The organism is Rhodococcus sp. 14-2496-1d (genome assembly GCF_002259365.1).
In the GTDB taxonomy this organism is placed as follows: domain Bacteria; phylum Actinomycetota; class Actinomycetes; order Mycobacteriales; family Mycobacteriaceae; genus Rhodococcoides.
Genome location: NZ_NPFV01000005.1, coordinates 56,527 through 171,065 on the forward strand (window position 1 = coordinate 56,527; position 114,539 = coordinate 171,065).

General features: G+C 64.8%; 116 protein-coding genes and 3 tRNA genes (2 of these 119 only partly in view). 49 read left to right on the top strand and 70 right to left on the bottom strand.

Annotated features, from left to right (window positions below):
* A protein-coding gene (locus CH296_RS02420; protein WP_094683944.1) for a GNAT family N-acetyltransferase crosses the window boundary here: on the top strand, nt 1-18 show its 3' end. The gene continues 558 nt to the left of window position 1, outside the view; the window shows 18 of its 576 coding nt (coding positions 559-576); its start codon lies off the left edge, out of view; its stop codon occupies nt 16-18.
* A gap of 3 nt (nt 19-21) precedes the next feature.
* Here CH296_RS02420 and CH296_RS02425 read toward each other — a convergent pair whose 3' ends face one another.
* The 5 genes from CH296_RS02425 to CH296_RS02445 form a co-directional block, all read right to left on the bottom strand.
* Complete coding sequence (locus CH296_RS02425) at nt 22-1,182, bottom strand: alpha-hydroxy acid oxidase (protein ID WP_256980310.1); 1,161 nt, start codon at nt 1,180-1,182, stop codon at nt 22-24.
* Nucleotides 1,183-1,288: 106 nt separating this feature from the next.
* Nucleotides 1,289-2,155: an ABC transporter ATP-binding protein gene (locus CH296_RS02430; RefSeq protein WP_256980311.1), complete on the bottom strand. Its 867-nt coding sequence runs from the start codon at nt 2,153-2,155 to the stop codon at nt 1,289-1,291.
* The gene (locus CH296_RS02435; RefSeq protein ID WP_143546309.1) at nt 2,116-2,889 is read right to left on the bottom strand and encodes an ABC transporter permease; all 774 of its coding nucleotides are present in this window, start codon (nt 2,887-2,889) and stop codon (nt 2,116-2,118) included. The genes CH296_RS02430 and CH296_RS02435 overlap by 40 nt, the downstream gene beginning before the upstream one ends.
* Nucleotides 2,886-3,698, bottom strand: a complete 813-nt coding sequence (locus CH296_RS02440) for an ABC transporter permease (protein WP_094683946.1) — start codon at nt 3,696-3,698, stop codon at nt 2,886-2,888. The genes CH296_RS02435 and CH296_RS02440 overlap by 4 nt, the downstream gene beginning before the upstream one ends.
* Nucleotides 3,695-4,687, bottom strand: coding sequence for an ABC transporter substrate-binding protein (locus tag CH296_RS02445; protein ID WP_094645523.1), 993 nt, complete (start codon nt 4,685-4,687; stop codon nt 3,695-3,697). Before CH296_RS02445 ends, CH296_RS02440 begins: the two co-directional genes overlap by 4 nt.
* 164 nt (nt 4,688-4,851) lie before the next feature.
* Between CH296_RS02445 and CH296_RS02450 the strand changes: the two genes are divergently transcribed.
* Nucleotides 4,852-5,688: an alpha/beta fold hydrolase gene (locus CH296_RS02450; RefSeq protein ID WP_094683947.1), complete on the top strand. Its 837-nt coding sequence runs from the start codon at nt 4,852-4,854 to the stop codon at nt 5,686-5,688.
* Nucleotides 5,689-5,731: 43 nt separating this feature from the next.
* Here CH296_RS02450 and CH296_RS02455 read toward each other — a convergent pair whose 3' ends face one another.
* Genes CH296_RS02455 through CH296_RS02475 form a run of 5 tightly spaced genes read right to left on the bottom strand, consistent with a single transcriptional unit; the run spans nt 5,732 to nt 14,123 of the window.
* Nucleotides 5,732-6,451 carry a TetR/AcrR family transcriptional regulator gene (locus tag CH296_RS02455; RefSeq protein WP_179277610.1) on the bottom strand — a complete coding sequence of 240 codons (720 nt, stop codon included), beginning with the start codon at nt 6,449-6,451 and terminating at the stop codon, nt 5,732-5,734.
* A gap of 25 nt (nt 6,452-6,476) precedes the next feature.
* Nucleotides 6,477-8,006, bottom strand: coding sequence for an FAD-dependent monooxygenase (locus CH296_RS02460; RefSeq protein WP_094683949.1), 1,530 nt, complete (start codon nt 8,004-8,006; stop codon nt 6,477-6,479).
* Nucleotides 8,003-9,682 carry a (2,3-dihydroxybenzoyl)adenylate synthase gene (locus CH296_RS02465; protein WP_094683950.1) on the bottom strand — a complete coding sequence of 560 codons (1,680 nt, stop codon included), beginning with the start codon at nt 9,680-9,682 and terminating at the stop codon, nt 8,003-8,005. Before CH296_RS02465 ends, CH296_RS02460 begins: the two co-directional genes overlap by 4 nt.
* A complete protein-coding gene (locus CH296_RS02470; RefSeq protein ID WP_032394842.1) occupies nt 9,679-12,000 on the bottom strand; it encodes a hydantoinase B/oxoprolinase family protein in 2,322 nt (773 codons plus the stop codon). The genes CH296_RS02465 and CH296_RS02470 overlap by 4 nt, the downstream gene beginning before the upstream one ends.
* Nucleotides 12,001-12,020: 20 nt before the next feature.
* A complete protein-coding gene (locus tag CH296_RS02475; protein ID WP_094683951.1) occupies nt 12,021-14,123 on the bottom strand; it encodes a hydantoinase/oxoprolinase family protein in 2,103 nt (700 codons plus the stop codon).
* Between the two features lie 252 nt (nt 14,124-14,375).
* On the opposite strand from CH296_RS02475, the gene CH296_RS02480 reads away from it, so the two are divergent.
* The 8 genes from CH296_RS02480 to CH296_RS02515 all read left to right on the top strand — a co-directional run bounded on the left by CH296_RS02480 (nt 14,376) and on the right by CH296_RS02515 (nt 21,030).
* Nucleotides 14,376-15,128, top strand: a complete 753-nt coding sequence (locus CH296_RS02480; protein ID WP_094658686.1) for a maleate cis-trans isomerase — start codon at nt 14,376-14,378, stop codon at nt 15,126-15,128.
* Between the two features lie 28 nt (nt 15,129-15,156).
* Nucleotides 15,157-15,792 (top strand): VOC family protein, encoded by a 636-nt coding sequence (locus CH296_RS02485; protein WP_032394845.1) that lies wholly within the window; start codon nt 15,157-15,159, stop codon nt 15,790-15,792.
* Entirely contained in the window at nt 15,789-16,034 is a 246-nt protein-coding gene (locus CH296_RS02490) for a hypothetical protein (RefSeq protein WP_032394846.1), read from the top strand. The genes CH296_RS02485 and CH296_RS02490 overlap by 4 nt, the downstream gene beginning before the upstream one ends.
* Entirely contained in the window at nt 16,031-17,260 is a 1,230-nt protein-coding gene (locus tag CH296_RS02495) for an alpha/beta hydrolase (RefSeq protein WP_094683952.1), read from the top strand. Before CH296_RS02490 ends, CH296_RS02495 begins: the two co-directional genes overlap by 4 nt.
* 45 nt (nt 17,261-17,305) lie before the next feature.
* Complete coding sequence (locus tag CH296_RS02500) at nt 17,306-18,598, top strand: MFS transporter (RefSeq protein WP_256980312.1); 1,293 nt, start codon at nt 17,306-17,308, stop codon at nt 18,596-18,598.
* 189 nt (nt 18,599-18,787) lie between these two features.
* Nucleotides 18,788-19,714 carry a universal stress protein gene (locus CH296_RS02505; RefSeq protein ID WP_143546310.1) on the top strand — a complete coding sequence of 309 codons (927 nt, stop codon included), beginning with the start codon at nt 18,788-18,790 and terminating at the stop codon, nt 19,712-19,714.
* 257 nt (nt 19,715-19,971) lie between these two features.
* Nucleotides 19,972-20,442, top strand: coding sequence for an Hsp20/alpha crystallin family protein (locus tag CH296_RS02510; protein ID WP_179277611.1), 471 nt, complete (start codon nt 19,972-19,974; stop codon nt 20,440-20,442).
* A gap of 114 nt (nt 20,443-20,556) precedes the next feature.
* Entirely contained in the window at nt 20,557-21,030 is a 474-nt protein-coding gene (locus CH296_RS02515) for an SPW repeat protein (protein ID WP_032394849.1), read from the top strand.
* 474 nt (nt 21,031-21,504) lie between these two features.
* Here CH296_RS02515 and CH296_RS28765 read toward each other — a convergent pair whose 3' ends face one another.
* Together CH296_RS28765 and uvrA are read right to left on the bottom strand one after the other, a co-directional pair.
* Nucleotides 21,505-21,669: a hypothetical protein gene (locus tag CH296_RS28765; protein ID WP_155290795.1), complete on the bottom strand. Its 165-nt coding sequence runs from the start codon at nt 21,667-21,669 to the stop codon at nt 21,505-21,507.
* 165 nt (nt 21,670-21,834) lie between these two features.
* Nucleotides 21,835-24,285: an excinuclease ABC subunit UvrA gene (gene uvrA, locus CH296_RS02525; protein ID WP_094683956.1), complete on the bottom strand. Its 2,451-nt coding sequence runs from the start codon at nt 24,283-24,285 to the stop codon at nt 21,835-21,837.
* Between the two features lie 161 nt (nt 24,286-24,446).
* Between uvrA and CH296_RS02530 the strand changes: the two genes are divergently transcribed.
* From CH296_RS02530 to CH296_RS02550, 5 genes are all read left to right on the top strand, one after another.
* Nucleotides 24,447-24,725: a hypothetical protein gene (locus CH296_RS02530; RefSeq protein ID WP_045196226.1), complete on the top strand. Its 279-nt coding sequence runs from the start codon at nt 24,447-24,449 to the stop codon at nt 24,723-24,725.
* Nucleotides 24,726-25,250: 525 nt separating this feature from the next.
* A complete protein-coding gene (locus CH296_RS02535) occupies nt 25,251-25,877 on the top strand; it encodes a hypothetical protein (RefSeq protein WP_143545343.1) in 627 nt (208 codons plus the stop codon).
* Nucleotides 25,874-27,058, top strand: coding sequence for a PrsW family intramembrane metalloprotease (locus CH296_RS02540; RefSeq protein WP_094645536.1), 1,185 nt, complete (start codon nt 25,874-25,876; stop codon nt 27,056-27,058). The genes CH296_RS02535 and CH296_RS02540 overlap by 4 nt, the downstream gene beginning before the upstream one ends.
* Nucleotides 27,059-27,196: 138 nt before the next feature.
* Entirely contained in the window at nt 27,197-27,424 is a 228-nt protein-coding gene (locus CH296_RS02545) for a hypothetical protein (protein ID WP_094645537.1), read from the top strand.
* A gap of 100 nt (nt 27,425-27,524) precedes the next feature.
* A complete protein-coding gene (locus tag CH296_RS02550; RefSeq protein WP_094683957.1) occupies nt 27,525-28,706 on the top strand; it encodes a lipase family protein in 1,182 nt (393 codons plus the stop codon).
* A 41-nt stretch (nt 28,707-28,747) separates the two neighbouring features.
* On the opposite strand, the gene CH296_RS02555 is transcribed toward CH296_RS02550, so the two are convergent.
* The 7 genes from CH296_RS02555 to CH296_RS02585 form a co-directional block, all read right to left on the bottom strand.
* Nucleotides 28,748-28,821, bottom strand: a tRNA-Leu gene (locus tag CH296_RS02555).
* Between the two features lie 44 nt (nt 28,822-28,865).
* Nucleotides 28,866-30,317: a short-chain fatty acid transporter gene (locus CH296_RS02560; protein ID WP_094645604.1), complete on the bottom strand. Its 1,452-nt coding sequence runs from the start codon at nt 30,315-30,317 to the stop codon at nt 28,866-28,868.
* Between the two features lie 116 nt (nt 30,318-30,433).
* Complete coding sequence (locus tag CH296_RS02565; RefSeq protein WP_094683958.1) at nt 30,434-31,378, bottom strand: Ppx/GppA phosphatase family protein; 945 nt, start codon at nt 31,376-31,378, stop codon at nt 30,434-30,436.
* Nucleotides 31,375-31,905, bottom strand: a complete 531-nt coding sequence (locus CH296_RS02570; RefSeq protein ID WP_032395686.1) for a DUF501 domain-containing protein — start codon at nt 31,903-31,905, stop codon at nt 31,375-31,377. The genes CH296_RS02565 and CH296_RS02570 overlap by 4 nt, the downstream gene beginning before the upstream one ends.
* On the bottom strand, nt 31,902-32,615 hold the full coding sequence (locus tag CH296_RS02575; RefSeq protein ID WP_256980313.1) for a septum formation initiator family protein: 714 nt from the start codon (nt 32,613-32,615) through the stop codon (nt 31,902-31,904). Before CH296_RS02575 ends, CH296_RS02570 begins: the two co-directional genes overlap by 4 nt.
* A gap of 34 nt (nt 32,616-32,649) precedes the next feature.
* Nucleotides 32,650-33,936 (bottom strand): phosphopyruvate hydratase, encoded by a 1,287-nt coding sequence (eno, locus tag CH296_RS02580; RefSeq protein ID WP_008718800.1) that lies wholly within the window; start codon nt 33,934-33,936, stop codon nt 32,650-32,652.
* Between the two features lie 87 nt (nt 33,937-34,023).
* Entirely contained in the window at nt 34,024-34,734 is a 711-nt protein-coding gene (locus CH296_RS02585) for a lytic transglycosylase domain-containing protein (RefSeq protein WP_373453938.1), read from the bottom strand.
* Between the two features lie 189 nt (nt 34,735-34,923).
* Here CH296_RS02585 and efeU point away from each other — a divergent pair, with 189 nt between their 5' ends.
* From efeU to CH296_RS02605, 4 genes are all read left to right on the top strand, one after another.
* Nucleotides 34,924-35,736 carry an iron uptake transporter permease EfeU gene (gene efeU / locus CH296_RS02590; protein WP_373557268.1) on the top strand — a complete coding sequence of 271 codons (813 nt, stop codon included), beginning with the start codon at nt 34,924-34,926 and terminating at the stop codon, nt 35,734-35,736.
* An 85-nt stretch (nt 35,737-35,821) separates the two neighbouring features.
* Nucleotides 35,822-36,961, top strand: coding sequence for an iron uptake system protein EfeO (gene efeO / locus CH296_RS02595; RefSeq protein WP_094683960.1), 1,140 nt, complete (start codon nt 35,822-35,824; stop codon nt 36,959-36,961).
* Nucleotides 36,942-38,192, top strand: a complete 1,251-nt coding sequence (efeB, locus tag CH296_RS02600) for an iron uptake transporter deferrochelatase/peroxidase subunit (protein WP_094683961.1) — start codon at nt 36,942-36,944, stop codon at nt 38,190-38,192. The genes efeO and efeB overlap by 20 nt, the downstream gene beginning before the upstream one ends.
* A 205-nt stretch (nt 38,193-38,397) precedes the next feature.
* Nucleotides 38,398-39,039 (top strand): dihydrofolate reductase family protein, encoded by a 642-nt coding sequence (locus tag CH296_RS02605; RefSeq protein ID WP_094645609.1) that lies wholly within the window; start codon nt 38,398-38,400, stop codon nt 39,037-39,039.
* A 38-nt stretch (nt 39,040-39,077) separates the two neighbouring features.
* Here CH296_RS02605 and CH296_RS02610 read toward each other — a convergent pair whose 3' ends face one another.
* The 4 genes from CH296_RS02610 to CH296_RS02630 form a co-directional block, all read right to left on the bottom strand.
* A complete protein-coding gene (locus CH296_RS02610; RefSeq protein WP_094645610.1) occupies nt 39,078-39,992 on the bottom strand; it encodes a MazG family protein in 915 nt (304 codons plus the stop codon).
* Nucleotides 39,993-39,994: 2 nt separating this feature from the next.
* Nucleotides 39,995-43,579 (bottom strand): transcription-repair coupling factor, encoded by a 3,585-nt coding sequence (mfd, locus tag CH296_RS02615; protein ID WP_256980324.1) that lies wholly within the window; start codon nt 43,577-43,579, stop codon nt 39,995-39,997.
* 361 nt (nt 43,580-43,940) lie between these two features.
* A complete protein-coding gene (locus CH296_RS02625) occupies nt 43,941-44,585 on the bottom strand; it encodes a ScbR family autoregulator-binding transcription factor (protein ID WP_032395696.1) in 645 nt (214 codons plus the stop codon).
* Between the two features lie 189 nt (nt 44,586-44,774).
* Nucleotides 44,775-45,413, bottom strand: a complete 639-nt coding sequence (locus CH296_RS02630; protein ID WP_082073772.1) for a TetR/AcrR family transcriptional regulator — start codon at nt 45,411-45,413, stop codon at nt 44,775-44,777.
* A gap of 257 nt (nt 45,414-45,670) precedes the next feature.
* Here CH296_RS02630 and CH296_RS02635 point away from each other — a divergent pair.
* From CH296_RS02635 to CH296_RS02670, 8 genes are all read left to right on the top strand, one after another.
* A tRNA-Gln gene (locus CH296_RS02635) sits at nt 45,671-45,741 on the top strand.
* A gap of 53 nt (nt 45,742-45,794) precedes the next feature.
* Nucleotides 45,795-47,267, top strand: coding sequence for a bifunctional UDP-N-acetylglucosamine diphosphorylase/glucosamine-1-phosphate N-acetyltransferase GlmU (glmU, locus tag CH296_RS02640; RefSeq protein ID WP_094683962.1), 1,473 nt, complete (start codon nt 45,795-45,797; stop codon nt 47,265-47,267).
* On the top strand, nt 47,264-48,247 hold the full coding sequence (locus tag CH296_RS02645; RefSeq protein ID WP_032395699.1) for a ribose-phosphate diphosphokinase: 984 nt from the start codon (nt 47,264-47,266) through the stop codon (nt 48,245-48,247). Before glmU ends, CH296_RS02645 begins: the two co-directional genes overlap by 4 nt.
* Before the next feature lie 137 nt (nt 48,248-48,384).
* Nucleotides 48,385-49,014 carry a hypothetical protein gene (locus CH296_RS02650; protein ID WP_254924305.1) on the top strand — a complete coding sequence of 210 codons (630 nt, stop codon included), beginning with the start codon at nt 48,385-48,387 and terminating at the stop codon, nt 49,012-49,014.
* 18 nt (nt 49,015-49,032) lie between these two features.
* Entirely contained in the window at nt 49,033-50,229 is a 1,197-nt protein-coding gene (locus CH296_RS02655) for a sensor histidine kinase (RefSeq protein ID WP_094631259.1), read from the top strand.
* The gene (locus tag CH296_RS02660) at nt 50,229-50,888 is read left to right on the top strand and encodes a response regulator transcription factor (RefSeq protein ID WP_094631258.1); all 660 of its coding nucleotides are present in this window, start codon (nt 50,229-50,231) and stop codon (nt 50,886-50,888) included. Before CH296_RS02655 ends, CH296_RS02660 begins: the two co-directional genes overlap by 1 nt.
* Before the next feature lie 81 nt (nt 50,889-50,969).
* On the top strand, nt 50,970-51,722 hold the full coding sequence (locus CH296_RS02665; RefSeq protein WP_094683963.1) for an ABC transporter ATP-binding protein: 753 nt from the start codon (nt 50,970-50,972) through the stop codon (nt 51,720-51,722).
* The gene (locus CH296_RS02670) at nt 51,719-53,098 is read left to right on the top strand and encodes an ABC transporter permease (protein ID WP_094631256.1); all 1,380 of its coding nucleotides are present in this window, start codon (nt 51,719-51,721) and stop codon (nt 53,096-53,098) included. The genes CH296_RS02665 and CH296_RS02670 overlap by 4 nt, the downstream gene beginning before the upstream one ends.
* Before the next feature lie 73 nt (nt 53,099-53,171).
* Here CH296_RS02670 and CH296_RS02675 read toward each other — a convergent pair whose 3' ends face one another.
* Nucleotides 53,172-54,167 (bottom strand): aldo/keto reductase, encoded by a 996-nt coding sequence (locus tag CH296_RS02675; protein ID WP_094631297.1) that lies wholly within the window; start codon nt 54,165-54,167, stop codon nt 53,172-53,174.
* Nucleotides 54,168-54,269: 102 nt separating this feature from the next.
* Here CH296_RS02675 and CH296_RS02680 point away from each other — a divergent pair, with 102 nt between their 5' ends.
* Nucleotides 54,270-55,121: a helix-turn-helix transcriptional regulator gene (locus CH296_RS02680; protein WP_094658588.1), complete on the top strand. Its 852-nt coding sequence runs from the start codon at nt 54,270-54,272 to the stop codon at nt 55,119-55,121.
* Between the two features lie 12 nt (nt 55,122-55,133).
* Here the strand turns inward: CH296_RS02680 and egtD are convergent, their stop codons facing one another.
* Genes egtD through egtA form a run of 4 tightly spaced genes read right to left on the bottom strand, consistent with a single transcriptional unit; the run spans nt 55,134 to nt 59,403 of the window.
* Entirely contained in the window at nt 55,134-56,099 is a 966-nt protein-coding gene (gene egtD, locus CH296_RS02685) for an L-histidine N(alpha)-methyltransferase (protein ID WP_094631254.1), read from the bottom strand.
* Nucleotides 56,096-56,845 (bottom strand): ergothioneine biosynthesis protein EgtC, encoded by a 750-nt coding sequence (egtC, locus tag CH296_RS02690; RefSeq protein WP_094683964.1) that lies wholly within the window; start codon nt 56,843-56,845, stop codon nt 56,096-56,098. The genes egtD and egtC overlap by 4 nt, the downstream gene beginning before the upstream one ends.
* On the bottom strand, nt 56,846-58,150 hold the full coding sequence (egtB, locus tag CH296_RS02695; protein WP_179275460.1) for an ergothioneine biosynthesis protein EgtB: 1,305 nt from the start codon (nt 58,148-58,150) through the stop codon (nt 56,846-56,848).
* Complete coding sequence (egtA, locus tag CH296_RS02700; RefSeq protein WP_094683965.1) at nt 58,147-59,403, bottom strand: ergothioneine biosynthesis glutamate--cysteine ligase EgtA; 1,257 nt, start codon at nt 59,401-59,403, stop codon at nt 58,147-58,149. Before egtA ends, egtB begins: the two co-directional genes overlap by 4 nt.
* A gap of 147 nt (nt 59,404-59,550) precedes the next feature.
* On the opposite strand from egtA, the gene CH296_RS02705 reads away from it, so the two are divergent.
* Nucleotides 59,551-60,720, top strand: coding sequence for an aminotransferase class V-fold PLP-dependent enzyme (locus tag CH296_RS02705; protein WP_094683966.1), 1,170 nt, complete (start codon nt 59,551-59,553; stop codon nt 60,718-60,720).
* Here CH296_RS02705 and CH296_RS02710 read toward each other — a convergent pair.
* Entirely contained in the window at nt 60,663-61,643 is a 981-nt protein-coding gene (locus tag CH296_RS02710; RefSeq protein WP_094683967.1) for a DMT family transporter, read from the bottom strand. The genes CH296_RS02705 and CH296_RS02710 overlap by 58 nt on opposite strands.
* A 73-nt stretch (nt 61,644-61,716) precedes the next feature.
* On the opposite strand from CH296_RS02710, the gene CH296_RS02715 reads away from it, so the two are divergent.
* The 3 genes from CH296_RS02715 to pth all read left to right on the top strand — a co-directional run bounded on the left by CH296_RS02715 (nt 61,717) and on the right by pth (nt 63,842).
* Nucleotides 61,717-62,313, top strand: coding sequence for a TetR/AcrR family transcriptional regulator (locus tag CH296_RS02715; protein WP_094683968.1), 597 nt, complete (start codon nt 61,717-61,719; stop codon nt 62,311-62,313).
* A gap of 191 nt (nt 62,314-62,504) precedes the next feature.
* Nucleotides 62,505-63,167 carry a 50S ribosomal protein L25/general stress protein Ctc gene (locus CH296_RS02720; protein WP_094683969.1) on the top strand — a complete coding sequence of 221 codons (663 nt, stop codon included), beginning with the start codon at nt 62,505-62,507 and terminating at the stop codon, nt 63,165-63,167.
* Between the two features lie 87 nt (nt 63,168-63,254).
* The gene (pth, locus tag CH296_RS02725; protein ID WP_230596804.1) at nt 63,255-63,842 is read left to right on the top strand and encodes an aminoacyl-tRNA hydrolase; all 588 of its coding nucleotides are present in this window, start codon (nt 63,255-63,257) and stop codon (nt 63,840-63,842) included.
* A gap of 91 nt (nt 63,843-63,933) precedes the next feature.
* Here pth and CH296_RS02730 read toward each other — a convergent pair whose 3' ends face one another.
* Nucleotides 63,934-65,568 (bottom strand): fatty acyl-AMP ligase, encoded by a 1,635-nt coding sequence (locus tag CH296_RS02730; RefSeq protein ID WP_094645622.1) that lies wholly within the window; start codon nt 65,566-65,568, stop codon nt 63,934-63,936.
* A 145-nt stretch (nt 65,569-65,713) separates the two neighbouring features.
* Here CH296_RS02730 and CH296_RS02735 point away from each other — a divergent pair, with 145 nt between their 5' ends.
* Nucleotides 65,714-67,408 (top strand): peptide chain release factor 3, encoded by a 1,695-nt coding sequence (locus CH296_RS02735; RefSeq protein WP_094645623.1) that lies wholly within the window; start codon nt 65,714-65,716, stop codon nt 67,406-67,408.
* Between the two features lie 7 nt (nt 67,409-67,415).
* A complete protein-coding gene (pnuC, locus tag CH296_RS02740) occupies nt 67,416-68,069 on the top strand; it encodes a nicotinamide riboside transporter PnuC (RefSeq protein WP_032396227.1) in 654 nt (217 codons plus the stop codon).
* 163 nt (nt 68,070-68,232) lie between these two features.
* Here the strand turns inward: pnuC and CH296_RS29410 are convergent, their stop codons facing one another.
* Nucleotides 68,233-68,457: a hypothetical protein gene (locus tag CH296_RS29410; RefSeq protein ID WP_230596806.1), complete on the bottom strand. Its 225-nt coding sequence runs from the start codon at nt 68,455-68,457 to the stop codon at nt 68,233-68,235.
* 70 nt (nt 68,458-68,527) lie between these two features.
* Here CH296_RS29410 and CH296_RS29415 point away from each other — a divergent pair, with 70 nt between their 5' ends.
* Nucleotides 68,528-68,875 (top strand): hypothetical protein, encoded by a 348-nt coding sequence (locus CH296_RS29415; RefSeq protein WP_230596808.1) that lies wholly within the window; start codon nt 68,528-68,530, stop codon nt 68,873-68,875.
* 10 nt (nt 68,876-68,885) lie between these two features.
* On the opposite strand, the gene CH296_RS02750 is transcribed toward CH296_RS29415, so the two are convergent.
* From CH296_RS02750 to CH296_RS02765, 4 genes are all read right to left on the bottom strand, one after another.
* Nucleotides 68,886-69,884, bottom strand: a complete 999-nt coding sequence (locus CH296_RS02750) for an enoyl-CoA hydratase/isomerase family protein (protein ID WP_094683970.1) — start codon at nt 69,882-69,884, stop codon at nt 68,886-68,888.
* Between the two features lie 45 nt (nt 69,885-69,929).
* Nucleotides 69,930-70,613 (bottom strand): DUF4166 domain-containing protein, encoded by a 684-nt coding sequence (locus CH296_RS02755; protein ID WP_094683971.1) that lies wholly within the window; start codon nt 70,611-70,613, stop codon nt 69,930-69,932.
* A gap of 76 nt (nt 70,614-70,689) precedes the next feature.
* Complete coding sequence (locus CH296_RS02760) at nt 70,690-72,486, bottom strand: ABC-F family ATP-binding cassette domain-containing protein (protein ID WP_094683972.1); 1,797 nt, start codon at nt 72,484-72,486, stop codon at nt 70,690-70,692.
* Entirely contained in the window at nt 72,486-73,421 is a 936-nt protein-coding gene (locus CH296_RS02765) for a 4-(cytidine 5'-diphospho)-2-C-methyl-D-erythritol kinase (RefSeq protein ID WP_032396229.1), read from the bottom strand. The genes CH296_RS02760 and CH296_RS02765 overlap by 1 nt, the downstream gene beginning before the upstream one ends.
* Before the next feature lie 182 nt (nt 73,422-73,603).
* On the opposite strand from CH296_RS02765, the gene CH296_RS02770 reads away from it, so the two are divergent.
* Both CH296_RS02770 and CH296_RS02775 read left to right on the top strand, forming a co-directional pair.
* Nucleotides 73,604-74,593: a YafY family protein gene (locus tag CH296_RS02770; protein WP_032395717.1), complete on the top strand. Its 990-nt coding sequence runs from the start codon at nt 73,604-73,606 to the stop codon at nt 74,591-74,593.
* Between the two features lie 12 nt (nt 74,594-74,605).
* Nucleotides 74,606-75,421, top strand: coding sequence for a DNA/RNA non-specific endonuclease (locus CH296_RS02775; RefSeq protein ID WP_094683973.1), 816 nt, complete (start codon nt 74,606-74,608; stop codon nt 75,419-75,421).
* Nucleotides 75,422-75,428: 7 nt separating this feature from the next.
* Here CH296_RS02775 and rsmA read toward each other — a convergent pair whose 3' ends face one another.
* The 3 genes from rsmA to CH296_RS02790 all read right to left on the bottom strand — a co-directional run bounded on the left by rsmA (nt 75,429) and on the right by CH296_RS02790 (nt 78,414).
* A complete protein-coding gene (rsmA, locus tag CH296_RS02780; protein WP_094631242.1) occupies nt 75,429-76,304 on the bottom strand; it encodes a 16S rRNA (adenine(1518)-N(6)/adenine(1519)-N(6))-dimethyltransferase RsmA in 876 nt (291 codons plus the stop codon).
* 52 nt (nt 76,305-76,356) lie between these two features.
* A complete protein-coding gene (locus tag CH296_RS02785) occupies nt 76,357-77,484 on the bottom strand; it encodes a resuscitation-promoting factor (protein WP_094645628.1) in 1,128 nt (375 codons plus the stop codon).
* Between the two features lie 102 nt (nt 77,485-77,586).
* On the bottom strand, nt 77,587-78,414 hold the full coding sequence (locus CH296_RS02790) for a TatD family hydrolase (protein WP_094645629.1): 828 nt from the start codon (nt 78,412-78,414) through the stop codon (nt 77,587-77,589).
* A 21-nt stretch (nt 78,415-78,435) separates the two neighbouring features.
* Here CH296_RS02790 and metG point away from each other — a divergent pair, with 21 nt between their 5' ends.
* A complete protein-coding gene (metG, locus tag CH296_RS02795) occupies nt 78,436-79,980 on the top strand; it encodes a methionine--tRNA ligase (protein WP_094683974.1) in 1,545 nt (514 codons plus the stop codon).
* A gap of 26 nt (nt 79,981-80,006) precedes the next feature.
* Here metG and CH296_RS02800 read toward each other — a convergent pair whose 3' ends face one another.
* A complete protein-coding gene (locus CH296_RS02800) occupies nt 80,007-81,386 on the bottom strand; it encodes a wax ester/triacylglycerol synthase family O-acyltransferase (protein ID WP_094631239.1) in 1,380 nt (459 codons plus the stop codon).
* Between the two features lie 186 nt (nt 81,387-81,572).
* Between CH296_RS02800 and CH296_RS02805 the strand changes: the two genes are divergently transcribed.
* Together CH296_RS02805 and CH296_RS02810 are read left to right on the top strand one after the other, a co-directional pair.
* Nucleotides 81,573-82,577, top strand: coding sequence for an alpha/beta hydrolase (locus CH296_RS02805; RefSeq protein ID WP_256980314.1), 1,005 nt, complete (start codon nt 81,573-81,575; stop codon nt 82,575-82,577).
* Between the two features lie 14 nt (nt 82,578-82,591).
* Nucleotides 82,592-83,020 (top strand): SRPBCC family protein, encoded by a 429-nt coding sequence (locus tag CH296_RS02810; protein WP_032395725.1) that lies wholly within the window; start codon nt 82,592-82,594, stop codon nt 83,018-83,020.
* A 4-nt stretch (nt 83,021-83,024) separates the two neighbouring features.
* On the opposite strand, the gene rsmI is transcribed toward CH296_RS02810, so the two are convergent.
* Nucleotides 83,025-83,849, bottom strand: coding sequence for a 16S rRNA (cytidine(1402)-2'-O)-methyltransferase (gene rsmI / locus CH296_RS02815; RefSeq protein ID WP_094684077.1), 825 nt, complete (start codon nt 83,847-83,849; stop codon nt 83,025-83,027).
* Between the two features lie 107 nt (nt 83,850-83,956).
* On the opposite strand from rsmI, the gene CH296_RS02820 reads away from it, so the two are divergent.
* A complete protein-coding gene (locus CH296_RS02820; protein WP_094684078.1) occupies nt 83,957-85,468 on the top strand; it encodes a dolichyl-phosphate-mannose--protein mannosyltransferase in 1,512 nt (503 codons plus the stop codon).
* A gap of 39 nt (nt 85,469-85,507) precedes the next feature.
* Here the strand turns inward: CH296_RS02820 and CH296_RS02825 are convergent, their stop codons facing one another.
* The 3 genes from CH296_RS02825 to CH296_RS02835 all read right to left on the bottom strand — a co-directional run bounded on the left by CH296_RS02825 (nt 85,508) and on the right by CH296_RS02835 (nt 87,044).
* Nucleotides 85,508-85,930, bottom strand: coding sequence for a DoxX family protein (locus CH296_RS02825; protein ID WP_032395726.1), 423 nt, complete (start codon nt 85,928-85,930; stop codon nt 85,508-85,510).
* Between the two features lie 66 nt (nt 85,931-85,996).
* Entirely contained in the window at nt 85,997-86,365 is a 369-nt protein-coding gene (locus CH296_RS02830) for a GntR family transcriptional regulator (protein WP_045196418.1), read from the bottom strand.
* 10 nt (nt 86,366-86,375) lie between these two features.
* Nucleotides 86,376-87,044, bottom strand: a complete 669-nt coding sequence (locus CH296_RS02835; protein WP_032395728.1) for an SDR family oxidoreductase — start codon at nt 87,042-87,044, stop codon at nt 86,376-86,378.
* Between the two features lie 64 nt (nt 87,045-87,108).
* On the opposite strand from CH296_RS02835, the gene arsC reads away from it, so the two are divergent.
* Nucleotides 87,109-87,492, top strand: a complete 384-nt coding sequence (arsC, locus tag CH296_RS02840) for an arsenate reductase (glutaredoxin) (protein WP_094683976.1) — start codon at nt 87,109-87,111, stop codon at nt 87,490-87,492.
* Between the two features lie 4 nt (nt 87,493-87,496).
* Here the strand turns inward: arsC and CH296_RS02845 are convergent, their stop codons facing one another.
* Nucleotides 87,497-88,735, bottom strand: coding sequence for an arginine deiminase (locus CH296_RS02845; protein ID WP_045200224.1), 1,239 nt, complete (start codon nt 88,733-88,735; stop codon nt 87,497-87,499).
* 64 nt (nt 88,736-88,799) lie between these two features.
* On the opposite strand from CH296_RS02845, the gene soxR reads away from it, so the two are divergent.
* On the top strand, nt 88,800-89,300 hold the full coding sequence (soxR, locus tag CH296_RS02850) for a redox-sensitive transcriptional activator SoxR (RefSeq protein WP_082073774.1): 501 nt from the start codon (nt 88,800-88,802) through the stop codon (nt 89,298-89,300).
* Here soxR and CH296_RS02855 read toward each other — a convergent pair.
* From CH296_RS02855 to CH296_RS02920, 13 genes are all read right to left on the bottom strand, one after another.
* Nucleotides 89,216-90,118 carry an SDR family oxidoreductase gene (locus CH296_RS02855; RefSeq protein WP_094683977.1) on the bottom strand — a complete coding sequence of 301 codons (903 nt, stop codon included), beginning with the start codon at nt 90,116-90,118 and terminating at the stop codon, nt 89,216-89,218. The two genes, soxR and CH296_RS02855, sit on opposite strands and share 85 nt — an antisense overlap.
* Nucleotides 90,119-90,193: 75 nt before the next feature.
* Complete coding sequence (locus tag CH296_RS28770) at nt 90,194-90,364, bottom strand: hypothetical protein (protein ID WP_155290802.1); 171 nt, start codon at nt 90,362-90,364, stop codon at nt 90,194-90,196.
* Nucleotides 90,365-90,423: 59 nt separating this feature from the next.
* The gene (locus CH296_RS02865) at nt 90,424-91,098 is read right to left on the bottom strand and encodes a ScbR family autoregulator-binding transcription factor (RefSeq protein WP_179277612.1); all 675 of its coding nucleotides are present in this window, start codon (nt 91,096-91,098) and stop codon (nt 90,424-90,426) included.
* Between the two features lie 189 nt (nt 91,099-91,287).
* Nucleotides 91,288-91,722, bottom strand: a complete 435-nt coding sequence (locus CH296_RS02870; RefSeq protein WP_045200225.1) for an effector binding domain-containing protein — start codon at nt 91,720-91,722, stop codon at nt 91,288-91,290.
* Complete coding sequence (locus CH296_RS02875) at nt 91,722-92,174, bottom strand: GyrI-like domain-containing protein (protein ID WP_032395733.1); 453 nt, start codon at nt 92,172-92,174, stop codon at nt 91,722-91,724. The genes CH296_RS02870 and CH296_RS02875 overlap by 1 nt, the downstream gene beginning before the upstream one ends.
* A 366-nt stretch (nt 92,175-92,540) precedes the next feature.
* Complete coding sequence (locus tag CH296_RS02885; protein ID WP_179277613.1) at nt 92,541-93,404, bottom strand: glycosyltransferase family 2 protein; 864 nt, start codon at nt 93,402-93,404, stop codon at nt 92,541-92,543.
* A 166-nt stretch (nt 93,405-93,570) separates the two neighbouring features.
* Nucleotides 93,571-94,215 (bottom strand): acyltransferase, encoded by a 645-nt coding sequence (locus CH296_RS02890; RefSeq protein ID WP_256980315.1) that lies wholly within the window; start codon nt 94,213-94,215, stop codon nt 93,571-93,573.
* Nucleotides 94,212-95,054: a glycosyltransferase family 2 protein gene (locus tag CH296_RS02895; RefSeq protein WP_094683980.1), complete on the bottom strand. Its 843-nt coding sequence runs from the start codon at nt 95,052-95,054 to the stop codon at nt 94,212-94,214. The genes CH296_RS02890 and CH296_RS02895 overlap by 4 nt, the downstream gene beginning before the upstream one ends.
* 353 nt (nt 95,055-95,407) lie before the next feature.
* A tRNA-Ala gene (locus CH296_RS02900) sits at nt 95,408-95,480 on the bottom strand.
* Nucleotides 95,481-95,535: 55 nt separating this feature from the next.
* The gene (glpR, locus tag CH296_RS02905) at nt 95,536-96,405 is read right to left on the bottom strand and encodes a gephyrin-like molybdotransferase receptor GlpR (protein ID WP_032395735.1); all 870 of its coding nucleotides are present in this window, start codon (nt 96,403-96,405) and stop codon (nt 95,536-95,538) included.
* Nucleotides 96,406-96,555: 150 nt separating this feature from the next.
* The gene (locus tag CH296_RS02910; RefSeq protein ID WP_032395736.1) at nt 96,556-97,203 is read right to left on the bottom strand and encodes a GNAT family N-acetyltransferase; all 648 of its coding nucleotides are present in this window, start codon (nt 97,201-97,203) and stop codon (nt 96,556-96,558) included.
* A 72-nt stretch (nt 97,204-97,275) separates the two neighbouring features.
* Nucleotides 97,276-98,535, bottom strand: a complete 1,260-nt coding sequence (gene glp / locus CH296_RS02915; protein ID WP_032395737.1) for a gephyrin-like molybdotransferase Glp — start codon at nt 98,533-98,535, stop codon at nt 97,276-97,278.
* 33 nt (nt 98,536-98,568) lie between these two features.
* Nucleotides 98,569-99,522 carry a UTP--glucose-1-phosphate uridylyltransferase gene (locus tag CH296_RS02920; protein ID WP_032395738.1) on the bottom strand — a complete coding sequence of 318 codons (954 nt, stop codon included), beginning with the start codon at nt 99,520-99,522 and terminating at the stop codon, nt 98,569-98,571.
* Nucleotides 99,523-99,629: 107 nt separating this feature from the next.
* On the opposite strand from CH296_RS02920, the gene CH296_RS02925 reads away from it, so the two are divergent.
* The 4 genes from CH296_RS02925 to mscL all read left to right on the top strand — a co-directional run bounded on the left by CH296_RS02925 (nt 99,630) and on the right by mscL (nt 101,993).
* Nucleotides 99,630-100,226: a 5-formyltetrahydrofolate cyclo-ligase gene (locus CH296_RS02925; RefSeq protein ID WP_094683246.1), complete on the top strand. Its 597-nt coding sequence runs from the start codon at nt 99,630-99,632 to the stop codon at nt 100,224-100,226.
* A gap of 153 nt (nt 100,227-100,379) precedes the next feature.
* Entirely contained in the window at nt 100,380-100,724 is a 345-nt protein-coding gene (locus CH296_RS02930) for an FmdB family zinc ribbon protein (protein WP_032396238.1), read from the top strand.
* Nucleotides 100,725-100,813: 89 nt separating this feature from the next.
* Entirely contained in the window at nt 100,814-101,476 is a 663-nt protein-coding gene (locus tag CH296_RS02935) for an SAF domain-containing protein (protein WP_094683981.1), read from the top strand.
* A 43-nt stretch (nt 101,477-101,519) separates the two neighbouring features.
* Nucleotides 101,520-101,993: a large conductance mechanosensitive channel protein MscL gene (gene mscL / locus CH296_RS02940; protein ID WP_045196436.1), complete on the top strand. Its 474-nt coding sequence runs from the start codon at nt 101,520-101,522 to the stop codon at nt 101,991-101,993.
* A 119-nt stretch (nt 101,994-102,112) separates the two neighbouring features.
* Here the strand turns inward: mscL and CH296_RS02945 are convergent, their stop codons facing one another.
* From CH296_RS02945 to CH296_RS02980, 8 genes are all read right to left on the bottom strand, one after another.
* A complete protein-coding gene (locus CH296_RS02945) occupies nt 102,113-102,556 on the bottom strand; it encodes a hypothetical protein (RefSeq protein ID WP_094683982.1) in 444 nt (147 codons plus the stop codon).
* 146 nt (nt 102,557-102,702) lie between these two features.
* Complete coding sequence (locus CH296_RS02950) at nt 102,703-103,476, bottom strand: MspA family porin (protein ID WP_094683244.1); 774 nt, start codon at nt 103,474-103,476, stop codon at nt 102,703-102,705.
* A gap of 564 nt (nt 103,477-104,040) precedes the next feature.
* Entirely contained in the window at nt 104,041-104,244 is a 204-nt protein-coding gene (locus CH296_RS02955) for a hypothetical protein (protein WP_032395744.1), read from the bottom strand.
* Between the two features lie 8 nt (nt 104,245-104,252).
* Nucleotides 104,253-104,750 carry a molybdenum cofactor biosynthesis protein B gene (locus CH296_RS02960; protein ID WP_037191958.1) on the bottom strand — a complete coding sequence of 166 codons (498 nt, stop codon included), beginning with the start codon at nt 104,748-104,750 and terminating at the stop codon, nt 104,253-104,255.
* A gap of 89 nt (nt 104,751-104,839) precedes the next feature.
* On the bottom strand, nt 104,840-106,321 hold the full coding sequence (locus CH296_RS02965; protein WP_082322504.1) for a trypsin-like peptidase domain-containing protein: 1,482 nt from the start codon (nt 106,319-106,321) through the stop codon (nt 104,840-104,842).
* 102 nt (nt 106,322-106,423) lie between these two features.
* Nucleotides 106,424-107,875 (bottom strand): HAMP domain-containing sensor histidine kinase, encoded by a 1,452-nt coding sequence (locus tag CH296_RS02970; protein ID WP_032395746.1) that lies wholly within the window; start codon nt 107,873-107,875, stop codon nt 106,424-106,426.
* On the bottom strand, nt 107,875-108,561 hold the full coding sequence (locus tag CH296_RS02975) for a response regulator transcription factor (protein WP_032395747.1): 687 nt from the start codon (nt 108,559-108,561) through the stop codon (nt 107,875-107,877). Before CH296_RS02975 ends, CH296_RS02970 begins: the two co-directional genes overlap by 1 nt.
* A gap of 56 nt (nt 108,562-108,617) precedes the next feature.
* On the bottom strand, nt 108,618-109,232 hold the full coding sequence (locus CH296_RS02980) for a trimeric intracellular cation channel family protein (protein WP_032395748.1): 615 nt from the start codon (nt 109,230-109,232) through the stop codon (nt 108,618-108,620).
* A gap of 77 nt (nt 109,233-109,309) precedes the next feature.
* Between CH296_RS02980 and CH296_RS02985 the strand changes: the two genes are divergently transcribed.
* Entirely contained in the window at nt 109,310-109,627 is a 318-nt protein-coding gene (locus CH296_RS02985; RefSeq protein ID WP_032395749.1) for a PASTA domain-containing protein, read from the top strand.
* Between the two features lie 226 nt (nt 109,628-109,853).
* Complete coding sequence (locus CH296_RS02990; protein WP_032396242.1) at nt 109,854-110,870, top strand: magnesium and cobalt transport protein CorA; 1,017 nt, start codon at nt 109,854-109,856, stop codon at nt 110,868-110,870.
* Nucleotides 110,871-110,936: 66 nt separating this feature from the next.
* Here the strand turns inward: CH296_RS02990 and CH296_RS02995 are convergent, their stop codons facing one another.
* From CH296_RS02995 to mrf, 5 genes are all read right to left on the bottom strand, one after another.
* Complete coding sequence (locus CH296_RS02995; protein ID WP_094683983.1) at nt 110,937-112,655, bottom strand: metallophosphoesterase; 1,719 nt, start codon at nt 112,653-112,655, stop codon at nt 110,937-110,939.
* A gap of 122 nt (nt 112,656-112,777) precedes the next feature.
* Nucleotides 112,778-113,836 carry a VIT1/CCC1 family protein gene (locus tag CH296_RS03000; RefSeq protein WP_094683984.1) on the bottom strand — a complete coding sequence of 353 codons (1,059 nt, stop codon included), beginning with the start codon at nt 113,834-113,836 and terminating at the stop codon, nt 112,778-112,780.
* A gap of 26 nt (nt 113,837-113,862) precedes the next feature.
* Nucleotides 113,863-114,030, bottom strand: a complete 168-nt coding sequence (gene rpmF / locus CH296_RS03005; RefSeq protein WP_094631227.1) for a 50S ribosomal protein L32 — start codon at nt 114,028-114,030, stop codon at nt 113,863-113,865.
* A 3-nt stretch (nt 114,031-114,033) separates the two neighbouring features.
* Entirely contained in the window at nt 114,034-114,294 is a 261-nt protein-coding gene (locus CH296_RS03010) for a type B 50S ribosomal protein L31 (protein ID WP_032395752.1), read from the bottom strand.
* Nucleotides 114,291-114,539 carry the 3' end of a ribosome hibernation factor-recruiting GTPase MRF gene (gene mrf / locus CH296_RS03015; protein WP_094684081.1) on the bottom strand. Its footprint extends 984 nt past the window's final position, so the window shows 249 of its 1,233 coding nt (coding positions 985-1,233); its start codon lies beyond the right edge, outside the window; its stop codon occupies nt 114,291-114,293. Before mrf ends, CH296_RS03010 begins: the two co-directional genes overlap by 4 nt.

Here is a 114,539-nt window from a genome sequence, read left to right on the forward strand (position 1 = left end):
AAAGATCTTCGCCGCTGAGGCCTACCTCCGCAGTGTCACCCGCCCCCGAAGGTCCGTCAGCGTCTGTGCACCCATCAACTGCATCGTCCGGGTTGCCTCCGATCGGAAGATGTCGAGGGCGGATGTCACACCTCTCTGTCCGCCGGCCATGAGCCCGTACAGATACGCGCGCCCCACCATCCCAGCCGTGGCTCCCAACCCCACCGCGGCTATCAGATCGGAACCGGTCGTTATTCCGGTGTCGACGTAGACCTCGACGCCGGACCCGACCGCATCGACCACCTCGGGGAGAAGTTCGAGAGGCGTCGGTGCGCGGTCCAGCTGGCGACCTCCGTGATTGGACACCACCAGCGCATCGGCGCCTGCGTCGACGACGTCACGCGCGTCGGCGACGTCCTGAATTCCCTTCACCACAAGCTTTCCCGGCCATTCGGAGCGCAACCATTCGAGATCGGCCAGCGTGAGTGCGGGGTCGAACATACTCTTGACCAGCTCACCGACGGTACCCTCGAAGGACGTCAGGTTTGCGAACTCGAGCGGTTGGGTGGTCAGCAGATTCAGCCACCAGCTGGGGTGCCGTGTCATGTCGGCCAGGGTTCGCACGTTCAGAGTCGGCGGGATCGTCATACCGTTGCGCACGTCGCGCAGACGGTTGCCGGGAACGGGTGTGTCCACGGTGAGAACGAGTACGTCGACCCCCGCCTGCGCCGCCCGTTCGACGAGGTCCCGGCTGGCCGCCCTGTCTTTCCACAGGTACAGCTGAAACCAGTTGGCACCGGTCGGTGCCGAACTCGTCACATCCTCGATCGTTGCGGTACCCATCGTCGAGAGCGCGTACGGCACACCGGCCGCCGCTGCCGCGCGTGCCACCGCAGTTTCGCCCTCGTGCTGCATCATTCTGGTGAAACCGGTGGGGGCAAGGATCAACGGTAGCGTCGCTGTCCGACCCAGAATCGACGTCGAGGTATCGACTGCGCTCACGTCTCGAAACACGTGCGGTCTGAACTCGATTCGTTCGTACGCCGCCCGAGCGCGCTCGATGCCGACCTCGCCCTCGGCACCGCCGGAGACGTACTCGAAGACCGAACGCGGGGTGCGCCGACGAGCGATCTCGGCGAGGTCACCGATGGTGTGCGCTCGGGAAAGACGCCTGTCGACGGGATCGCCTCTCGTCGCACGCATTTCGAGAAACGGTGCCACCTCTCGCCAACGAGGAAGCCTCCGATGTGTCCGCGGTCCGTTCGTGTCGGCAGAGTCCGTCATCGATTCGCCTTTCGTTCGGTTCTGGTCAGGCCACCGAGATCGCCGGACCGGCAAGGTCGGGACGAATGCGCCGAAGTACGTCCATGCGCAGAGCACCGAAGAGTTCCGAACTCTTGGTGCTCAACTGATCTCGCGCATCCGGCAGTGGCACTGGAACGGTAGCCGTCACCGATGCCGGGGCTCCGCCGAGAACGATCACCTTGTTGGACATGTAGACCGCTTCGTCGACGTCATGGGTCACGATGATGACCGTCATCCCGAACTCGCGTTGCACTTTCATCGTCAGGTCTTCGAGATCGGCACGGGTCTGAGCGTCGACGGACGCGAACGGCTCGTCCATCAGCAGGACCCGGGGCTCGAATGCGAGCGCCCTCGCGATGGCCGCGCGCTGCTGCATTCCGCCCGACATCTCCCACGGGTACAGGTCACCGCGGCCTTCGAGTCCGACCGATTCGAGGGCGGATTCGGCGCGTCGACGCCGCTCCGACTTTCCCGTGGTCCGACGCAACGGAAGTTCCACGTTCTCTCTGACACGCATCCACGGCAACAACGAGCGACCGTAGTCCTGGAAGACGACCGCCAGATCAGTCGGTGGGCCGTCGACCTTCGTGCCGTTGATCGACACCTCACCCGTTGCGGATGTCAGTCCGGCCACGGCGCGAAGCAACGTCGACTTGCCTGTGCCCGAATGGCCGACGATGCAGACCAATTCACGTTCGTCGACCGTGAAGTCGACGTCTTCCAGCACGGGCCTGGTTGCACCGGCGTAGGTCTTGCACAGCTTCCGAACGGCCACCGCGGGCGCGGGTCGGTCGTTCACTGCGCTGTGTTCGTTCACTGCGCTGCGGTCGTTCACTGCGCTGCGGTCGTTTCGAGTCGTAGACGATGCCACCGAAGGGTCCTTCTCTCCAATAGAGCGAACAGTAGATTGAGTCCGTAGCCCAGCAGTCCGAGCATGATGAGTCCTGCCCACATGTCCGTCATGGCGTAGGTGCGCTGAGATTGCAGGACGAAGTAGCCGATCCCCTCGGACGAGGCGAACAGCTCGCTGCCCACCATGGCCACGACTGCAACGGCAACGCTGGTTCGCATTCCCGCGATGATCTGAGGTGTGGCGGAACGCAGGAACACTCGCATGCTCGAATCCCACCGGCCGAGACGGTAACTCCTCGCGACATCGCGTACCAAAGGATCGACCGCGCGAACTCCGTCGACGGTGTTGAGCAACGTCGGCCACATGCAGGCGAAGGCGATGATGGCGACCTTCTGCACGACGTCCGTGCCGAGTAACACGATCGTCAGCGGAACCAGGGCGATAACCGGTGTGGCTCGGATGAATTCGAGTGTCGGGGACAGCGCACGATGCGTCTGCGGCATCGAACCCAGCGCCAGCCCGCACAGAATTCCGATTGTCACGCCGAGGAGGAACCCGATGCCGAAGTTTCGGAGGCTCGGCACCACGTGGACGGCGAACTGATCGGAGAACCAAAGGTCTGCGAACCGCGTCATGATCCCGCGCAGCGGTGGAAAGTAGAACGAGGAACTACTGCTCGACACGAACCACCACAGTCCGACGAGAAGAACCGGAAGCCAGGCCTCGACGGCGATAGAACGAATACGGGTCACGACGGAATCCTCTGCGATGGGTGCCAGCGGCACAGCCGGCGCTCGGCCGCGGCGAACAGATACAGCACGGCGACACCCATGAGGGCGGTCACCAGAGTCAGGGCAAAGACATCGACCATCTGCGCGTTCATCTGAGCCTGCGCGAGCGTCTTTCCGATTCCCGGTACTGCGGCCAACAGCTCGATTCCTATCGCGAGGAGCATCGCCATCACTGCGGCGATACGAAAGCCGGTGGCCACGAACGGAGTAGCGGACGGCACGATGACGAAGCGGATGACCTGGAATCTGCTCAGGCGATACGACCGAGCCGCTTCGAGTGCTGCACCGTCGACGTCCCGGACCCCGTACATCGTCTGGAGCAGGATCGGCCACACGCAGGCTGCCACCACCACCGTCAGCTCGGTCTGACGGGTGGTTCCGTAGATGAGCGCGACGAGAGGGATGATCCCCAACGTCGGAATCGATCGAAGGAAATCGATGACGAATCGGCAACTGCGGTAGGCGAAGTCACTCGTCCCGAGCAGAATTCCCAACGGCACCGCGATGATGGTCGAGTACAGCAGGCCCAAGGCCCAGCCGGTCATGGTCGACGCGATATCGGTCCAGAACGTCGCCGTTGTCGCCATGTCCAGCACTCTCGCGGCCACCGGAACGGGCCCGGGAATCGTGTCCGCGGCGAACATGCCGGACGACGACAGGGCGGCCCAGCCGAGTATCAGCAGCACCGGAGCGATGGCCTTCTGCGCCGCGGAGGGCATCGCCGGTCGCACTCGGAGCACCGGCGCGGTGCGCAGCGCCGCACTGGTCATCGGGTGAGCCCGCTGATGTCGGCCGAGGAATCGAGCGCCCCGTTCTCCCGGAGAATCGTGGCGATGTCGTCCAGTCCCGCTGCGTCGACGCGACTTTCGAGTGCCGGGTACCCCGTGTCCCCGACGGTGTCGGCCGGGGTGCCGAAATGTTCGACCATGGCGGCCCGCATGTCGTCGGGGTGCGAGTCGGCGTACTCCACGGACTCGTCGAGTGCGGTCTGGAATTTGTCGACCACCTCGGGGTTGGTCTCGACGTAGTCGCGGGTGCCGGTGACGACGACCCGGGGCGCGGGGCCGAAGACCTGCTCAATGGGGTCGCCCATCGGTGCCTCGAACTGTCCGGTCTTCAACAGCAGGCTGGCGTAGGGATCGCCGACCAGCGCCGCGTCGATCCGATCGGCGGTGAGTGACTCGCCCATGGCGGAGAACGGAACCTCGATGACCGACACGTCGCTGCCGTCGCCGCCGGCTTGGTCGACGACACCTCGGACCCCGTACTCGGATGCCGATGCCAGCAGGTTCACTCCGACCGTCTTGCCTTCGAGGTCGGCAGCGGTGCGAATCGGACTCCCCGCCTCGACCAGCAGGGTCGATCCGGTGCGTCCGTCCGGGCCTGCTTCGAAGGTGGAGACGCCGCCGACGACAGCCAGGGGTATCCCCTTTCCGGCCGCCATCACGGTGCCGGGACCGGTATTGGGATTCATGTCGACCTGACCGCTGAGGAGACCACCGACCAGGTCCGCCGGCGTGATGTCGACGAGTTCGATGTTCAATCCGTTGCGCTCGAAGATGCCCTGGTCCACGCCCAGCAACACCGCGGCGTAGTCGGACAACTGCACGTTGCCGAGCCGGACGGTGGTCAGTCCGTTCTCCGACGCCGCAGGCGCGGCTTGTGTTCCACCGCATGCGGTCGCGGTCAGCGCCAGGAGGACCCCCGCGGTCGCGGCAATCGATCGCGTTCGGACATGTCGGCGCAGTGGAGTCATCATCGATCACCTTCGGTTGGCTCGGTCCCGCTGCCTACTGCAGCGTCGAAAGGTGACGATAGTGACGGAGACCACACTGCGATACAGATGATCCATCCACATTTCGACGTGCACAGTGGGGATCCAATCCATCCCGTCCGAAGCCTGCTTCCCATACTGTCGGCACCATGACCATCTATCGAGTACCGGTATCCGGCGGGCACCTCGCCGTCGAAACACACACCGGCACCAGCGAGCCCATCCTCGTGGTGCACGGTGTTTCCAGCCAGCGCATGCTCTGGAGCTGGCTGCGCGCGGAGTCGCCGCACCTGACACTCATCGCCCCGGACCTTCGCGGCAGAGGTGACAGCGTCGAGGTCACGGGACCGTCCTCGTTGGCCCAGCACGCAGACGACCTCGACGCCGTCCTGGACGCATTGGGGCTCGACGCGGTGCACGTCTGCGGAATGTCGATGGGCGGATTCGTGGCGGTCGAGTTCGCGGCCCGGTACCCGTCCAGGGTGAAGAGTCTCGTCCTCGTCGACGGGGGCGTGCCGGTGGCACCGCCCGCCGGCCTCACGCAGGAGAACGTTGCCGCGGTCTTCTCGGACAGAATCGCTCGAACTCAGCAGCACTGGAACGACATCGGCGACTACATCGAATTCCTGGTCTCGACGTCGTTGCCGCTACTCGACCCCGCCGATCCGCTCTTGCGGACGTACGCCGAACACGATCTGGTCGACGGATCGGTCCGGCTGTCGTCCGATTCGGTCGTCGCGGACGCCACGGACGTCTTCTTCGGTGCCTCGCGGTTCCGGGAACTGACGATGCCGATTCGATTCCTGCACGCGCAGTGGAGCGTTGGCGCCGATTCCGCGCCGATGTACTCGAGCCAGATCGTCGACGCGCTCGACCTGACGTCCATCACCGCGATGCCGGGACTCGATCACGCCGGGACGATCATGACCTCGGTCGGTGCCGCGGCCGTCGGAGCGACCGTCGATCAGGCTCTACGAGGCGAATGACTGCCCGATTCGAGCCGTCGACACGAAACGGCCTCCTCACGCTCTACTGGGTTCGATCCCGAGCCAGGATGCGTTCGAGGTAGTCGAGGTCCTCGCGGAGCATCGAGATGGCCCGCTCGGGCCCCTCCGGCACGACGGGCTTGCCGCTGTCCTGAGCAACGGTGCGCAGTGCCATGTCGGCGAGTTGAGTGGCCACGCTCCGATCGGCGTCGGGGTCACCGCTCTGGTGCCACCACGCGACCCAGTTGAGCATGCCGATGATGCCGAGTGCCGCAGTGCGCGGATCGACCGGCCGGAATTCCCCTGCCTTGACACCACTTTCGACGACCGTCACGAACTCCTTGAGCACGTGCCGGCGACTCTGCTGGTAGGTGTGCGACATCTCCTCGGGGAGATCGGCTTCCGATCTGATGATGAGCTTGAAGCGATCGGCGCTCTGGGCCTGATTCAACGCGATCGCGGTCGCCATCTTCAGCAGCTTCTCCGTGGGCCCGAGGTCGGATCGCTCGTTGATCTCGTGCAGAACTGCGGCCGGCGTCTCGGTGCTCTCGCTGATCAGTCGCGAGAGCAACTCGTCCTTGTTCGCTACGTAGTGGTACAGCGCCGGCCGAGTGAGACCGGTGGCGTCGGCGATGTCCTGCAGGGTGGTACTGGCAAATCCCTTCTCGGCGAACAACCGCGTGGCCTGGTCGAGAATCTGCTTCTCGACCAGCTCCCGACGCGGGTTGCGCGCCGATCCCCGTGGTGAGTCCTCGCGTGTCATGACCGAAGAATAACCGTCGCTCTCGTCAAGGACCGACAGACACCAGGTGGGTGCGCGCACCGACGAGACCTGCCACCGCGTCGGGCATGCACTCCTTCGGCACATCGACGACGACGAGTGCGCTGGTGTTGCGCATCATTCGCTCCGCGACATCGAGACGGGTGAGGACGTGATCACGCTCCTCGGACCCGGTCAACCACACCGTTGAGCTCGCCTTGGCCTCGTCGACGACGGCCGTCGCCTTCTCGTTCCACGCAGACTCGACGTCCACGGAGACCACCGTCGTCGTCGGATCGTCGCGAAGATCGGACGGGGCGAATCGGTCGGGGAACGACCGCCCACCGTGGTCGATGGGACGCGAGAGGATCCACCGAGATACGTCGACGGGAACCTCCGAGTCGGCCGGGACCTGTGCGTAGCCGGCAATTCCCTTCCACGCCACCTCGGGGGCGGAGTCGAGAAACCGCTCGAGACCGACCTTCCCGGCTCGCGTCATGTACGCAACCATGAGCTGGTCCACGGGTAGATCCATCCGCTGCGGGAAGGACTCCCACCACTGTTCACTGCGCACCGCGATCTGTTGGAGGTGGTCCACCGCAGGGCGACGCACCCGTTCGTACTCGGTGAGGGCTTCGTCGACCGTCGCAGCCGACGCCAGTGCGGCATCGAGGGCGATGGCGTCCTCCATGGCGAGCTTCGTTCCCGATCCGATCGAGTAGTGGGCTGTGTGGGCGGCGTCTCCAAGAAGAACTGTGTTGTCCACTGCCCACTTTCGGCACTTGACGGTTCGAAACTGCATCCACCTGGTCCTGTTTCCGATGAGGCTGTGATCCTGGAGTGTCTCGGAGAATGCCTTCTCGAGGTAGCGCAACGACGCCTCGTCGCTGTCGGCCGGATCCGTGGCAGCTGTCGTGACGTCGAAGCCCGCCCGGTGCCACGTGTCGAGATCGGTCTCGATCAGAAACGTACTGCGATCTGCCGCATAGGGATACGCGTGAGCGACGAACGTGCCGTGCTCGGTGGTGACGGGCACGAAGATGGCACTCGGCAGTGCGAAATCCGTTCCGCACCAGAGGTAGAGCCCGGTTCCGGTGGTGATGTCCGCACCGAATCGGTCGTCGGCCGTGCGTGTCGCGCTGTTGATCCCGTCCGATGCGATCACGAGGTCGGCATCGAATTCGCGCGCCCGGTGACGTTCGCCGAACACGAGCCGAACCCCGGCGTCGCGTGCTTGCTCCTGCAGCACGGACAGCAGTCGGGCGCGGCCGATCGCGAGAAGATCGCCGTGGGCCAAGCGGGCCGTGCTGTCGCCGACCTGCATGGACATCTCGTGCGAATAGGATTCGGCTACAATCGCATCGAGGGATCTGGCGTCGGCCTGCCGAAGGTTGCGTTGCGTCCGTGACGCCAGCCCCACTCCGAAGCCGAACGTGGTATCCGGTGAACTCTGTTCGTAGACCGTGATCTCCGCGTCGGGATTGGACAGTTTCAACAGCCTTGCGGCGTAGAGCCCGCCCGGGCCTCCGCCGATGACTACGACGCGGTCGAGTTTCATCGTTGCCTCTCGAGCTTCGCGGCGATGTCGAGCCGCAGACGCTTCTTGTCGATCTTGTTGACGTTGGTCCGGGGAAGCTCGTCCACCCATTCGAGACGTTCGGGCCACTTGAACTTGGCCACGCCGAGCCCCGTGAGGTGTTCCTGTACGTCGGCCATCGTCAACGGAGCCCCGTCGGTGACGAGATACGCGCACGTCTTCTCGCCGAGCCGAGGGTCGGGCATCGCGACCACGGCCGCGGAACGAACGGCTGGGTGATCGAGCAGCAGCAGCTCCACCTCCTCGGCGTTGATCTTCTCGCCGCCGCGGTTGATGAGGTCCTTGATCCGCCCCTCGATCGTGACGTACCGCTCGCCTGCGACGACGGAGATCGACGCCAGATCGCCGGTCCGGTAGAAACCGTCGGAGGTGAAGGCAGTTCGATTGTGCTCGGGGGCACCGAAATACCCGGTGATCGTGTACGGACCACGGCAGCACAGTTCCCCGACTTCCCCGTCGGGCAGCTCGATCTCCGTACCGGGATCGAGAATCCGCACCTCGTCCTCCGCGCAGACCGGGGTGCCGACGGTGGCAATCCGGGCGTCGCGGGGAGCGGCGACCGGGGTGACGGTGAGCAACCCCTCGGACATTCCGAACAACTGACCCGCCCAATGATCTCGACCGTCGTCGACGCGGTCCATCAGTGCCGGTGACACTTTGGCACCGGACAGGATCACGTGCCGCAGACGCTCACGCACGCGATCGAACTCGGGACTCGACACGGCCTGGTAGTGACCGTGGCCGATCAACACCTCGGTGGCTTCCGCGCGTTCCATGAGGTCGAACGCCGATCGGACGTCGGCGGTGGCGAGTACGAGACACGCGCCGACCGAGTGCGAGGCGTGCAGACCGCAGGCAATCCCTGCGTTGTGGACGATGGGAATCAGATGGGCGACGCGGCTGTCCGATGTCCACTCGAGCCGCTGCGCGTACATGAGTGCGTTGTTCCAGTACTCGGCATGGATCCGCGGAATGACCTTCGGTACTCCCGTTGTCCCGCCGGACAATTGGAAGGCAACGACGTCCTCGGGATCGGTCTCGGCCTCGATGGCGTCGACGACTGCTCGGGCCTCGGTGGGGTCGATGCCCTGCCCGAGGTCCTCGAGGCGCAGCTCGCCACCCTCTGCTGCTCCGACGGTCACAACATGGCGAACGGTCTGGCTGCCCGCGGCGTGCTCGTGGGCGAAGGAAACCAGATCGAACGACGGCAGACCGGCCTCCACCACGTGCGCGACCGCACCCACCGCGGCACCGATGTGCGCGATCTCGTGCATCCGGTGCGCGGCCAGTGTGGCGACCGGAACGAGCCCGGCCTTGAGACAGCCGTACCACGCCAGCACCGTCTCCAGCCGGTTCGTCAGTTGGAACAGCACCGGATCGAGGCGCAGCAGACCCAGTCGAACCAATCCGGCGGCGATGGCGTCGGTACGACGGTCGAGTTCGGCGAAGGTCATCGACCCCTCGGCGCTGATGACGGCGAGCCGGTCGGGATACCGGACAGCGATGTCGCGGAACCGTCGGCTGGTCGGTAGCGAACTCCACGAACCGCTCTGCAGATAGTGCTGTGCTCGGTCCTGTGGGTATCGCACCAGCCTGCCGTCCCAGTCCGAGTGGGTCGCCTCGGTGGTCACCGTCATCGCTGAGCCACCGCGGGAAGCAATCGAGAGATCTCCAACGAATGATCGGGGTGGTCGGCCGGGACGATTCCCGAGTAGACGGCCGTCCAGCATCCGGGGCAGCACAGTTGGCGAAAGACGATGGGAGTGTCGACGTACTCGGCCGGATCCGAGGTCACCTGCGGTCCGGCCGCCGAGGACGGGCCCTCGTAGCGAGCCAGATCGAGTACACCGCTGTTCTTCTCGTCACCGAGCAGTCGCCCGCACTGTGCGCAGGCGATGACCCGAACGTCCCCGACGGTCACCTCGGACAGGTTGTCGTCGAGCCGCCTGGCCAGCGATAGATCCATGATGGGGGCGTCGGAATGCTGGGTGGACCGCGTGCGCCGTTCGTCGATCATGTCCCGACGTCGTCGCGTAGTTGCTGCCTCGTCCACCTTTCCCCCGTCGATCACCACGCCGTAGACGATGTTCGCGCCCTCCGCGGTGACCTTGCCTTCGCGTAGGTCCACCACGACGGCCTCCGGATCGCGATGCAACGGATCTCCGTAACCGCCGCCGCCCTGCCAGTGCATGTACAGCACTTCACCCGGAGCGACGTAGCTTTCGGCGTAGCACGCGCCGAATTCCTTTCCGCCGCCCAGCTCTTCGAGGGCCCCGGGAATCTTTCCCGCTGCGAACTGCTCGATGACGTCGGTACTGCGTGCCAGGATTTCGAGTCCGGTGTTACCCGGGTATCCGCCGGCGAGACCGTTGTTCTGCGCCACGGCTTTTCCCGCAGACGCAAGCACGAGGCCCATCGGGAGCGAGGTGCCGTACGGCGTGACAGCGAGCGATGCACTGACGCCACCTCGTTGACGACCGGGTCCACCGGAGTCGGGCTCTTCACGACGCCACAGCGTGAGCAGCGGGTAGAGGAACTCGGTCATTTCCGTATCGGGGATGCGCCCCATCGGAATACAGAAGAGTCCGCCGGTATCCATGCCGTCTGCGGTCGGGCGTGCGCCGTAACCGCCTGCCATCGGTTCCATCATGATGTTGAGGAACGGAACGGGTTGTTCTCCGCGTTCGTCGAGGCCTGCGATCACGGCGGTGTCCCAGGTGCCGCAACATGCAGCCTGCACGCTCTTGCCGAGGTCCACCGATCGGTCGAGCATCTGCGACAGACATTCGGCGATGAGGGTTCCGGTCAGCCACGCCGGTCCGATGGGACCACGGCTGACCGCCGCCGGGAAGCTCGCGTTGTTGATGGTGCCCTCTTCGGAGACCAGGTCGAAGCATCGCATCAATCCGCCTGCGGACCAGGGAATGTCACCCGCGAGGATCGGAAGCAAGGCCAGCATGACGCCGCCGCGCATTCCTGCGTAGGTGCAGTTGATGACGCCCGTCTGCTTGTCGGTGCCGGTGAAGTCGAACGTGAGATGGTCGGCGGTCTTGCTCATCGCGACGGTGATCTTGTGCACGTCGCGATCACCGGTGTGCGACTGGTCCTGGTAGCCGGTGGCCTTCCAGGTCCCGTCGGGCAGCGACGAGAGTTTGCTGCGCAGTCGGCCTTCGGCGTCGGTCATCATGCGCTTCATGACGGCCTTGACGGTGTCGGCACCGTACTGCTCGATGACGGCGAGCATGCGATTGCGTCCGACGGTGTTCGCGCCGATCTTCGCCCGCAGGTCGAGCCCGACCAGCATCGGAACTCGGGAGCGTCGCACCCAGAGATCGGCGATGTCGCGCTGGAGTTCGTAGTCGCGGACGACCTTGACCGGTGGAGTCGGAAGCGATTCGGAGAACACATCTTTCGCGGACGGGTCGAACGATCCGAGTCCGGAACCGCCGAGGTCGGGTTCGTGGCAGATCGCGCTGGTCCAGGCGAACAGCTTGCCCTCGTGGAAGATGGGTTGGTAGACGATGACGTCGCTCTGGTGCAGTCCCCCGCCGACCCATGGGTCGTTGCACAGGAACATGTCACCCGGCGCGATTCCGGGGTTGGCGGCGCGATGTTGCAGGGTCCAGTAGATCGCCAGGTCCACGGCTCCGACGAGCATGGTGTTGTAGAGGCCGACCTGCACCTCTTGTCCCAGTTCGTCACTGATCGCGAAGTCGAAATCGTTCGCGTCGGTGACGATGGGTGAGCCCGACATTCGTTTGAGTGCCTCGCCCATCTCGTCGGTGACCGACCAGAGTCGGTGCCGGATGACCTCGTAGGTCAACGGATCGAGGTCGTCGATCTGCTGCTGCGTGACGGTGTGCACCGGCAGGGTCGGTGGGAGGGTGCGCGCGAGAGCGTCGGGATCGACGGGGCGGGACGAGAAGATCTCGGACCCGGGAATTGCTGATGTCATGGTGCGGTTCTCCTGTGGTCTCAGCCGGCGACGATGTTGAGGTTGCCGAGGCGGTCGACAGTTCCGGTGGTGCCGTGCGGGACGACGACGGTCGTCGTGGGGACTTCGACGATGGCGGGGCCGGCGAGGACGTGCCCGGCAGCGAGCTTGCTGTAGTCGTAGATGTCGGTGTCGACGTAGCCGATTCGACCGTCCAGGTTGACTTTTCGGGAGCCGATGCGGGCCGCCGATGCGTCGGCGGAGTCGGCGGACTTCAATTCGGGCAGAGTCGGCGAGAACGGCAGCACGCCCGTCGCGCGAACGCGATAGGTGATCGCCTGAATGCCGGCTTCGCGGAATCCACTGTCCTTGCCGTACAGATCTGCGTACCGCTGCTCGAAGAGGTCCGAGGCATGGGCGACACTCGCCGAGTCCAGCGAGCCTCCTGGAACGGTCGTGGCCACCTCGGCCAGCTGCATCGTGTACCGCATGTCGATTTCACGTTCGACCTCGACGGATGTGAAATTGAGACCCTGCCGACCGAGGGCGTCGCGCACCCGCTTCTCGAGGCTCTCGAAATTGGCCTCGGCGCGGGCCGGATCGAGGGGCATCGCGGCCGGGTCGGACAGCTCGGCCGCGAGCACGATGTTCGACGACGCAAGACCGTAGGCCGAGAACGCCGATGCCACCTGCCCGAGCGGAACGATGACCTCCTTGACGCCGACCTCGGCGGCATACGCGGCGCAGTGCGACGGTCCGGCTCCGCCGAATGCGTAGAGGACGAAGTTGCGCGGATCGTGTCCGGCTTCGACGACGGTCTTGCGCAGGAGATCGCCGGTCTGCGCGTTCTGCACGGCGTAGATCGCAGCCGCCGCATCCTCGATGGACAGACCGAGCGGTTCCGCGATTCGGCGTCGAATGGCCTCGCGCGCAAGCTCTTTGTCGAGTGGTTTGCGACCGCCGAGCAATCCGCGTTCGGGGAGGATGCCGAGGACGAGGTTGGCATCGGCATTGGTGGGTTCGGTTCCGCCCTGCCCGTAACAGGCGGGACCGGGTACGGCTTGCGCGCTGTGCGGTCCGATCTGAAGATTGCCGCCTGCATCCACCCAGGCGATGGCGCCGCCGCCGGAGCCGATGGCGTGTACCTGGAGGGTGGGCACGTTGATCGGGTGGTGATTGATGATGGTGCTCGACGCGCGTACCGGTTCACCGTCGACGACCAAGCCGACGAGGAACGTGGTTCCGCCGACGTCGGTGGCGATGATGTTCTCGTGGCCCAGCTGCTTTCCGAGCGACACGGCACCGACCACGCCGCCGGTCAACACGGAACCGACTGTGCTGATGGCGTTCTTCGGGGCCTCGGCTGCGGCAACGGCACCGCCGTTGCTCTGCATCACCAGCAGTGGGCCGGCGAGGTCGAGGGCACGCAGCTTCTTCTCCAACGAACCGAGGTAGTCGCGCAGTCCCGGACCGATCTGAGTGCTCATGATCGTGGTCGCGTTGCGGGCGAACTCACGGATGCGCGGGCTCACCTCGGAGGACAGCGAGACGAACATGTGTGGCGCGATCTCGTGCACCAGTTCACGAATACGCTGCTCGTGCAACGGGTTACGGAACGACCAGAGCAGCGAGACCGCAATGCCGGAGACGCCGTCGTCGACGAGGCTTCGGATGGCGACGCGCGCGGACTCCTCGTCGAGGGCAACGACGACATTGCCGTCTCGATCGAGCCGTTCGGTGACCTCGAGTGCATGCCGCTTGGGAACCAGACCGTGGGACTTGCTCTGCCCCAACACGTTCTGCAGTTGCTCGGGCGATCCACCGAGGTAACGGCCCTCGACGTTCATGATGTAGATCGAATCCCGATGCCCCTTGGTGGTCAGGAACCCGACCGGCGGGACGTTGCCCATCACCAGAGCATTGAGCGAGGACGTGGTGCCGTGCGCGATGTGGTGGGTGTTCGCGAGCATCTCCTGCACCGGGCATCCGAGCTGCTCGGCCAACGCTTCGAGAACGTCGATGACGCCCTGGGAATAGTCGGGTGGAGTCGAGGGCGCCTTGGCCGCGACCACGGTGCCGGAACTGTCGTCGAGTACTGCATCCGTGAACGTTCCGCCGACGTCCACTCCGATCACATAGGTCATGCCGGTGTGCTCCTTAGGTCCGAGTCGAAGACGTTCTGGCGTGTGAGAGCGAGGCACCCTCGAACACTGCTTACGTCTGCGTCGAGTATTCGACGTGACCGACGACATGTCAAGCACGAATGTGAGTGCTGCCACCTCTCTCGTTTCCGTCCGACTCGATACTGCCGTTCACTTCCGCTGGTGGACGCCACTTGACGAATCATCGCAAACGTCGAATACTCGTCATTAACGTCAAGTACCGAAAGGCAGTGCATGAGTATTCACCGTGTGGGCTTGGTCGTACCGAGCTCCAACGTCACCGTGGAAACGGAGATGCCGGCCCTGTTGGCGCGACATCGACAGGCGCGGTTCTCGTTCCACTCCTCGCGGATGCGCATGCAGGCCGTGTCACCGGAGCAACTGCGAGCGATGAACGCCCAGCGAGAGCGGTGCATCCTCGAACTGGGTGATGCCGGGATCGACGCCGTTCTCTATGCCTGCCTCGTCGCCCTGATGGTCGCCGGCCCCGGGGAACACCAACGCGTCGAGGGGTTGGTGGCCGAGCAACTCGCCACGGGCGGATCCGATGCAGCCGTCCGGTCGAGCGCGGGAGCCCTCGTGGAAGGCCTGCGCGCTCTGGACGCGAGCAACATCGTTCTCGTGACGCCGTACATGCGACCACTAGCGGAGAAGGTGGTCGAGTACATCGAGGCCGAAGGTATTCGCGTACTCGATTGGCGTGCCCTCGAAGTCTCCGACAACGCCGAAGTCGGCTGCATCCCTGGCGAACGGGTCATGGACGCGGCCAGATCTTTGGATCTCACCGGTGCCGACGCACTGGTGATCTCCGCGTGCGTACAGATGCCGTCCCTGCCTCTCGTCCAGGCTGCCGAGGACGAGTTCGGGATTCCCGTGCTCTCGGCCGCCACGGCAGGTGCCTACAGCCTGCTCCGTGCGCTCGACCTGTCCGTCGATCTACCGGATGCCGGCTCGTTGCTCCGCGCGGACGCCGTCGTCGCGTCGTAGATCGTCACTTCGTAGAGAGGAAATCTCCATGTCCGACTTGCCACACAAGGTTCGGGGCGTCGACCACGTCGCCTATCCCACGTTCGATCCGGCAGCAACGGTCGAGTTCTACCGCGACGTGCTCGGGTTCCCCGTCGTCCATTCCATCTGCGCAGCGGGGTGGGGACCGGAGAAGCATCCGGACTTCATCCACTTCTTCTTCGACATCGGCAACGATGATCGCCTCGCATTCTTCTACTATTTCGGTCTCGAGCCGTTCGACGGTGGACCACAGGGTGACGCGTATTCACGCTTCGCCGACGACGTACCGATCTTCTTCATCCGCTCGCGTCACCTGGCGATTCACGTCGACAGCGAAGAAGACCTGATGGAGTATCGACGACGGCTCGACGGCAGCGACTGGCCCGTGGAGATGCAGATCCAGCACGAGACGATCGAGTCCATCTACACCCACGATCCCAACGGCTACATGATCGAGCTCACCCGCGCGATGCGTCCGGTCACGCCGCAGGAGGACCTCGACGCGAATCTGACGATCGACGCCCTGATCGACGTCGTTCGCGGACCCGACCCGAGTATGGCGAACCTGTTGACCCGCAAGGCCGAGTTGATCGTCGAGCGTGCGGCCGACTGGTCGGCCGAGAACGAGGTGGGGGTGTCGTGACCACGTTGTACGTCCTCGACATTCCGGAGAACACGACGATCGCGTCGGTTGCGGACATCGATCCGGCCGTGCGCGTGGACCATGTCGGCCCGTACTTCCGCATAGTCTCGGACGGGGACATCGTGATCGATCGTCGGGCGACCGGATGCAGGCACGCAGTCTGGTACAGCAGTGTCTCGGGCCTGTCCGACTCTCGAATCACACAGTGGGACAAAGACGCTTTGCGCGTCGAGGGATCATGACTGCGGCCCGTCTCGGGGCCGGTCGCTACATCGACGCCGCCGAGGCACCGAGCAACACCGTCACCTCGACGCACGAGCTGACCACCGCAGACGGCGCCAAGGTCAGCGGAGTGCTGAGAACGGTTCCCGGTGCCGACGTCGTCGTGGCGTTGATGCACCCGAGACAGGATCTGACGCACCACGTACTGGTGCCCGAACTCCTCGCCCGCGGATACGCGGTGTGGACCCAGGGCACGCGTTCGGTGAACAACGACATCTCCCTGGTACACGAGCAGGCATTGCTCGACGCAGCCGCCGGGCAGGTATTCCTGCGTTCACGGTCGTTCGATCACGTTGTGACGCTGGGACACTCCGGTGGCGGCACCCTGTTCGCGTTCTACCACGAGCAGGCCGGCCTTGCGCCGGAGCATCGACTGACGGCCACCCCGTCCGGTCGGCCGATCGATCTCGCGTCGGCGGAGATGCCGGTGCCGGACGGTGCGATCTTCATGGCTCCGCACCCCGGACAGGGTGCGCTGCTGCTGCGACTGATCGATCCTTCCGTCGTCGACGAATCCGACCCCATGTCCATCGACCCGTCGCTCGATCCCTTCGATGCAGCCAACGGATTCGTCGACGCACCGGAAAGTTCGTCGTATCCGGAGGACTTCGTTCATCGGTATCGCGCCGCGCAGCACGAGCGCGTCGCTCGGCTGGACGCGCTCGCGCGGTCACGGGTCACCGAAGCATCCGAGGCCCGGCGGCGATTCAAGACAAGCGGTGATCCTGCCGACCGTCGAGATGCGTTGGCACCGCGCATATTGACCGTTTATCGTACCGACGCGGACCTGAGATTCACCGACCTCTCGCTCAGTCCGAACGCTCGACCGTACGGTTCGTTGTTCGGCCGTCGGCCGGATCTGACGAACTACGGGCTCGTGGGCTTCGCGCGCTTGTCGACGCCAGATGCGTGGTTGTCGACGTGGTCCGGTCTGAGCTCCAACGCCGACTTCGTCCGGTGTGCTCCGTCGGTGACGGTTCCGTCGCTGTTCGTCGAACTGACCGGCGATCAGGCGTGTTTCCCGGAGGACGCGTCGAGGATGGTCGAGGCTCTCGGCTCGGTCGACAAGACCCGCGTGGCGATCGAGGGCACCCACTTCGGCGGCCCCATTCGCGACGAGGCGCCCACCGGCGCTTCTTTGGCCGCCGCCGATATCGGTGCCTGGTTGTCCGACCACTTCATCTGACCCTCTTGCGAGCGGAAACACATGTCACGTAACACTTTTTCTCCCGTGGTCGCACTCTGTCTGGCGGCGCTGACGCTGGAAGGGTACGACCTTCTGATGTACGGAACGGTGGTTCCGTCGCTCCTGGCGTACGAGCCGTGGGATCTGGATCCGGCGACCGTCGGGGTACTCGGATCGGTGGTGGGAGTCGGCATGCTCGCCGGGGCACTCGCCGCGGGCAGCATCGCGGATCGCTGGGGTAGGCGACGCGCCTTGATCGCCGCGGTCGCGTTGTTCTCGGCCGCAATGGGATGCTGTGCGATTGCACCCTCACCCGAGATCTTCGGAGCAGCGCGATTCGCCGTCGGCGTCGGAGCAGGAGTGTTGATGCCGACCGCTGCCTCGATGCTGATCGAATTCTCCCGACTGGACACGAGAGCACGAACGGTCGCACTGGGATTCGTGGGCACCAGTGTCGGCGGTATCGCGGCGGGGATCCTGTCGCTGTGGCTCGTCCCGGCGTTCGGCTTCCGAGCGATGTTCGCAGCAGGGATGATCCCAGCGTTGTTGATTCTGCCGGCAATGCTCAGACATCTTCCCGAATCACCCGCGTTCCTCGACTCCCGGGGCAGGACGGATGCAGCACAGACGATCTCGACCCATTACGGACTCGAGGAAGCATCGGAGAGTGCCGGTGGCGACCCGACATCGACGGATCGCGGAATCGGCGCGCTGTTCACCGCGAACCGTGCGCGAGTGACGTTGTCCTTCTGGGTGATGACCCTGCTGTGCCTGCTCGTGTTGTTCGGTGTCGCGACCTGGTTGCCCGCTGTCATGAGGTCGGCCGGATACCCACTCGGCGCCGCGCTGTCCTTCTTGCTGGTGCTCAATGTGGGCGGTGCAGTAGGCGCTCTCGGCGGTGCTCACCTGGCCGATCGTTACGGCATCAAACCGGTGACCACCCTTGGATTCCTCTGTGCGGCAGTATCGTTGGCCCTGATCGCGACCACTCCCCCGATCGGCATCGTGTACGTTCTGGTGCTGGTCGCAGGCGTGGGTACGACGGGGACGCAGATCCTGCTGAACACATTCATCGGTGGCTACTACCCCGTGGCCTGCCGGACGACAGGATTGGGCGTCGCACTCGCGGTGGGGCGACTCGGCGCGATCGTCGGCCCCACCTACGGTGGACTGTTCGTCGCCGCCGGTGCAGGTACCAGCACTCAGCTGTTGGCATTCGCCCTGCCCGCAATCATCGGAGCCGCGGTTACGATTCTGATTCCGGCGGGCCGCCGTGACACTTCCGCAGCGGACGTCTCCTCCACCAGGTCGTCCGATCGGTCGCGTCCACGATCGTGAACTCCGCGCAGCAATCCAACCGATTGCATCCGATGACAACTCGGTCTGCCAGAGCATTCTGTTCTCGATCACCTGGACCTTCGAGCGCCTCGGTGCCGGCCGTGACCCGTGCCCAATTCGAGCCCTCTGCAGTGTGAACAGGGTCCGAAGGCCCTGTTTCCGGTCGATCCGACCACCGAGAATCGATGCATGACCAGCTCTGTCGACAATCGAAGGAATCTGACGGTCGTCGGTATCGACGGCTCTGTATCGTCGCGAAATGCTCTGGGATGGGCCGCCGCCGACGCGGTCGGTCGAAACACCACGCTGCTCCTCGTCTATGCAGGCGTGGATCGAGACATCGCACGAGCCGGAGCAGCGAATGCGCACGGCGGTACCGCGTCGGGTGCTCGTGCTCGCGCACGGTCCGCGTTGGCCGCCGCGCGAGTTGTCGCAATGTCCGTTCTGGGTGACGACGCAGACGTCGAGACAGTACTCGAACCCGGACCACCGGACGAGGTCCTGAACGAGTACGCCGACACTGCCCGGATGCTCGTCCTCGGGTCGCGTCGGAAGGGAAGCGTCGCACGCGCAGTACACGGTTCGGTCAGTACCGATGTCGTCACTCACGCCCGGTGCCCCGTTGTTGTCGTTCCGCACGGATTCACCCGAGCAACGACCGTGCCCGACGCCGCCGCAGCTGTGGTGGTGGGTGTGAACGGTTCCCCGAAGGACGACGCAGTCCTCGCCGTCGCTTTCGACCAGGCTTCACGACTCGGGGTCCCGCTGCACGCGGTGCACGCGTACGAGGCCACCGAACCACGCGCCGGGTTCGTCCGACACATCGATCTCGGTCCACGCATTCGTCGGAGTTCTGCCCCGAAGCGTTGGATCGAGCGCCTCGTTGCCTCGTGGTCCGAGAAGTACCCCGACGTCGTGGTCACGACTCATGCGGCACACGACCGCCCGTCACACGCGCTGCTCGAGAACGCGTTCGATACACAGCTCGTCGTGGTGGGTGCATGCAGCCGCGGTGCGACCTCGCCGCTGTTCGTCGGATCGACCAGCCGTACGGTGCTTCGTCGCGCCGAAGTCCCGGTCGTCTTCGTGCCTGCGAACGCCGGACAACCTGGATAACGGCATCCCGACTCACCTGGGCGCATCCTTCGCTCGTGAAACCGGTGCAGCCGAGAAGGCGGCGAACTCGGGGCCCAATCGCAACTGCTCGCTCTTCGAAGTCCCGAGGTGGGCGCGATCCGTTCCCGTTCGTCTTTCGCTTTGTCGGTCAGTGACTTTGGGCTCTACCCGGCAGTTCGTCACGGTGTTGTAGTTGTCAGTGGGTCGGCCCGACGGGTCGATCGAGTACACATTCACGAACACGAGGAGGATGTACGATGACCGTTCTCGCCAACCGCACGCCACTGATTCCGTCGTGGCCGGCGCTACCGGACTGGTCGGACCTGATGGCACGATTCGAGGCCATGCCGCCGTGGAGTGCGCTGGAAGGTCACATGATTCGGGTCGAAGAAACTCTGGAGGACGATCGATACGTGCTCCGGGCGGAGCTGCCCGGTATCGATCCGGAACGGGACGTGGACATCAGCGTGCACGACGGCAAGCTCTTCATCAAAGCCGAACGTGCAGAGCAGAAGACGGAGGGCACGCGATCGGAGTTCCGCTACGGCAGCTTCCACCGCACGATCGATCTCCCTGCCGGAGCGAAGGACGACGCAATCGAAGCCACCTACGACAACGGGATTCTGACGGTCGATGTGACACTTGCCGGATCCGAGCCGGACACGCCTGTCCGCCACATCGAGGTCAGGAGCAACGGGGTCCAACCCAACGGGGTCGGAACCGACTGAGGGTGCCGCCGCCCGTCGGCCCGAACCGTGTAGTCGGGTGAACCGAGGCCTACAGGCGAGCACCGCGGCCCCTGAACATCGACACTCACCTACTCACTCGAAAGGACTCGAACAATGTCCACAACGACCAGTGCGTCCATGCACGCACATCCCGACATCGCTGCACTGCGCGATCGCTACGACGCGGTGTTCAACAGGCCCGTGGGACAAGTGACAGATGGGCTGCTACTGCTGGCCGGTCTGTACGCGGCGAGCTCGGCCTGGATTCTCGGTGTCGCGCCGCTGTCGAGTACAGCCGCCGACGGCCGTGCCGCGTTCGCCATGACCAACCTGATCACCGGTTCTGCGATCGCAGTCCTCGCGCTTGCACTCGGAGCCGCGTACGGACGAATCCACGGGGTGTCCTTCGTGGTGCCGCTCCTGGGGATCTGGCTGATCGTGTCCCCGTGGATCATCGCCGATCTCGAGCGCACGAACGGCATGATCTGGTCCAACGTACTGGTCGGAATCGTCGTGCTCGGGCTCGGCGCAGTTGCAACGGCCATGGGCACAGGACGCTTCACGGGTATGCATCGCAGCGGACGGTAGCCGTCCGCGCGGAACACGAGAACGCCGAGCCTGTCGGGTTCGGCGCTGTCGTGTATCGACCGTGTACCGACGCCACCGGAGGGCACCGGGCCGACCGATAGCAGCGAACGACGCTACCTCTTCCCGCGCGCGGAGGCACCGAATCGACATTCGTACCCATCGCGATCATCGGCTTCCTGCACGGGTGGTGTCGGCCGACGGGAGCGCGCGGGACCGATGACGCTCTCCCACCACGGCTCGAGCGGACTAGGGTCGCGCCAGACGACGTCCGGTACGGGATCGGCTCGCACAGAATCGAACGATCCAGAGTTGTGCATCGGGCACCTCCGTCGAAAGATCGGGCGGCGAAGACGGGTGTATCCACAGGATCGTCCGGGCCGGCAGGAGGAAAAAGAGCACAAAGTCCCCATTCGCGGAGGTCCGGGCATGGACCGTCCCACCCGCTGCGGTGTCAGACCGGCCCGAGTCGCCCGCTCACTGTTGCCATCCCGAACCGACATCGGTCAGAACCAGCACACACTGTGCGGCCGCCAACAGTCCGAAAGCGACGATCAACAGCAGCGGCGCGCCCACGAACAGGCAGGTCACGAACAGTCCGGAGACCACGACCAACTTGACGAGCGAAGGCGGCGGTTCCATGGCATTCCCCCACGGTCGATTCTGCGTCTTACTGTGACAAACCACGATGGCATCCACACTGCGGTTTGTAGAGAGCACAAAGACCATTCATGGACTCGACTCGCCCGCGGCACACGCATAGACAAACCACGCCCCGAGACTCAGCGGTGAGGCTGCTGCTCGGGCTCAACGCGACGCGGCGACAGTCCCGGATCGGAGCCGTCGGGCCAGATACGGTCCCGTGATGCTGTCCGGGGACGACGCGACTTCGGCGGGCGTTCCGGTAGCGACGACAGTGCCCCCGTTGTCGCCGCCGCCGGGACCGAGATCGATGACCCAGTCGGCGGAGGCTATGGCATCCAGGTCGTGTTCCACCATCACCACGGTGTTGCCTGCATCGACAAGCAAGTGCAGCTGGCGCATGAGCAGGGCGACGTCGGCGGGATGGAGCCCTGCGGTCGGTTCGTCCAGTAGATAGAGGGCAGTACCGCGACGGGTGCGCTGCAATTCGGTCGCGATCTTGATGCGCTGCGCCTCGCCGCCGCTCAGCTCGGTGGCGGGCTGGCCGAGTCGAAGGTAGCCGAGCCCGATGTCGTGCAACGTCTCCAGACTGCGGGACACTCCCGCGATATCGGCGAAGAACATCGCTGCCTCGTCCACCGACATGTGCAGTACCTCGGCAATTGTCTTGTTGCGCCAGGTTATTTCGAGAGTTTCCGGGTTGTACCGGTCACCGTGGCAGGTGGGGCAGGGGCCATAGGTGCCGGGGAGGAACAGCAACTCCACTTCGACGAAACCGTCGCCCTGGCACGTGGGGCATCGTCCGTCCGCGACGTTGAAGGAGAACCGTCCGGGTGCCCATCCGCGGGCCTTGGCCTCGTCGGTGGCGGCGAACAGTTTGCGGACGACGTCGAACATTCCGACGTAGGTGGCCAGTGTCGATCGGGGGGTTCGGCCGATAGGGCGTTGATCCACCCGGACCAGGCGGGTGAACGACTCGATTCCGGAGACCTCGGCCACGTCGACCTCGATCTGTGCGTCATCGTCGTCTGTCGCGGTCTCGAGTCGGTGGCGCGCCACCTCGAACAGGACCTGGCTGACCAGTGTCGACTTCCCGGAGCCCGACACACCCGTCACCGCCGTCAGGACCGCGCGAGGGAACTCCGCCGTCAACTCCCGCAGATTGTGCCGGGTGACCCCGGCCAGAGTGAGCCAGCCCTGGGTGGGGCGCGCCTGCCGCTGCACGGATTCCGCTCGACCGAAGAGGTGCCTGCTGGTGACCGACTCCTCGATCTCTTCCAAGCCTGCGACGGGGCCGCTGTACAGCACCCGTCCGCCGCCCTCACCGGCCGCAGGTCCGATATCGACCACCCAGTCGGCGCGCCGGACCACGTCCATGTCGTGTTCGACCACGAACAAGGTGTTTCCCGACGCCTTCAGCTGGTCCAGGACGTCGAGCAGCGGCTCGGCATCCGCGGGATGCAGTCCGGCGGACGGTTCGTCCAACACGTACACCACCCCGAACAGACCCGACCGGAGCTGAGTGGCAATTCGCAACCGCTGCGTCTCGCCGGGCGACAGAGTCGTCGAGCTACGCCCGAGCGCGAGATATCCCAAGCCCAAATCGAGCAACACGTCGATCCTGGCCAGCAGATCTGCGGTGATGCGTACCGCCACCTCCGTGGTCTCCCCCGACTGTTCGGCAATGGGGCGCAATAATGCGGCAAGTTCTGTCAGCGAGAGCGCATTGATCTCGGCGATCGACCGGCCGGCAATGGTGACGGCCAGCGCGTCGGCGCGCAGTCCGCTGCCGGAGCACATCGGGCAGCGAACGGTTTCGGTGAATTGCAGAGCGCGTTCTCGCATGCGCTCGCTGTTCGAGTCGGTCAGAACGTGCATGACATGGCTGCGGGCGCTCCAGAACTTACCTTCGTAACTGTGGTCGACTCGTCCCTCCTCCGGTTCGATCCACACCTTGGGGTGCTCGTCGGTGAACAGGAGCCACTCCCGGTCCTTCTTCTTCAGCGTGCGCCACGGCACGTCGATGTCGATCCCCATGCCGGCGACGATGCTGCGTAGGTTCGCCCCCTGCCAGGCACCCGGCCACGCCGCGATCGCGCCCTCCCGAATGCTCAGCGACGGGTCGGGAACCAGCAATTTCGTGGTCACATCATGGAACTCGCCCAAACCGCCGCATCGCGGGCAGGCACCGGCGACGGTGTTGGGTGAGAACGCTTCCGCCGGGAGCATGGGCGCACCGTCGGGATAGGTACCGGCCCGGGAGTAGAGCATGCGCAGCAGGTTCGACATCGTGGTGATGGTGCCGACGCTGGAGCGCGAGCTGGGCGACCCCCGGCGTTGCTGCAGCGCAACGGCCGGGGGAAGGCCGGTGATGGACGCGACATGAGGTGCGCCCACTTGCTGAAGCAGGCGGCGGGCGTAGGGGGCCACCGACTCGAAATAGCGTCGCTGCGCTTCGGCGTACAGGGTGCTGAAGGCCAGTGACGACTTTCCTGACCCCGACACCCCCGTGAACGCGACAAAGGCATTGCGGGGTATGTCGACATCGACAGCTGCCAGGTTGTGCTCGGTAGCGCCGCGCACACGGACGTACCCGTCCCACGTTGAGTCCGTCACCGAACGAGCCTAGCTGGCTCGCTCGGCCCGAGAGCACAGAAGCGACGAGATGCAGTGCATCGGTGCCATCGTGCCTCAGCGTATATCGAGGGTATCTTTTCGGTAGGTCTGCTCGTCGCGCCGTATGCGACGAGTACGAAGACCGCACAGAGGGAGGCGGCATGGCCGAGGAATACAGCACACGGCCGCTGTTTCGCAACGGTGCCGGCAGTGCCGCGATGATCCTGGGCATCGTGGCCCTGGTCTGTGCGTTCGTACCTTTCATCGGCGACTTCGTCGCTGTCCCAACAGGTGTCGCCGCCGTCGTGTGCGGATGGGTCGGGGTGAGCCGGGACGAGAAGGGCATGGCGACCAACGGCCGCGAGGCAATGATCGGCGCAGCTCTCGGAGGCACGGCCATGTTCGTGGTGTTCGTGGCATACGCTGCCACCGTCGTGTGAACGGTGACGGAAGGCGAGTAGTGCCACGAACAGATTCGTTGCTTGCAGGCCTGGCCACCGACCTCATATCAGCGTGCCGATCACGCCGGACCGAAGAGTCGAGGCACTGGAGCGTCCATCGACGAACCGCATCGACATTCGTCACCATCGATGTGAATTCGGTGCCCTGTGCCGCCGGACTCCACAACCGCGCAACGAATTTCGGATCCGACGGTCCCGGAACAGCTTTGCAAGAGACGATGCCGACGCCCCATCCCGAATTCGCGCCGTGATCGAGCAATCTTCCGGTTCGATCGCGGAGAATCCGGTTTCGGTCTTTTTAGCTGATTAACGGCAAGAAGACAGGCCGACTCCGAATATCATCGACCCAGAAGTAATACGTGTTGGGCTTATCAGGATGCCGCGCAACCGAAACAAGCCATCGCACCTCTACGGCCTTGCTTTGCTCGTCGAACTGTCTTCGAATTGCTCCGCCCCCGAGGTACGCGTCACGCCGTGATCGACACCGAGGGCCGAGGAGTAACTGTGACACAAATTCTTGCTGCGAGACAACGACATCGGGTCCCGGCCGAGCACCGTGTGCTCGGTCTCGACCGTCGCACGTTTCCACCGGCACTCTTCGTCGTCGCGATCTTCGTCGTCTTGACCGTGATCCTTCCCCGTGTCGACGCGGCCATCGGCTGGGACGACCCGGTTCTCGCCGGTGAGCAACTCGCGCTGACGGACTCCATCGTCTTCACACCGACCACCGGCTGGGATGTCGAGGCCGGCTTTCGTGTCGACGACGAAAGCCGTCGTTCCGGTGACGCCACCGTCGCCGGGAAGGGCGTCACGTTCCAGGTCTCGTCGGACACGTTCGAGGGCACACCGGATGAATTGCTGGATCAAGTGGAGAAAGTCACCTCCCGCACCGACGACCCGACCTTCAGAGTCGACGGCGACAGGACCACTCTCACCACGACGTCAGGCGAGAGCGGTGTCGCACAGCCATACAGCAGCGTGACCGGCGACGGTGTGGTTGCAGCATTCGTCATCGCCGGCAGGGGGCTGAAGATCACCGCCTACGGGCCTCCCGCTCAGATGACCGCGGCCGTCGACAACATCCAGACCATGATCGCCAGCATCCGGACCGTCGACAGGAACAACTCATGAGCGAGACCGGCACCGACACCACACACAGCTCCGAGGCCCGCCAACGGCAGGCCAGAGCAATGGAGATCTCCGGCTGGGGTGAACGCTTCCACTTCGTGCAACCCCACAATCTGTGTTTCTGGGTGTTCGTCGTGCTGACCGGCATCGGCGCGTTCCAGGTGTGGGCGTACTTCGCACCCAAAACCGGGTTGTACGCCGACGCCTTCGCGATCTCGGCAGTGCTGTGCGGATTGTGCGGGCTGGCGTGGTTCGCTTGGTTCCGTCATATCGACCGATGGGAACGCCAACCGGGCCGACTCATCCTCGCCGCGCTCCTGTGGGGCGCAATTCCGGCCACCTTTGCATTCGCCCTCACCGCGAACAACGCAATGATCAGCATTTACAACAAGCTTTTCGGTCAAGTGTGGAGTGCCAACTGGGCAGCCGGAGCCACCGCACCGATCACCGAAGAGGCCGCGAAGCTGTGCGGATTCATACTCCTCATGAGCCTTGCGCCGCGGTTGATTCGGACCGCGAACGACGGTCTGATAGTCGGCGCGTTCATCGGGCTCGGATTCGCGATCTTCGAGGACTTCCTCTACGCCGCCAACTCCACAGCTCAGGCCTTCGGTACCGATCCGGTCGACCACGCCGTACAGATGTCGTTCACGCGCATAGCGGTCAGCTTCGTTTCCCACCCGCTGTTCAGCGCCCTCGTCTGCACCGGTGTCATCTACATCCTCGGCACGGCGGCCCAGCCACGCCGGATCGGCCGCGGTGTGGCATTCGTATTGGTCGGAATGTTTCTGCACTTCACCTGGGACGACGCCGGCGGTCTCGGCCGAGGCGGCATCCTCACCTTCCCCGTCATGCTCGGCTCCATCGTGCTCGGGTTCACGGTCTTGACGATCGCGTTCCGGCGAGCAGCACCGCGCGAGTACCAGTTCGTCCGCGACATCCTCGCCCCCGAAGTCGAAGCAGGAACCGTGACCGACGCCGAGGTCGACGGCATCCTGGACAAGAAAGCGCGCAAGGCGTTCATCAAGTCCGCGCCCCACCACAAGTCCCGTCGAGCACGCAAGCACCTACGTCGGGCAATTCTCGACCTCGCGCATGACTTGGCCCATGACAAGGGATCGGACACCGAGGCCGTGCGCCACTCTCGCTCGGAAGTCGAGCGGTTGCGCGTCAAGGCCGGCTGACCCACCGCCGACCGAAAGCACGGCCTGCAGGTCGTCACTGTGCCTCCGGGCCTGGAGGTCCGCCACGACTCGCCCGCCCCCCCCGGTTCATCCCGAGCAACACGAGTGCTGCCGCCGTCGCCGTGAAGGCGAAGCCCGGTGGTTCCACGGCGCCCCAATTCAGATCGATGGTCGACGCTGTCCGCGCGCGTCATTGTCGTCTCTGCCTGCGAGAGCAAGGTGCACAACAGTTCTCGTGCTGCCGACGCTGTCGGGAAGGTTCTCCCGAACGCACACACCGTCGTCCTGACCGGCTGCAGTCACCACATGCTGCCGATGCTGTCGGCCGGGGAGCTCGGTGCCGTGCTTCTGAGCGCCCGGCACTGACACCTGTTGTCGGACTTATCCAATATTGCGTTCACCGACCGCCGCGCACTGTACGGTGACCGCGGGGATGGGTGCGGCTGTAGAAGAATGTCGGGGGATCATGACTGTGTTCGGTGTGCTCGATCGCGTATTGACTCGACGACTGCCCCTGGAGCCTCCGGACGATCCCCATGCCGCGATCCTTCCGACCCCGATCGACAACGACGCCTTCTTCCTCACCCCTCCCGGCATCGAGGACCTCGCACCCGGTGCGGTGATCCGGCAGCGCACGACCCGCGGTCTGGTGCCCCGGCCGCGAACCGCCATGCATCAGTTCATGGTTCGGTCGACCGACGCGCGGGGTCTCCCCGCCGGCGTCACCGCCTCGCTGCTGATCCCGAAGCGGCCGTGGACCGGGCGCGGACCGCGGCCGGTCGTCGCCCACAACGTGGCCATCGATTCCCTCGGAGCCAAGAGCACGCCGTCGTACCGGCTCGTGCACGGTGTCGGTGCCGACCTCCCGCCGGTGATGCCGCTCTGGCTCGCTCGCGGATACGCCGTCCTCGTCGCCGATCACCAGGGTCCGCGGATGTCGTACTCCGAAGGCACGATGGCCGGGCATGCCGTCCTGGACTCGCTACGCGGGATGACGGTCGTCGCCCCGGAGCTCGCCGACAGCCCAGTGGTGGCCTACGGCTACAGCGGCGGCGCGATCGCCACCACGTGGACCGCGCAACTGCAGCCGAGGTACGCGCCGGACGTGAGGTTGGTCGGTGCCGTCGCCGGTGGAACGCCCACCGACTTCTCGATGCTGCTGGACACCATGAACGGCACCGTCGCGGCCGGCCTGCTGGGCGCGGCGAGCATGGGTCTCGCGCGTGAGCACCCCGAGATGGTGGAGTTGTTCGGCCCGAAGGCGCTGCTGTTGGCGTCCTGGGTCAAGGACATGTCCGTCCTCCCCCTGGCCCTGGGCGGGCTGGTACGCATGCGAATCGAGGACTTGGCGTCCGAGCCCGACCCGTTCGACTCCGACATCGCGCGGCGGGTGATTGCCGCGAACCGTCCGGGTGCCGATGCGCCGTCGGTGCCGGCCGCGTTCTTCCACGGTTCCGCGAGTAAGTGGATCGGCGATCGCTTCATCCCCGAGGCCGGCGTGACTGCCCTGATCGAGCAGTGGCGCAGCAAGGGCGCCAACGTGCACTACGAGCCCGTGGCAGGCGACCACTTCATCGGCGCCATGACCGGGCTACCATTCGTGTTAGGTTGGACCGCAGGGCAATTCGCCGCCAACGGTTCGGGTTAGCTCGCCGAAGCAACATAGCGCTGTGACCTACGGAAATGCGGTGCCCCCAGTCGGACTCGAACCGACACTGTGCGGATTTTAAGTCCGCTGCCTCTGCCAATTGGGCTATAGGGGCCACCGCCGGCCATGTGCTCCAGCGGTGACGATCATATCGGGCTGCTACTGGGCCGGAATGACCGGCGGCACGAAGTCGAAGGTCATACCGAGGAGCCACACGAGCAGCAGGACCACCGGGAAGTGGAAGATGAACTGCAGGAACGTGAATCCGATCAGATCTCGCGCTCGCAGGCCCAGGACGGCCAACAGCGGCAGCATGAAGAACGGGTTGATCAGATTCGGCAACGCCTCGGCCACGTTGTAGATCTGGACGGTCCAGCCGAGGTTCATCTGCACGTCGGTCGCCGACTGCATCACGTACGGCGCTTCGACCAGCCACTTGCCACCGCCCGAGGGAACGAAGAGTCCGAGGACGACGGTGTAGATCGCGATGACCACCGCGAAGCCTCCACCGGACCCGATCTCGGTGAAGAAGGTCGCCAGATGCTCGGAGATCGTGACGCCTCCCCTGCCCTCCGCTTTGGTCAGCATGGCCGCCATCGCGGCGTAGAGCGGAAACTGCACCAGGATCCCTGCCGTCGCGGGAACTGCCTTGCTGACCGAATCGAGGAAGCGCCGCGGGGTGCCGTGCAGCACGAGCCCGAGCATGAGGAACACCAACAAGTATCCATTGAGACTGCTGACCACCGACAGCACCGGCAGCGTCAACAGTTGGGAGACAAGCCATCCCAGGGTCATTGCGCCGACGAAGAGCGGAAGAACTCTGCTGTACTCGAGCCACTCGCCCGGTCGACTGCGCGGAGCAGGCTCGGCGACGGTGTCGTCGAGATCGACCTTCATGTCTGCGGCAGTCTTGATCGCGGCCCCCTTGGGAGCGGACACGTGCGCGATGACGACCGTCAACACGATGATGATCACGCACATCAGCAACGACTGCCACGTGAAGATGGTGGTTCCGAAGTCGAGTACACCGGTGACCGAAAGCAGCGTCGCCGGAAGCGAACTTGCCGTCGCCTGCAACTGCGCGGCCGAGGAAGACATTCCCAGCGCCCACACGGCTCCAAGTCCCATGAATGCTGCCGCCCCCAGTGCTCGGTAGTCCGTCCTCAGATCGTCCCGCCGCGCGATGGCTCGGGCGAGCAGACCGGCGAACACCAAGCTCAGACCCCAGTTCAGGAACGACACCGAGCAGGACAGCAGTGCCACGAAACTGACTGCGCTGCTTGAACTCTTGGGCACCTGCGCCAACCGTGTGATCAATCTGGCGACCGGTGGAGAGGTGGCCACGACGTAGCCGGTGAGAACGACCATCGCCATCTGCAGGGTGAAGGCGGTCAGGTCCCAGAAGCCGTTTCCGAACGCGTCGACCACATTCTGCGGAGACGACCCGTTCGCGAACGCAGCGACAGCCACGACCACCACACCGACCAGAGCGAAGATGTACGCGTCGGGAAACCACTTCTCGGTCCCCTTGGCGAGCGCTTGCGCTACGCGGGCCAGCCCTTTCTCGGCCGGTGCCTGGTCGGCCGCAGCCTGTTCGGCGGGTGACGTCATCGGTGGTCCTCACCTCGAAGGGAGCCGTGACGTGGGCCACAGCACCTGTAAGGCTTCACCGAATGACGCAGCGATGCAACCGACATCGCCGCAGACCGCCTCTGCAGAAATGCAGATCAGATCTTGATGGACATCGCGATGCCGTCGAGGATGTCGTGCTCACTGACCGTCAACGAGCTCACGGCACCGCGTCGCTCGAACTCCTCAGCCAAGACGCTGCACACGATTGCACCGCCGCCGATGACGTCGACCCGTCCGGGGTGCATGGGGCCCAACGCGCTTCGCTGCGTATGCGTCATGCCGATCAGTCGCTCGCACACCTCGAAGAGCTGATCGAACGGCACTCGCGAAAGATGCACGGCGTCGGCGTCGTACTCGGGCAGTTCCTTGGCGATGGCCGCGATGGTCGTCATCGTGCCGGCCACCCCCACCCAGCTCGACGCGTCACCGATCGACACTTCCTCGAACGCCTCCGCCAACTTCTCGCGGGCGTACTCACGCGCACCGTTGATCTCGTCGACGGTGGGCGGGTCACTGTGCAGGAACCGTTCGGTGAGGCGTACGCAGCCGATGTTGGCCGAGAACGCGGACTTGACGCCCTTGGCGTCGCCCAGCACGAGCTCGGTGGAACCGCCACCCAGATCGACCACCAGGAAAGGCCCTGCCGCAGCGTCGAGTTCACCGACTGCACCGGCGAACGACAGTCGTGCTTCCTCGTCGCCGGTGATCACTTCGGCCTCGGCACCGGGGATGACCCTGCCGAGCACCTCACGCACCATCGAGAAGAAGTCCTCTCGATTGGACGCATCCCGAGTGGCCGAGGTGGCGACCATCCGCACCGCTGTGGCACCGGTCTTGCGAATGATCTCCGCGTACTCGACCAATGCCACGCGGGTGCGCTCGATCGCCTCGGGTACGAATGCTCCGGTGGCGTCGACGCCTTGCCCGAGCCGTACCACTCGCATCTCGCGAGCGACGTCGGCGAGCGACTTACCGTTGTTGTCTGCGACGAGCAGGCGGATCGAGTTGGTGCCGCAATCGATTGCTGCAACCCTGGTCATTGCTTCTCCGCACGTAGTTCTTCGATGGTCGGCCAATCGGCCGGAATTGCCTTGCCGCGCAACGAGTTCTCCGCTGCCAACGCAACCGACTCGTCACCCAGCGGGTTGACGCCCGGACCCTTGGCCAACGAATGCGCGATGAGCACGTGCAGGCACTTGACGCGATCGGGCATACCGCCGCCGGTGAAATCCGTTCCGAGAGATTCGATCTCGTCACGCTCTGCCAGATACGACTGATGTGCGCGCAAGTATGCCGCGGCCAGTTCGGGATCGGTACCGAGACGCTCGGTCATCTCCCGCATCACCCCGGCCGATTCCTGTCGACTGGCCTCGGCCGTCAGCCGCGGATCCGTCAGATAGAACAGAGTGGGAAAAGGCGTGCCGTCGGGCAGCTTCGGGGCGGTTTTCACCACACCCGGCCTGCCGTCCGGAGATCGGTATGCGATCTCGAGTACGCCACGCGGTTCACGTCCGAGCTGCGCTGCGACCGCATCGAGATCTTCCTGCGAGACTGCCGAGGAATTCACCCGACCGGTCCTCCTTCTGGTTCTGGCACCGCCGGCGCGGCCGGTGCGGGTTCTGGCTGTACGAGTGGCATGGGTGCGGACGTCGGCTCCGGGGGTTCGTTCGATCCCTGCGGCTGGACGGCGGTGTTCCACAGTTCGGTGAACCACGGTCCCGTCGGCGTGTTGTCCACGGCGAGGTCCGCGGAGCTCGGCGAGTAATCGCCGGGCAACTGCACCTGATACGGCGTCTCCCCCGGCATGACGAAACGCAGGCGTTCGCGAGCGTCGGCCGTAATGCGGGACGGCTCGTCGAGCTGCGACTTCTGGGTCTGGAGCGCGTCCACCTCGTCCTGCAGGGTCTGACGCTCGGCCAAGACGGACTCGAGCTCACTGCGTTGCGAGAAATACGTACGCAGCGGCACGGCCAGCGTCAACGCCAGCGCGCACACCACGACACCGAGGATGACGGCTCGGCCGGTGGACAGTCCGAAGAACGTCCGCTCGGGCATCTTGGGTCGACGAACACCGACGCGCCGGGGCGCGGCCTTGCCGCCGACCACGGCGTCGCGCGCCTGATCCGAGGGTTCCGGTGGGGTGGCCTGCCGGCCGGAGGCATTCTCCTCGCGAGAGACGCCCCCGGCCTTGGACCGACTCGATGTGGAGGACCGGCCGCGGGGTCGGGGATCACGTCCACCTGGACTGGTCCCGGACCTGCCGCGCCGTGCCATCATTCACTCTCCACTTCGTGCCATACGTGCCTGTTCGCTATCCCTCGTAATTGAACCGGGGGAAAGACAACTCGCCGGCGTAACGCGCCGCGTCGCCCAGAGCTTCTTCGATACGCAGCAACTGGTTGTACTTGGCCACGCGCTCGCTTCGAGCCGGAGCACCGGTCTTGATCTGGCCGCTGCCGACAGCAACTGCCAGGTCAGCGATGGTGGTGTCCTCGGTCTCGCCGGACCGGTGGCTCATCATCGTCTTGTAGCCGTTGCGGTGCGCGAGATCGACGGCGTCGAGGGTCTCGGTGAGCGTGCCGATCTGGTTGACCTTGACCAGCAGCGCGTTGGCCGCACCCTTGACGATGCCGTCTTCGAGACGCTCGGGGTTGGTGACGAACAGATCGTCGCCGACGAGCTGAACCTTGTCGCCGATCGACTCGGTGAGGGCAACCCAGCCGTCCCAGTCGTTCTCGTCGAGCGGATCCTCGATGGAGACCAGCGGGTAGGCGTCGACGAGCTCACCGTAGAAGGCCGACATCTGCTCGGCGGACTTGGTCTCGCGCTCGAAGGCGTAGCCGGTGCCCGCGGTGTAGAACTCGGTGGCCGCAACGTCGAGCGCGAGGGCGACGTCCTGTCCGGGCTTGAGGCCGGTCTTGCCGATGGCCTCGAGGATCAGGTCGAGGGCAGCCTTGGTGCCGGCGAGGTCGGGAGCGAAGCCACCCTCGTCACCGAGGCCGGTGGACAGACCCTTGGCCTTGAGTACGGACTTGAGTGCGTGGTAGACCTCGGCACCCCAGCGCAGCGATTCCTTGAACGTGGGTGCACCGATCGGCGCGATCATGAATTCCTGCACGTCGACGCCACTGTCTGCGTGTGCGCCACCGTTGATGATGTTCATCATCGGGACCGGCAGGATGTGGGCGTTCGGGCCGCCGAGGTAGCGGAAGAGCTCGAGGCCGGTGGACTCGGCCGCGGCCTTGGCGACGGCGAGCGAAACACCCAGCAGGGAGTTCGCGCCGAGGCGAGACTTGTCGGGCGTGCCGTCCAGATCGAGCAGAGCCTGGTCGACGGTGCGCTGCTCGATGGCGTCGAGGCCGATGACCGCCGGTGCGATCTCGTCGAGGACCGCGTTGACTGCCTTCTCGACGCCCTTGCCGCCGTAGCGGTCTCCGCCGTCACGAAGCTCGACGGCCTCGTGCTCACCGGTGGATGCGCCGGAGGGAACGGCTGCACGGGTCAACGTCCCGTCGTCCAATGCGACCTCGACCTCAACCGTGGGGTTGCCACGGGAATCGAGGATCTCGCGAGCTCCGACCTGCTCAATGATGGCCACGAATGCTTCTCCTAGTAACGGGGACCGGCGGACTGTGCCGGGTGCAAGACTAGCCGCTTCCCGGTGCCTCCCGCGATGCACGGAGATCTACGGCCTGGTGCCCACCGAGTACGCGGCCGCTCGATCGCGCACGTCCCGCAGATACTGACCCGACAGGTTGTACGCCATCAGCGCGCTCTCCCAGCCCTGCGCCGTCCGCAGATCACCGCCGCGGGCGCAGAGATAACGCGCCGCCGTCAGCGCGGCGTCGTCGATGTTGTCCGGATCGGCGACGCCGTCACCGTTGGCATCGACGCCCCACTTCTTCCAGGTCTCGGGAATGAACTGCATGGGGCCCATGGCCCGATCGAACTCGGTGTCGCCGTCCATGACGCCACCGTCGGTGTCCGGAATCTCGGCGACGCCCGGTCCGCCGTCGAGCGGGATTCCGCGAATCGGCGGTGCGACGAGACCGTCGGGTGCCACCGACGAGCCCTGGTACGTGCCGTGGCGACTCTCGATGTAGCCGATGCCGGCGAGTGTCGTCCACGCGATTCCGCAGTCGGCGTCCGTCTCGGTCATGATCGCCGCAGCGTGCCCGTACGACGCCAGGGCGGTCACCGAGATGCCCAACGCGTCGGTCTGGGGTTCGGCCCACGCGAGCAACAAGTCGGCCGTGCGTCCGGGCGCGTTGAAGTCGATGGCCGGTACTTCCGTGCCGGGTCCGGGCGGGATGCCCTCGGGAATCTCGCGTTTCGGTTCGCCGGTGCCGCACGCCGTCAATGCAAGAAGGAGCGACGCTGTGGCGAGCACGCAGATACGGGAGATCACCACTCCATCCTGCACACGCAAGGTAATAGAAAGCTAAAGGCCGAGATAACCCCTGGTCAACGCGTGTTCGGGTTGGGTTGCAGGGTGTATGTTCTGGGCAGCCTTCATTCATGAGGGTCGCCTACCCTTTGCGAGGGAAGGCGTACCAATGTTCGACGCATCACAGGAGCATCACCCGTGTCCACAGTCGTTCTCGCCGCCAGTTCAGCGCCGTCGATCGCCACCCAGATGTTCGGTAGTGGCTTGATCGGCCTGCGCGAAGGGCTCGAGACCGGCATCGTCGTGATGATCCTCGTCGCGTTCCTCGTCAAAGCCGAACGACGCGACGCGCTCAAGTGGGTCTGGCTCGGAGTCGGCCTGGCCGTCGCCATGGTCGCCGCCATCTTCTTCGTGATCCACTACGGCACCTCCACCGTCACCGGACTGACCGCCGAAATAATCGCCGGAGCCGCCTCGCTCGTGGCCGTCGTCATCGTGACCGCGATGGTGCTGTGGATGCGCACCGCCGCCAAGAACATCTCCGGCGAACTGCGGGCGAACATGGAGAAAGCACTCACCGTCGGCCCCGCCGCAGTACTCACGCTGTCCTTCTTCGCCGTCGGGCGCGAAGGCGTCGAAACCGCATTGCTCATGGTCGGCTATGCCGAGAACACCAACGGCAGCCTGTGGCCACTGCTCGGACTCCTGCTCGGCATCGTTGTCGCCGCCGTGCTGACGGTGTTCCTGTACTTCGGTGCCGTCCGCATCAACTTCGCCGTGTTCTTCAAGTACACCGGCATCTTCCTGATCGTGGTAGCCGCCGGAATCCTCGCCTACGGCATCCGCGCACTGCAGATCGGCGGCCGCTGCCCGGCGGCAGCGCAGTCGCCTTCGACATCAGCGCTCACTTCGACGCCTCGAGCTGGTACGGCACCGTGCTCGGCGGCATCTTCAACTTCCGTCCCGAGCCCACTGTTTTCCAGGCGATCGCGTGGGTGCTCTACATCGTGATCGTGTTGTTCCTCTTCCTCCGCCCGGTCCGCGTTCCCGCGGCTCCCGAGCCTGTACTTCAGAACTCCTGAAAGGCACCACCACCATGCGTCGTTCCACCTTCGCCCTGGCCGCAGTCGCGGTTCTGCCGATGGCATTGGCCGGATGCACCGAAAAGTCCTCCACCGAGGCCGCATCGGGCGATATCGCCGTCACCGCGACGGACTCCTCCTGCGATGTGAGCGCATCCGAGGGCACCACCGGCAACTCGACCTTCCAGATCACCAACAACGGCAGCAAGGTCACCGAGTTCTACGTCTACGGCGAGGGTGACCGCGTCATGGGTGAGGTGGAGAACATCGGACCCGGCCTGACGCGTCAGCTCATCGTCGCCCTTCCCGACCCGGGCACGTACCAAACCGCCTGCAAGGCAGGCATGGTGGGCGACGGCGTGCGCGCGGACTTCGTGGTGACCGGCGAGTCGGTCCGCTCGGCGGGCGAGGACGGGCTGCTCGCCGAGGCCGCGGCGGGCTACAAGCGCTACGTCGTCAGCCAGATCGATGCGTTGCAGGACACCACGGCATCGTTCGTCACCGCCGTCAAGAGCGGCGACGTCGACGCAGCCAAGGCCCAGTTCCCCATTGCGCGTAGCTACTACGAGCGCATCGAGCCCGTCGCCGAGAGCTTCCCCGACGACCTCGACCCACGCATCGACCTGCGTGAGCCCGACGTGGAGCCCGGAGCCGAATGGACCGGATTCCACCGCATCGAAAAGGATCTGTGGACGCAGGGCCTGCAGCCCGACACGAACGCAATGGCCGATCAACTCGAGGCCGACATCACCGAACTCGCCGACAAGATCAAGGCCGACGACTTCACCATCGACCCCATCCAGGTGGCAGGCGGCGCACAGGGACTGCTCGACGAGGTCGCCAAAACCAAGATCAGCGGTGAAGAGGACTTCTTCTCACACACCGACCTGTGGGACTTCCAAGCCAACGTCGACGGCTCCCAGGCCGCCATCGCCGCCGTTCGTCCCATCCTCGACGAGCGCAACGCCGAACTCGGTACCGCCATCGATGCCCGCTTCGCAGAACTCGACGCCGAACTGGCCAAGTACCGCAGCGGCGACGGCTTCGTCTTCTACGACACCGTGACCGAACCACAGCGCCAGGAACTGTCCAACAAGATCGACGCATTGTCCGCCGAAGTGAGCCAGGTGCAGGGTGTCGTTGCCGGACAATAAGACCGGACAATTCTCCCGACGGCGCCTCTTCGGTGCCGTCGGGACCGGTGCTGCGCTCGTCGGAGTCGGCGCAATCGCCGGACATGCGACGGCCTCCGGTGCCGAGGCACCCGCATCGGATGTCGTCGAATTTCGCGGAGACCACCAGGCCGGAATCGTCACCCCGGCACAGGATCGCATGCACTTCGTCGCCTTCGACATCACCACCGACTCACGCGACGACTTCGTTGCGCTGCTGAAGAAGTGGACCCTGATGGCCGAACGGCTCACCAAGGGCGAGGAAACCTTCGACGGCGGTGCCGTCGACGGTGGCCAGTACAACCCTCCCGCGGATACCGGCGAGGCCCTCGGCCTGAACGCGTCATCGCTGACGCTGACGATCGGATTCGGTCCGTCGATGTTCGACCGATTCGACCTGGCCTCGAAAAGGCCTGCGTCACTTGCCGACCTGCAACATTTTCCGGCCGACAACCTCGACCCCCGCCGCTCCGGCGGCGACCTCTGCATCCAGGCCTGCGCCGACGACCCGCAGGTGGCCGTCCACGCAATCCGCAACCTCGCCCGCGTCGGATTCGGCACCGTCTCGGTGAAATGGTCTCAACTCGGCTTCGGCCGAACCTCATCCACCTCGACCACCCAGGCAACACCGCGAAACCTGTTCGGCTTCAAGGACGGAACGGCCAACCTCAAGGCCGAGGACCCGTCGTTGCTCGACGAGAACGTGTGGGTTGCGTCCGACGATGATCAAGAGTGGATGGCAGGCGGCTCCTACCTCGTGGCCCGACGCATCCGCATGCTCATCGAATCCTGGGACCGCACCACGCTCAAGGAACAAGAACGAGTGATCGGGCGCAGCAAAGGAACCGGTGCGCCGCTGGGTCAGAAGGACGAATTCGACGCACTCGACTTCGAATCCCAAGGGCCCGAGGGCACCTTCATCGACAAGACCGCCCACGTGCGCCTGGCGTCCAAGGAAAACCTCGGCGGCGTCCAGCTCCTGCGTCGGGGATACAACTTCACCGACGGTTCCGACGGCTTCGGCCACCTCGACGCCGGACTGTTCTTCATCGCCTACTGCCGCGACCCACTGACCCAATTCGTCCCGATGCAACTGGCCCTCTCCCGCAAGGACGCATTGAACGAATACATCCAACACGTGGGATCGGCGGTATTCGCCTGCCCTCCCGGCGTCGGAGAATCGGACTACTGGGGTTCGACGCTGTTCGAGTAGACCGATCCCCGCGTCGGCGTCAATGGACCCTTGCATGCGTCTGGCCGCTGCGATGGTCCATTCACGCACGACCCCGGCCTGCGTCGATGGCGCATTGCACACGTCTGACCGCTGCAAGGGTCCATTGACACAGGCGGGCGGTGAGTTAGTACGGTCGGCTCGGTCCATACGTCGTACATCATCGTCATCGACTTCGGGAGCACACATGGGACAGCTGGTTCGGGTACAGAACTTCACCATCTCGAGCGACGGAATTGCTGCGGGGCCGGACCAGAGCTTCGAGAACCCGTTCGGTCTGGACCATCTGGCACTGATGAGGTGGTACTTCGCCACCGCCAGCTTTCCTGGAAACGCCGGTTCGGGCGGCAGTCGCGGACTCGACGATTACCTCGCCCGCGACTTCTCCAACAACATCGGTGCCGAGATCATGGGCCGGAACAAGTTCGGACCCCAACGCGGACCGTGGACCGACCACGAATGGCAGGGCTGGTGGGGTGACGAACCGCCGTTCCACACCCCCGTCTTCGTCCTCACCCACCACGCGCGACCATCGATCACACTGTCCGACACCACGTTCCACTTCGTCGATGGCGAGCCCGCCGAGGTATTGACACAGGCAAAGGAGGCCGCGGGCGGTAAGGACGTGCGACTCGGCGGTGGCGTCACCAGCATCCGAGAATTCCTCGACGCCGATCTCGTCGACACCCTGCACATCGCCGTCTCGCCCATCGAATTCGGCTCGGGCCTGAAGCTGTGGGACTCCCCCGACGAATTGAACGACAGATTCGAACACGAGGTGATCCCCAGCAGCAGCGGCGTCACGCATCATTTGTTCTGGCGCAGGTAGCAGGTCCGGATCGAGGTACGAGGGGTGGATGGGAACCCTCAGCCCCGCAGACCCCAGTGCTCGATCCAGTCGAGTGCAGACATCTCCCCGGGCGCGATGCCGGCGTTGCGGGCCGAGGCTTCGGCGTTGCGGATCAGGGATGCAAAATCCAATACCCGACGCCGAAGCAGGTCCTCGGCACTGTCTCCGCCGTGCGAGTGATCGACTCCGATGTGTACGACGCGAAGGCCGTCGGGAATCAGTTCGTCGGGCAGGCCTGCCTTGGTGGCGCGGCCGATCACCTTTTGTGCCAGTGCCAATGACGGCTGAGACAGTGCGATTCCGTCGACGCAGGATCCGCGCGCCTTCTCCGAAGCCTTCTGTTCTTCCCAGGCTCGCTCCTGCTCGGCGATGTCGATGGGGCCGTTGCCCGTTCGACCGAGGTGCGGGCTGCGGTGGGTGAGCTTGGCGACGAGTCCCGCAGCGACGTCGTCGACGTCGAATGCGTTCTCGGCAGCATCCTGAGCAATTCTGGAATGAAAGAGCACCTGCAGCAATAGGTCTCCGAGTTCTTCGCGCAGGTCCACCAAGTTGCCCGCTGCGATGGCGTCGAGCAGCTCGTACGTTTCTTCCAGCAGGTACCCGCGCAACGACTCGTGGGTCTGCTGCGCTTCCCAGCCGCCGAGTGTGCGCAGGCGATCCATCAACCGGACCGCCGCGATGAGGTCGTCACCGGGGAGCTTCTCGGCGGCGATGATGCGTTCGCCGAGCCCGATCCGTTCCTGAACGTCGGGGTTGGCCGGGTCGGTGCTCACCAGAACAGCGTCGACGGCGTCGGGCGCAGCGGTTCCGGAGAACAGCCACCGCACTCGCACCGGCACTTCTTCGGTGAATTGCACGGGCTCGCCCAGAAATTCGACGGCGTCCACCGGGACCTGCGTGGGACGGACCGGGTCGAGCAGAACTACCGTCACCGCTACACCCCCACTGTTTGCTCCAGCAACACCGACCGAGATGGTTTCCCGTCCAAGGATAGGATGAGATCGGCGATGAACTGGACCAATTCGACGTCGCGTACGCGCGCCGCCCCCACGCCGCCGCCCTCGACGCGCGGCAGCGGCAACTGCACCACACCGGTGGTGGCCCGGTACGCAGCACTCGGGTACAGCCGCTTGAGGCGGATCTGCTTGGAATCGGGCAGATCCATGGGGGCCAGCTTCACCTGCGTTCCGGCGACGTTGACGTCGGTCAGACCGTATTCCTTGGCGATCAGGCGCAGCTTGGCGATGGAGACCAGGCGGCCGACCTCCTCGGGCAGCGGACCGTACCGGTCGACGAGTTCGTCGATGACGGCGTCGATGCCCTCGGAATCTGCTGCCGCAGCGAGCTTTCGATAGCCCTCGAGCCGCAATCGATCGCTGGTGACGTAGTCGGGTGGGATGTTGGCGTCGACGGGCAGGTCGATGCGCACTTCCTTGGGTGCCTCGTCGGTGGTGATGGGCTTGCCGTCGGCGGCCGCGCGGTACGCCTCGACCGCTTCACCGACGAGCCGCACGTACAGGTCGAAGCCGACGCCTGCGACGTGACCGGACTGCTCCGCGCCCAGAACGTTTCCGGCACCACGGATTTCGAGGTCCTTCATCGCCACCGCCATACCGGCACCGAGATCGGAGTTCTGCGAGATGGTCGCCAGCCGGTCGTATGCGGTTTCGGTGAGCGGCTTCTCCGGCGGATACAGGAAATATGCGTAACCGCGCTCGCGACTACGGCCCACTCGGCCTCGCAGCTGGTGCAACTGAGAGAGGCCCAGTGAATCGGATCGCTCGACGATCAGCGTGTTGGCATTGGAGATGTCGAGACCGGTCTCGATGATGGTGGTACACACCAGCACGTCGGTCTCGCGCTGCCAGAAGCCCTGCACGGTGCGTTCGAGTGTTTCCTCGTTCATCTGACCGTGCGCCGTCGCCACCCGCGCCTCGGGCACCAGATCACGAATCTTCTTGGCGGCCTTGTCGATCGAGCTGACTCGGTTGTGCACGAAGAACACCTGGCCGTCGCGCAGCAGCTCCCGCCTGATGGCCGCGGCCACCTGCTTGTCGTTGTACGCACCCACGTAGGTGAGCACCGGGTGCCGCTCCTCCGGCGGAGTGAGGATGGTCGACATCTCCCGGATTCCGGCCAGGCTCATCTCGAGCGTTCGCGGAATCGGCGTTGCAGACATCGTCAGCACGTCGACGTGGGTCCGGAGCGACTTGATGTGCTCCTTGTGCTCGACGCCGAAGCGCTGCTCCTCGTCGACGATGACCAGACCGAGGTCCTTCCAGGCCACACCGGTCTGCAACAAGCGGTGCGTACCGACGACGATGTCGACCGTTCCGTCGGCCAGCCCGGCCATGACCTCTTTGGATTCGGAGCCGTGAGTGAAGCGGGAGAGCCCCTTCACCGTCACCGGGAACGACGCCATCCGAGCGGTGAAGGTCTGCAGATGTTGTTGTGCCAGAAGCGTTGTCGGGACCAGCACGGCGACCTGCTTGCCGTCCTGCACCGCCTTGAACGCCGCGCGAACCGCGATCTCGGTCTTGCCGTACCCGACGTCACCGAGGATGACGCGGTCCATCGGAACCGCCTTCTCCATGTCGGCCTTGACGTCGGTGATGGCCGTCATCTGGTCGACGGTCTCGGTGAACCCGAACGCATCTTCCATTTCGAGCTGCCACGGGGTGTCGGGGCCGAAAGCGTGCCCGGGCGCTGCCTGACGAGCAGCGTACAGCTGCACGAGTTCGCCGGCGATCTCGCGAACTGCCTTGCGCGCCTTGCGTTTGGTGTTGGCCCAATCGGACCCGCCGAGCTTGCTCAGAGCCGGCAGCTCGCCGCCGACGTAACGCGAGAGCTGATCGAGCGAGTCCATCGGGACGAAGAGTCGGTCGCCTGGATGGCCCCGCTTGCTCGGTGCGTATTCGACCACGAGGTATTCGCGTCGGGCGCCGCCGATGGTGCGTTCGACCATCTCGACGAATCGACCGATGCCGTGCTGATCGTGCACGACGCTGTCGCCGGCGACGAGGGCGAGCGGATCGACCTGGTTGCGACGCTTCGCCGGGAGCTTGCGCCCCTCGCCCGCTGCGGCCACGCGGTTGCCGGTCAGATCGCTCTCGGTGACGACCACGAGTTTCGCATCGGGAAAGACCAGGCCGTCGTGCAACGATCCGCACAGGACGTTCACGACGTCGGCGACGGGGACCGCACCGGAATCGAGATGTGCCGCAGGCACTTCGGCCTCGGCGAGGCGTTCGATGATGCGGGAGGCGGTACCTGCACCCGCGACGGAGATGACCGCACGACCACCGGTGGCGATGTGCGCCCGCAACGTTGCGAACAGGGCCGTCAGCGCCTCCTCGGATCCCCGCACCTCCGGGACCGAATCGACGGCGAGTTCGACTTCTTCACCGTTGCCGGATGCCAACGGACTGATGGTCCACCACGGACGACCGTGCACCTGCGCCGATTCGCGAACCTGTCGAAGTGAACGGTAGGCCGAGGCACCGAGATCGAGAGACGCACCTTCGAGGCTGGACGTATCGAGAGTGGAGGTATCGAGCGGCGCAGCTCCTCCGATCGACGCCGCCGTCCAGGATGCTTCGAGGAACTCCTGCCCGGTGCGGACCAGATCTGTTGCGCGCGTTCGGATTCGCTCGGGATCGCAGAGCAATACGTGTGTTCCCGCGGGGAGGGTGTCCGCGAGCAACTGCAACTCACCCGGTTGCAGCAGCGGCAGCAGCGCCTCCATGCCCTCCACCGGGACGCCTGCGGACAGCTTGTCGAGCATCTCGACCAACGCGGTGTCGCCGGCGTTGTCGGCTGCGAGGACCGCGGCGCGGTCGCGGACCTCCTGGGTGAGAAGCAGTTCGCGGCACGGCGGAGCGATGACGAGATCGACCTCGTGATCGGGCAACGAACGCTGATCGGAGACCGCGAACGCGCGGAGCTCGGTGATCTCGTCGCCCCAGAATTCCACGCGGACCGGGTGATCTGCCGTCGGCGAGAAGAGGTCGAGGATGCCGCCGCGGACGGCGAACTCGCCGCGCTTGCCGACCATGTCCACGCGCAGGTAGCCGAACTCGACGAGTCGATGGATCAGGCCGTCGAAGTCGATGTCGATGTCGAGCCCGACCTTGAGGGTCACGGGTTCGATCTCGCCGAGACCGGGTGCCATCGGTTGCACCAGCGAGCGGACGGTGGTGACGATGACGCGCAGAGGATCGCCGTAATCGGTGTCGCCGGGGCGAGCGAGCCGTCGGAGCACGTCGAGCCGCTTACCGACGGTATCGGCGCTCGGCGAGAGTCGCTCGTGCGGAAGCGTCTCCCATGACGGGAACATGACCACGCCGCCGCCGAGGATCTGGCGGAGTTCGTCGGTGAGATCGTCCGCTTCACGCCCGGTGGCGGTGACGATCAACAGTTGCGTGTGCTGCGCGATCGCGGCGGCGACGAACGGGCGAACCGAGTGCGGTCCGATGAGTGTGTGTTCGGCGGTTCCGATCGCGTCGGCGACGGCCACCATGGCCGAATCGGTCAGCGCGACGCTGGCCAGACCCGAGAGTTGCAGCGCCGCGTCGGGAACGATCGGGGCCGGCCCGGATGAAGAAATGGCAGGCAGAGAATCGGAAGACAACAGCAATGCTCCTACAAGCGAGTCGAGGCGATGGCTGCTCACACACAGTCACGAGCGAGTCTATGGGAGCACGCCGACAGCCCGGCGAGCGGGAGACGACGGGCTACGTCAGAGCATCGTCGAGAGAGACTCGGCAGCACTGCCCGACGCGAGCGTTCGGCTTTATCCGGACGCCTCACATGCCGTCAACGGCGAATATCCGGAACGGCTTCGCGATGACATCGCCGACTTCGTGGGCCGGCATCGCAAGTTACGGGCCGAAGCGGATGACGCGACGCGCTGCGAATTCGCGGAAGTAGTCGAGCTTGTTGGCAGGAACCAACGCCGGGAGAAGGTAGTACCAGAGGCGCTCCATGCGCGACGGCAATTCCTCGGTGGTGGAGGTGGCAACTGCCACCATGTGTACGCCGGTGAGGATTTCCAGGACCAGAGATCCGATGGTGCGCGAATCCGAGTTGGGGTCGATGTCCCCCTGCGCGATGGCCTTGGCGGCGAGCCTGTCGAACGACTCGCTCCACCCGGCCATGACGTTGCCCTCGGTGCCGCGGTAATCGCCGATCTGATGGCTCAGCCGAAGCATGGCCGAGACCATGGGGTCGCTGACCGAGAGGTCGACGACGATGTAGGAAATACCGATCGCCGCTTCGAGTGCGGGGATTCGACCGTCGTTGAACTGCGAGCAGGCCGTCGTCAGACGAGCGTTGCCCTCGTCGATGACCGCACGTGCCAGTTCTTCCTTGGAGCCGAAATGGAAGTACAGAGCGCCCTTGGTGACCTGGGACTGGGAAATGATCTCGCTGAGGCTCGCGTTCGCGTACCCGAGGCGCAGAAATACGTTCGCTGCGCCAGCCAGCACGGTGTCGCGAGTGATTTCAGCGCGGGCCTGCCTGACCATGGGATCCGCCTTCGCAATAAGAACTGCCACTGCGCAAATTACGCCCGAACGGTACCACTGAGTGGCTTTACGTCTCGTGCCAACATGCATCGGTCCGATTGAAGCACTGTGCCGTAGGTGACACAGCTCTCATGGCCGACAAAGGGGACGATACCCCCTCATACGCCGTGGAGAGACCGAACCGTGTACTCATTCCTCGGTCAATCGAGGGTCCGCTTCCAGATTCGTCAGCCCGTTCCAGCACAGGTTGACCACGTGCGCCGCCACCACTTCCTTCGACGGGGTACGCACATCGAGCCACCATTGCGCGGTCATCGACACCATTCCGACGAGGGCCTGGGCGTACATCGGCGCGAACTCGGGATCGAGACCTCGGCGCGAGAAATCTCCGGCCAGCATGTGCCCGACGCGACCGACGGCCTCGTTGAGCAGCGACGAGTACTTGCCGTCCTCGGCGGAGACCGGAGAGTCACGAACGAGGATGCGGAAGCCGTCGGTGCGGTCCTCGATATAGGTGAGCAGCGCCAGCGCAACCCGCTCGACACGGATCCGCGACCTGTTGAGATCGAGGGAACTGGTGATCATTCCCAGCAGAGTCGACATCTCGCGGTCGACGATGACGGCGTAGAGACCTTCCTTACCGCCGAAGTGCTCGTAGACGACCGGCTTGGACACGTTCGCGCGTCCCGCGATCTCCTCGACGGACGCGGCCTCGTACCCGCGTTCGGCGAACAGCGTCCGACCCACCTCGATCAACTGCTCGCGCCGTTGCGTCCCCGTCATCCGGACCCGAGGTGAGCGTTCCTGCTCGGAGGCTGCGCCTGTCATGGAAAACCGCTTCCGTCACCGACCGTGTGCATTGTCAGACGCCACCCTCGACGTCTCCCTCACCCTAACCATGTCCGAACCATCCGGTTTCGAACGTCGCGAGTGCAGGGACAAGAACAACTCGAACGGTCTCATGTGCGCCGCAGTTCGACTCACCACTACCTCGCGTGCGAGGATCGGTGCGCTCAGTGGGAGCGCAGCGGCAGACGAAGGCGTCGTTCGATTCGTCGGCCACTGATGAAACCGCTGGCCGTTTATCCGCCGTGGTGTAATGGCAGCACCTCTGATTTTGGTTCAGATAGTTCAGGTTCGAGTCCTGGCGGCGGAGCGAGCAACATCATTCACGCATGCCGTCATTCGCGTTACCGCCTGAGGAGCTCAATGCCTGTGCAGACCGCCGTGGTCGTTCTCGCTGCGGGTGCAGGTACCCGAATGCGATCGAAGACTCCGAAAGTTCTGCACCCCCTGGCCGGTCGCACCATGCTTGCGCACGCCCTGCACGCAGCCGCCGACCTGGGCCCCGACCATCTGGTGACGGTCGTCGGACACGATCGCGAACGAGTCACGGACGCCGTCCAGAACCTCGCAGCCACCTTCGGTCGCACGATTCACACTGCCGTCCAGGATCGCCAGCTCGGCACCGGGCACGCCGTCCAGTGCGGCCTCGCTGCACTCCCGGACGACTTCGAGGGCACGATCCTCGTCACCGCAGCCGACGTCCCGCTGCTCGACGGCCACACTCTCAAAGCTCTGCTCGACGAGCATCTGAGCGCCCCCCGGCCCGCCGCGGCCACGGTTCTGACATTCCTGCCCGACGACGCCAACGGATACGGCCGCATCGTCCGCACCGACGACGGCGAGGTGGCCGAGATCGTCGAGCATGCCGACGCCACGCCCGCTCAGGTCCTCATCGGCGAGGTCAACTCCGGCGTCTACGCGTTCGACGCCGTTGCGCTTCGTACCGCCCTGGGCAAGCTCAGCACCGCCAACGCTCAGCACGAGCTGTACCTGACCGACGTCGTCAAGATCAGCAAGGCGGACGGTAAAGCCGTGTACGGCACTCAGCTCGCCGATCCCGATCTGGTGGTGGGCGTCAACGACCGCGTCCAGCTGGCGCACGTCACGTCCGTGCTCAACCGCCACATCATCGAACGGCACATGCGGGCCGGCGTCACCGTCGTGGACCCGTCGACCACCTGGATCGACATCGACGTCACCCTCGGCGCGGACGTCCGCATCGAACCCGGCGTCCAACTCCACGGCAAGACTCACATCGCCGACGACGCCATCGTCGGGCCCGACTCGACGCTGCGTGACGTCGAGATCGGCGAGCGCGCGTCGGTCGTGCGGACCCACGCCGAGCAGGCCGTGATCGGACCGGATGCCACCGTCGGACCGTTCACCTATCTGCGTCCGGGCACGGTGCTGGGCGCAGGCGGCAAACTCGGTGCCTACGTCGAGACCAAGAACGCGACGATCGGCCGCAACACCAAGGTCCCGCACCTCACCTACGTCGGCGATGCCACGATCGGTGACCACAGCAACATCGGTTGCTCCAACGTCTTCGCCAACTACGACGGCGTCAACAAGAGCCGCACGGAAATCGGATCCCACGTACGGACCGGTTCCGACTCGACGTTCGTCGCTCCCGTACATGTGGGCGACGGCGCTTACACCGGTGCAGGAACAGTGGTTCGGGACGATGTTCCTCCCGGCGCATTGGCCGTCTCCGGTGGTAAGCAACGCAATATCGAAGGCTGGGTCATGGACAACAGGCCCGGAACCGAAGCTGCGAAAGCAGCGGCGCTCGCAGATCGTGATCGGCAAGAACAAAAGGACGGCGAAGAGCAGTGACCACCCCTAATTGGATCGACAACCAGAAGAACCTGATGTTGTTTTCTGGTCGAGCACATCCGGAGTTGGCCGAGCAGGTCGCCAAGGAACTCGGAATCGACGTCACCCCGCAGACCGCGCGTGACTTCGCCAACGGCGAGATCTTCGTGCGCTTCGAGGAGTCGGTCCGCGGGTCGGACGCCTTCGTGCTGCAGTCGCATCCGTTCCCGCTCAACACGTGGCTGATGGAACAGCTCATCATGATCGACGCGCTCAAGCGCGGATCGGCCAAGCGCATCACCGCGATCCTGCCGTTCTACCCGTACGCCCGCCAGGACAAGAAGCACCGGGGACGCGAGCCCATCTCCGCTCGTCTGGTCGCGGATCTGCTCAAGACCGCCGGTGCCGACCGCATCATCACCGTCGACCTGCACACCGATCAGATCCAGGGCTTCTTCGACGGGCCCGTCGATCACATGCACGCACACAGCCAGCTCGCCGACCACATTCGGGCGACCTACAGCCTCGAGCACATCACCGTGGTCTCCCCCGACTCCGGCCGTGTACGCGTCGCCGAGAAGTGGGCCGACTCGTTCGACGGCGCGCCGCTGGCGTTCATCCACAAGACGCGTGACCCGTTGGTGCCCAACCAGGTCAAGTCCAATCGCGTCGTCGGTGACGTCGAAGGCCGCACCTGCATCCTCATCGACGACATGATCGACACCGGCGGCACCATCGCCGGCGCCGTGAAGGTGCTCAAGGAGGCCGGAGCCGGTGACGTCGTCATCGCCGCCACCCACGGCGTTCTGTCCAACCCCGCCGCCGAGCGCCTCGCGAACTGCGGTGCCAAGGAAGTGGTCGTCACCAACACGCTGCCGATCAGCGACGAGAAGCGCTTCGCAACGCTGACCGAGCTCTCGATCGCGCCGCTGCTGGCCCGCACCATTCGCGAGGTCTTCGAAAACGGTTCCGTCACCAGCCTTTTCAACGGCAGCGCATAACAGTCAGTCTGTTTCACCCCGCCCCGCCCACTCTCCGTCCGCGTCGCATGAACTACGTCACGTCCGTGACCGGAACATGCAGCTCGCGAGGCGGGGGTGTGCGGGGCGGGTTTCGTTGTCACCTAAGATGACTCGTCGTGATCGACGCAGACTCTCCCCACGGCCCGGCTGGAACTACTACGGTCAGAATTGCCCGATGGACGCCGGGCGGGTGCGTCTGGTGCGGTAGTACCGACAGCGTCGAGGACTTCCGAAACGAGCCGCGCTGCGGGCTGTGCCGCGAGAAGGAAGCGGTCATCGACGAGGCCAAGCACTTCATCGGGATGTACGGTCTGCGGCCCCTGGGCGGCACGCTGGCGTCCGAGGACGAGGAGGAGCGCGAGTACCGCGTCACGGCTCGGGATGCGCGTGAGGTGCTCAACCGTATTCGGCTCGAGAAGCTGCCCGATCCGGCTGCCGTCCGCAAAGCGTTGCGTCCCAGGGCCGCTGCTGCGGGAAACTCACCGGCCTCGACGACGTCCGGAGCGCCTGCGAAGGCACCGACGAAGAAGTCGCAGGCCGGTGTCACCGGAATCGATGCGATCGAACTGCAGTCACGTGTGCAGAAGCTGCTCGGCCAGCTCACCTCCGTCGACGAGCAGATCAGCGCACTCGACGGCGTGCAGGGCCTGCCGGCACGTGCACGCATGAAGGATCTCGAACGGCAACGCACCACAGTCCTGTCGACGCTGGCCGCGCTCGAGAAGGCTCGTCGCCGCACCAACTGATCCACGTAGTCTGATCGAGTGCTGCGCAAGCGTTCGATCTCACGGCAGGTGCTCGATGCCACCTACGCCGTCGTCTTCGTTCTGCTCCTGCTGCCGTCGACGCTGAGCGGACCGTACGGTTCTTCCGGCGCGGGTGTGCTGGTCGGTTTCGGCGTAGCGCTGGCCATCAGGCGCCGCTCACCGCGATTGTCGTTGGCACTGGCCTGGGTGCTGGCCGTCGTGCAGATGGTCGGCGGGGTGCTCCCCCTCTCCGCGGACACCGCAATCTTCGCGATTCTGTACTGCTCGGCCGCGTACGGCGACAGCGTCGTTCGACGCTTCGGGCTCGCGTCGGCCGTCGGCGGCGGAGTGATCGCCGCGCTGTACCTGGCGTACGTGGACGGCAATCCCTTCGGCCCGCCCACGGAGGAGGGCTACCAGGAACCCCGAATCGCGCAGTTCGCCCTGCTCCTCGCCGGCCTGTGGGCCATGCTCGGATTGTCCTGGGCACTGGGCCGTCTCGCCTACGCCCGGCGCACAGCCATCGAATCCGCACACGCCCGCGAGCTCGCCGAGGTACATCAGGCCCGCGCCGAACACGAAGTGGCAATCGAGCAGGAGCGCAACAGAATTGCTCGCGACATGCACGACATCGTGGCGCATTCGCTCGCCGTGGTGATCGCGCAGGCCGACGGTGCACGCTACGTACGCGCCATCGATCCCGCAGCCGTCGACACTGCGCTGACGACCATCTCCGACACCGCGCGCGATGCACTGACCGACGTCCGGGTGTTGCTCGGACAGCTTCGGCACAGTCAGGGCGATCTACCGAACCCGACACCCGACGATCTCGAGCGTCTCTTCGACCAGGTGCGCGCGACCGGACTGACCATCGACTCCTCGATCGACACCACGTCGGTGTCGTTGGGTGCCGGTGCGCACCTCGCGCTCTATCGCATCGCGCAGGAATCGCTGACCAATGCCCTACGTCACGGTGATCCCGACAAGCCCGTCAGCGTCACGATCGAATCCGACTCGGCGGGCATCGAATTGACGGTGCGCAACACTGTGCGTTCGGTGCGTTCGGCATCGGAATCGGGCGGGCACGGAATCGCCGGTATGAAGGAACGCGCCAGCCTCGCCGGCGGCATGTGCACCGCGTCCGGCGACGGCTCGTCGTGGACCGTGACTGCCTGGCTTCCTGCTGCCGGCTCGTCCACGAAGGGAATCGACTGATGGCAGATCGAATCGAGGTGGCTCTGGTCGACGACCAGCAGCTGTTCCGAGCAGGTATTCGTATGCTCATCTCCTCGCAGCCGGACCTGGAGTTCGTCGGGGAAGCGGGCAACGGGCGAGAGGCCGTGGAGCTCGCCGCGTCGGCGAAGCCCGATGTGATGCTCATGGACGTCCGGATGCCGGTGCTCGACGGTATCGCCGCCACCGAGCAGATCGTGGCCGCGTCCGATACTCCACCGCGGATTCTGGTGCTCACCACTTTCGATCTCGACGAGAGCGCCGCGCGAGCGATCCGCTCCGGAGCAAGCGGTTTCGTGCTCAAGGACGCCGACCCGGAATTTCTGCTCGCCGCGATCCGGACGGTCCATGCGGGTAACTCTGTGATCGCCGCGTCGGCCACGACGGGGCTGCTGGCGCACTTCACACCTACGCCCGAGGTACCGAAGGTTCCCGCCGAGTTCGCCACCCTCACCGCACGGGAGAAGGACCTGTTTCGACTCACCGCCCGTGGGCTGAGCAATTCCGAGATCGCCGCGATGGAATTCTTGAGCGAGGCGACGGTGAAGACACACATCAGTCGAATCTTCGCCAAACTCGCGTTGCGCGACCGAGTGCAGTTGGTGGTCTACGCATTCGAGCACGGACTCACCGGAGACTGACACCGAAGTCATCCTCTCGATGTACGAGGCGAAGACTCGCGCCTGATTACTCCTGTCCGCCCACTTCATAGCGTTGTGGGCATGACAACAACACTCCCCCCGGTCGCCCGGGCATTCCAGGTCAGCAAGTATTTCGGTGACTCGTCCAACCCGGTCAGCGCCCTCGACAACGTCTCTCTCGACATTCACGGCGGCCAGTTCACCGCCATCATGGGACCGTCCGGTTCCGGCAAGTCGACTCTGATGCATGTGATGGCGGGCTTGGACAACGCCAGCACCGGACATCTGATGTTGGCCGGTGCCGACATCACCGAGGCGAACGACGACGCACTGACGACGTTGCGCCGCACGCAGGTCGGGTTCATCTTCCAGTCGTTCAATCTCGTTCCCACCCTCGATGTTCGGGGCAACATCCTGCTGCCGTTCGAGCTCGACGGCCGCGCCCCCACCGCCGAAGAGGCGGCATGGACAGAGCAGCTCATCGACACTCTGGGATTGCAAGGGCGAGTGAACCACCGCCCGCATCAGCTCTCGGGTGGACAGCAGCAGCGCGTCGCGATCGCCCGCGCACTCGGTACGCGGCCGCACCTCATCTTCGCCGACGAACCCACCGGCAACCTCGATTCCCGAACCGGCCGTGAGGTTCTCGGCCTACTCGCCGCAGCGGTGCGCGAGTACGGTCAGTCGATCGTCATGGTCACCCACGACCCCATCGCGGCCAGCTACGCCGATCGCATCGTCTTCCTCGCCGACGGCCGCATCGCCGACGAACTGCCACGTTCGACGCCGGAGCAGATCTCGAGCTACATGCTGGGAATGGAGCACGCATCATGAACGGTGTGACTTCTGCTCGGGCGTCGAAGGAGCACGGCGCCAGTCTTCTGGTGACGTCGCTGGCGTCGTTCTTCGGTGTGGTGTTGATTCAGGCGACGGCGTTCCTGGTCGATATCTTCGGGGACATGGAAGGTGCCGCCGTCACGGCGCTCTACAGCGTGGCGCTGGTGTTCATCGGTCTCGCGCTGTATGTCGCGGCGGTGGTCACCTCGAACACGTTCGCAACGATCGTCGCGGGACGCACGCGCACCATTGCTCTTCTGCGACTCCTGGGTGCCCGGGCCCGTGACCTACGTCGATCGGTGGCCAGGGAAGGCTTCCTCGTCGGATTGTTCGGTGGTGCGGTCGGTTCGGTTCTCGGAGTCGGTGCCAGCCATCTGGCCCGTGCGGTCGCCGTCTCGGCCGGTCAGCTGCCCGATGTGGAGTACACGTCCGTTCAACCGCTGGTGATCCTGCCGGTGGTCATCGTGGTACTGACGACGACCCTCGCGTCGTATGTCGGGTCACGAAAGGTGCTGGATGTGACACCCGTTCAGGCGACCGGCGGTGCCGTTGACACGGGAGTGGAGGCTCCGCGGTCGCGCCGTATCAGGACGGCACTGTCGATCGTGCTGATCGCAGGCGGAGTGGCGCTGCTGGGGCTGGGGATCCTGGTCGGGATGGTGAACCCGGCCGGTGTTCTGGTGGCGTTCCTCGGCGGTGTTGCGTCGTTCACCGGAATCATGGTCGGTGCCTATCGAATACTGCCCGCGACGCTGAGGCTGGTCGGAAGACTGTTCGGCCGGGGGCCCGCGGCAAGACTGGCTGCGGCCAACGCAATTCGCTACCCGGATCGCAGTACCCGTACCGCTGTGGGACTGCTGATCGGCGTGACGCTGGTGACCACGTTCGCCGTCGCGATGTACAGCTACCGGTCGATGCTCGTCGACGAATACGACGAGGCCTCCGTCGACCAGGTACTCACCGTGACGGTGGGAATCATGACCGGACTGATCGGGTTCTCGGCTGTGATCGCGGCAGTCGGGATGGTGAACAATCTGCTGCTGAGCATTCTGCAGCGCACCCGAGAGATCGGTCTGCTGCGGGCACTCGGATTCACCCGCAAGCAGATTCGGACGATGATCGTCTCGGAGAGCAGTCAGATGGTGGTCGCGTCGATGGGTTTCGGTCTGATTCTCGGCATCGGTTACGGCTGGGCCGCAGCACAATCGCTGCTGGGCTCGCTGGATTCGCGCGGACTCACCGCCCCCACGCTGCCGTGGGTCGTCATCGCCGGAACCGTGCTGTGCGGTGGACTCCTCGCCCTCGGTGCGTCACTGACTCCGGCGCGACGTGCCAATCAGATCTCACCGGTGCTTGCATTGGCGGACGTCTGACCTCGAGGTCTGTACCGCTCGGCGATTGCCAGGGCCCGGCGGTACAGACCATCGTGCCGGCCGACGCCTCTGCTCAGGCTTCGCTGTCGAGTTGCGCCATCTGCGCCTCGGCGTAGCGCTCGCCCGCTACCGCATCTTTCGGCACGGTACTCTCGATCCGCGACACCTCCTCGGAGGTCAACGAGATCTCCGATGCAGCAATGGTTTCCGCCAAACGCTCGACGGTTCGTGCGCCGACGACGGGCACGATGTCGTCACCCCGGGAGAGGACCCAGGCAATGGCCAGTTGCGCGACCGAGACGTTGCGCTCGTCCGCGAGCTCGGCCAGCAACTCCACGAGTTCGCGATTCCTCGTCAGGTTCTCCCCTTGGAATCGGGGGCTGTGTGCACGGAAGTCGTTGTCGGCCAACACAGTAGACGTGCGGAACGTGTCGCTCAGCAACCCACGTGAAAGCACGCCATACGCGGTGGTACCGACGCCGAGCTCGCGGGCCGTGTCGAGAATGTCGTCCTCGATTCCACGCGAGACGATGGAGTATTCGATCTGCAGGTCGCAGATCGGGTGTACCGCCGCGGCACGACGCAGCGTCGCACTCCCGATCTCGGACAAGCCGATGTGTCGCACGTATCCCGCGTCCACCATCTCGGCTATGGCACCGACGGTGTCTTCGATCGGCACCTGCGGATCCAGTCGGGCGGGTCGGTAGATGTCGATGTGATCGACGCCGAGCCGTGCGAGTGTGTAGCCCAGCGCGCTCTTGACGGCGTTCGGCCTGCCGTCGAATCCGAGCCAGCTTCCGTCGGGTCCACGTAGTGCCCCGAACTTCACCGACAGCACGACCTCGTCGCGGTTGCGCTCGCTCAGTGCCCGACCGATGAGCATCTCGTTGTGGCCGGCACCGTAGAAGTCGCCTGTGTCGACCAGGTCGACGCCGGCGTCGAGCGCAGCGTGGATGGTGCGGATCGATTCGCCGTCGCTGGAATCGCCGTATGCGCCGGACATACCCATGGCACCGAGACCGATGCGCGACACCGTGGGTCCGGTATTTCCCAATCGTGTTCTGTTCATGCCGTCCACTGTGTGCTCTGTGGCGATTGTCGCGCCAGAGAGCGGTTGTCAGGGGACTGCCCGTCCCTGGTTCGGCTCGACGATTCGGTGGACACTGAGCGAGTGGAACGTGACGAACTGGCCGACTTTCTCCGACGACGACGGGCGCTGCTGACGCCCGAGGACGTCGGTGTGTCACCCGGACCGCGCCGCCGCACGCCGGGGCTGCGCCGCGACGAAGTGGCACTGCTGGCCGGGATGTCCACCGATTACTACACCCGCCTCGAACAGCGTCGTGGGCCGCATCCGTCCACGCAGATTCTCGGTTCGCTCGCCCGCGCGCTGAGATTGGACGACGACGAGCGCGACCATCTCTACATCCTCGCCGGCCAGGCCCCGCCCACCCGTGTCGGCGCGGACAAGCACGTCGGGCCCGGCCTGATGCACCTGCTGACCAAGCTCGACGACACGCCGGCCTGCGTCGTGACAGACCTCGGCGAGATCCTGGCGCACAACGCGATGTACCTCGCGCTGGCCGAGGACCCGCGCACGTACACCGGGCTCGACAGGTACGTGGTGTGGCGGTGGTTCACCGATCCCGGCACGCGCCGCAACTTCGTCCGCGAGGACTGGGATCGGATGGGCCACAAACACGTAGCCGATCTCCGAGCAGTGTCGGCCAGGCGAGCGGGCGATCCCGAGGTCGCTGTACTGGTCGAGCGTCTACGCGCCGCCAGCTCCGAGTTCGAGACGATTTGGAGCGAGCACCGAGTCGCATACAAGACGTCGGCGTCCAAACGCTTCGTGCATCCCGAACTCGGCGTGATCGCCGTTCATTGCGAGACCCTCGTGACCCAGCGAGAGGGCCAGCATCTCCTGGTCTATTCGCCGCAGCCGGGAACCGACGCCCGCGAGAAATTGAATCTGCTCGGGGTCATCGGTACTCAGCACCTGGGCGTCACTGCCTCCGAGTAGTCGAGGGCTCGTTCACACTCGACCCGCCAGAATGAGCGCGAACCGGGATTCGGAGTCGGACCACAGATGCTCGACGCCGAATCCCGCTGCAGCCAGTTCTGCGGTGATGCCGTCCGGTCGGAACTTCGCCGAGATCTCGGTGCGCAATTCCTCGCCCGCCTCGAAATGCACGTGCAGATCGAGATCGGCGACATACACCTCCTGCGTCGATGTGGCCCGCAGTCGCATCTCGATCCACTCCTGCTCGGCGTTCCACAGCGCGACGTGCTCGAACGCATCGGGATCGAAAGTGCCACCCAGGCGAGAGTTGATCACCGACAGCACGTTTCGATTGAACTGCGCCGTCACCCCCGCCGCGTCGTCGTACGCCGGAACCAGCACGTCCGGGTCGATGACCAGTCCGACGCCGAGGAGCAAGTGCTCCCCTGGATCGAGCGCGCCTGCGATCGCCTTCAGAAAGTCCTCGCGCTCCTCGGGGATGAGGTTGCCCAGGGTGCCACCGAGAAACGCGATGGTGCGCGCGCCCCCACCGGGCAGATTGTGCAGAGTATCGGTGAAGTCGCTGACGATGCCGTGCACCTCGAGAGCGGGAAACTCCTGGGCGATCTGCTCGATGGCTCCCTCGAGCGCCGTGACCGACACATCCTGCGGCACATAGGTCTTCAACGAACCGTGCTTGGCCCCTGCAGCGAGCAGGATCTTCGTCTTCTCCGACGAGCCCGACCCGAGCTCGATCAACATGGTGGATTCGGTCGCCTCGGCGATGTCGAGGGCATGCTCTTCGAGCAGGGCACGTTCGGTGCGGGTCGGAAAGTACTCGGGCAGCTCGGTGATCCGCTCGAACAGCTCGCTGCCCACGGCGTCGTAGAAGTATTTGGGCGAGAGCCACTTCGGCGTGGACGTCAACCCGTCTCGCACGTCCTTACGCAATTCGTCCACCAGTGCCGTGTCGGCGAGGTGTACCTCGACAGTGCTCATGTGTGCTCCTCTTCGTCGAGACGGGAAACGGTCAACTCGGACGCCGTGGCAACGACGAGACTGCGGTCGTCGACGGGCGTCCAGTCGGAATTGTCGTCGGTGGGTTCGGACGCGATCGTGACGGCGTCAACGGAACTGCGGACGGACAGGGCGTGATGCACTGCGGTGGCGTACAAATTCTCCCCGTCGCCGAGGAGAAAGTTGAGCCTGGACCCCGGTGCGCGCGCCTCGATACGCCGAACCAATGCGGCAAGCGCTGCCGGCGGTTCGAGGGTTGCGAGCAACTGCCGCAGAACGATCCAGACTGCGGCCGCGTCGGTCGGAGCCGGCAACGTGAGTGCATCTTCGGGCGGCACCTCGGACCACAGGTCGGTCAGTGAGTGGGGCCAGCCGCGGACCACTCCGTTGTGACTGAATGCCCAACGGCCGTCGGTGAACGGTGCGCAGGCCGATCGCTCCACCGGCATTCCCACCGTTGCCGATCGCACGGCGGCGATCACCGACGTCGAATCGAGCTGCGGCAGAACATCGTCGACCGCGGGGTCGGTCCAGATCGGCATGGCGTTGCGGTAGCTGCGAACCGAACCGGCCTGCCACCATGCGACCCCGAAGCCGTCGGCATTGATGGTGCCCCCGCCGCGCATGTCGTCGGGGGCATACGACTGCACCCGCAAACTGTGATCGCCGCCGGTGAGCACTCCCCCGACCGACGTGAGAGGGCCGAGATACCCGAGATGTCGGCACATTCAGCTGGGCTCGACGTCGCGGGCCAACCGGAATCCGCTGAAGATCTGGCGTCGGATCGGGTGATCCCAGTTGCGGAACGTGCCCCGACATGCCACCTCGTCGGTGCCGAACGAGCCGCCGCGCAACACCTTGTAGTCGCCACGAAGAAACACCTCGGAGTACTCGGCGTACGGAAACGCCTCGAATCCGGGGTACGGCTCGAAATCCGAGGAAGTCCACTCCCATACGTCACCGATGAGGTGATGCACACCTGCCGAGGAGGCACCGTCGGGATACGCGCCGACGTCCGCCGGTTCCAGATGCCGCTGATTCAGATTGGCATGTGCTGCAGTGGGTTCGGCATCGCCCCACGGGTACGCGTTACTGGTGCGAGTGTCGGCGTCGAAACGCGCGGCCTTCTCCCACTCGGCCTCCGTCGGCAGTCGCTTGCCTGCCCAGCGGGCGTAGGCGTCGGCCTCGAACCAGCACACGTGCACCACGGGCTGCTGCGGGCGAACCTTCTTGGACACCCCGAAACTGCGACGCCACCACGTTCCGTCGGAGTCGGACTCCCAGAACTGTGGCGCGGTCAGGTTCGCGTCGACGCGATGCTGCCAACCCTTCTCGGTCCACAATTCGCGGCGTCGGTAACCGCCGTCGGCGATGAAGTCCATGAACTGCGCGTTGGTGATCGGTGCCCGGTCGATGGCGAAGGTGGGTACGTGCACCGAGTGAGCCGGTCGCTCGTTGTCCAGTGCCCACGGGTCGAGCGAGGTACCCATCGAGAACGGGCCACCCGCGATGACGGCCTCACCCGACACCGGCACCACCGAGGCCGGTGGCGCAGGAGCCGTGAGAACCGCGGGCCCCGAACGCAATTGATGGGTCGCGAGCATGGTCTCGTCGTGCTGCTGTTCGTGCTGGGCGATCATGCCGAACGCGAAACCGTGCTTCTCGACCGGTCGACCCTCGAAAGTGCTGTGATCGAGCACATCCCAGGCCTTGTCGCGCACGGTCCGGACGTAGACGCGCGCCTCGTCCGGGGTGAGCAAGGGAAGCGACGTACGCGAAGACCGCGAGTGCTTGAACGCGTCGTACAGCTCGTCGATGTCCGGACGGACGGGATCGCGGCCACCGACGTCGCGTACGAGCCAGAGTTCCTCTTGACTACCGATGTGCGCGAGATCCCACACCAGCGGGCTCATCAACGGCGAATGCTGCGCCATCAGTTCGGTCTCGTCCACACAGTCGGTGAGTGCGCCGCTGCGGGCACGACTGCGAGTGAGGACCGTTTCGATTCTGTTCCTGAGTTGTTCGGCGCTCACACCGATTCCTTTCGAGTCCGAAATTCCCGTGTCGCCGTGTCGAATTCACTGGGGGGCTCGCCCGCACCGCACCGGCGAGATGCCGCCGACAGCAACTCGGAGTACTCGCCTCCGACCTCCGCGGCGAGTTGGAGCAATTCGGTTGCCGCCGCGCGGAGGTCGTCGTCGGCCAACCCGAGCCGGGCCGCGTCGAGCCACCGTCCCGCCGTTCCGCCGCCGATCTCGGTGGCGCGGGCCACCAGTTCGGGCGTGGACAGCAGCGCCTCGAACGCTGCGGCCGGAACCACCCACTGACCGTCGGCCTGCGCGTCGAGATAGCGAATCTCGAAGTGCCCACAGGCGCGCACCTTGGGGAACAGGGTGGTCAGGTGATAATCGAGGTCACTGTAGGTCGGCGCGCGTCCGACGATGCCGGGATCGTCCATCCACTGAGCGAACGTGGTGCCGGCAGGTGCTTCCCAGTTCTGCGTGACGCCCTGGATGCAGAGCAATGGAACGTCGAGTGCCCAGCGTGCGTAGTCGGCAATCGGGTCACCGGTGTTCGGAACCGCAGTTCTGCTGGAATCGGTTCTGCTGGAGTCGAGTTCGAGCCAGGTTCGCATCCGCTGCGATGCCCAGTCCCCGGCAGGTGCTCCGGCGAGTTCAGGAGAGCGGGCGAACGCGGACACGAAGGCAGGACCGATGACGTGGAGCATGTGCCAGCGCGCGGCGACCTCGGCGCGATCACGTCCGGCGTCGACGCTCACCTGAGCCGCAGCGGTGTTGCACATCATCAACTTCCCGAAGGGGCCGATGGTGGTGAACCGATTCTCCATCGCGCAGTACCGCGGGAGGACGAGGAGGCGTTCCGGTGCCCGAGCGGTATCGGCCGGAACGGACGCCATGTCGATGCCGGCATCACCGAGGATGTTCCGCAGCCGCTGGGCATCGGCGTCGAGCATCGGTGCGAGTCGAGAAACGGATACATAAGGCGAACTGGACAATTCGACCTGACCGCCGGGTTCGACGGTGACGATGCTTCCGCCCGGCAACGACAAGGCGGGTGATTCGGGATCGATACTGCGCGGGGAGTGAACACCGAGCGCATCGGCCAGAGCCGAGAGGGTCGGACGGGTTCCGTCGTCGAGGGCGGTGAGCCACTCGAGTTCGGCACCGACGAGTGCCGGTGGCCCCAGCTTGAAACACACCTTCGACACGTATGCCTCTGCTGCCGGGCGCGAGCTCAGCCCGAGAGACTTCTCGTTGGACGACACTCATTCCTTCTTTCCGCACTCAACACGTTCTCCGCTCGGAGAACGTACCCAGCTGCGAGGATCGAAAACGCCGCGATCCCTCGTCCGGTCGAGGCTACCGATTGTGGAACTCTGGTGCCCGAGAGTTCGCAACCGAAAGGACGACCGATGCTCGATCACGACCGCATTCGACGCGACACCCCAGGTGCGTCGGGCCGCGTGTTTCTCGACAGCGCCGGATCCTCGTTGCCCCCGACCGTCGTCCTCGACACCGCGATCGCGCATCTACGCCGCGAAGCGGAGATCGGCGGCTACCGGGCCGCGAACGAACGACTCGACGACCTCGCCGCGGTCAAGACCTCGATTGCAACATTGATCGGCGCGCAGGCGTCGAGCATTGCACTGAGCGATTCCGCGACGCGGGCCTGGACGGACTTCTTCTACTCGGTGCCACTCTCGGCCGGCGACCGAATCCTGCTGTGCGAGGCCGAGTACGCCAGCAATGCCATCTCCGCCCTCCACCGCGCCGAAGTCACCGGAGCGACCGTCGAGGTCATGCCGAGCGACGCATCGGGACGCATCGATCTGGACGCGCTGGAATCGATGCTCGACGACCGCGTGAAACTGATCTCGGTGGTGCACGCCCCCACGAACGGCGGCCTGATCAATCCCGCCCGTGCCGTGGCCGATCTCGCCCACCAGCACGGTGCACTGGTCCTGCTCGACGCCTGCCAGTCCATCGGGCAGCTCCGCCTGGACGTCGAGGAGTTGGGAGTCGACGCCCTCTCGGCCACCGGCCGCAAATGGTTGCGCGGCCCACGCGGAACGGGCTTCCTCTACCTGCGTCCGGGATTGGCGTCGACGCTGCATCCGCCGGCCCTGGACCTGCACAGCGCAGAGTGGACCGATGGACGGACCTACCGGATGGCAGACGACGCCACGCGATTCGAATTCTGGGAATGCGACGTCGCGGCCAGGCTCGCGCTCGGTGCTGCCGTCGACTACCTGCTCGAACTCGGTATCGACCGAGTCGAAGACGCCGTCGTCGAACGTGCCGACTACCTCCGCTCGGGGCTTCGGAAGGTTCCCGGGGTGACCGTGCGCGACCTCGGCGACCGCAAGAGCGGCATCGTATCCTTCACCGTCGACGGCGAGGATCCCGTGGCAGTGCGTGACCGACTGGCCGAACGAAACGTGACGGTCACCGTCAGCCATCGCGGTTCCACGCGTCTGGACATGACGGGCCGGGGGCTCGACGCCGTCGTGCGTGCATCTCCGCATTATTTCGTCGCGTTCGCCGAACTGGACGCGATGCTCGCTGCGCTCGCAGGTGAGTGACACTTCGTAGCAGGGTCGGCAGGAGTGGAGCCGGCGGAACGACCCGTCGAACCGTCGCTCACATGGGTTCCGCGGAGGTAGGCAGCCACGCCGATTGCGGAGACCACGAGTCCGCCGAGCCCGAGCCAGGTGATCTCGTCGCCGAACATCAGCAAGGCCCACAGCATGGTCGTCGGCGGTGTCAGGTAGAGCAGCACGCTGGCGCGCGTCGGACCGTTGCGACGCACCACGAACAGGTACGCGCCGTATGCCCCGAAGGTGGAGAGCACCACCGTCCAGGCCACGGCGGCGACAAAGCCGGTCGTCATCGGCGGCGCGACATCCCCGGCCAGAGCACTCCACGTCATGAATCCGACTGCGCTGATGGAACATTGAATCGCCATCGCCAGCGCGATCGGCTCCTTCGGTGCCAGCACGCGTTGGCCGATCGTGCCCACCGACAGTGCCAGCATTCCGGCAGCCGGTAGCAGGTAGACCGGCCAGAAGAGGTCGGCACCGGACAGGTCTCCGACCACCACCAGCGAGACACCCGCGATCCCGACGACGAGTCCCAGAATCTGCCGTCCTCCCACGCGTTCGCCGAAGATCCTGCTCGACGCCGTCGCGACCACCAGTGGCTGCAACGCGGCGATCAAGGCGGCGACGCCGGGTGGCACGCCCATCCCGATGCCGGTGATGGTCGCACCGAGGTAGAGGAACTGGCAGAACAGGCCCAGGACGGCATGGATTCGGATGGCATGCCAGGTGGGGGCCAGTTTCCGGAACCGGCACCACGCGATCAGCAACGCCGCCGCGGCGAGATACCGCCAGGCCAGAAGCGTGTGGGCCGGCGCTTCGGCGGTTCCGAGCTCTGCTCCGATGAAGCCCGAACTCCACAGCACCACCAGTGCTGTACCTGCAATGACGTCGACTCTCGATCTCATGGAGCGATGTAAACATACAGGTCTGTATACTTGCAGTGCACCCGCCGCTCACCAGCGCTTTCGAAAGGCAACCATGCTCAACAAGCCGCTCACCCCCGCCGGAGAACGCATCCTGACCGTCGCCAGCGACCTGTTCTACGCCCGCGGGATTCGCGCCGTCGGAGTCGACCTCATCGCGGAGGAGGCCGGCACCACGAAGAAGACGCTGTACGACCGTTTCGGCTCCAAGGACGGCCTGGTGCAGCGGTACCTCACCCGCCGATACGGCCTGTGGTGCGATCACGTGACCCGGTACGTCGAATCCCTCGAATCCGGCGACGCGCGCATCCTCGGGGTGTACGACGCCCTCGATCTGTGGATGCGCGACAACCATCGCGGCTGCGGATTCGTCAACGCCTTCGCGGAGTTCGGCGGTACCGGCAGCCCGGTGCTCGCGATCATCGAGTCCGAGAAGGAATGGACGAGATCGTTGTTCGCGCATTTGGCCACCGAAGCCGGTTACCCCGATGCCGAGCAGCTCGGAACCCGACTGTCGGTACTGCACGAGGGCGCGGTGGTGATGGGCACAGCGGGAGCTCGCGATGACGCGATCGTGGTCGCGCGGGGCATCGCGTTCGATCTGCTCGCTGCGCTCGCAGTGGTGCGGACAGGTGCCCCAGGGGGCGCATAGCCAAGCCACTGCGCGGCATCGTGTATTGTTTCCCAGGTTGTCTCGGCGAGGGTAGATCCAGATTCCCAGGATCCACCGTTATCGACGCGGCTCGGCCCCGTTGGCCGCGCTCGTTCGTGTCCGCCCCGACGAGCTTGACCGCCCGACGAAGTACGCCGCACGAACCACAGTTATCAGGAGTATCCAGCACCATGGCATCGAAGGTAAACAACCTCACCGCACAGGTCCGCACCGAATTCGGCAAGGGAGCCGCCCGCCGCACCCGTCGCGACGGCCTCGTTCCCGCCGTTCTGTACGGACACGCCACCGACCCCCAGCACCTCGCGCTGGACGCTCGCGCGTTCGCAGCCGTGCTGCGTAACGACGGCACCAACGCCGTGCTGACCCTCGACATCGACGGCAAGTCGCAGCTGGCGCTGACCAAGTCGATCGTCGTGCACCCGATCCGTCGCAGCATCGAGCACGCCGACCTCCTCGTCCTGAAGAAGGGCGAGCGCGTCACCGTCGAGGTCAACATCATCGTCGAGGGCGACGCCGCACCGGGCACCCTGGTCACCACCGACTCGACCGCGGTCGAGATCGAGGCCGACGCACTGGAGATCCCGGAGAACTTCGTAGTCTCCGTCGAAGAGGCTCAGATCGGTACTCAGATCACCGCAGCCGACCTCGACCTTCCGTCCGGCGTCACGCTGGTGTCCGACGGCGAGACGCTGCTCGTGAACGTCGTCGAGGCTCCGTCCGAGGAAGACCTCGAGGCCGACGGCGAAGGCACCGAGCCCATCTCCGAAGAGGGCGAAGCCGAGACTCAGGAAGAAGCCGAGTCCTCGGACGAGGACAGCTCCGACGAGAGCTGATTCTCCACCTGCACGCTCGACGGCGCGCTGCTTCCCTCGGGAGCAGCGCGTCGTTCGTTTCGAAGGCCTGATGAGACAATGACGACCGTGAGTGTTGATCCCGCAGCGCCGGCCCTGATCGTCGGCCTCGGCAATCCCGGCCCGCAGTACGAAAAGACCCGTCACAACGTGGGATTCATGGTGGCCGACGCCCTGGCCGGACGCATCGGTTCCGCGTTCTCCTCGCACAAGAAGTCCAACTCCGACATCGTGCAGGCCCGTCTCGGCAGTCGCTCGGTGGTCATCGCCAAGCCGCGCACCTTCATGAATCTCTCGGGCCAACCAGTGGCTGCGTTGGCGCGCTTCTTCTCGATCGAGCCTGCGAACATCGTCGTGGTGCACGACGAGTTGGACATCGACTTCGGTGCTCTACGACTCAAACTCGGCGGCGGCGAAGGTGGCCACAACGGCCTCCGCTCGATCTCGCAGCACCTGAGCACCAAGGACTATCTGCGGGTGCGCGTCGGCGTCGGGCGACCACCGGGACGGATGGATCCGGCTTCGTTCGTGCTCAAGCCGTTCTCCGCTGCCGAGCGCAAGGACCTCGGCGTCGTGGTCGAGGAAGCAGCCGACGCCGCCGAGCTCCTGCTCTCGGCCGGACTCGAGGCCGCACAGAACACGGTGCACCCGCGCTGAACCTCACACCCCTGTTCTGAGGTGCGCGCCCGTTCTCGCTTCCTGACGCACGCGCGCACCCCGCAAAAACGGCGTGAGGTCTCCTGCAGGTTCAGTTCAGCAGCGACGCCGAATTCGCCCGCCGCAGTTTGCCGCTCGATGTCTTCGGGATGCTGCCCGGCCCCAACACCGCGACGGTTCGCGGCCGCACTCCGACCTCCGAATGCACCGCATGGATCACTTCACGTTCGATGCGCCTGACCTCGTCCGGCTTGTCGATGTCGTTGGTTTCCACAGCCACCGCGAAACTTTCGCGTTTGTCACCGGCATCGAGCCGAATGGCCACGGCATTGCCCGGCCGCACACCGGCGACGGTGCCCGCGGCCCGTTCGATGTCGGTGGGATAGATGTTGCGACCACCCATGATGATGACGTCCTTGATTCGCCCGCAGACGACCACCAGTTCGTCCTCGGTGATGTAGCCGACGTCGCCGGTGTCGAGCCAGCCGTCCGCGTCGAGCGTCGACACCGGGCCGTCGACGGTGATGTATCCGGGCGTGACGGCCTTGCCTCGCACCTCGATGATGCCGACGCCCCGTGCGGTGAGCACCTGCCCCTCCTTGTCCACCACACGGCCCTCCAACCCCGGAACGAACTTGCCGAGCGTCGCCAGCGATCGGGTGTTGCCGCGTGTGGACGGGACGGCGCGACCGAGGGTCTCGAGCAGATCCGCGTCGACCACGTCGATCACCTGCCCCTGATCGGGATCCGGAATCGACACTGCCAGAGTCGTTTCTGCCATTCCGTATACCGGAGCCAGAGCGAGCGGGTTCAGCTTGTACCGGGCTCCGGCCTCGGCGAGCGCGATCATGGTGTCCGGATCGACCGGCTCGGCTCCGTTCCAGGCGTAGCGCAGAGTCGACAGGTCGAGATCCAGGTCGTCCTCCGCCTGACCGAGCCGCCGCGCCAGCAGCGAATAGGCGAAATTGGGTGCTGCCGTGACGGTTCCGCGGTACTTGTGAATCAGCTTGGCCCACAACAGCGGCGAGCGCAGAAAGTCCAGCGGAGTGATACTGACGACCTCGGCACCGACCTGCATGGGCACCGACAGGAAGCCCACCATGCCCATGTCGTGGAACAGCGGCAGCCAACTGACCATCACATCGGTTTCGACATCGAATTCGATGCGGTCGATCATCGCGTAGGCATTGACGTAGAAGTTCTCGTGCGTGATCCGTACGGCCTTCGGCGAACCGGTCGATCCGGAGGTGAGCTGCTGCAACGCGATATCGGACTCGGACGTGGGCACCGGATCGATGTCGCGACCGGTCTTCATGTCCTCGATCTTCAGCACGGTGATGCCGCGCTCTTCGAGCACGGGTGCGGCGATGTCGAACGGAGCCCCGAGGATCACGGCCTTGGCCTCGATCATCCGCACGACGGTCTCGGTGTCCTCACCCCAGACGGCGAGGTCGGTCCGCGGTGTGGGCTGATGCAGCATCGTCACCGATCCCCCGCGCATCCAGGTCGCCTGGCACGCCGGAGCGATGTCGACCGGCTGACCGGCCAGGATGCCGATCGCATCCCCGTGTTCGACGCCTGCGTCGGCCAACGCACCGGCCATCCGACGCGCCTGCTCGTGGATTTCACCCCAGGACTGTCGCAATGCCTCGTCGGGCTCGCCGGTGATCAGACCGTGCTTGCTGGTGCTCGCGGTCTCGAACATCTCTTCGGTGAACTTGCTCAACGCGCGTCTCCTCGTGAGGGAATCCCGGCCCACCGTCCACAGTAGGCAGTCCCGCCCCGACCGAAGGGTGCAACAGGCCGCGTATCCTTGATTTCTGCCCCGGCGCCCGATTCGGTGCCGCCCTTGCTAGGAGAATGAGGTTTTCGTGAGCACCCCGTCCAGTACCCCCGACGTCGACGCCACGATCGACGGGTCCGGACCGGCAGCGCTCGACGAGTCCGGAACCACCCGCAGCCGGGCCACAGAGCTCGAGACCGAGGTCGCGAGGCGTCGAACATTCGCGGTGATCTCGCACCCCGACGCCGGCAAGTCGACGCTCACCGAGGCCCTCGCCCTGCATGCGCGCGTCATCTCCGAGGCCGGAGCCATCCACGGCAAAGCCGGCCGCCGCTCCACCGTCTCCGACTGGATGGAGATGGAGAAGGCCCGTGGTATCTCGGTGAGTTCGACTGCGCTGCAGTTCAATTACCAGACCTCCCCCGACGCGGAGATCACCAACGTCATCAACCTCGTCGACACCCCCGGCCACGCCGACTTCTCCGAGGACACCTACCGCGTGCTCACCGCCGTCGACGCGGCCGTGATGCTGATCGACGCCGCCAAGGGTCTGGAGCCGCAGACCCTCAAGCTGTTCCAGGTGTGCCGCCAGTTCGGCATCCCGGTCATCACCGTCATCAACAAGTGGGACCGCCCGGGCCAGTCGCCGCTCGAGCTGCTCGACGAGATCGAGTCGCGGATCGGCCTGACTCCGACGCCTCTCTACTGGCCCGTCGGAATCGCCGGCGACTTCCGCGGCCTGCTCGACGTACAGGACGGCAGCTACATCCGGTTCACCCGTACTGCCGGTGGTGCGACCATCGCGCCCGAGGAATTCATGACGGCCGAGGCCGCCGCCGAACGTGAGGGCGTCGACTGGGACACCGCCGTCGAGGAAAGTGATCTGCTGATCTCGAGCGGTCAGCAGCACGATCAGGAGATGTTCCTGGCCGGTCAGACGTCGCCGGTGATCTTCGGCTCCGCGATGCTCAACTTCGGCGTCCGGCAGATTCTCGACACCCTCGTCGCTCTGGCACCCGCCCCCGGCGCGCGCGACGACGTCTCGGGCGGGGTACGCGAGGTCACCGATCCGTTCAGCGCCGTCGTGTTCAAGGTGCAGGCAGGCATGGACACCGCGCACCGCGACCGCCTGGCGTTCATGCGCGTGGTCTCCGGAGTGTTCGAGCGCGGCATGGTCGTCACCCACTCGCAAACCAAGAAGCCGTTCACCACCAAGTACGCGTTGACGGTGTTCGGTCGCGATCGTACGACCGTCGAGAACGCCTATCCGGGAGACATCGTCGGCCTCGTCAACGCGACCGCACTCGCCCCCGGGCACACGCTCTACACCGACAAGAAGGTCGAGTTCCCGCCCATTCCGTCGTTCGCGCCCGAGCACTTCTCGGCACTGCGGGTCGACAGCGCCGACAAGTACAAGAAATTCCGCCGGGCCGTCGAGCAACTCGACTCCGAAGGCGTGGTTCAGGTGCTGCGCAACGACATTCGCGGCGACGCCTCCCCCGTGCTCGCCGCCGTCGGACCCATGCAGTTCGAGGTGGTCACCGCACGAATGAAGACCGAGTTCGGCGTCGACGCCCGAATGGAACCGCTCGGATACTCCCTTGCCCGACGCACCGACGCGGCCTCGGCCGTCGAGTTGGGTCGCCAGCGCGGTGTCGAGGTCTTCACCCGCACCGACGGTGCGCTGCTGGCACTGGTGAGCGACAAGTGGCGTCTGCAGTACATCCAGAAGGAGATGCCCGAGCTGACTCTCGAACCACTCGTCGCCGCGGGTGATCAGTAGCACCGGCGTGCTGATCGATCTGCTCGACGCAGAGTTCTCCGTACTGGGGCACCCGATTCTGTGGCGTGAGGTGGTCGGCAACGGTTTCGGCTTGCTCTCGGCGATCGGCGGGATGCGGCGCGTCGTATGGGCGTGGCCGGTGGGGATCATCGGCAATGCGCTGCTGTTCACTGTCTTCCTCGGCGGCGTGTTCCACACTCCGCAGGCTCTCGATCTGTACGGCCAGGCCGGGCGACAACTGATGTTCATCGCGGTGAGCGTCTACGGGTTGATGCGTTGGCTGCGGGACTCCAAACGGTCGGGGGCAGCGGTTCTACCGCGGTGGGGCACGGCGCGGGAGCGGACCGCGATGATCGTCGTCGCGATCGTCGGCACGGTGCTGTTCGCGCAACTGTTCGGCTACCTCGGCTCGTTCGGCAAGTGGGCCGACGCGTGGATCTTCACCGGATCCATGCTGGCGACCTTCGGAATGGCGCGTGGACTCACCGAGTTCTGGCTGATCTGGATCGCGGTGGACATCGTGGGCGTTCCGCTGCTGATCGTCGCCGGGTTCTATCCCTCCGCGGTTCTCTACCTGGTGTATGCCGCGTTCGTGGCCTGGGGTTTTGCCGTGTGGTTCAGAGTTCAGAACAAGAACTTCGGTCAAAAAATGGCGTCGTAAACAATCGTGATGATACTCTCAGCGTGTCCGAACAAACTTCGAGTACGTTTCTGCGTGCTCGACGCCGAGTAGCCCGTCCTGATCGATGCCCGATCGTGACATCTCGGCGCGGAACCACCTGGGATCACGATGAAGTGGAAAACGACATGACTAAGGGATCGAACTACCCATTGGCCGGGATCAAGGTCGGTGGCGTTCCTGCGCATCGTTTGGCGACGCCGCCGAAGTCCGACTCCACTTCACCCGCCGGTGGCCGCACCGATTCTTCGGCGGCAGCGCCCGCCGAGAAGGCGGCCGAGACCTCTACCACCGAGAATTCGGAGGCAGTGGCCACGTCCACCGATAAGGCGTCCGCAACAACGCCTGCACCAGCAACGTCGTCCGTCACGGATTCAACGACCCCCCGCGCGGATCGACGTCGTCCAGAGAAGCCCGCCACGGAATCGAACGAGGTTGAAGTGACTACAAGCGATCAGATCTCAGAACACGGCCTGCCCACCAACGGCCGCTCCACGTCTCACGGCTCCAGCTCCTCGCCGTCGCTCGGTCGCGGCCAGGGACCGGACCGTCGTACCGCCATGGGCGTCGCCTCGGTACGCATCGCAGGCCGCCTGACCCAGAACGAGCTCGGCAGCCGCACCGGCGACATCCGCACCCCCGACACCTCCGTCGGTCCCGACGAGCTGCTCCAGCTCCTCGGCGAATACCTCGTCTCGGGTGGCCTGCAGAACCCCGAGATCCACGTTCGCTCCAACGGCCAGACCATCGTGCTGGACCTGCAGAACCCCGCCAAGGGCTACCGCTGACCCCTGCCGGTCACAACAGCTGCTGGAATGCCTCTGGTCGCACCATCTCGAGTACCAGAGGCTTCCATTGCGGCGCTCGGTCCTTGTCGACCAGCACTGCACGAACACCCTCGGCGAAGTCCGGTTCGGTGATGATCCACGTCGCCATCCGCAACTCCCGATCGAGACATCCACGCAACGTGCTGTCGGCCCCCCGTGTGATCAGCGCGTCGGTTGCCATCAGGGACGTGGGCGACAGCGTCGCCAACTGAGTCTTCGTCGTTCGCGACCAGGGCGTGTCGCACACCAGCGCATCGATGATGTCGACGAGTGAGCTCCTCTCGAACACTGCGGCCACCGCCTCCGCGTCGAACGACAGTTCGGTGGTCGACGGCGCAGTGGTGTATCGATCCAACACCTCGTCAAGATCCATGCCTGCGAGAATGTCCGCCTTCAGATCGGACACGACCTCACTCGGGCAGAAATGCGTCGCCAATCCCAGTGCGAGCGCATCGGTTCCGGTGATACGAGTTCCCGTCAGCGCCAGGTACCGTCCGGCATGGCCCGGCAGGCGCGAGAGAAAGTAGCTCGACCCCACATCCGGCACGAAACCGATCGCCGTCTCCGGCATCGCCAACACGGCGTTCTCGGTGACGATGCGGACGCTGCCGTGAATCGAAATTCCCAGGCCACCACCGAAAGCCGCCGCTTCGATGACGGCGACGTACGGCTTGGGGTAGCCGGCAATCACCTCGTCGAGGTCGTACTCCGCCGCGAAGTACGCCGGGCCCGCCTCGTGGTCACCGTCGACGACGGCCTGCCGAATCGCCTTGATGTCACCGCCGGCGCAGAACGCCCGAGGTGAACTGCTCGTCACGAGAACAGAAGTGACCTCATCGTCGTCTCGCCACGCATCGAGTGCGGCGCGGATCCCGTCGATCATCGCACCGTTCAACGAGTTCAGAGCCTCCGGCCGGTTCAGGACGATATGCCCCACTCCGCCCACGGTCTCGGCTTCGACAACGGCCACTGTTGACTCCTTCACACGCACATCGTTCGACGCGTAACAGTAGCGCTATTCGCGAGACTCGACCGACCGTGGACGCGCGTCAGCGGGAATGTCGGAGGGAGGACACGGCCGCTCCTCGGCAGTGAACCATCCACGATAGAGAAACAGCTGCCCGAGCACCGGGCTCTTCACCTCGATCTCGATGCGATGCCGTTCCTCGGCCGCATCCCACCACTCGCGACCGATCGTCACCGCCGACGCCGGCTTCGGCAACTTCGGCGCAAGAGGGCCGAGCACGAATCGCGGAACCTCGCTCTCGAGCACAAGTCCACCATCGGCGTCGACCTCACACCTGGTGTGCACCACCATGTCCGACGAGAAACCCAGGTAGTCCAAGGCATACGCGTCGGACTCGGCGGAGGACACCATCACCGAGTTCATTCCCTGCGGGCGACCGGCGAAAGCGAAACGCCGCACGAAAGACATTGTCTCGCGGCCCAGTTCGTCGACATACGCATAGTTGGCGATGGTGAACGGCACGTCCTTGCCCACACCCGCGGGAAAGAGTCCACGCTTGCGGCCGGCCCACAGCAACGGCGGCGGCACGAGCCGAGAGTGCGTCATCTCCTCCATCACGCCCACCCCGAACTGGGCGAGATGGTCCGAGGACTGCAATCCGAAGCGCCACTGAACCTTGGGATGCAGACGGGCGAAGTCCGAACCGAGTACTTCCGCGACGACCGATGTCATGACTCCAGTATGCGCTGCGCGCAGGTGAGCGAAACTTCGTAGCAGATTACGAATTACCGTTCACGTGCCGCAGGCTCTACTCCAGCTCGGCGGCCAACTCCATCCAGCGTTCCTCGGCGACATCCTTGTCCGCGAGGACCTGCTTGAGCTCGGAGTCGAGGGCGACGAGCTTGCCCTGCTCGGTGGACGCGTCGACGAGTTCGGCATGCAACTCGACCTCACGCTTGGAGAGTCGAAGGACGAGCTTTTCGAGCTTGCTCAGTTCCTTACGGGCCGCGCGCTCGGACGCCGCATCCCGGGTCGCCTTCTTCGGCGCCGCGCCGGTGGTCAACGAATCCGGAGTTGCCTCGGCCGCGAGAACCGACCGGCGACGCAAGTACTCGTCGATCCCGCCGGGCAGATTGGTGAGCTTGCCGTCGCCGAACAGTGCCCAGGTGGAATCACAGATGCGCTCGATCAGGTACCGATCGTGACTGATGACGACGAGGGTGCCCGCCCAGCCGTCGAGGATGTCCTCGAGCTGCTGCAGGGTGTCGATGTCGAGATCGTTGGTGGGCTCGTCGAGCAACAGCACGTTCGGCTCGGCCATCAACACGCGCGTCAGCTGGAGCCGACGACGCTCACCGCCGGAGAGATCTCCGACGGGGGTGCGCTGACGCGCCGGGGTGAAGCCGAGCCGCTCCGCGAGCTGCCCGGCCGAGATCTCACGGTCACCCAACGTGATCCGCTCGGCCACTTCCTTGACCGCATCGAGAACACGCAGCTTCTTGGGTAGGTCGTCCAATTCCTGCTTGAGCCAACCGATCTTGACCGTCTGGCCCTGGATTCGCTTACCCGCAGCAGGCTGCAGTTCACCAGCGAGCGTGCGGAGCATCGTGGTCTTGCCCGAACCGTTGACGCCGACCAGGCCGACTCGCTCACCGGGAGCCAGACGCCAGGTGAAGTCCTTCACCAGTTCTCGGCCGTCGGGAGTCTCCAGGCGCGCGTCCTCGAGTTCGATGACGACCTTGCCGAGACGACGCTGAGCGAACGAGGACAACGCGACGGAGTCACGCGGAGCCGGAACGTCGGCGATCAGAGCCTCGGCCGCCTCGATGCGGTACTTCGGCTTGGAGGTACGAGCCGGGGCACCGCGGCGCAGCCACGCCAACTCCTTGCGCGCGAGGTTGCGTCGACGCTCCTCGGACGCGTCGGCCTGACGGGACCGCTCGGCGCGCGCGAACACCCAGTCGTTGTAGCCGCCCTCGTAGGCCTCGACGCCGCCGCCGACCACTTCCCATGTGCGATTGGCGACCGTGTCGAGGAACCAGCGATCGTGGGTGACGACCACCAGCGCACTGCGACGGCTGACCAGGTGCGCGGCCAACCACTGCACGCCCTCGACGTCGAGGTGGTTGGTCGGCTCGTCGAGCACCAGCAGATCGAGATCCTGAACCAGAGCCGCTGCCAACGCAACTCGTCGACGCTCGCCGCCCGAGAGGTTGTCGATCGACGCGTCGAGTCCCGAACTCCCCGCAGGCCCGAGGTCGGCAATACCGATGCCGGTCAAGATGTTTCGCACCCGAGAGTCACCCGCCCACTCGTGCTCGGCCATTCCGAGTGGGTCGAGGACCACCTGGCCGACGGTCGACCCCGGAGGCAACACGCCGCGCTGGGTGACGACAGCCATGCGCAGGCCGTTGACCCGGCTGACACGTCCCGAATCGGGCGGTTCGATGCCGGCGAGAACCTCGAGGGTGGTGGTCTTACCGCCGCCGTTGAGACCGACCATGCCGATGCGTTCGCCCTCCTGCACGCCGAGCGAGACGCCGTCGAGCAGTGGCTTGACGCCGAAGGACTTGCTGACGTTTTCGAGATTGACGAGATTGACCATCAGGAAAAACCAATCGATTCACTAGTGACAACACGAGCACCGGGAACCGGTCCACTCGCAACACGGACGGTGCGGCACACACCGGCACCGGACAATTCAGCGCTCACCGACACCGCCGCGTCGGCGTCGGCGCACAGAAACGCGCAGGTGGGGCCCGAGCCGGACACGATGCCCGCCAATGCCCCGGCGGTGACTCCCGCACGCAGTGTGCGACGCAACTGCGGCATCAGCGAGACCGCAGCGGCCTGCAGGTCGTTGCCGAGCAACGGCGCGAGCGCGCGCGCATCGCCGGACGCCAGCGCATGCATCAGATCCTCGGTGCCGCCGAGGCGAGGCGGATCGCCCTTGGCCCGCAACTCGTCGAGTTCGTTGTACACGGCAGGCGTTTGCAGACCGCCCTTCGCCAACGCCAGCACCCAGTGAAAACTGTTGCGCGAGAGCACCGGAAGCAGCTTCTCCCCGCGACCGGTTCCGACCGCGGTCCCGCCGTGCAACGAGAAGGGCACGTCGCTCCCGAGTTGAGCCGCCACCTCGTCGAGCTCGTCACGCGAGAGATCGAGATGCCACATCGCGTTCAGTGCCACCAGGGTCGCGGCAGCGTCGGCACTTCCGCCTGCCATCCCACCGGCCACCGGAATTCCCTTGTCGATGGTGATCTCCACCGACGGCTCTCGCCCGACCCGACGCCCCAGCAACTCGGCGGCCTTCCACACCAGATTCCGCGAATCGGTGGGAACCACCCTCGCGTCGTCACCGCGCACCCGAACCGAGAGCGTCTTGGCCGGAATCACCGACAGTTCGTCCGAGAGCGAGAGCGCCTGAAACACCGTCGTCAGCTCGTGAAAGCCATCGGGACGCAGGTCACCGACCGACAGATGCAGATTCACCTTCGACGGGGCCCGAACGACGACGGGTGTGGGAACGACAGACAGCACGAGTAACCACAGTAGTGGAGAAACAACGCCCGAGTTCACCACCAGGGCGGCCTCCGGTGGGTACTCGATGTGACGTTCAGTGGACTTTTGGGCGGTCGATGTCACATTCAGTGGACTTCGGGGGCGGGGATGATCGGGCGATGCGGACCGAATATGTCCGCATTCGGTGGCATCGTGGGCCCATGAAGGAAACATCGGCTCGGTTGTTGCGGCTGTTGTCTCTGCTGCAGACGCGTCGTGATTGGGCGGGCGCGGAATTGGCAGAGCGACTCGACGTCACTCCTCGCACGTTGCGGCGCGACGTGGACAAGCTGCGCGACATCGGTTATCCGGTCAATGCGACGCCGGGTGTCGGCGGTGGGTACCAGCTCGGTCCCGGCGCGGAGATGCCTCCGCTGCTGCTCGACGACGACGAGGCGCTGGCGGTGGCCTTCGGGTTGCAGTCCGCCGCCGGGGGCTCGGTCGCGGGTATCGGGGAGGCGTCGTTGCGGGCGTTGACGAAGTTGCGGCAGGTGATGCCCTCGCGCATCCAGCATCGGCTCGACGCGTTGCGCATCGACGTGGTGGAGAAGACACCCCGTTCGGCGGTGGATGCGTCGGTGCTGTCCACGGTGGCAGCGGTGTGCCACGGACACGAGCGGTTGCGGTTCGATTACCGCAAGCACGACGGTTCCGAGTCCAGGCGCGAGGTGGAGCCGTACAGCCTGGTGCGGGCGGGAGCGCGCTGGTACCTGCTGGGTTGGGATGTACTGCGGGAGGATTGGCGGTCGTATCGGGTTGATCGTCTGACTCCGAAGATTCCGACGGGTCCGCGGTTCACGCCCCGGGCGCTGCCGCCGGGCGGCGCGGCGTCGTTCGTCTCGAAGGGAATCGATCGTGCGTTCGCCAGAGTTCAGGCGCGGATCGCGTTGCACGCCCCGATCGAGACGATCGCGCCGATGATCGACGAGCAGTGGGGCACACTCGAATCCATCGACGACCGCACCTGCGCGGTGGTGTTGGCCGGGGATTCGCTGCCCTCGATCGCACGGTGGCTGGCGGCGTTCGACACCGATTTCACGGTGCTCGATCCACCGGAACTGCGCGAGGAATGCCGCATCGTGGCCGAGCGGCACGCGAGGCTGAACGAGCGATACCTCGCGGCGGTTCACCCTCCGGTAACCGGTCCGTGAGTCAATGGGCAGATGACGACACCACTCGGTTTCGACCCGAAATTCCTGGCCGACATCGACGTTCCGTTGCCCGATCGCGCCGACGTGGTGGTGCTTGCGTACACGCACTTCTCGGTGTCCATCGACCCTGCCCGACGCCTCGCCGCGGTCACCGGCGTCAACATCGACGGCGCGAGCCTGCAGGATGTCGGGCGGGGAGACAACTGGCGACTCGACGATCGGCTACCGGCTGCGCAGCAGGCGGGCAACGAGCTGTACAAGAACAACGACCTCGATCGCGGGCATCTGGTTCGCAGGCGAGATCCGGTGTGGGGTGAGCGTGCGGTGGCCGAGCGCGCCAACGAGGACACGTTCCACTGCACCGTGTGCGCGCCACAGACGGCCACCCTGAATCAGTCGAAGACGCTGTGGCTGGGGCTGGAGGACTACGTACTGGGAAACGCCGAGCAGTACGACCGAAAGCTCTCGGTGTTCAGCGGTTGCATCTTCGCCGACGACGATCCGATCTACCGCGGTGTCGCCATTCCGCGGCAGTTCTTCAAGATCGCGGCATGGTCGCAGGATTCGACTCCCGCATGCACCGGATACGTTCTCGACCAGTCGCCGTCCCTCGATCCGATCCTCGACAAGCCGTTACGACTCGAGACCGATCCCCCGCCCCTCGGCCCGTACCGGACGTACCAGGTTCCGGTGGCCGACATCGCGTCGATGACCGGCCTGGAGCTGGGTGTGTTGATCGAGGCCGATCGCTATGCACCGGTGGCTGCCGCTCGTGCGGAGGCGTCGACGTGGAACGAGCTGACGCGACTGTCGGACATCCACTTGTAGAGGGGCCTCAGGCTTCGGTGGCGGCCAAGCGGACGAAGGCTGCGGCGTCGATGGTTTCGCCTCGCGCCGTCGGGTCGATTCCGGCCTCACGCAACCGGCGTTCGGCCGCCACCGGGGAACCGGCCCAGCCGGCGAGGGCCGCTCGCAGGGTCTTGCGTCGCTGCGCGAATGCGGCATCGATCACCGCGAAGACGGCCTTGCGATGCGCGGTGTCGGTGGGCCACGGCGGCTCGGCGTACCGATCGATACGCACCAGGCCCGACTCGACCTTGGGCACCGGCCAGAACACCGAACGGCCGACCGCGCCGGCCCTTTTGACGTCACCGAAGAACCTGGCCTTGACGCTGGGGATGCCGTAGATCTTGCTGCCCGGTACCGCGGCGAGTCGATCGGCCACCTCGGCTTGGACCATCACCACCGCGACACGGAGGCTCGGCAATTCCGAGAACAGATGAATCAGCACGGGAACGGCGACGTTGTAGGGGAGGTTGGCCACCAGTGCAGTCGGCTCCCCCGCGATGTCCGCCGCTCGGACGCGAAGCGCGTCGGCCTCGATCACCGTCAGCCGATCGGCCAGGGTCGGGGCTCGGTCGGCCACCGTGGTGGGCAAGCGGTTTGCGAGCTTGGGATCGATCTCGACGGCGATGACGGATTCGGCCACGTCGAGCAACGCCAGAGTCAGCGAACCGAGGCCGGGGCCGACCTCGAGGACCGTGTCCTGAGGGCCGACGCCTGCGGAGGCGACGATGCGTCGAACAGTGTTTGCGTCGTGCACGAAGTTCTGTCCGAGCTGCTTGGTGGGCCGCACGTCGAGCTCGGCTGCAAGGGAGCGGACCTCGGCGGGACCGAGCAGAGCCGCGGATCCCCTCACATGTTCGGACACGGCGGAAACTCTACGTGGGCAGGAGTGGAGCCTGCGGAATGACCCAAGGCAGTCAGCGATAACCCAGGCGCGAGGTGCAGGCGGGCCATGCGCCCCAGCCCTGCGATTTCTGCGTCACCGATGCGATTGCGATCTGCTCTTCGCGGGTGGCGAGGTCGGCGCGCGGTGCGTACTTGAGGCCGCCCTGACGTTCCCAGGTGTTCTGGTCGAACTGCACGCCACCGTAGAAGCCGTTACCCGTGTTGATCGCCCAGTTGCCGGTTGCCTCGCACTGTGCGAGCGCGTCCCAGATCGCACCGTTCTCCACCGGCGGCACCTCGGTGCCGGGCTTTGCTCCGACGCGGACGGTCTTCGGCTGCGCGGGTACCTGCACCTTCTCGTCGACCTTCTCGCGACCGACCTCGACGCCGTTGACCATGTTGATCTTCCAGGTGATGTCGGAGACGCCCGGGGCACCGGGGTTCTCGACGACGGTACGGCTCATGTTCATCGTCGGATCTTCGATCCGCTGCTCCGGCGCATCGGTATCGGTGGTCTCGGTCTTGGTGACGGTGCGGTCACGCGTGACGACGATCTCGGCGCCGTCGGTCACGGTCGCGTCGGGATCGGGGCTGACGGTGTCGGCTTCTTCGAGCGGCGCGCCTGCTGCATCGAGGAATTCGCGCACGGTCGGTGCGGCCAGGGTGATCGGGGTGGCGGGGGCTCCGCCGTCGACGAGCGAGACCTGCTTGGGCAGTGCGACGTCCAACTCGGTGCCGTCGAGCGGCAGTCGCTCCGAGCGCGAGGCGGAGACGTGCACGTCCTCGGCGAGGCCGGTCTGCTGCAGTGCTTCCTCGACGGTCAGTGCGGTGGTCCAGATCTCCTCGGGCTTGCCGTCGACGTTCAGTGTGATCTCGCGGGCGCGGCGAAGGACAACGGTGTCGCCGTCGCTCAGGCCGGAGTCGGGAGCGGGAACGACCAGATCCTTGTCCGACGGGGCATAACCGGCGTCGGCCAACGCACTGCTGACGTCGGTTTTCATCGTGCTCAGCGAGATCATGTCGCCGTCGACGTCGATGGTCACGGTCTTGTGACGGCTCACGGCCATCACACCGCCGGCGACGAGCGTCATCAACAGGGCCGCGATGACCAGGTAGAGAGTGGTCGAGCGGGCGGAGTTGAGGCGTCTGATAGTCGACAAGTTTCGTATTCCTGGCGGTTGCGAGCGTGACTTCGGCGTCGAAACGCCCGAGTTCGGTCACGGTACGGTAACGAATTAGCACCCACGTCGCAACTTCGGCAGCTAGAGGCCGTACACCCGCTCCGCATTGGCAGTGGCGTGAGCAGCGAGCGCTGCGGGATCCTGGCCGCGAACCTCGGCCAAAGCCCGCGCGGTGTACGGCAGGCAGTACGGCTCGTTGGGTGCACCTCGATACGGATGCGGCGTCAGGAACGGCGCGTCGGTCTCCACCAGCACGAGCTCGTCCGGTACCAGAACCGCGGCCTCCCGTAACGCGTGCGCATTCTTGAAACTGACGGTCCCCGAAAAGCTGAGAACGTAACCGGCGTCGACGCAGGCCTTGGCGGTCTCGGGACCACCGGAAAAGCAGTGGAAGATCACCGTCTCGGGCGCACCTTCCGCCGTCAGAACGGCCAGCAAATCCTCGTCGGCCTCGCGATTGTGAATCATCAACGGCTTGCCCAGGCGCTTCGCGAGGTCGATGTGCCAGCGAAATCCCTCGTGTTGCTCGGCCACCGTGGCGCACCCGTCGAGCTTGCCCGGCCAGTAGTAGTCCAGTCCGGTCTCCCCGACCGCCACCACGCGAGGATCGGACGCCAACCGCTCGATCTCGGCCTTGGCGTCGTCGTCGAGCACGTTCGCGCGGGTGGGATGAATCGCCACCGCGGCCCACACCCGCGGATCCCAGGACGCCGCGTCGACGGCGAAGCGCGCGGCATCGAGGTCGTCGGCGATCGTGACCACCCGCGTGACACCGACGGACTCGGCCTTGTCCACGATCGCGGCCACACTCGCCGCGTCGGTCGCCCCACACGCATCGAGGTGGGTGTGCGCGTCGACGAGAGTGCCGACGGACTCGGGCAACGGTGGTGCGGGACGGTCTCTGCTCACGCTGGTTAGAGTAGGCGCACCATGACTGCGCCAGCTGATGCCCCACGGCCACCGTTCTACGTCACCACGGCGATTGCGTACCCCAACGGCGCTCCGCACATCGGACACGCCTACGAGTACATCGCCACCGACACCATCGCGCGCTTCAAACGCCTCGACGGCTACGACGTGCGATTCCTGACGGGTACCGACGAGCACGGCCTGAAGATGCAGCAGACCGCCCAGACCGAGGGCGTGGACGTCCGTGAGCTCGCCGCGCGCAACTCCGACGCATTCCAGACCGCTCAGGACCTGCTGAAGATCTCCTACGGACGCTTCATCCGCACCACCGACGCCGATCACCATGCCGCCAGCCAAGAACTGTGGAAGCGGATGGAAGCGAACGGCGACATCTATCTCGACTCCTACTCCGGCTGGTACTCGGTACGAGACGAGGCGTTCTACACCGAGGCCGAGACCACCCTCGCCGAGGACGGCTCACGCGTCGCGACGGAGACGAACACTCCGGTCGAGTGGACCGAGGAGTCGTCGTACTTCTTCAAGCTGTCGCAGTACCAGGACAAACTGCTCGAGCTGTACGACGCGTCGCCGGACTTCATCGCGCCCGGCACCCGTCGCAACGAGATCGTGAACTTCGTCAAGGGCGGCCTGCGCGACCTGTCGATCTCTCGAACGACGTTCGATTGGGGCGTACCGGTGCCCGGCGATCCGGCGCACGTGATGTACGTGTGGGTCGACGCGCTCACCAACTACCTCACCGGTGCCGGCTATCCCGACGTCGAGTCGGAGTCGTTCCGGAAATTCTGGCCTGCCGATCTGCACATCATCGGCAAGGACATCACCCGCTTCCACACCGTCTACTGGCCGGCGTTCCTGATGTCCGCGGGCATCGAACTGCCCAAGCGAGTGTTCGTGCACGGGTTCCTGAACGTCAAGGGCGAGAAGATGTCCAAGTCTCTCGGCAACGTTCTGGACCCGAAATCGTTGGTCGAGAACTACGGCCTCGACCCGGTGCGCTTCTTCTTCCTCCGCGAGGTCTCGTTCGGTCAGGACGGCAGCTACAGCCACGAGGCCATCGTCGCCCGCGTCAACGCCGACCTGTCCAACGAACTCGGCAACCTCGCGCAGCGTTCGCTGACGATGGTCGCCAAGAACCTCGACGGAGCTCTCCCGACACCGGGAGAATTCACCGCCGAGGACGACGCGATGCTGGCCCGCGCCGATGCACTCCTCGAGCTCTGCCGACGCGAATTCGAAGTGCAGGCAATCCATTCCGCGCTCGAAGCGATCTGGTCGGTGCTCGGTGAGACCAACCGTTACTTCTCGCTGCAGCAGCCGTGGGTACTGCGCAAGACCGATCCCGATCGCATGGCCACCGTGCTGTACGTGACGATCGAGGTGCTGCGCATCGTGAGCATCCTGACGCAGCCCGTCATGCCCGATTCCGCGTCGCGCATCCTCGACCTGCTCGGCGCACAGAACCGCGAATTCACCGACATCGCAACACGTTCGGTGCCCGGCACTGCACTACCGACCCCGACGCCGGTGTTCCCCAAGTACGAGTAGAGCGCTCCACGCATGTGAAGCCGCACTCACAAGGTCTTCTCGAGTTCCTCCAACGTGTTCTCCAGATGCGTCAGCATTCGCTGCAGGTGCGGCACACTGCGTCGGCATCCGATGAGTCCGAAGTTCAGCGAGTCGCCGTTGCTGGCGACGGTGATGTTGAGAGCCTGCCCGTCGGCCACGATGGACGCCGGGTAGATGCCGTCCAGTTTCGCGCCGTTCCAGTACAGATCCTCCTTGGATCCGGGAACGTTGGAGATGATGACGTTGAAGGGCGGCGGGGTGTAGTCGACGAATCCCGGCACCGGCCCGAACAGCAACGGAGCCATGGTGACTGCTCCCACGGCGAGCGCTTCGAGGGTGTTGAGCTCGCTCATCATTTGCTTGCCCTTGACGGTCGAATCCTTGATTCGTTCCAGCCGCACGAGCGGATCGGATTCGTCCGTGGCGAGATTGCACAGGATGGTCGTCACCGAATTCCCGGCATCCTTGCCGTCCCCCTCCTTGCGTAACGACACCGGAACCATCGCGATCAGCGGTTCCTCGGGTAGCGCGTTGCGATCGATGAGGTACGCGCGCAGAGCCCCGGCGCACATCGCGAGCACCATGTCGTTGAGCGTGGCGTCCAGAGCCGTTCCGACCGTGCGGATCCGCTCGATCGACCAGCTCTCGGCAGCGAAGCGGCGCGCGCCGCCGATGGGCACGTTGAACATGGTGCGCGGTGCCTGCAACGGCAGCTGAGCTCCTTCTTTCTTCAACGCGCGCAATCCGATTCGTGCCGAGGCCGGAGCGAAATCTACGAGGTCGCCCGCGATCTTGCGTCCCAGTGACAGCCCACTGCCCAGCTGAGCAAGCCGTCCCGGCTGCTCCTCGACGCCCTGCTTCTTGCGCTTACCGAACAGTGACGGGTCCCAGGTAGCGACTCCGCTTCGGTCGTCGGGATCGGTGGAGAGCGTGCGCTGCATCAGTTTCAATGCGCTGACGCCGTCGACCAGCGAGTGATGCACCTTGGTGTACAACGCGATTCGGCCGTCCGCCAGACCCTCGATGATGTGCAGCTCCCACATCGGTCGATACCGATCGAGCGGTGCACTGTGGTTGAGCGAGAGGAATTGGAACAGCTCGCGAATCCGGCCGGGAGCAGGCAGCACCGTGCGGCGAACGTGGTACTCGAAATCCACGTCCGGATCGAAGGCCCAGGCCAGATTTCCCATGATCTGGACAGGACGCGCAGGGCGCTTACGGAAGAGCTCGTGTACCTCACCGGTGGTGAACTTGCGGTGTACCTCCTCGGCGAAGTCGTGTGGATCACCGGGCGGGACGAACAACTCCAGACCGCCCACGTGCATCGGGTGCTCCCGTGACTCGGCGATCAGAAACATCGATTCCGTGATGGGCATGAGTGCCATGAGCTGTCCCTTTTCCATTTGTTTTCGGTCACGGTACGGCACCGAATGTGACTCAGAACACGACCTTACGTCCGGTCACGAAAAGCTACCCGCTATTGTCCGTTACCAGGGGTTCCAACAAGAGCGGGGTTCCGACGCACGGCGCAGATGCGCCGTGCACCGACGACGGGGATGGAGGCGACGGCTATGAATACGGCGCTCACCGTAGTGAAATCGACCGACCCAGCAGTTACCGCACGCAGGCATTACGTCCGCGGCGCAAGCCTGCAGTCCCAGATTCTGTCCAAGGGCCTACAGCTCACTGTCCGACCGTTCCTGACGATCTGGGCGCAGACACCGTCACTTCCGTGGCCCATGGGGTTGGTCGATTACGCCGGACTGCTCGTCCCCCAGATCAGCGGCACCACCCGCAGCCGCGTCATGCTCGCCGAGTGCGACGCCGAATGGATCAGAGCCGAGGGCACCGGGTCCGATCGCGTGGTGCTCTACCTGCACGGCGGTGCCTTCGTCTGCTGCGGGCTGCGCACCCATCGCCGAATGACCTCGCGAGTGTCGAAACACGTCGACGGAGCGGTGCTGTCGGTGAACTACCGCATGATGCCGCGCAATCCGATCAGCCATGCGGTCGAGGACGGTGTCGACGCGTACCGCTTCCTCCTCGATTCCGGATACCGGCCGGAGCAGATCATCCTGGGCGGCGACTCGGCAGGCGGATACCTCGCGTTCATGGTCACCCTGGCGCTGCGTACCGTCGACTTGCCCGCGCCCGGAGGAATCTTCACCATGTCCCCCTTGACCGACATGGACCCCACCCGCAAACTCGACCACGAGAACGCGTCGAAGTGTTCGGTCTTCCCGTCCAATGCGGTTCCCGCACTCACTGCACTGGCCGATCGTGTCGATGCGCGCATCGTGGTCGACGGCGACGTGGGTCCGCGGGTGTCACCGGTCGACGGAGATCTGACCGGCCTTCCGCCGGTGCTGATCCAGGTCGGTTCGACCGAAATGGTCTATGCCGACGCCGAACTCATGGCTCAGCGACTCGCCGTCGCCGGAGTGGACTGCGAGTTGCAGGTGTACGAGGACCAGGTCCACGTGTTCCAGGCAGCCGATTTCGTCCCCGAGGCCCGCCGCGCGCTCAGAGCCATCGGCGAGTTCGCGCGGAACGTCAGCCCCCGTAGAGAAAGCTGAGATACGTTCTCCCCATGGCAGTCACAGTGAACAAGTCCGTCGACATCGACGCGGATGCAGCGGCAGTACTCGAGGTTCTCGCCGACGTCGAGGGCATTCCCTCGTGGTCCCCGGTACACAAGAAGTGCGAGGTCGTCGATCGGTTCGACGACGGCAAGCCGCACCACGTGAAGATGCAGGTCTCGATCATCGGAGTCAACGACGAACAGCTCGTCGAGTACACGTGGTCGGACAACGAGGTGTCCTGGACTCTCGTGGAGAGCACCCAACAGAAGGCCCAGGACGGCCGGTACACCCTGACTCCGAAGGGCGACGCGACCCACGTCGAATTCGAGCTGACCGTCGACCCGAAGGTCCCGCTTCCCGGCTTCCTGGTGAAGAAGGGAACCAAGACGATCCTCGAGGCCGCCACGGAAGGCCTGCGTCAGCAGGTCGTCGGCTGACGCGCTACTGCTCCTTGCGCGCAGCGAGCACTGCCTCGTAGACCTCACGTTTGGAGACGCCGTCGACTGCCACCTGGGCACAGGCGTCCTTCAACCGCATGCCCGACGCCACCAGCGCTTCCACGTCGGCAACGAGATCCTCGGGCTCCTCGGCGACGGCGACGGCTCCTTCGAGCACGACGGTGATCTCGCCGCGTACGCCTGCCCTCGACCATTCGAGCAACTCGCCGAGGCCACCGCGTCGGACTTCCTCGTAGGTCTTGGTCAGCTCCCGGCACACCGCGGCGCGGCGGTCGGAACCGAGCACGTGGACGGCGTCCTCGAGGCATGCGACGAGGCGGTGCGGTGCCTCGAAGAAGACGATGGCGCGTGGTTCGGCGAGCACCGACTGGAAGTAGCTGCGACGCTGCCCCTGCTTGCGTGGCGCGAACCCGTCGAAGCAGAACCGTTCGACGGGCAGACCGGACAGCGCGAGTGCGGTCGTCACGGCGGACGGACCGGGCAGACAGGTCACCGGCAGATCGGCGTCGACGCACGCCGCGACGAGGCGGTAGCCGGGATCGCTGACCGACGGCATCCCGGCGTCGGTGACCAACAGCACCGTCTTGCCCTCTGCCACGGCCTCGACCAGCGCCGGCAGGCGAGCCGTCTCGACCTGATCGTAGAAACTGACGACCCTGCCCGAGATCACCACGCCGAGCGAGGAGGCGAGTTGCTTGGTGCGCCGGGTGTCCTCGGCGGCGACGACATCGGCACTGCCGAGGGCGTCGCGCAGGCGCTGCGAGGCGTCACCGACGTCGCCCATCGGGGTGGCGGCAAGGATGAGCATGGCTCCAGTGTCCCGTACGCGGTGCAGCGGTTTGTCGGGCACTACCGATCAACGCCTACGATCGGTACGTGACCTTGCTGACCTCTGAGCGCTCCGGCGACCGGTCGATGGTCAGTCCCGGGCCGACCGTTGCCGCGCGCGACTGGTTCCACGACACCGATGTCCGCCGCGGTTGGATCGTCACCGTCGTCATCACCGTCATCTGCGCCATCACGCGCTTCACGATGTTGCGGTACCCCACCGATGCAGGAACCCCGGTCTTCGACGAGAAGCACTACGCGCCTCAGGGGTATCAGGTTTTCACCGGCGGCGGGCTCGAGGACAATCCGGCGTACGGGCTGGTGGTGCATCCACCGGTCGGCAAGCAGCTGATCGCCGTCGGAGAGGCGTTGTTCGGCTACAACGGGTGGGGTTGGCGTTTCTCCTCGGCCGTGGCCGGAACCCTGTTGGTACTGCTGGTCATTCGGATCGTGCGCCGGCTCGCTCGCTCGACACTCGTCGGTGCGATCGCGGGAATTCTGCTGACCGTCGACGGCGTGACGTTCGTCAGCAGCCGGATCGGCATGCTGGACATCTTTCTCGCACTGTTCGTCACCGCGGCACTGGGCTGCTTGGTAGTCGACCGCGACGACATGCGGCGGCGACTGTCGAGAGTACGCGCCGACGGCCGAATGGACGCCAGTGTTCTGGGGCCGCGAATGGGGGTGCGCTGGTGGAGATTCGGGGCGGGCGTGATGCTGGGTCTCGCCTGCGGCACCAAGTGGTCGGGTCTGTACTTCATCGCGTTCTTCGGATTGCTGAGCGTGGCATTCGATGTGGCGGCGCGGCGCTCGTACGGCGTCGGACGCCCGTGGCGGGGAACGGCGTTGCGCGACATCGGCCCTGCGCTGTACGCGCTGGTGGTCGTCCCGATCGCGGTGTATCTGATGACCTACTGGGCGTGGTTCACCTCCGAGACCGGCGTGGACCGGCACGAGGTCGGCAACGGAATCGGTGCAGGCGGGCCGTTCTCGTTCCTTCCGGAAGCACTGCGTTCGCTCTGGTACTACAGCGGCAACGTGCTGGAATTCCATGAGGGCCTGACCAATTCGGCAGGCAACCGGCACCCGTGGGAATCGAAGCCGTGGACCTGGCCGATGGGCCTTCGGCCGATGCTGTACTACTTCGCCGACGGCGAGAGCGTATCCGGGTGCTCGGCGTCCTCGTGCGTGAAGGCGATCATGCTGATCGGCACTCCCGCGATGTGGTGGTTGGCACTGCCGATGCTGGCCTGGGTGATCTGGTCGGTGCTCGTCCGACGCGATTGGCGTTACGCCACCGTGCTCGTCGGCTATTCCGCAGCCTTGTTGCCCTGGTTCACCACGCTCGACCGGCAGATGTACTACTTCTACGCGGTGGCACTGGCCCCGTTCATGGTGATGGGCTTCGCGTTGGTGTTGGGCGACATCATCGGCAAGGCCACCGCATCGGCCGAACGGCGAGGTACCGGACTACTGCTGGTGTCCCTGTACCTCGCCGTGGTGATAGCGAACTTCGTCTGGCTCTGGCCGATTCTCACCGCAATGCCGATCACGCCACAGATGTGGCAGGAGCAGTTGTGGTTACCGAGCTGGCGGTAGGGCGGTCGGGCCAGGCCGAAGCAGAGCCTGCGGAACGACCTATGCCAGCAGTGCCGTCTTGCCCTTGGTGACGCCGTCGATGCTGATGCGTCCGGCACCGAATGCAGCGAGCAGGAGCGAACCGACGCCGAGCGCGACGACCAGTTCGTAACCGTTGTCCGCAGCGAAGACGCCGTTCTCGAAGTGGACGAAGACGGCAGCACCGAGCATGTCCAGGAACAGCAGCAGCCCCGCGATCGGGGTGAAGATCCCGAGCACGAGCGCTCCGCCACCGATGAGTTCGACGAACGTCGCGAAGTACGCGGACGCGGTGGGCAACGGAATGTTCATCGCCTCGAAGCTCGCGGCGGCACCATCGAGGCCGTAGGTGTTGAGCTTCTGCCACCCGTGGGCGATGAAGACGACTCCCAGTCCGATTCGAGCAACGAGGGCGACGGCGTCGCGGACGACGGTGGAATTCATGACACATCCTTCTGACAGGGCGGTACGGGCAGCACCACCCTGACAGAAGTAGGTTGAAGCGTCAACTCAGTTGCCGCTGGCACCCTTGAGCGCGGATTCGAGAAACGAACGGGCCTGGTCGTCGTCCAGGCCGATGGATCGCACGGTCCTGACGAACTCCGTCGCCGCCCGGGCCGCGATGTCACGCGACGGGTCACCGCCCGACGCGACGAACGACCCGGACCGACCTCGCGTCTCGATGATGCCCTGTTGCTCGAGCTCGCGGTAGGTCTTCGCGACCGTGTTCGGCGCGATCTTCAGCTCCTCGGCCAAGCCGCGAACCGTCGGGATCTTGGTCCCGGCAATGAGATCGCCCGATCGCACCAGCCCGAGAATCTGCATCCGCAGTTGCTCGAACACAGGGGTCGTGTTCGACGAATCGATATGCACGCGCACAGTAGGTGCCTTATCCGAGAGCGTCGACTGCGTCGACGATCGACGTCGAACCGGACGTGAGCATCAATGTCTTGCGTACAGCCGCGCCGGTGTCGAGCAGCTGCGCGATCACTGCGGCCACGTCGGCCCGGGTTACCTCACCCGAGTCCATCGGCGGTTCGGTCAGTGCCACCGAGTTCGTCGGGTCCTCGTCGGTCAACTTACCCGGACGCAGAATCGTCCAGTCCAGTCCATCTCGGGCCGAAACATCTTCTTCTGCAGCAGTTTTGGCCTTGATGTAGGCCTTCCAACCGTCGTCGAGATCCTCGGCGACCGGCTCGCCCGCACCGAACGAGCTGATGAGCACGTAGCGGCGGACGCCGGCCTTCTCGGCGGCATCGGCCAGCAGCACCGCGCCCGCGCGGTCCACCGTGTCCTTGCGCTCGGGACCGCTGTTGGGGCCCGCACCCGCCGCGAACACGACGGCGTCGGCACCGGCCAACACTGCGGCCACATCGTCGACCGAAGCCGATTCGAGATCGATCACCTGCGGCAACGCGCCGAGCGCAGTGACGGCATCGACGTGGTCGCTGTTGCGAATCAGCGACACCGCGCGGTCTCCGTGGGCGGTGAGCACCTGAGTCAGATGTTGGGCGATCTGGCCGTGGCCACCTGCAATGACAATGCGCTTGTCGGTCATATCGACTACTCCGTTCCTGACGTGAATCTGTCGGGTTGGCTACCCGCGTGGCAGGATTGCAAACATGACCGTCCCTGGGGAGAGGAGCCTGCGGAACGACCCATCGGGCTCGGCGACCATCTACCACAATCCGCGGTGCAACACCTCTCGCACAGCGCTGAAACTGATCGAGGAAGCCGGTGTGGTTCCACGTGTGATCCGGTACCTCGAGTCGCCTCCGACCGAGGACGAACTCCGCACATTTCTCGCCGATGCCGGTCTCGAACCCCGTCAGGCCATCCGGACTCGCGAGAGCATCTACAAGGAACTGGGGCTCGCGGGCGCGGACGCCGACACGTTGATCGCCGCGATGACCGAGCATCCGATTCTCATCGAACGCCCGATCGTGGTGACCGACAAGGGCACTGTGCTCGCCCGACCGGCCGACAAGGTGAACACCGTCCTGTAGAGCGCTACAACCTCTCGCGGGACACCGGGCACGACATACACCGCGGACCGCCGCGTCCCGAGCCGAGTTCCGATCCGGAAATCCGCAACACCTCGATGCCCGACGCCTCGAGTCGTGCGTTCGTTTCGACGTTGCGCTCGTACGCGACGACGACTCCCGGCGCGATGGCCAGCGTGTTGTTACCGTCGTCCCATTGTTCGCGCTCGGCGGTGACGTGGTCGAGTCCGGTATCGATCAACCGCAGCTTGCCGATTCCCATCGCAGCGGCGGCCGCCTCGAGAAACGGGTCGGCACCTCGAATACTGACTCCTGTGTCCTCGCGGCGAATGGTGAAGGCGGACAACGTGTCCTGAATGGCCGGATACATCACTACCGCATCGGTATCGACCATGGTGCACACCGTGTCCAGATGCATCGACGCGCGCTCCTGCGCGATCGGCACCACCAACACACTGTGCGCCAGACCGTCCTCGAACAGGCTGCGCGCCAGCGCTTCTGCACCGGCGGGCGTGGTGCGCTCCCCCACTCCGACAGCCACCACACCGGGAGCGAGCAGCAACACGTCACCGCCCTCGACCGGTGCGGTCCGCGACTCGTACGCGCGCCGCACACCCCGAAACATCGGATGGAACGCGTAGATCAGATCGGTCAGCGATGTCTCCCGCACCCGGGCAGGCAGAGCCAACGAGGTGATCGCCACTCGATCGTCTATCCAGAACGACGAGTCGCGAGTGAACAGCAGGTTCGGCAGCGGATCGATGACGAAGTCCCCACCGTGATGCATCCGCCGAACCAGCGACGCCCCGATCGGAAGCGGCTCCCCCGTCTCCGCCTCGAGCAGTTCGTCGAATGTCATCCCCGCCATCAGGATCTGCGCCAATTCGGCCGCGGGGACACCCCGCAGGTGTTGGGCGAGGTCCTCGGCGAGCGACCGGCCGAGCCGTCGGGCATCGACAGCGGCGGAGATACCCTGCATTCGCGCTGCGCCGCTGACCGTCATGGCCTCGGTGAGAAGCTCGCCGAGGAGCAGCACCGTCACCCCGCGACCTCGCAACAGATCGGCGAACGCGTCGTGCTCGTCCTGTGCGCGATCGACCCACGGCAGACCGTCGAACAGCAGCTGGTCGTTGTTTCGCGGCGTGAGGCGTCGAAGCTCGTCGCCCGGCCGGTGCAGCATGACGGTGCGCAGCACCCCCACCTCCGAGTCGGCACCCAACGGGCCTGCAGCCGCATCGACACTCATGAACGAACGGTAAACCCATTCGCCGGTCGCCGCCGGCATCAGGACCTGAAGTATTGTCGAGGTCGTGCCGATGCCCGAGTGGAACGTCCGCGAATTGACCCCCGGCCAGCTGTCCGAGCGCAGTGGAGTTGCGGTCTCGGCGTTGCACTTCTACGAGAAGCAGGGGCTGATCAGCAGTCGCCGCACCTCGGGTAACCAACGCAGATTCCATCGCGAAACTCTGCGACGGGTCGCCTTCATCCGGATCTCGCAGAAGGTGGGGATCCCGCTGGCGACCATTCGTCAGGCATTGAGCGAACTACCGGACGAGCGGACGCCGACGCGTGAGGACTGGGCCAGGCTCTCGACGCGGTGGCATCGCGAACTCGATTCGCGGATAGAGCAATTGATCCGACTTCGGGACAACTTGACCGGGTGCATCGGGTGCGGTTGTCTTTCGTTGGCCGGCTGTGCGCTGGCCAATCCGCACGACGAGCTGTCCTATTCGGGGCCGGGGGCGCGCACGCTGGATGTCGATTTCGACGAACCCTCGACTCGACGCGGCTCGAGCAGTTTGGAGAACTGATCGTTCGCCTTCTGCAGCACGAACTCGTAGGGCGGGGCGAACTTTCGCGCGACCCAGTACCCGAAGCGAATGTCGTTGGAGGAGTAGACGAGGTATTTGCGTTTGGCGATGCCGGCGAGAATGGCATCGGCGACGACCGACGGTTCCACGGCGCGCTTTTCGAATCGGTGTTGCAACTTCTGTACGCGCGGATCGTCACGATCGATGCCGGCGATCTGAAGCGTCTGCACCAATCCGGTCTTCACGCCACCGGGCACCACGAGACTGACACCGATTCCGTGGCGCTTGAGGTCGTACCTCAGTACCTCGGACACTCCGCGCAGCCCGTACTTGCTGGCGCTGTAGGCAGCGTGCCACGGCAGTGGGATCAGACCGGCAGCAGACGAGACATTGACCAGATGACCACCGCGACCCGCCTCGATCATCGGCGGTAGAAACTTCTCGATGACGTGGATCGGGCCCATCAGATTGACGTCGACCATCGACTTCCAGTGCCGATGCTCGAGGTTCTCGACGGTTCCCCAGGCGGAGATTCCCGCGACGTTCATCACGACGTCGAGACTGCCGAACTCGGCATGAATGTCGTCCGCGAAGGCGGTGACCGCCTCGAAGTCGGACACATCGAACGGCAACGAGTGGCTGACGGTGCCGCCCGCTCGACCCACCATGTCCACCGTCTCCGCCAAACCGGTGGCGTTGATGTCGGTGAGGAAGAGCTCGGCTCCCACCTCGGCGGCAGCGACGGCCGTTGCCCGACCGATTCCGCTGCCCGCTCCGGTGATCAACGTCTTCTTGCCGCGCAGATCGTATGTAGCCATCGAAACCTGTATCCCCCACCGGTCGACACGTGCCAGTTCGATTTCGACCCTACGCGGTGACGACCGAGAGGGGCGTCACAATCTTTGCGACATCTCGTCTCGATAGTCCGCGATGGTGCGCTCTATGCGGGCAGCGTCATCGGCGGCACCCCGCTTGCGGGCATCGTCCGCGCGTTGCTGCAGGGTGCCGATCGCTTTCCGGAGCTCGTTGTCCGACATCTTTCGATCGTGCGTGATGTGTTCCATGTCACACAGTGTGCCCGGCGGCCCGAAGCGCGGCAAGCACATCGAGATCACGAACACGATCAGACGGTGACGGACCCCGACGAGATGTTCTCGCGTACGAAACTGGACAGACTTCGCGCCGCGAACTCACGGAAGTAGGCGAGCTTGTCGACCGGCACCAGCGAGGGAAGGACCGTGTTCCAGACCTTCTCCATGCGCGACGGCGCGTCTTCGAGACGGGATTGCGCCTCGGACACCATCAGAACACCGGCCAGCATCTCGCAGATCAACAGCGCCGCGTTGCCCGCATCCAGATGGTCGGCGACATCACCGTGCTCGATGGCTCGCTCGAAGAGATGCTCGAAGATGTTCCCCCAGGTACCGAACACGCTGCCGCGCGCGGTGTCGGATCCGTCGATCTCCATCTGCAACCGGTACATGACGCGCACCAAAGGGTCCGAGGCGGCCAGCTCGAGTACCGAGTACGAGATTCCGATGACCGACTCGAGAGCCGGACTGCGGCTGTCGACCATGCCCGCGCACGCGGTGGACACGCGCTCATGACCCTCGTCGACGATCGCGCGGGCCAGTTCCTCCTTCGATGCGAAGTGGAAGTACAGCGCGCCCTTGGTCACGCCCGATTGCGCCGACACCTGACTCAGCGTGGCATTCGCGTGCCCCACCTCGAGAAAGAGGTCTGCTGCAGCGCGCAGTGCGGCCGCTCGTGTGGCTTCTGCTCTGAGTTGTCTCACCATGTTGGAACACCCCTGCTCTGTCGACCTTGCCATGACATCGACGCTCTGTGCGCGCTGCCTGCCCGTCGGCCGATCGAGGTGAACGTTGAATTCACTTCGCCATATCGAGCTGCCAGCGCTGGACAATAGTAACCGGTCCGGTGGCGACTTTGTGATTCGAAAGTGACAATTACATGAAGAACGTCTCGTTTACAAAACGATTGAAATGAAAAGTTCCACCTCTCCGGCATTTGTAACGACTTCGACTTCCTCTTTGTAGGCGCGAAATATCGATCCGGACAAAACGCACTCGTCGACCTGAGCCCATACGTCCTCGATCGGATCCGCTAGTGCGCCACTGGGCGTGAATACTGCGAACACACCGGTCGGTATCGAAACGAACACATCGCCCACAGCCACATCGCTCGGCGAGTCCACCGAGACCGCGACCACCGCGTTGACCGTGCCGTGCGGATCCGGAACGTACACCGTGCTCACCTGGGTTGCGTCGATGTGCTTCTCGCGCACACGATCTCGCAGGAATCGCATCCACTCGCTACCGCTCGATTCCGCGCCGGGCTCCACCCGCGGTGCCACCAACCCACTGAACAGCTCCGCGCTGCGTGCCGTGACACGGAAGGTCATCACGAACCGCCGGGCGCAGTGATCGCCAGATAGAGATCGATCTTGTACGCGTGCGGATAGCACTCGTAGTCGCCGGTGAACGATCGCACGATCTCGCCCTGCTCTTCGGCATGATCGATCTGAGTCCACAATCGAGTGAGAACCTCGGGGAAATACCCCACCGCAGAAAAACGCGCGTATTTGGCCGCGGGCACTTTCGCAACCAGATGTCCACGCTCGACCTGACCGAGTGAAGAACACAGATAACCGACTACCTGTGTATTGTACGAACCGATTCCGGGGGCGTAGTCCGTATAAATGGAAGCGAGCGGACCAGAGGTCTCCTGATTGAGAACAGCGGACCATGCTTGATCGAGCGCCGGGTCGTTGAGGCGACCGAGCGCCCGTTTGGGGCTGCGAACTGGAAGACCAGCGACCCACGTTTCGTCAAGGTCGACGATCTCGAACGACATTCACACTCCGTAGAGAAGTTGCAGGGGCAGATCCTGTGTTCGGAACCGGCCCGATCACAATATCGCCCGTCAATCTACCGGCGCGACTGGTAGGTGGATCGTCGAACGATCAACCGAACTTCGCACCCGTCTCGATCGCCGCAACAGCTGCCGACGGTTCCTGCCTCGAAGCTCAGGGTCCGCTGCATCGCACCGGTCACTGCGGCCCACCCGTGCGTGCTCGATCCCCGGTTCTGCGGGCCAGGCCGGCTCCGGTCGATCGCCGACACGAATCCGGCACGGACCGCCCGTCCTCGAAGGACCTGCTTCGGCGACCCTGCCCGCATTCCTCACACAAGAAGGAGGACGAACACAGCGCCGAAGTGTCTACTTTCCGTACGCTGCGGCAACGTAACTCTCGCCGTGAATATCCGACAGACCACGCACAGGCGTGTTGCTCGCTCCGGAATGCGAGACCGGGAGAATCCGAGATTCGCACGACGACAGAATTCGCGTCAGGGGCCAATGCACCGTGTGCAGAACCAGGTCCGAAATCAGTAATCTGCGCAACCAGCCACTGGCCAGACCGTGATGGGCCCACGTGCGATACGAGCTCCGGACGTAATGCCGATACTCGAGCGGCGGCGTCAGTAACCGACGGCCGGACACCTCGACGCGCATCGGCTCGATCTGCGCGATCCGCAGACCGACCTTGTTCAGACACAGCGACAGATCGATGTCCTCGTGCAGGTCGGTTCGCAGGCTCGTACTGTCGCGAACGGCTTCCCACGCGGATCTGCGGATAGCGAAGTTGTTGCCCGATGCGGCAGAAACCCACTGCTCAGCAGGCCTGTTCCGCACGGAACGGTTGACGAATGCCCGGTACGGGCGCGCCCACGGAGAGTCGTAGAGGTAGATCGGGCCGGTGACTGCGACATAGTCGAGTCGGCGATCGAAGAAATCCAGTACCGAGTCGACCCAGCCGGCCTGGACACGGGTATCGGCGTCGATGCGGCCGATGACCGATCCGTGGGCGTGATCGAAACCGGTGTTGCGTGCGTGCACGACGCCGCGCTCGGACTCCCGCAGCAGCACCACCTGCGGAAATCGCCGCGCGTATTCCGCGACGATGGCCGCGGTGTCGTCGGTCGAATTGTTGTCGACGACAATGATTTCGTGAATGCGTTCGCGTTGAACGAGCAATGCATCCAGGCATTCGCGCATGTGAGCCGACTCGTCGAACGCAGGCACAACAATGGAAAGAGTATTCACAACGCCAACCCCTGACATATTTTTGGCAATCGTGTAGCTCGATACCCATTGGCGCTGAACGCATTTGAATTCGAGCCGCTGACGTTGACGATGCTACATCATTACTTCAAGAAAAGAACCCGTCGAATTATTCGGACTTTATGAATCAGAATTCGGAATTCGGAGGAATTACCAATCTGTGCATTGCTTCCCGATCACGAAAATCGGCCTTCTCCCCGATCCACTGCTGCGCTGCGGGAAGGTCGTTCAAGTCTCGGCGACGGCGCGCCGGAGACCCGACGTACACCCCGTCCGGTTCACAGTCTCCGGTCACCAACGAGTTCGCTCCGATGATGCAGCCGGCACCGATGTGCACGCCCGGCATCACGACCACGCCGGACCCGATCCACGTTCCCGGACCGATCACCACAGACTCTCCTCGCAGTGCGCCTGCGCGATGCCGCGAGGGCCCGGTCTCGTGGGTACTGGTGAGTATCCGAACGTGATCGGCGATGAAGACGTGGTCACCGATCACGATGTCGGCAACGGTGTCGAAATAGCAGCCGAAATTCACGAACACACCGGTGCCCATCCGAACCGACGCCAGTCCTTGAATCATGGAACCGCCGTACATCAGGCACGGACCGGTTGTCCGCACACCCGCAGGACGCAGGGCGGATGCGCGCAGGACAGCAGGCAGGAAGGGCGTATTCGCCAGCGAGACTACAGTCGCCTGACGCATCTGAGCGAGGGCCCAGCGGACGTCCGACGGATTGCGTATCCAGTCGCGGACACGCGAGCCGGCCGTCACGCGGCGGCTCGCATCCGTTCGTCGGACTCGGCACGATCGTCGACGGGCAATGCCCGGCACGGTACTGCGGCGAACAGTCGCGAGATCGGCCACCGCAGTGTGTGCATCAGCCAATCCATCGCCACGATGCGTCCGAGCTTGCGCGACTCCAGACCGTGCTCCTGGTAGGAGCGGTAGCCCGCCAACGCATAGTGGACGTATTTCACCGGCGATGTCGTTGCGCGCCTACCGGACACTGCGGCCTTCATCGACCCGTTCTGGGCAACAGGTAAGCGCTCGGCAGCCAGGCACAGGCACAGATCGATGTCTTCGTGGACACAGGTTCGCTCACTGACCGCGTCGCGAACCGTGCGCCAAGCTGATGCGCGAATCGCGAAGTTGTTGCCCGATACTGCCAGGGCGGCGCGCACCGCCGGCTCACGTCGTTCGGCGCGCGAATGCATCCACGCCAGGGGCCGAGCCCAGGGTGATTCGTAGAGGAACGTCCGTCCACCGGTGGCGGCGACGGAGGCATGCTCGTCGAAGAAGTCGACGATCGAGCGCGCCCACCCGGGCCGAACACGGGTATCGGCGTCGATTCGACCGATGATCGACGAGTCCACCAGGTCGAATCCGGTGTTGCGAGCGTGGACCACGCCGCGGTTGGGCTCGTGGACCAACATGACCTTGTTCGTGACCGCGCGGATGTCGTTCACCAACCGAAGCGTGCCGTCGGTCGACCCGTTGTCCACCACGACGATGCGATCGATGTCGTCGCCCTGATCGAGCAGCAGCGTCAGACATTCACCCAGATGATCGACCTCGTCGAGCACCGGAATTACCACACTGAGAGTGTTCATCGCGATCCCCTGACAAATTCGGACATTGAATACAGCTCAGCCACGAATTCGAACTTACGACATGTTCCAGAAATTGCCTAAAGCTGCCCCGAATTGCATATCCGCAGCTCACTGGCTCGAAAGGTTCGTTCGGTCGGGTCGCATCGCTTCAAACAATCGAATCGACGGTTTTGTGCGGCAATTATGCAACTGCAGTTTGCGAAACACGCCTTCTGAAATCGAACCCCGAACCGATCACCCAATTCGTTCGATATGAATCCATCTCGAATTCACTTCGCGGTAACACGTGCCTCCGCAGTTGCCGGGACCACGAAAAAACCGCCACTCACGTGAGTGACGGTTCTTCGTGTCGGTGGAGCTGAGGGGAATCGAACCCCTGACCTTCTCGATGCGAACGAGACGCGCTACCAACTGCGCCACAGCCCCTTTGCCGTCATGCCGACCGGCTGGGTAACTCTAGCAAAGTCGCTTCGGGTGTCGGTTACGCGCCCTGGGCTCTACGCAGGTCCCGGTCGTCGTCACGACGGGCCTGGAACGGCTCCTCGTAGTGGTCGAGGTGCTCGAATTCGGGATCCTCGTCGTCGATCTCGAGCACCACCGCGCCGGGGCGACGCAGTCGCTGCGGGACGAGCTCCAACTCTTCGTCGGTTTCCGATTCCACGCCGAGACGTGATCGGCCCATCCGAGTGAGCCGACGCCTGCGCACCTCTTCCTCGATCTGCACCTGACGACGCAGGTAGTACAGGTAACCGACGAGGACAGCGACGGACAGTCCACACAGCCACCAGACCGCCGGGGAGATGATGAAGGCCAGGGCTGCGGTGGTGATCGCCGCGAAAACCAGGCCCAGGACGGCTCGCTGTCGGAATGCGTACCGCGCGGCCCGGGCGATCGCATCGGCCTCGGGATCGAAACCACCGCGTCCGCGTCGGCGAGGAACGAAATCGTCGTCGACGACACCGGGTTCGTGCGCGGGCGAACCTCCGCGCGGTGCTTCCGTGTCCGGTGCCTCGCTGTCGAGGTCGCTGTCTGCAGCGTGAGTGTCCATCGGGTCCTCCGCGGTACCGGGTAGATCGGGTGAGTCTGGACGAACGGTCGCGATCGCGGCACCGAAGATCTCTCGGGCCGGCGCGGAGACTCGCAGGTCGTCTTCCGGTCGCCAGTCGGGATCGCTGCGATGCCCGGTTGCGGGGCCGCGCTGCTTTCGCTGGGTGCCACCCCGATGCAACACGCGGGTGGCGAGCGCAGCGTCCGTGGTCTGCATGATCTGCGGACGCTTGGTCATGAGCATGGGTAGAAGAACGAAGAGCCAGACGGCTACGAGACCGATCCAGATGATCGAGTTCGGCATCGGCGTTGTTCTCCTCCCCTTGGACGACGGCGACAGTGAAAGACGTCCTCAGGCTATGCGGAGGAGGAACGAGAACGACGCAGACGCGCCGACCCGAATTACACTCCTGTCACTTTGACAACACGAGTACTCGCGCCGCGGCCGCGAAGATCACGCCCACGCAGCCCGGCCCGCGCGAACCAACCGCTCGACGACGGTTCCCTGCACCTCACCCGAGGTGATCGCGACGAGCTTGTGATCGCGCCATTCGCCGTCGACGTCGAGGTACTTGTAGAGCAGCCCCTCTTCACGAAAGCCGACGTTGCGCAGCACTGCCTGACTGGCCAGGTTCTCCGGTCGCACCGTCGCTTCGACACGATGCAGGCCGACCGGACCGAAGCAGTGGTCGAGCCCGAGCGCCAAGGCCGCGGTGGCCACGCCCTTGCCGTTGACCTCCTTGGACACCCAGTACCCGATCCAGGCCGATCGGAGCGCCCCCCGCACGATGTTTCCGGTGGTGATCTGGCCACAGAATTCACCGTCGACTTCGATCACCATCGGCAGCATGTGCCCCTTGCGCGCCTCGGACTTCAGGCCCGAGCACAGCGTCGGCCACGAGGAGATGTGATGCCGCGAATTCCAGCTGCCCTCTCCGCTGGGCTCCCACGGTTCGAGGTGGGCGCGATCCTCCGTGCGAATCCGGCTCCACGCGGCCGCGTCACGCATCCGTACCGGCCGCACGGTGACGGTTCCGGCGGCCACTCTCACTGGACCCAATTTCGCCGGCCAACCTGGGTGGCTCGACCACGTTCGCGGCATCCGTCGATGTTATGCGCTACGCGCAGGTGAGCGGAAACTCGTAGCCCACTACGAACTACCGCTCACATGGCGTCAGCCTCTCTGAGCGAGGAACGAGACCTTCACTTCTTCGCCGGTGCGGATTTCGGTGACCTCGGGATCGATGACGACCAGGCAATTCGCCTCAGCGAGTGTCGCGAGTAGGTGCGAGGAGGATCCTGGTGCGCCGCCGAGCGCCTGCACCAGGTATTCACCGGTTCCCTCGTCGCGCATGAGCTGGCCGCGCAGAAATCCTTTACGGTCCTCGATCGAGGTGATCGGCGCGACGGTTCGAGCGGTCACGGTCCGTCGCATCGGCTGCCGTCGGCCCAGAGCGATCCGAATCAGCGGACGCACCATGACCTCGAACACCACCAGGGCGCTGACGGGGTTGGCAGGCAACAGGAAGGTGGGTACTTCGTCGCGTCCGAGTTGACCGAAGCCCTGGACGGACCCGGGGTGCATGGCAACTCGTTCCACTTCCATGTCGCCGAGTTCGCCGAGCGCCTCGCGCACACCGTCCGATGCGCCGCCGCCCACCGCTCCGGCGATGACGACGATCTCGGATCGAATGAGCTGGCCCTCGACCACCTCGCGTAGTCGCTTGGGATCGGTGCTGACGATCCCGACCCGGTTGACGTCGGCTCCGGCGTCGCGTGCTGCGGCGGCGAGCGCGTAGGAATTGACGTCGTACACCTGACCGGGCCCCGGTGTCCGATCGGTGTCGACCAGTTCCCCACCGACGGAGATCACCGACAGTCGCGGCCGAGGATGCACCAGCACCTTGTCGCGCCCGACGGCGGCGAGCAGCCCCACCTGAGCCGCGCCGATGATCGTGCCTGCGCGAACCGCGACGTCACCGGGCTGCACGTCGTCGCCGATCTTGCGGACGTAGTCACCCGACCGCACCGGACGGAACACCTTGACGCGGGCACGACCGCTGTCGGTTCGATCCAGGGGCAACACGGCATCGGCCAGTGTCGGCAGCGGCGCGCCGGTGTCGACTCGCACCGCCTGACGCGGTTGCAACCGGATGGGTTGACGCGATCCGGCGGACACCTCGCCGACGACGGGAAGCGTCAGATCGATGCGTTCGTCGTCCTCGTTGCGCAGGTCGGTGCCCGCGGCCGCCACATCGACGCTCCGTACCGCGTAGCCGTCGATCGCTGCCTGGTCGAAACCGGGAAGGGGACGCTCGGTGACCACTTCTTCTGCACACAGCAGGCCCTGTGCTTCCGAGATGGCGACCCGGACAGGCCGTGGAGCCACCGCCGCGGCGGTCACCCTGGTCTGCTGATCTTCGACCGAGCGCATCTGGCCCTTCCTCTATGGCATCGACCCGCGATGCTATTCGTACGTGGTCAGTTCCGGTGCCCAGCTGTCGCTCAAGCGTTCGTTCAGCCATTCGCGCAGCGCCGGACCGTAGTCGTCACGTTGTAGAGCAAAGTCAACCGCAGCGCGCAGGTATCCCCCGGGATTTCCGAGGTCGTGTCTCGATCCACGGTGCACCACCACGTGCACGGGATGGCCTTCTTCGATGAGCAGCGCAATGGCGTCGGTCAGCTGCAGCTCGCCGCCTGCACCGGGCTTTATCCGGCGCAGGGCGTCGAAGATCGCGCGGTCGAGCAGATAGCGGCCCGCGGCAGCGAGGTTGGACGGGGCGTCCTCCCGCTTGGGCTTCTCGACCATACCGGTGACCTTGAGGACGTTCGGGTTGACCGCGTCGGGCACGATCTCGACAGAGAAGACGCCGTAGGAGGAGACCTTGTCGTCGGGGACCTCGATGGCGCACAGCACCGAGCCTCCGCGCTTGGCGCGCACGCGGGCCATGACGTCGAGCACACCGCGGGGCATCACGAGATCGTCGGGAAGCAGAACGGCAACGGAATCCTCGTCGTCGTCGAGGACTTCTTCGGCACAGGCGACGGCATGTCCGAGTCCGAGCGGCTCGTGCTGAATGACCGACTGGACGTCGAGCAGACCGGGGGCAACTCGAACCTTCTCGAGCATCTCGAGCTTGCCGCTGGCCTCGAGCTTGTTCTCGAGGACGAGGTCCTCGACGAAGTGGGCGACGACGCCGTCCTTGCCGGGGGACGTGACGATCACGAGTCGCTGCGCGCCGGAATCTGCTGCTTCGCCTGCGACGAGCTCGATACCGGGAGTGTCGACCACCGGAAGCAGTTCTTTCGGAACGGTTTTCGTGGCCGGCAGGAACCGGGTACCCATGCCCGCTGCGGGAACGATGGCCGTGCGGAAATGCACGGGCGTGGCGGCGGTCGTCGCTGTAACGGCTTCTGTCATGGTGCTCACCCTATCCATGGTTTCTGGTGATCTGCTTGCCGTGTGCCGCGTTTTACCCCCGAGTGCATATCGTTGAACGACAGCACAGGAAGGGAGGACGAATCGTTGTGACCGTTCCCGATTTCACGGAGAACACGTCCAAGGATCGATGGCGAAAGTATGTTCTCGCCGAACGCCGACTGCTCGACGGTGCGCAACGCGCAATGGAGTCCTCTGCACTCTGTCACGTCCTGGGCGAATTGGCGGCCGAACACTCGGTGGTCGCCGCATACGTTCCCGTCGGCCGGGAGCCCGGTTCGGTCGAGATGCTCGACGCGATGGCCGCGGCCGGGTCGACGGTTCTGCTTCCGAGTGCGCACGAGCCGGGTCCGTTGCGCTGGGCTCGGTACGCCGGACGTGAGTCGTTGGTGACGGCCCCGTTCGGGCTGTTGGAACCGTCGGGGCCGACGCTCGATCCCGACGCGGTGTCGGGTTGCTCACTGGTGTTGATCCCCGCGCTGGCCGTGGACCGGCGCGGAACCAGGTTGGGCCGAGGCGCGGGCTTCTACGACCGCACCCTCGACCTGTGCAGACCCGACGCAATGCTGGTCGCGGTGGTGCGCGAGAGCGAAGTGGTCGATCGCCTACCCGCCGAGCCGCACGACAGACCGGTGACGCACGTGTTGACCCCCGGCAGCGGACTCCTACGCTTGGGTACGGAATAACGCTACGATTCGATTCGTTGGCACTCCTGACTGTAGAGTGCTAATGCTCTCCCCAGTTTCGACAGTTTCGACGAACAGACAAGACACCGGCGGTGTTCGGCCTCGGCCAGCAGAGTGGCGAATTTCCTCGGTGACCAGCGCGGAGGAAACACGATGCCCACTTACTCATACGCATGCACCGAGTGCGACAACCGCTTCGACATCGTTCAGTCCTTCACCGACGACACACTGACGGTGTGCCCCGCGTGCTCGGGCAAGCTCCGCAAGCTGTTCAACTCCGTCGGCATCGTCTTCAAGGGCAGCGGCTTCTACCGCACCGACAGCCGCGGCGGCGGGGGCACCTCCAGCGAGGGCGCGGGCGAGAAGAAGTCCGATGCGGCCGCTGCGAAGTCGGACTCGAAGTCCGAGTCCAAGCCCGCAGAGAAGAAATCTTCCGATTCGTCGTCGTCGAACTCTTCGTCTTCCTCGTCCACGACGAAAGCTGCTGCCAGCCAGTAACTTTCCGCTTCATCCACAGGCCGGGCCGTTATCCACAGCCCGGCCTTTTCGGTGCCTGTACCGGAACGGCCACCGATATCGTTTCGGCCATGGCTGCCGGCAAGAATCGACTCGACTCGACGCTGCTCGATCGCATCACCGTGCGTCCGGCGTGGGTCGGATCCACGAAATTCAGACGGATCGCAGCGGGAGTTCTGGTCTCCGTTGCCGCCGTTCTGTTCGTCGACGACACCGCCGGTGACGACCGCGTACGAGTGATCACGGCCGGACGCGACCTGACACCCGGCACCGTACTCACCTCCGCCGATGTGGCGGCGGCCGAGTGGGACCGGGCGAACGTCCCCGAGGGCGCACTCGTCGAGTCCGAGGCCGTGAACGGTCGAACACTCACCGGACCGGTCCGATCGGGTGAATTGCTCACCGACGTACGCCTACTCGGATCTCGGACCGCCACGACGGCCCTGGGGACCGAGGCACGCGTCGTACCGGTGCATCTGGCCGATGCCGCGGTGACCGACCTGCTGCGAGAAGGCGACCGCGTCGACGTGTTGACGGTCGAGTCTCAGGAGAACCCCGATGCAGTCCCCGCGGCCCGGGTTCTCGCGTCGGGAGCGATGGTCGTGCTCGTCTCCGCCGACGCCGGTGGCAGCAGGCAGCAAGACCGCGTCGTACTACTGGCTCTACCGACGAACGATGCGACAACGGTTGCGGCCGCCTCGTTGGTCAGCGCAATCACCGTCACCCTGCACTAACGTCTGTCGAGACAGAACAAACCGAACGTTGGGAGAAGGGCTCATGCTGAAGGGCTTCAAGGACTTTCTACTCCGCGGCAATGTCGTGGATCTCGCAGTCGCGGTCGTCGTCGGCGCGGCATTCACCGCCATCGTCACCGCATTCACGACGAACGTCATCAACCCCCTTGTCGCAGCGCTCGGTGGCAGCAACGAATACGGCTTCGGGTTTCAGATCACGTCGTCGCCGGAATCGTTCGTCAACGTCGGCGCAGTCATCACCGCGGTCATCAATTTCGTCATCATCGCGGCAGTGGTCTACTTCGTACTGATTCTCCCGGTGAACACGGCCAAGAAGCGCTTCGTCAGTCAGCCGGAGAAGGAACTGAGCGACGTCGACGTGCTGGTTCAGATTCGCGACATCCTCGCGGGGGGAACCGAAGCGGGACAGAAGCTTTCGACTTCAGCCGACACCACCGGCGGTAGCGGCGAGGCAATCGACGCGGCACCGGATCTCGGCAAGCACTCCAAGGACTGATTCGCTCACCCGAGCCAGTCGGGTCCCCTATCGAATGAATGCGCCATTCACGCTGTCTGACAGCGTGAATGGCGCATTCATTCGTTCAGGGGGGAGGGCCGAGACACGGCCGGCCCCACTCAGTTGGTGAACGTCGAGAGCGGAAGCGCGTCGAGCGTGATCGTCGTGCCGTCTGCCTCGCACGCCGAGGCAACGGCCGCCCCGTTGTCGACGAAGGCCTTGCCGGACTCACTGTCGGTGGTCGAGAGGTCCAGCGTATCCGCGGGCAACGCATCGACGAATGTCGTCAACGAACTGGCGACATCACCGGAGGCGGTGCCGGGCAGCGCCTTCAGCTTGTCGACAGCTGCCTGCTTGTCGGCGGTCCACTTGTCGATGTTCTCGGCCGATCCGGGTCCTGCTGCCGCCAGTCCGACGAACGCGTTGTGGTCGGCGGCAAAGGTATTGCAGACATCCGTGTTCTCGCCGGAGGCCGCGGACTCGTCGCTGCTACAACCGGCGGCGAGGCCGAGAGCAACGAGCGCTCCCGCGGCGACGACCGTGAAACGGGCTTTCGAGTGCATCTTCGGTTCAGTGCCTCTCTGTGTACATCGAACTACTTCTGTGCAGAACATAGTTCAGGCCCGTACGGAGTTATCCGTACGGGCCTGAACTTGTCTCGAGTTTCAGCAGGTGACGTTACGTCACCGAGCTACAACCGATTCGGAAATCAGTTGAGGCGAACCGGGACGCCGTAGGTGATGGCCGTGTCGCCCGTTGCGCTGGTCAGCGAAACGTACGGACGGATCGTGACGTTGCCCAGGATGCCGGTGGCGGTGCCGTGCAGGTTCGCGACCTGGATGGATCCGCTGGTGCCTGCTGCGTCACCCTCGGAAGAGGTGATGTCGGCCTCTTCGTTGAGCACTGCGTATGCGCTCTCGGACTGGACGACGCCGGGGCCGTTGGTCAGTGCGATCGTGCCGGTGGCCTGCGGGATCAGCTGAACGCCGACGTCGAGGCCGCTGGTGGAGGTGCCGGTGCCGGTGAGCGGTCCGACGCTCGGAGCAGTGCCGTCCAGCGGGAACGTGCCGGTGACGGAGGACTCGTTGCCCGAACCGAGGTTGAACTCGGCCGAAGGCGAAGACCACTCGACGGTGACTCCACCGTTGAGGCTCAGCGGGTAGCCGATCTGGTAACCGATCTTGAGGGTGCCTTCGAAGTCGTCGGCCGAGGGGCCCTGGACGTCGTAGGAAGCCCGGCCGTTGGCGAACCACTCACGGGTGAGCGGGCTGCCGTCGAGCGGAGCAACACCGTTGATGAAGGTGTCGGACAGCGTCACCGTCACGGTGTTGCCGTCGGCGTCGACGATCGAGTTGGAGCTGTCGACTGCGGCGGAAGCCGTTCCGGTACCGAGCACCAGGCCGACTACCGAAGCGCTGGCAGCAACTGCAACGCTCATGGACTTGAGTCCCCGGCTGCGCCGCGACTTCTGGATCTCCGTCATTTATTCCTCATCATGTTCAGTCCCAGCGCGGTGTCGCACGGGGAAGCTTGTGGCTTTCACCCTCGAACTAGATCGCACTCAACGATGTGTGCGAGCCCGAGCCGGATGTAGCCGCGAAGGCCACATCCTTGATCACACTGTTCCGAGGTCAAGAGCGCGGAACCGGTTGGTCCCACGCTCTGGCCTCTGGAAGCTGAGGGGAACATTAGAGGAGTTGCCCGATCGTGACAATCCCTACGATCGGGACCACATCGTTGCCTCGGCGTGATGTGTTTCAACGGCGTGAACAACTTTCACACCCCATTAGGTGGTAATGCGCGTCACACTATCCGGTTACGTGACCAAACCGTTACACATTGCGCAAATCCGCAAAACCGCTCTGATGTGGGAAGACGCTCGGACCGGCCCGCCCGTTACGGGCGAATCGTCACTTCTCACGCCACACTGAGCGGAAGCAGTGCGGTCCCCCAACCACCCGTACCCCGGTCGCGCGTCGCTAACGGCAGGTAAACGAGTAACTAACAGACCTGTCATTCAGGCCAAATAAATGTGTCGTGGATCACATCAGAAGTAATGGGGTGGTCGCTGTTGCTTCAACCATTCGTCCGACGCCGACCCGCCGTTCTCGACACCCGAACCCTCACCCCGTTCGTCTCCGGTCGTCTCCGGCAGCACCTCACCGAAGATGCGAGCGAGCCGGGCCCGTTCTGCTCGGGCCCGGCTCGCGTCGTCTTCGGCCGATCGATCGTCGTTCGGCTCGTCGCTCATGGGTATCGCTATGCGTCCAATCCAGACAGCTCGGCGATGACCTGACTCGCCAGTGGCGTCAGCGTCGCCATCCCGTCTCGAATCGCAGCCCGCGACGAGGCCAGATTCACCACCAGGGTGCTTCCGGACACACCGACCAGCCCGCGGGACAGACCTGCGTCCAACGAACCTGCTGCCAGCCCCGACGATCGCAGTGCCTCACTGATACCCGGAATCTCACGGTCGAGGACCTCCGCGGTGACGTCCGGAGTGACATCGCGCGGTGAGACGCCCGTGCCACCGATGGAGACCACCAGATCGACGCCGCCGATCACCGCGGTGTTGAGTGCGTTGCGCACGTCCACTTCGTCCGCCGTCACTGCGACGACACCGTCGACCAGAAAGCCTGCCTCGGTCAGCAGCTCCGTGACGAGTGGGCCCTTCGAATCCTTCTCGGTGCTGTGCGCTGTTCGGTCGTCAACGATGACGACCAACGCGCGCCCTGCCAGTGGTGCGTCGAGTTCCATACCGCTCACCGTAGTAGTAAGGCCTCCACCCGGCTCACGCTGTGCGTAAATCGTTGCAACCGTGCTCTGCCTGCCCGCTTCTCCGAACATCAGCGACCACCGGGGAACGACGGGACCTGGAACGGCAATTGCTGTTCCTGCTGCTGAGTCTGTGGCTGCGCCGCTGCGGGCTCGGCGGTGCCGAGAGTCACGGTCGCGGTCTTCTCGCTGCCGCCGTCGGTGTAGGTGATGGTGACCGAATCGCCCGGCGCGTGTGACCGCACCGCTGCGATCAACGCGTCACCGCTGGCAACGATGCGATCGTCGACCTTGGTGATCACCGCACCCTTCGGTATGCCCGCAGCTGCTGCCGGTCCTCCCTCGGTGACCTCGACGACGGTTGCTCCATTGGCGTCGTCCTGCGACGGCACCTGAACGCCGATCATGGCCTGGGTCGCCTTGCCCGTCGTGGTCAGTTCGTCGGCGATGCGCTTGGCCTGATCCACCGGGATGGCGAAACCGAGCCCGATGGAGCCGCTCTGCGCGGACCCCTGACTGCCGCCGAGTGTGGCTATCGCAGTGTTGATGCCGATGAGCTGTCCGTCGGTGTTGACGAGTGCGCCTCCGGAGTTACCCGGGTTGATCGCAGCGTCGGTCTGGATGGCGTCGATCACCGAGTTCTGATTGCCGGACTCGCCGGACGTCGACACGGGCCGGTTCAGCGAGGAGACGATGCCCGTGGTGACCGTGCCGGCCAGGCCGAGCGGGGAGCCGATCGCGATGACCTGCTGGCCCACTTCGAGGTTCGAGGACGATCCGAGTTCGATCGGCGTCAGGTTCGACTTGCCCTCGGCCTTGATGACGGCCATGTCCGAGACCGAGTCGGCACCGACGATCGTCGCGTCGGCCACCGATCCGTCCGAGAACGCGACGGTGAGCTTGCCGTTGGCACCCGCACCCGTCGCGACGTGATTGTTGGTCAGGATCAGGCCGTCGCTGCTGAGAATGACGCCAGAGCCCTCACCCTCTTCCTGGGAGCCCTTCACCTGAATCTGCACGACGCTCGGCAGAACCTTGTTCGCTACTGCCTGAATCGAGCCGTCGGGGAAATTGGCGGCAGGCTGAGCTGCAGTGACCGTGGAGTTCAGTGAGTTGGTCACTCCCCCGCCGTTGCCGTTGGCGTTGTTGGTGGCGATCGCACCGACCGCGCCGCCGATTCCGCCACCGACCAGAACGAGGGCGATGGCTCCGGCCACCAGTACCGACCTACCCGGGCGGGACTTCACCGCAGTCGGTGCCGAATCGGACTGCGGCGCAACGTGCTGGGGCTGTGCGTGGTGAGCCTGGGTGTGCTGCGGATCGCCCTGCTGACCGTACGGGCCGTAGCCGGGCTGGTAGGCCCCCTGTCCGTAGCCGGCGTACTGCTGGGGGTAACCCTGCTGCGGCGGGAACTGCTGAGTCGGATGCTGCTGAGTCGGATGCTGCTGTGCCGAGTAGTTCTGCTCGTCGCCGCGCGAAGCCCGGTCCGCCGGATGCTGCTCGCCACCGGCACCCTGTCCGCTCTGTTCGGATTCGTTACGGTCGTCGCTCATCGTTGCTGCTTCCTTCAGTAGAGACCTCGGTATCCGAGGTCCGCCCGCCTTCTTGCTACTCACTGTGCAGGGCGGGACTGAGAGCGCGCTGAGATCCGGCTATCAGTTTGCCGAGAGTGTGGTGGGATCAGGAGCACCCTCGCCGGGCAACACGATTCGTATCAGCGCGCCGCCCCGCTCGGACACCTCCACTCCGATGGTGCCGCCGTGCTTGACGACCACTTGCCGCACGATGGCAAGTCCCAGACCGGATCCGGGCATCGAACGCGACGCCGTCGAGCGATAGAAGCGCTCGAACACCAGCTCGCGATCTTCCTCGGGGATACCGGGGCCCGCGTCGTCGACCGTCAATTCCAGCAGGCCATCGCCGATCTGCCGCATCGCGATTCGCACCTCACCACCGCTCGGACTCCATTTGGCCGCGTTGTCGAGCACATTCAGCACGGCTCTCGAGAGTCCTGCTTGATCGCCGTAGACGAACCACGGCATCAACGTCGCCTCGAAGTCGATCTCGTTGCGACGGCGGCGTGCTCGTTCGAGACTGCGTTCGACGGCATCGGCTAGATCGACTCGCTCGAACACCGTCTCCGGCGCGTCCTCTCGCGCCAGATCGACCAAATCACCGACCAAGGTGGACAATTCCTGAATCTGCGCCACCACGTCGGTCCGCAACTCGGCCATGTCCTCGTCCGGGATGGACGGCGCTCCTGGGCGTCCCGCCGCGATGAGCAACTCCATGTTGGTCCGCAGCGAAGTCAACGGGGTGCGAAGTTCGTGGCCCGCGTCGGCGACCAATCTGCTCTGCCTGCCGCGAGATTCGGCCAGTGCCCGGAGCATCGTGTTGAAACTCTCGGTCAGACGCGCCAACTCGTCGTCGCCGGTCACCGGGATCGGCGTCAGGTCGTCGGTGCGTGCCACCCGTTCGGCAGCCGCGGTCAGTCGGGCGATCGGACGTAAACCGGTGCGCCCCACGGCCATACCTGCTCCAGCCGCCAGCACCACGCCGCAGGCACCGACGATCAGCAGCACCCACGCCAGACGGTCGAGTACTTTTCCGGTCGGCAGTAGTCTCTGTGCGACGACGAGAGTGCTGCCGTCCTTGGTGCGTAGCGCCAGTACCCGCTGATCGTCGAGTGTGCGTAGCGACGATTCCTGCTCTCCGCTCACCACAGCGAGTTCGGCATCGCCGATCGGCACCTTGGGCCCGGGCGGGTTGTAGCTGGACATGTCCGGATAGATCAGCGCGACACTGACATCGGTGCTGTACAACGTTGCTCCAGCGACGAACCGCGGGTCGTAGGACACCAGACTGGACTCCGCCAGAGCCGAAGCACGCGAACGCAATTGAGTGTCCACATCGCCGTACAGTGCTCGGGATACCACCGTGTACGCGGCAATGGCCATGACCGCCACCGCAATTGCGACGACGGAGGCCGCGAGCAAGGTCACCCGCCACCGCAGCGACACCGACCGTGTCAGTGGCATCGGTGGCCGCATCGCCGTCGGCGAGGAGCCGACATTGTCGGCCGACTTTCGCCCGAACGAAGCGACCATCACGGGGGCGTCTCGCGCAGGACGTACCCGACACCGCGAACGGTGTGGATCAGCCGCGACTCCCCCTCCGCCTCGGTCTTGCGCCGCAAGTACCCGACGTACACCTCGAGCGCGTTGCCCGACGTCGGGAAGTCGTAACCCCAGACTTCCTCGAGGATGCGACTTCTGGTGAGGACTCGACGCGGATTGGTCATCAGCATTTCGAGCAACGAGAATTCGGTCCGGGTGAGGCTTATCGAGCGTTCGGCGCGCGAGACCTCACGAGTGACCGGGTCCAACGACAGGTCCGCGAACGTCATGGTCTCCGAGTCGATGCCCGCTTCCATCGCGGTACGCCGAAGCAGAGCGCGCAGGCGAGCCAGCAGCTCCTCGAGCGCAAACGGCTTGGGCAGGTAGTCGTCGGCACCGGCGTCGAGGCCGGCAACACGCTCGGACACCGAGTCCCGTGCCGTCAACACCAGAATCGGCAGGTCGTCACCGACACTGCGCAATCGACGGCACACCTCCAGGCCGTCGAGGCGAGGCATCATCACGTCGAGCACCAGGGCGTCGGGACGTGCCGCCGCGACCTGCTCGAGCGCGTCGAGCCCGTCGACCGCCAGGTCCACGGTGTACCCGTTGAATGTCAGCGACCTGCGCAGCGACTCACGCACTGCCCGATCGTCGTCGACCACCAATATCCGCATTCGTACAGTTTGTCCTGGTCGACTGAGATATGTCTGAGAGGGGTGCGGATAGCGACCTAGAGCGTCGGTAGGTGCTTCGCCAGCGGGAGGTTCCACTTTCGCCACAGCGCGAGCAGGCGCAACCCCGTCGCGAGCAGGGTTCCCGCGACCAGACCCACGTTCTCCGGCAGGGTCGCGGCATCGGCCAACACGACGGCCGTCGCACCGAGCATGGCCGGCAGGGCATACAGGTCCCGATGCAGCAGCAGGGGAACTTCGTTGACCAGCACGTCTCGGATCACGCCGCCTGCCACCGCCGTCGTGGTGCCGATGAGAGCTCCCGCCAACGCGCTACCGCCGGCAGCCAACGCGATCGTCGCTCCGGTCGATGCGAACAGTCCCATCCCGAAGGCGTCGAGCACCAGAACACCGCGCCTGACCTTGCCCATCTGTCGGTGCGCAACGAACACGACCAGCGAGGCGAACAAGCCGACCGTGAGGTTCGGCCACGTGTCCAGTGACGTCGGTGGGTGGATGCCGAGTAGCAGATCGCGAATGATTCCGCCGCCGATGCCCGTCGTGATTCCGACGACGCAGACCCCGAACAGATCCAACCGGCGATGCACTCCGATCAACGCCCCCGACGCCGCAAAGGCCGCGATACCGATCAATCCGAGTACGTCGAGAAGCATCGGATCAGCATGTCATGGTGCTGACAGAAACCTCACAGCAAAACCCGAGGTCGGACCTAGAATCGAGGGGCACCGTCGTGTTCGAAGATTCCGGCTCACCCGAGGAGAACATCATGCGTATCGAATTCAAGAAAGCCGTCGCCACTGTTGCATTGACGGGAGCCATCGCGCTCGGTGGCGGCGCAGTCGCTCAAGCTGCTCCGGATCGCGAAAGAATTCCAGACGTGATCGGAATGTCCCAATCTGCGGCCATCGCGGCCCTGGAGGACGCAGGCTTCGACAACGTCACCGTCAATTACGACCGCCCCGACGCCCGCGTGATCGGCCTCAACTTCCCGGTCGGGGTGAAGGTCAGCGAGAACGCGGAGATCAAAGTGATCGTCATAAGCGACTAGACCAGCCGCACGGCCACCTCGAGTTGTGGCAGATTCCCGGATCACCCCGTTGGGGTCTACCACCTGAGCGTGACAACCGGCGGCCGATGAGGGATGCGGCGTCGTGATCGGCGTCGCACCCGCGGTGATGGCTGCGCCGAAAAACACCGCCCCATTTTCGCAGGAGATAGTCTCGGTCGTGATGCCGTCCGGCACATTTCCTTCTCGAGCCGAGGTGAACGAACAGGTGCCGATCATCGACAATGCCGTCTACGTCGACGGCAAACGCACTGCCAATCCCGAGAGCCTCGACATCACGTTCGAGTTGATGCGCGAGCGGCACGGCATGGCCTGGATCGGCCTGTACCGCCCCGAGATCAGCGAAATCAATGCTGTAGCAGGCGAGTTCGGTCTGCACCGCCTAGCCGTGGAAGATGCCATTGCAGCCCATCAGCGACCGAAACTGGAACGGTACGCCGAGCAACTATTCGTCGTTCTCCGACCCGCTCGATACATCGACGAGACCGAAAAGGTCGAATTCGGCGAATTGCACATATTCCTCGGACCCGATTTCGTCGTCACCATTCGCCATGCCGAATCCCCCGATCTGGCAATGGTGCGCAAGCGGCTCGAAGGATCTCCCGAACTGCTCCAACTCGGCCCCGAGGCAATTCTCTACGGCATCCTCGATCAAGTGGTCGACGAGTACGTCCCGGTGGTGACCGGACTGCAGAACGACATCGACGAGATCGAGGATCAGCTGTTCACCGGCGACCCGTCGGTATCGCGTCGCATCTACTCACTGCTCCGTGAGGTGTCCGAATTCGACCGTGCCGCAAAGCCCCTCGTCGAAATGATCGAATCACTCAAGCGCGGTTCGGACAAGTACAACGTCGACGTGGAACTGCAGCGATACCTGCGCGACGTGCACGATCACGCGATCCGCGTGTCCGACCGCATCGAGTCCTTCCGCTCCAACCTGCAGAATGCGTTGACCGTGCACTCGACCATCGTTGCGCAGCAGCAGAACGAGGAGATGCGCAACATGACGGTGGCCAGCCTGGAGCAGAACGAACAGGTCAAACGGATTTCATCCTGGGGCGCAATACTTTTCGCGCCCTCGCTGATCGCCGCCATCTACGGTATGAACTTCGAGGACATGCCGGAACTGACTTGGCAGCTCGGCTATCCGATGGCTCTGATCGCCATGGTGATCTGCTCCACTGCACTGTTCGTGGTGTTCAAGCGTCAGAAGTGGTTGTAGTGCGCTCCGCGCAGTGGTGCGGTTAGGTGCCCTCCACGGCACTCAGCCACACCACTGCCGCAGGCACTAGGACGAACCGAACACCGGACCCACAGGGATGTCTCGCTCGAAGGTCAGACGGTCGAACTCGTTACCGTATTCGTCGATTGCACCGATCGTCATCCTGCTGGCGGTGGTGCCCGGAATACCCGGCACCACATCGACTCTGACGAACGAGTAGTTGAGGAATCGCACCCGAGACCAGGTGATGGACTCGGCCGACTTGGTGCCGTCCGGCGCCCATACGTAACTGTTCGGAACTGCCGTGTCGGGCAACTCGTTGCCGCGGTAGCTCACGCCCTCACCGTCCTGGAACGTATAGCGTGGACGACCACCACCGCCGACTGTGTAATACACGGTGCCGTCGGTCTTTCCGTTGACCGTGGCGTTGTCACCGGCGACCCGCGTCGCACGGTTGCCACGAATGGGATCGGTGCGCTCGAAGACGTGATTGTGGGCTTGAAGCACTACATCCACCTGGTACTTGTCGAACAGCGCAACCCACGCGTCGCGGACGCCGCCGTCGCTCGCGTGCGTCGACGTGGTCGAATACGCGCAGTGGTGGAAGAAGCAGACGATGAAGTCGATGTTCGGATCGGCACGGTACTTCGCCAATGTCTGTTCCACCCAGGTGTTCTGGGCTCCACCGCTGTAACCGGTGTTGGCCTTGATCTCGTAGCTGACGTCGTTCGCGTCGAGCGACAGAACGGCAGTGTTGCCGTAGACGAACGAGTACGCCGACGGGCATCCCTTGGGTCCGTTGGTCGGCTGATCGAGCCGCGCGGCATGTCCGCCGTAGCCGTTGGGGCTGTACAGCGCTTCCATGTCGTGGTTACCGGTGGCGAACAACCACGGCGCGGTCGATGCACTGGCCTCGATCGCCTGGAAATAGCCGTCCCAGACGAACGGGTTGAATTTGTCGAATCCCTTCGGTGGGGTCTGACCGTGCTTCGCGAACTGCGGCGGCAGACCGGCACCCGACGGGTCCGCGTACGCGATGTCGCCGGCGAGGATGTGGAAGTCCGGGTGCGAGGCCTCGATCTGCCGATTGATGTTGCGCGCGTGCTTGATCGACGGCTCGTTGTCCGCCTTGTAGTACTGGTCGTCGTAATCACCGGCGACCAAACCTGGCGGTTGCGAGGGAGTTTCGTCGACGCCCTGATCGCCCATCATCGTGAACCGGAACGGTGCGATGCGACCGGTCGGCAGTGCCGGGGACGCGCTCCGGATATCGCTGACGAAGCCGTCGGCGGTGCGCCAGCGGTAGTAGTGCGGCAGCTTGGGCGTCAGATTGTCGACGGGCACATGTACGTAGTACTGCTCCGCCGACAGAATTCCGCCGTCTGTCTGTGGAACCTGACTGATCAGGTTTCGTACCTCGGCCGACGTCGTAGCGCCGAGTGCGGGCGTGGGGCCGTGATCGAGGAAGACACCGGTAAGCCCGGGATTACGAGAGAGCTGTGCCGAGAACCGCAGTTGCGTCGCCGGGTCGTTTCCGAAGCCCATGTGCCGTCCGGCCACGGCCAGCGGGGCGTCCTGCGCGTACGCGGTTCGCGCGAACACCGAGTTCCCGACGCCTACCGCGGCGGCCGTCGCGGCGGCTCCCACCAGGAAGTTGCGTCGACTGACGGGGTGTCGCCGCAGGAACGACCGATGCCAATCGTGCTGCTCGGCCATGGTCATGTTCTCGGCGAGCGTGCCCGGGATTCCGGTCGCGACGGTTTCGCCTGCGGGATTGAGCGTCATGCCTCGATGGTGACGGTGACGCTCTCTCTATCCGTTAACCAAGCGAAGTTGTTGGGTGAACAACACGAGAACACCGATGCACAACGGGACGAACGCGGACAATCCCGTCGGGTACGCCTGCCTTAAACTCCCCCACCGAATGCGAGTCCCAACAGATACGTTGCCCCGGCCGCGCCGTAGCCGATGGCGAGTTGGCGCAGTGCACGTTTGACGGGCGGTCCACCGCTGAGCAGTCCCACCACCAGGCCGGTGCAGATCAACGCGAGTCCGACGAGGACGGCCGCAACAGCAAGGGCCACATAGCCTTCGAGGCCGAACAGGTACGGCAGTACCGGGATGACGGCTCCGGAGGCGAAGAAGCAGAAGCTGGCTGCCGCCGCACCCAGCCCCGTACCGATCGACTCGTGCTGGTCCACCTCGGGGGCCATCTCCTCGGCGGGAAGCGATCGCAGCACTTCTGCTGCCTTGGCGTCGGCTTCGTCGTGCGTCATTCCTCGGGCGCGGTACACCAGAGCCAGTTCGTTCGCGTCGACGTCGAGATGTTGCACGGCATCACGGGCCGCGCTGTCCGGGGACGACGCCTCGAGCAACTCGCGTTGCGAGCGAACGGACACGTATTCGCCCGCGCCCATCGACAGTGCACCGGCGAGCAATCCGGCCAGTCCGGTGACGAGAACGATGTGATTGGACACTCCGGAACCACTGATGCCGAGCACGAGCGCGAGGTTGCTCACCAGTCCGTCGTTGGCACCGAACACTGCAGCCCGGAACGTGCCCGACAGTCTGTTGCGCCCGCGAGCGGCCAGCGCCCTGATGACCTCGGCGTGGATTTGCTCGTCGGCCGTCATCGCCTCCGTTGCGTCGTCGTCGGTGGCGTACGGCGAGCGGGTTTCGGCTCGCTGAGCCAACGCCAGTACGAACACCGAACCGAAGCGACGGGCCAGAAACCCGAGGATTCGGGTCCGGACGTCGCCTCTGAGCGGCATGCCGACGCGGTCGCCGAGCAGATGTCGCCAGTGCTGCTCGTGACGGCCCTCCGCATCGGCGAGGGCGAGCAGAATCTCACGCTCCTCGCCGGCGCGTCGGCCTGCCAGATCGCGATAGACGGCGGCCTCGGCTCGCTCGTCGGCGAGATACTGGCGCCACCGCTTCACATCTCGCGCACTGGGTCCATCGTTCATGAAAGTGAAGATAGACCCGTAGCGAGTCAGCTCGGGTCGTACACCCCGGTCTGCACTGCTTTGACCAATCTCCGCGGCACCCTGAACTCTTGGCCCTGAAAACGCACGGTCACCAGATCAGGAGCAACGGCTTTCCATTGCGCGCGACGGCTCCGAGTGTTCGAGCGCGACATCTTTCTCTTCGGAACAGCCATGATTCAGGAGTCCTTTCGGCTTCGTCGGCCGTATCGCTTCTCGAACTTCTCGACGCGTCCCTGGGTGTCCATCACGCGGGCGGCTCCGGTCCAGAACGGGTGTGATTCCGACGAGACGTCGACGACGATCAGCGGGTAGGTGTTGCCGTCTTCCCACTCGGTCTCGCGGGCGGACGTGACGGTGGATCTGGTGAGGAACTTGTTGCCGGTACTCGAGTCCTGGAACACGACCGGGTGGTAGTCGGGGTGGATGCCTGGTTTCATTCTGTTGCCTCTCGTGATTGTTCTGCGTAAGGGGATTCGCTGCTCTCGCAGGGGTCTTCGTGCCACTGACCGAATGGGTCGTTCCAGGCGGACCAGGCCGCAGGGTCTGCCATTTCGTCGTCGGACACCAACGCCCACTGCAGGGTTCGGCCGATCTCGGTGGGGTCGGCATCGTGGACGAGGATGACCAGCGACGTGTCTCGATCACCGAACTTCTCGTCCCACCGCAGCGCCGACATTGCCCG

Coding starts and splice junctions, on each gene's coding strand:
- CH296_RS02605 (WP_094645609.1), top strand. CDS start 38,398: ATGGGACAGCTGGTTCGGGTACAGAACTTCACCATCTCGAGCGACGGA.
- CH296_RS02445 (WP_094645523.1), bottom strand. CDS start 4,687: ATGATGACTCCACTGCGCCGACATGTCCGAACGCGATCGATTGCCGCG.
- CH296_RS02575 (WP_256980313.1), bottom strand. CDS start 32,615: ATGATGGCACGGCGCGGCAGGTCCGGGACCAGTCCAGGTGGACGTGAT.
- CH296_RS02625 (WP_032395696.1), bottom strand. CDS start 44,585: ATGGTCAGGCAGGCCCGCGCTGAAATCACTCGCGACACCGTGCTGGCT.
- CH296_RS02515 (WP_032394849.1), top strand. CDS start 20,557: ATGTCCACAACGACCAGTGCGTCCATGCACGCACATCCCGACATCGCT.
- CH296_RS02945 (WP_094683982.1), bottom strand. CDS start 102,556: ATGCACTCGAAAGCCCGTTTCACGGTCGTCGCCGCGGGAGCGCTCGTT.
- CH296_RS03010 (WP_032395752.1), bottom strand. CDS start 114,294: ATGAAACCAGGCATCCACCCCGACTACCACCCGGTCGTGTTCCAGGAC.
- CH296_RS02565 (WP_094683958.1), bottom strand. CDS start 31,378: ATGACCAGGGTTGCAGCAATCGATTGCGGCACCAACTCGATCCGCCTG.
- CH296_RS02470 (WP_032394842.1), bottom strand. CDS start 12,000: ATGACATCAGCAATTCCCGGGTCCGAGATCTTCTCGTCCCGCCCCGTC.
- CH296_RS02970 (WP_032395746.1), bottom strand. CDS start 107,875: ATGGTCGCTTCGTTCGGGCGAAAGTCGGCCGACAATGTCGGCTCCTCG.
- CH296_RS02775 (WP_094683973.1), top strand. CDS start 74,606: ATGACGACACCACTCGGTTTCGACCCGAAATTCCTGGCCGACATCGAC.
- CH296_RS02800 (WP_094631239.1), bottom strand. CDS start 81,386: ATGGCACTCATGCCCATCACGGAATCGATGTTTCTGATCGCCGAGTCA.
- mscL (WP_045196436.1), top strand. CDS start 101,520: ATGCTGAAGGGCTTCAAGGACTTTCTACTCCGCGGCAATGTCGTGGAT.
- CH296_RS02665 (WP_094683963.1), top strand. CDS start 50,970: ATGACAACAACACTCCCCCCGGTCGCCCGGGCATTCCAGGTCAGCAAG.
- CH296_RS02770 (WP_032395717.1), top strand. CDS start 73,604: ATGAAGGAAACATCGGCTCGGTTGTTGCGGCTGTTGTCTCTGCTGCAG.
- CH296_RS02920 (WP_032395738.1), bottom strand. CDS start 99,522: ATGACAGAAGCCGTTACAGCGACGACCGCCGCCACGCCCGTGCATTTC.
- CH296_RS02630 (WP_082073772.1), bottom strand. CDS start 45,413: ATGACAGGCGCAGCCTCCGAGCAGGAACGCTCACCTCGGGTCCGGATG.
- CH296_RS02480 (WP_094658686.1), top strand. CDS start 14,376: ATGAGTATTCACCGTGTGGGCTTGGTCGTACCGAGCTCCAACGTCACC.
- CH296_RS02960 (WP_037191958.1), bottom strand. CDS start 104,750: ATGGAACTCGACGCACCACTGGCAGGGCGCGCGTTGGTCGTCATCGTT.
- arsC (WP_094683976.1), top strand. CDS start 87,109: ATGACCGTCCCTGGGGAGAGGAGCCTGCGGAACGACCCATCGGGCTCG.
- CH296_RS02825 (WP_032395726.1), bottom strand. CDS start 85,930: ATGAATTCCACCGTCGTCCGCGACGCCGTCGCCCTCGTTGCTCGAATC.
- mfd (WP_256980324.1), bottom strand. CDS start 43,579: ATGGTGGCCGTCGCCGACGCGATCGGAACCGCCGAACACACACTCATC.
- CH296_RS02715 (WP_094683968.1), top strand. CDS start 61,717: ATGCTCAACAAGCCGCTCACCCCCGCCGGAGAACGCATCCTGACCGTC.
- glpR (WP_032395735.1), bottom strand. CDS start 96,405: ATGCCGAACTCGATCATCTGGATCGGTCTCGTAGCCGTCTGGCTCTTC.
- glmU (WP_094683962.1), top strand. CDS start 45,795: ATGCCTGTGCAGACCGCCGTGGTCGTTCTCGCTGCGGGTGCAGGTACC.
- CH296_RS28765 (WP_155290795.1), bottom strand. CDS start 21,669: ATGGAACCGCCGCCTTCGCTCGTCAAGTTGGTCGTGGTCTCCGGACTG.
- CH296_RS03000 (WP_094683984.1), bottom strand. CDS start 113,836: ATGAACGATGGACCCAGTGCGCGAGATGTGAAGCGGTGGCGCCAGTAT.
- CH296_RS02930 (WP_032396238.1), top strand. CDS start 100,380: ATGCCCACTTACTCATACGCATGCACCGAGTGCGACAACCGCTTCGAC.
- CH296_RS02450 (WP_094683947.1), top strand. CDS start 4,852: ATGACCATCTATCGAGTACCGGTATCCGGCGGGCACCTCGCCGTCGAA.
- CH296_RS02505 (WP_143546310.1), top strand. CDS start 18,788: ATGACCAGCTCTGTCGACAATCGAAGGAATCTGACGGTCGTCGGTATC.
- CH296_RS02660 (WP_094631258.1), top strand. CDS start 50,229: ATGGCAGATCGAATCGAGGTGGCTCTGGTCGACGACCAGCAGCTGTTC.
- CH296_RS02935 (WP_094683981.1), top strand. CDS start 100,814: ATGGCTGCCGGCAAGAATCGACTCGACTCGACGCTGCTCGATCGCATC.
- CH296_RS02875 (WP_032395733.1), bottom strand. CDS start 92,174: ATGTCGTTCGAGATCGTCGACCTTGACGAAACGTGGGTCGCTGGTCTT.
- CH296_RS02510 (WP_179277611.1), top strand. CDS start 19,972: ATGACCGTTCTCGCCAACCGCACGCCACTGATTCCGTCGTGGCCGGCG.
- CH296_RS02980 (WP_032395748.1), bottom strand. CDS start 109,232: ATGCTTCTCGACGTACTCGGATTGATCGGTATCGCGGCCTTTGCGGCG.
- CH296_RS02705 (WP_094683966.1), top strand. CDS start 59,551: ATGCTCGATCACGACCGCATTCGACGCGACACCCCAGGTGCGTCGGGC.
- CH296_RS02910 (WP_032395736.1), bottom strand. CDS start 97,203: ATGCCGCGAACGTGGTCGAGCCACCCAGGTTGGCCGGCGAAATTGGGT.
- rsmI (WP_094684077.1), bottom strand. CDS start 83,849: ATGCTCATCCTTGCCGCCACCCCGATGGGCGACGTCGGTGACGCCTCG.
- CH296_RS02495 (WP_094683952.1), top strand. CDS start 16,031: ATGACTGCGGCCCGTCTCGGGGCCGGTCGCTACATCGACGCCGCCGAG.
- egtD (WP_094631254.1), bottom strand. CDS start 56,099: ATGAGCACTGTCGAGGTACACCTCGCCGACACGGCACTGGTGGACGAA.
- CH296_RS02965 (WP_082322504.1), bottom strand. CDS start 106,321: ATGAGCGACGACCGTAACGAATCCGAACAGAGCGGACAGGGTGCCGGT.
- glp (WP_032395737.1), bottom strand. CDS start 98,535: ATGCGCTCGGTCGAAGATCAGCAGACCAGGGTGACCGCCGCGGCGGTG.
- efeO (WP_094683960.1), top strand. CDS start 35,822: ATGCGTCGTTCCACCTTCGCCCTGGCCGCAGTCGCGGTTCTGCCGATG.
- CH296_RS02540 (WP_094645536.1), top strand. CDS start 25,874: ATGAGCGAGACCGGCACCGACACCACACACAGCTCCGAGGCCCGCCAA.
- CH296_RS02845 (WP_045200224.1), bottom strand. CDS start 88,735: ATGAGTGTCGATGCGGCTGCAGGCCCGTTGGGTGCCGACTCGGAGGTG.
- CH296_RS02835 (WP_032395728.1), bottom strand. CDS start 87,044: ATGACCGACAAGCGCATTGTCATTGCAGGTGGCCACGGCCAGATCGCC.
- CH296_RS02805 (WP_256980314.1), top strand. CDS start 81,573: ATGAATACGGCGCTCACCGTAGTGAAATCGACCGACCCAGCAGTTACC.
- CH296_RS02670 (WP_094631256.1), top strand. CDS start 51,719: ATGAACGGTGTGACTTCTGCTCGGGCGTCGAAGGAGCACGGCGCCAGT.
- CH296_RS02465 (WP_094683950.1), bottom strand. CDS start 9,682: ATGACGGTGACCACCGAGGCGACCCACTCGGACTGGGACGGCAGGCTG.
- CH296_RS02855 (WP_094683977.1), bottom strand. CDS start 90,118: ATGGCTACATACGATCTGCGCGGCAAGAAGACGTTGATCACCGGAGCG.
- CH296_RS02440 (WP_094683946.1), bottom strand. CDS start 3,698: ATGACCAGTGCGGCGCTGCGCACCGCGCCGGTGCTCCGAGTGCGACCG.
- CH296_RS02710 (WP_094683967.1), bottom strand. CDS start 61,643: ATGAGATCGAGAGTCGACGTCATTGCAGGTACAGCACTGGTGGTGCTG.
- CH296_RS02760 (WP_094683972.1), bottom strand. CDS start 72,486: ATGGTCAATCTCGTCAATCTCGAAAACGTCAGCAAGTCCTTCGGCGTC.
- CH296_RS02455 (WP_179277610.1), bottom strand. CDS start 6,451: ATGACACGCGAGGACTCACCACGGGGATCGGCGCGCAACCCGCGTCGG.
- CH296_RS02485 (WP_032394845.1), top strand. CDS start 15,157: ATGTCCGACTTGCCACACAAGGTTCGGGGCGTCGACCACGTCGCCTAT.
- CH296_RS02720 (WP_094683969.1), top strand. CDS start 62,505: ATGGCATCGAAGGTAAACAACCTCACCGCACAGGTCCGCACCGAATTC.
- rpmF (WP_094631227.1), bottom strand. CDS start 114,030: ATGGCTGTTCCGAAGAGAAAGATGTCGCGCTCGAACACTCGGAGCCGT.
- CH296_RS02530 (WP_045196226.1), top strand. CDS start 24,447: ATGGCCGAGGAATACAGCACACGGCCGCTGTTTCGCAACGGTGCCGGC.
- CH296_RS02550 (WP_094683957.1), top strand. CDS start 27,525: ATGACTGTGTTCGGTGTGCTCGATCGCGTATTGACTCGACGACTGCCC.
- CH296_RS02950 (WP_094683244.1), bottom strand. CDS start 103,476: ATGACGGAGATCCAGAAGTCGCGGCGCAGCCGGGGACTCAAGTCCATG.
- CH296_RS02955 (WP_032395744.1), bottom strand. CDS start 104,244: ATGAGCGACGAGCCGAACGACGATCGATCGGCCGAAGACGACGCGAGC.
- egtC (WP_094683964.1), bottom strand. CDS start 56,845: ATGTGCCGACATCTCGGGTATCTCGGCCCTCTCACGTCGGTCGGGGGA.
- CH296_RS02475 (WP_094683951.1), bottom strand. CDS start 14,123: ATGACCTATGTGATCGGAGTGGACGTCGGCGGAACGTTCACGGATGCA.
- CH296_RS02755 (WP_094683971.1), bottom strand. CDS start 70,613: ATGACATCGGTCGTCGCGGAAGTACTCGGTTCGGACTTCGCCCGTCTG.
- CH296_RS02975 (WP_032395747.1), bottom strand. CDS start 108,561: ATGCGGATATTGGTGGTCGACGACGATCGGGCAGTGCGTGAGTCGCTG.
- metG (WP_094683974.1), top strand. CDS start 78,436: ATGACTGCGCCAGCTGATGCCCCACGGCCACCGTTCTACGTCACCACG.
- CH296_RS02865 (WP_179277612.1), bottom strand. CDS start 91,098: ATGGTGAGACAACTCAGAGCAGAAGCCACACGAGCGGCCGCACTGCGC.
- CH296_RS02425 (WP_256980310.1), bottom strand. CDS start 1,182: ATGCGTGCGACGAGAGGCGATCCCGTCGACAGGCGTCTTTCCCGAGCG.
- CH296_RS02560 (WP_094645604.1), bottom strand. CDS start 30,317: ATGACGTCACCCGCCGAACAGGCTGCGGCCGACCAGGCACCGGCCGAG.
- CH296_RS02895 (WP_094683980.1), bottom strand. CDS start 95,054: ATGAACACTCTCAGTGTGGTAATTCCGGTGCTCGACGAGGTCGATCAT.
- CH296_RS28770 (WP_155290802.1), bottom strand. CDS start 90,364: ATGGAACACATCACGCACGATCGAAAGATGTCGGACAACGAGCTCCGG.
- CH296_RS02820 (WP_094684078.1), top strand. CDS start 83,957: ATGGTCAGTCCCGGGCCGACCGTTGCCGCGCGCGACTGGTTCCACGAC.
- CH296_RS02870 (WP_045200225.1), bottom strand. CDS start 91,722: ATGACCTTCCGTGTCACGGCACGCAGCGCGGAGCTGTTCAGTGGGTTG.
- CH296_RS02460 (WP_094683949.1), bottom strand. CDS start 8,006: ATGAAACTCGACCGCGTCGTAGTCATCGGCGGAGGCCCGGGCGGGCTC.
- CH296_RS02675 (WP_094631297.1), bottom strand. CDS start 54,167: ATGAACAGAACACGATTGGGAAATACCGGACCCACGGTGTCGCGCATC.
- CH296_RS02995 (WP_094683983.1), bottom strand. CDS start 112,655: ATGACGCTCAATCCCGCAGGCGAAACCGTCGCGACCGGAATCCCGGGC.
- CH296_RS02810 (WP_032395725.1), top strand. CDS start 82,592: ATGGCAGTCACAGTGAACAAGTCCGTCGACATCGACGCGGATGCAGCG.